Source organism: Paralcaligenes sp. KSB-10 (genome assembly GCF_021266465.1).
Taxonomy (GTDB): domain Bacteria; phylum Pseudomonadota; class Gammaproteobacteria; order Burkholderiales; family Burkholderiaceae_B.
The window spans coordinates 2796097-2910841 of sequence record NZ_CP089848.1 but is presented as its reverse complement, the minus strand read 5'-3'; the positions used below and the strand labels follow the sequence as shown (position 1 = coordinate 2910841).

Annotated in this window: 112 protein-coding genes and 1 riboswitch (2 of these 113 running past the window's edge); of the genes, 58 read left to right on the top strand and 54 right to left on the bottom strand. The window is 57.7% G+C overall.

Annotation, left to right across the window (positions count from 1 at the left end; translation table 11 throughout):
* Nucleotides 1-85 carry the beginning of an aldo/keto reductase gene (locus tag LSG25_RS13355; RefSeq protein ID WP_232741415.1) on the bottom strand. 965 nt of this gene lie to the left of the window's left edge, so the window shows 85 of its 1050 coding nt (coding positions 1-85); its start codon is at nt 83-85; its stop codon lies off the left edge, out of view.
* 78 nt (nt 86-163) lie between these two features.
* On the opposite strand from LSG25_RS13355, the gene LSG25_RS13350 reads away from it, so the two are divergent.
* Nucleotides 164-1138 carry a DNA-3-methyladenine glycosylase gene (locus LSG25_RS13350; protein WP_232741414.1) on the top strand — a complete coding sequence of 325 codons (975 nt, stop codon included), beginning with the start codon at nt 164-166 and terminating at the stop codon, nt 1136-1138.
* Between the two features lie 66 nt (nt 1139-1204).
* On the opposite strand, the gene LSG25_RS13345 is transcribed toward LSG25_RS13350, so the two are convergent.
* Nucleotides 1205-2140, bottom strand: coding sequence for a LysR family transcriptional regulator (locus LSG25_RS13345; RefSeq protein WP_232741413.1), 936 nt, complete (start codon nt 2138-2140; stop codon nt 1205-1207).
* A 167-nt stretch (nt 2141-2307) separates the two neighbouring features.
* On the opposite strand from LSG25_RS13345, the gene LSG25_RS13340 reads away from it, so the two are divergent.
* The 3 genes from LSG25_RS13340 (at nt 2308) to LSG25_RS13330 (ending at nt 5936) form a co-directional block, all read left to right on the top strand.
* Nucleotides 2308-3225, top strand: coding sequence for a diiron oxygenase (locus LSG25_RS13340; protein ID WP_232741412.1), 918 nt, complete (start codon nt 2308-2310; stop codon nt 3223-3225).
* 157 nt (nt 3226-3382) lie between these two features.
* Complete coding sequence (locus LSG25_RS13335; protein WP_232741411.1) at nt 3383-4333, top strand: tripartite tricarboxylate transporter substrate binding protein; 951 nt, start codon at nt 3383-3385, stop codon at nt 4331-4333.
* 4 nt (nt 4334-4337) lie between these two features.
* On the top strand, nt 4338-5936 hold the full coding sequence (locus LSG25_RS13330; RefSeq protein ID WP_232741410.1) for a gamma-glutamyltransferase family protein: 1599 nt from the start codon (nt 4338-4340) through the stop codon (nt 5934-5936).
* A 23-nt stretch (nt 5937-5959) separates the two neighbouring features.
* Here LSG25_RS13330 and LSG25_RS13325 read toward each other — a convergent pair whose 3' ends face one another.
* From LSG25_RS13325 to LSG25_RS13275, 11 genes are all read right to left on the bottom strand, one after another.
* Nucleotides 5960-6673: an ABC transporter ATP-binding protein gene (locus tag LSG25_RS13325; RefSeq protein WP_232741409.1), complete on the bottom strand. Its 714-nt coding sequence runs from the start codon at nt 6671-6673 to the stop codon at nt 5960-5962.
* Nucleotides 6670-7431 (bottom strand): ABC transporter ATP-binding protein, encoded by a 762-nt coding sequence (locus LSG25_RS13320; protein ID WP_232741408.1) that lies wholly within the window; start codon nt 7429-7431, stop codon nt 6670-6672. Before LSG25_RS13320 ends, LSG25_RS13325 begins: the two co-directional genes overlap by 4 nt.
* Nucleotides 7431-8300, bottom strand: a complete 870-nt coding sequence (locus LSG25_RS13315; RefSeq protein WP_232741407.1) for a branched-chain amino acid ABC transporter permease — start codon at nt 8298-8300, stop codon at nt 7431-7433. The genes LSG25_RS13320 and LSG25_RS13315 overlap by 1 nt, the downstream gene beginning before the upstream one ends.
* A 1-nt stretch (nt 8301) precedes the next feature.
* Nucleotides 8302-9183 carry a branched-chain amino acid ABC transporter permease gene (locus LSG25_RS13310; RefSeq protein ID WP_232741406.1) on the bottom strand — a complete coding sequence of 294 codons (882 nt, stop codon included), beginning with the start codon at nt 9181-9183 and terminating at the stop codon, nt 8302-8304.
* A 114-nt stretch (nt 9184-9297) separates the two neighbouring features.
* Entirely contained in the window at nt 9298-10458 is a 1161-nt protein-coding gene (locus LSG25_RS13305; RefSeq protein ID WP_232741405.1) for an ABC transporter substrate-binding protein, read from the bottom strand.
* Nucleotides 10459-10731: 273 nt separating this feature from the next.
* Entirely contained in the window at nt 10732-11436 is a 705-nt protein-coding gene (locus tag LSG25_RS13300; RefSeq protein WP_232744686.1) for an ABC transporter ATP-binding protein, read from the bottom strand.
* Between the two features lie 4 nt (nt 11437-11440).
* Nucleotides 11441-12166 carry an ABC transporter ATP-binding protein gene (locus tag LSG25_RS13295; RefSeq protein ID WP_232741404.1) on the bottom strand — a complete coding sequence of 242 codons (726 nt, stop codon included), beginning with the start codon at nt 12164-12166 and terminating at the stop codon, nt 11441-11443.
* Nucleotides 12147-13181 carry a branched-chain amino acid ABC transporter permease gene (locus tag LSG25_RS13290; RefSeq protein WP_370636010.1) on the bottom strand — a complete coding sequence of 345 codons (1035 nt, stop codon included), beginning with the start codon at nt 13179-13181 and terminating at the stop codon, nt 12147-12149. The genes LSG25_RS13295 and LSG25_RS13290 overlap by 20 nt, the downstream gene beginning before the upstream one ends.
* Nucleotides 13182-13188: 7 nt before the next feature.
* Nucleotides 13189-14040, bottom strand: a complete 852-nt coding sequence (locus tag LSG25_RS13285) for a branched-chain amino acid ABC transporter permease (RefSeq protein WP_232741402.1) — start codon at nt 14038-14040, stop codon at nt 13189-13191.
* A 26-nt stretch (nt 14041-14066) separates the two neighbouring features.
* The gene (locus LSG25_RS13280) at nt 14067-15317 is read right to left on the bottom strand and encodes an ABC transporter substrate-binding protein (protein WP_232741401.1); all 1251 of its coding nucleotides are present in this window, start codon (nt 15315-15317) and stop codon (nt 14067-14069) included.
* A gap of 88 nt (nt 15318-15405) precedes the next feature.
* Nucleotides 15406-16179, bottom strand: coding sequence for a putative hydro-lyase (locus LSG25_RS13275; protein WP_232741400.1), 774 nt, complete (start codon nt 16177-16179; stop codon nt 15406-15408).
* A 131-nt stretch (nt 16180-16310) separates the two neighbouring features.
* Here LSG25_RS13275 and LSG25_RS13270 point away from each other — a divergent pair, with 131 nt between their 5' ends.
* Entirely contained in the window at nt 16311-17249 is a 939-nt protein-coding gene (locus LSG25_RS13270; protein ID WP_232741399.1) for a LysR family transcriptional regulator, read from the top strand.
* Between the two features lie 792 nt (nt 17250-18041).
* Here the strand turns inward: LSG25_RS13270 and LSG25_RS13265 are convergent.
* The 4 genes from LSG25_RS13265 to LSG25_RS13250 form a co-directional block, all read right to left on the bottom strand.
* The gene (locus tag LSG25_RS13265; RefSeq protein WP_232741398.1) at nt 18042-19256 is read right to left on the bottom strand and encodes an MFS transporter; all 1215 of its coding nucleotides are present in this window, start codon (nt 19254-19256) and stop codon (nt 18042-18044) included.
* Nucleotides 19257-19303: 47 nt separating this feature from the next.
* Nucleotides 19304-19696: a DUF427 domain-containing protein gene (locus LSG25_RS13260; RefSeq protein ID WP_232741397.1), complete on the bottom strand. Its 393-nt coding sequence runs from the start codon at nt 19694-19696 to the stop codon at nt 19304-19306.
* Nucleotides 19697-19956: 260 nt separating this feature from the next.
* Entirely contained in the window at nt 19957-20553 is a 597-nt protein-coding gene (locus LSG25_RS13255) for a TetR/AcrR family transcriptional regulator (protein WP_255696567.1), read from the bottom strand.
* Nucleotides 20554-20626: 73 nt separating this feature from the next.
* On the bottom strand, nt 20627-21064 hold the full coding sequence (locus tag LSG25_RS13250) for a hypothetical protein (protein WP_232741395.1): 438 nt from the start codon (nt 21062-21064) through the stop codon (nt 20627-20629).
* A gap of 26 nt (nt 21065-21090) precedes the next feature.
* Between LSG25_RS13250 and LSG25_RS13245 the strand changes: the two genes are divergently transcribed.
* The 16 genes from LSG25_RS13245 to urtE all read left to right on the top strand — a co-directional run bounded on the left by LSG25_RS13245 (nt 21091) and on the right by urtE (nt 39625).
* A complete protein-coding gene (locus LSG25_RS13245) occupies nt 21091-21264 on the top strand; it encodes a hypothetical protein (protein ID WP_232741394.1) in 174 nt (57 codons plus the stop codon).
* A 209-nt stretch (nt 21265-21473) separates the two neighbouring features.
* Nucleotides 21474-22484 carry a LacI family DNA-binding transcriptional regulator gene (locus tag LSG25_RS13240; protein ID WP_232741393.1) on the top strand — a complete coding sequence of 337 codons (1011 nt, stop codon included), beginning with the start codon at nt 21474-21476 and terminating at the stop codon, nt 22482-22484.
* 71 nt (nt 22485-22555) lie between these two features.
* Nucleotides 22556-23569, top strand: a complete 1014-nt coding sequence (locus LSG25_RS13235) for an ABC transporter substrate-binding protein (RefSeq protein WP_370635871.1) — start codon at nt 22556-22558, stop codon at nt 23567-23569.
* A gap of 13 nt (nt 23570-23582) precedes the next feature.
* Nucleotides 23583-24407 carry an ABC transporter permease gene (locus LSG25_RS13230; RefSeq protein ID WP_232741391.1) on the top strand — a complete coding sequence of 275 codons (825 nt, stop codon included), beginning with the start codon at nt 23583-23585 and terminating at the stop codon, nt 24405-24407.
* Entirely contained in the window at nt 24407-25201 is a 795-nt protein-coding gene (locus LSG25_RS13225; protein ID WP_232741390.1) for an ABC transporter permease, read from the top strand. Before LSG25_RS13230 ends, LSG25_RS13225 begins: the two co-directional genes overlap by 1 nt.
* A gap of 12 nt (nt 25202-25213) precedes the next feature.
* Nucleotides 25214-26263 carry an ABC transporter ATP-binding protein gene (locus LSG25_RS13220; RefSeq protein ID WP_232741389.1) on the top strand — a complete coding sequence of 350 codons (1050 nt, stop codon included), beginning with the start codon at nt 25214-25216 and terminating at the stop codon, nt 26261-26263.
* 2 nt (nt 26264-26265) lie between these two features.
* Nucleotides 26266-27090 carry a phosphodiesterase gene (locus LSG25_RS13215; protein WP_232741388.1) on the top strand — a complete coding sequence of 275 codons (825 nt, stop codon included), beginning with the start codon at nt 26266-26268 and terminating at the stop codon, nt 27088-27090.
* A 521-nt stretch (nt 27091-27611) separates the two neighbouring features.
* Nucleotides 27612-28643, top strand: coding sequence for an IS110 family transposase (locus LSG25_RS13210; RefSeq protein ID WP_232740868.1), 1032 nt, complete (start codon nt 27612-27614; stop codon nt 28641-28643).
* Nucleotides 28644-29398: 755 nt separating this feature from the next.
* Nucleotides 29399-30250: a PA4780 family RIO1-like protein kinase gene (locus tag LSG25_RS13205; protein ID WP_232741387.1), complete on the top strand. Its 852-nt coding sequence runs from the start codon at nt 29399-29401 to the stop codon at nt 30248-30250.
* A 115-nt stretch (nt 30251-30365) separates the two neighbouring features.
* On the top strand, nt 30366-31493 hold the full coding sequence (ada, locus tag LSG25_RS13200; protein ID WP_232741386.1) for a bifunctional DNA-binding transcriptional regulator/O6-methylguanine-DNA methyltransferase Ada: 1128 nt from the start codon (nt 30366-30368) through the stop codon (nt 31491-31493).
* A 41-nt stretch (nt 31494-31534) separates the two neighbouring features.
* Complete coding sequence (locus LSG25_RS13195) at nt 31535-33817, top strand: heavy metal translocating P-type ATPase (RefSeq protein ID WP_232741385.1); 2283 nt, start codon at nt 31535-31537, stop codon at nt 33815-33817.
* Between the two features lie 232 nt (nt 33818-34049).
* Complete coding sequence (gene urtA, locus LSG25_RS13190; protein ID WP_232741384.1) at nt 34050-35300, top strand: urea ABC transporter substrate-binding protein; 1251 nt, start codon at nt 34050-34052, stop codon at nt 35298-35300.
* 15 nt (nt 35301-35315) lie between these two features.
* The gene (urtB, locus tag LSG25_RS13185; protein WP_232741383.1) at nt 35316-36953 is read left to right on the top strand and encodes an urea ABC transporter permease subunit UrtB; all 1638 of its coding nucleotides are present in this window, start codon (nt 35316-35318) and stop codon (nt 36951-36953) included.
* The gene (gene urtC / locus LSG25_RS13180) at nt 36950-38080 is read left to right on the top strand and encodes an urea ABC transporter permease subunit UrtC (protein WP_232741382.1); all 1131 of its coding nucleotides are present in this window, start codon (nt 36950-36952) and stop codon (nt 38078-38080) included. The genes urtB and urtC overlap by 4 nt, the downstream gene beginning before the upstream one ends.
* A gap of 2 nt (nt 38081-38082) precedes the next feature.
* A complete protein-coding gene (urtD, locus tag LSG25_RS13175) occupies nt 38083-38925 on the top strand; it encodes an urea ABC transporter ATP-binding protein UrtD (protein ID WP_232744685.1) in 843 nt (280 codons plus the stop codon).
* Between the two features lies 1 nt (nt 38926).
* Entirely contained in the window at nt 38927-39625 is a 699-nt protein-coding gene (gene urtE, locus LSG25_RS13170; protein ID WP_232741381.1) for an urea ABC transporter ATP-binding subunit UrtE, read from the top strand.
* Between the two features lie 303 nt (nt 39626-39928).
* Here the strand turns inward: urtE and LSG25_RS13165 are convergent, their stop codons facing one another.
* Nucleotides 39929-41116 (bottom strand): MFS transporter, encoded by a 1188-nt coding sequence (locus tag LSG25_RS13165; protein WP_232741380.1) that lies wholly within the window; start codon nt 41114-41116, stop codon nt 39929-39931.
* Nucleotides 41117-41226: 110 nt separating this feature from the next.
* Between LSG25_RS13165 and LSG25_RS13160 the strand changes: the two genes are divergently transcribed.
* Complete coding sequence (locus tag LSG25_RS13160) at nt 41227-42132, top strand: LysR family transcriptional regulator (protein ID WP_232741379.1); 906 nt, start codon at nt 41227-41229, stop codon at nt 42130-42132.
* A 165-nt stretch (nt 42133-42297) separates the two neighbouring features.
* Here LSG25_RS13160 and LSG25_RS13155 read toward each other — a convergent pair whose 3' ends face one another.
* The 8 genes from LSG25_RS13155 to LSG25_RS13120 form a co-directional block, all read right to left on the bottom strand.
* The gene (locus LSG25_RS13155; RefSeq protein WP_232741378.1) at nt 42298-42921 is read right to left on the bottom strand and encodes a TetR/AcrR family transcriptional regulator; all 624 of its coding nucleotides are present in this window, start codon (nt 42919-42921) and stop codon (nt 42298-42300) included.
* A 76-nt stretch (nt 42922-42997) separates the two neighbouring features.
* Complete coding sequence (locus LSG25_RS13150; protein ID WP_232741377.1) at nt 42998-43468, bottom strand: MaoC family dehydratase N-terminal domain-containing protein; 471 nt, start codon at nt 43466-43468, stop codon at nt 42998-43000.
* A 58-nt stretch (nt 43469-43526) separates the two neighbouring features.
* Complete coding sequence (locus tag LSG25_RS13145) at nt 43527-44300, bottom strand: enoyl-CoA hydratase/isomerase family protein (protein ID WP_232741376.1); 774 nt, start codon at nt 44298-44300, stop codon at nt 43527-43529.
* Complete coding sequence (locus LSG25_RS13140) at nt 44297-45520, bottom strand: CaiB/BaiF CoA-transferase family protein (protein WP_232741375.1); 1224 nt, start codon at nt 45518-45520, stop codon at nt 44297-44299. Before LSG25_RS13140 ends, LSG25_RS13145 begins: the two co-directional genes overlap by 4 nt.
* Nucleotides 45521-45533: 13 nt before the next feature.
* Nucleotides 45534-46673, bottom strand: coding sequence for an acyl-CoA dehydrogenase family protein (locus LSG25_RS13135; protein ID WP_232741374.1), 1140 nt, complete (start codon nt 46671-46673; stop codon nt 45534-45536).
* Nucleotides 46670-47170, bottom strand: a complete 501-nt coding sequence (locus tag LSG25_RS13130; protein WP_232741373.1) for a MaoC/PaaZ C-terminal domain-containing protein — start codon at nt 47168-47170, stop codon at nt 46670-46672. Before LSG25_RS13130 ends, LSG25_RS13135 begins: the two co-directional genes overlap by 4 nt.
* Complete coding sequence (locus LSG25_RS13125; RefSeq protein WP_232741372.1) at nt 47167-49125, bottom strand: TRAP transporter fused permease subunit; 1959 nt, start codon at nt 49123-49125, stop codon at nt 47167-47169. The genes LSG25_RS13130 and LSG25_RS13125 overlap by 4 nt, the downstream gene beginning before the upstream one ends.
* Nucleotides 49122-50087, bottom strand: coding sequence for a TAXI family TRAP transporter solute-binding subunit (locus LSG25_RS13120; protein ID WP_232741371.1), 966 nt, complete (start codon nt 50085-50087; stop codon nt 49122-49124). The genes LSG25_RS13125 and LSG25_RS13120 overlap by 4 nt, the downstream gene beginning before the upstream one ends.
* Before the next feature lie 321 nt (nt 50088-50408).
* Here LSG25_RS13120 and LSG25_RS13115 point away from each other — a divergent pair, with 321 nt between their 5' ends.
* Nucleotides 50409-51776 (top strand): acyclic terpene utilization AtuA family protein, encoded by a 1368-nt coding sequence (locus LSG25_RS13115; protein WP_232741370.1) that lies wholly within the window; start codon nt 50409-50411, stop codon nt 51774-51776.
* Nucleotides 51773-52096 (top strand): hypothetical protein, encoded by a 324-nt coding sequence (locus tag LSG25_RS13110; protein WP_232741369.1) that lies wholly within the window; start codon nt 51773-51775, stop codon nt 52094-52096. Before LSG25_RS13115 ends, LSG25_RS13110 begins: the two co-directional genes overlap by 4 nt.
* A 67-nt stretch (nt 52097-52163) precedes the next feature.
* Here LSG25_RS13110 and LSG25_RS13105 read toward each other — a convergent pair whose 3' ends face one another.
* Nucleotides 52164-52952, bottom strand: a complete 789-nt coding sequence (locus LSG25_RS13105; RefSeq protein ID WP_370635870.1) for an IclR family transcriptional regulator — start codon at nt 52950-52952, stop codon at nt 52164-52166.
* Nucleotides 52953-53081: 129 nt separating this feature from the next.
* Between LSG25_RS13105 and LSG25_RS13100 the strand changes: the two genes are divergently transcribed.
* Nucleotides 53082-54041 (top strand): tripartite tricarboxylate transporter substrate binding protein, encoded by a 960-nt coding sequence (locus LSG25_RS13100; protein ID WP_232744684.1) that lies wholly within the window; start codon nt 53082-53084, stop codon nt 54039-54041.
* Nucleotides 54042-54122: 81 nt separating this feature from the next.
* Here LSG25_RS13100 and LSG25_RS13095 read toward each other — a convergent pair whose 3' ends face one another.
* The 10 genes from LSG25_RS13095 to LSG25_RS13050 form a co-directional block, all read right to left on the bottom strand.
* Nucleotides 54123-55169, bottom strand: a complete 1047-nt coding sequence (locus LSG25_RS13095; RefSeq protein ID WP_232741367.1) for an amidohydrolase — start codon at nt 55167-55169, stop codon at nt 54123-54125.
* Nucleotides 55170-55231: 62 nt separating this feature from the next.
* Nucleotides 55232-56194, bottom strand: a complete 963-nt coding sequence (locus LSG25_RS13090; RefSeq protein WP_232741366.1) for a tripartite tricarboxylate transporter substrate binding protein — start codon at nt 56192-56194, stop codon at nt 55232-55234.
* A 76-nt stretch (nt 56195-56270) separates the two neighbouring features.
* On the bottom strand, nt 56271-57260 hold the full coding sequence (locus tag LSG25_RS13085; protein ID WP_232741365.1) for a tripartite tricarboxylate transporter substrate binding protein: 990 nt from the start codon (nt 57258-57260) through the stop codon (nt 56271-56273).
* Nucleotides 57261-57284: 24 nt separating this feature from the next.
* Nucleotides 57285-58070: an amidohydrolase family protein gene (locus LSG25_RS13080; protein WP_232741364.1), complete on the bottom strand. Its 786-nt coding sequence runs from the start codon at nt 58068-58070 to the stop codon at nt 57285-57287.
* 67 nt (nt 58071-58137) lie between these two features.
* The gene (locus LSG25_RS13075; RefSeq protein WP_370635868.1) at nt 58138-59052 is read right to left on the bottom strand and encodes an SMP-30/gluconolactonase/LRE family protein; all 915 of its coding nucleotides are present in this window, start codon (nt 59050-59052) and stop codon (nt 58138-58140) included.
* 14 nt (nt 59053-59066) lie between these two features.
* Nucleotides 59067-59999: a hydroxyacid dehydrogenase gene (locus LSG25_RS13070; RefSeq protein WP_232741363.1), complete on the bottom strand. Its 933-nt coding sequence runs from the start codon at nt 59997-59999 to the stop codon at nt 59067-59069.
* The gene (locus tag LSG25_RS13065; RefSeq protein ID WP_232741362.1) at nt 59996-60682 is read right to left on the bottom strand and encodes an RraA family protein; all 687 of its coding nucleotides are present in this window, start codon (nt 60680-60682) and stop codon (nt 59996-59998) included. The genes LSG25_RS13070 and LSG25_RS13065 overlap by 4 nt, the downstream gene beginning before the upstream one ends.
* 34 nt (nt 60683-60716) lie before the next feature.
* On the bottom strand, nt 60717-61700 hold the full coding sequence (locus LSG25_RS13060) for a tripartite tricarboxylate transporter substrate binding protein (protein ID WP_232741361.1): 984 nt from the start codon (nt 61698-61700) through the stop codon (nt 60717-60719).
* 645 nt (nt 61701-62345) lie between these two features.
* On the bottom strand, nt 62346-63320 hold the full coding sequence (locus LSG25_RS13055) for a LysR family transcriptional regulator (protein ID WP_232741360.1): 975 nt from the start codon (nt 63318-63320) through the stop codon (nt 62346-62348).
* A gap of 72 nt (nt 63321-63392) precedes the next feature.
* Nucleotides 63393-63584, bottom strand: coding sequence for a hypothetical protein (locus LSG25_RS13050; protein WP_232741359.1), 192 nt, complete (start codon nt 63582-63584; stop codon nt 63393-63395).
* Between LSG25_RS13050 and LSG25_RS13045 the strand changes: the two genes are divergently transcribed.
* From LSG25_RS13045 to folE2, 8 genes are all read left to right on the top strand, one after another.
* Nucleotides 63579-64778, top strand: a complete 1200-nt coding sequence (locus LSG25_RS13045) for an FAD-binding oxidoreductase (RefSeq protein WP_232741358.1) — start codon at nt 63579-63581, stop codon at nt 64776-64778. The genes LSG25_RS13050 and LSG25_RS13045 overlap by 6 nt on opposite strands.
* A gap of 11 nt (nt 64779-64789) precedes the next feature.
* Nucleotides 64790-65176 (top strand): RidA family protein, encoded by a 387-nt coding sequence (locus LSG25_RS13040; protein ID WP_232741357.1) that lies wholly within the window; start codon nt 64790-64792, stop codon nt 65174-65176.
* Nucleotides 65177-65187: 11 nt separating this feature from the next.
* Nucleotides 65188-66432 (top strand): FAD-binding oxidoreductase, encoded by a 1245-nt coding sequence (locus tag LSG25_RS13035; protein WP_232741356.1) that lies wholly within the window; start codon nt 65188-65190, stop codon nt 66430-66432.
* Between the two features lie 11 nt (nt 66433-66443).
* Nucleotides 66444-67526, top strand: a complete 1083-nt coding sequence (locus tag LSG25_RS13030; RefSeq protein ID WP_232741355.1) for an ABC transporter substrate-binding protein — start codon at nt 66444-66446, stop codon at nt 67524-67526.
* Nucleotides 67508-68569 (top strand): ABC transporter ATP-binding protein, encoded by a 1062-nt coding sequence (locus LSG25_RS13025; RefSeq protein WP_232741354.1) that lies wholly within the window; start codon nt 67508-67510, stop codon nt 68567-68569. Before LSG25_RS13030 ends, LSG25_RS13025 begins: the two co-directional genes overlap by 19 nt.
* Nucleotides 68562-69422, top strand: coding sequence for an ABC transporter permease (locus LSG25_RS13020; protein ID WP_232741353.1), 861 nt, complete (start codon nt 68562-68564; stop codon nt 69420-69422). The genes LSG25_RS13025 and LSG25_RS13020 overlap by 8 nt, the downstream gene beginning before the upstream one ends.
* Before the next feature lie 16 nt (nt 69423-69438).
* Nucleotides 69439-70215, top strand: coding sequence for an ABC transporter permease (locus LSG25_RS13015; RefSeq protein WP_232741352.1), 777 nt, complete (start codon nt 69439-69441; stop codon nt 70213-70215).
* 138 nt (nt 70216-70353) lie between these two features.
* Complete coding sequence (gene folE2, locus LSG25_RS13010; protein ID WP_232741351.1) at nt 70354-71151, top strand: GTP cyclohydrolase FolE2; 798 nt, start codon at nt 70354-70356, stop codon at nt 71149-71151.
* 17 nt (nt 71152-71168) lie between these two features.
* On the opposite strand, the gene gntK is transcribed toward folE2, so the two are convergent.
* A complete protein-coding gene (gene gntK / locus LSG25_RS13005; RefSeq protein ID WP_232741350.1) occupies nt 71169-72704 on the bottom strand; it encodes a gluconokinase in 1536 nt (511 codons plus the stop codon).
* Nucleotides 72705-72793: 89 nt separating this feature from the next.
* Nucleotides 72794-72879, top strand: a riboswitch (ZMP/ZTP riboswitch).
* 26 nt (nt 72880-72905) lie between these two features.
* Here gntK and LSG25_RS13000 point away from each other — a divergent pair.
* Nucleotides 72906-73538, top strand: a complete 633-nt coding sequence (locus LSG25_RS13000) for a LysE family translocator (RefSeq protein ID WP_232741349.1) — start codon at nt 72906-72908, stop codon at nt 73536-73538.
* A 696-nt stretch (nt 73539-74234) separates the two neighbouring features.
* Here the strand turns inward: LSG25_RS13000 and LSG25_RS12995 are convergent.
* On the bottom strand, nt 74235-75674 hold the full coding sequence (locus tag LSG25_RS12995) for a PLP-dependent aminotransferase family protein (RefSeq protein WP_232741348.1): 1440 nt from the start codon (nt 75672-75674) through the stop codon (nt 74235-74237).
* A gap of 109 nt (nt 75675-75783) precedes the next feature.
* Between LSG25_RS12995 and LSG25_RS12990 the strand changes: the two genes are divergently transcribed.
* The 9 genes from LSG25_RS12990 (at nt 75784) to LSG25_RS12950 (ending at nt 84712) form a co-directional block, all read left to right on the top strand.
* Complete coding sequence (locus tag LSG25_RS12990; protein WP_232741347.1) at nt 75784-76221, top strand: carboxymuconolactone decarboxylase family protein; 438 nt, start codon at nt 75784-75786, stop codon at nt 76219-76221.
* A 181-nt stretch (nt 76222-76402) separates the two neighbouring features.
* Complete coding sequence (locus tag LSG25_RS12985; protein WP_232741346.1) at nt 76403-77434, top strand: esterase; 1032 nt, start codon at nt 76403-76405, stop codon at nt 77432-77434.
* A 15-nt stretch (nt 77435-77449) separates the two neighbouring features.
* Nucleotides 77450-78334: an acetoacetate decarboxylase family protein gene (locus LSG25_RS12980; protein ID WP_232741345.1), complete on the top strand. Its 885-nt coding sequence runs from the start codon at nt 77450-77452 to the stop codon at nt 78332-78334.
* The gene (locus tag LSG25_RS12975) at nt 78331-78822 is read left to right on the top strand and encodes a DUF1772 domain-containing protein (RefSeq protein ID WP_232741344.1); all 492 of its coding nucleotides are present in this window, start codon (nt 78331-78333) and stop codon (nt 78820-78822) included. Before LSG25_RS12980 ends, LSG25_RS12975 begins: the two co-directional genes overlap by 4 nt.
* A 4-nt stretch (nt 78823-78826) precedes the next feature.
* Entirely contained in the window at nt 78827-79204 is a 378-nt protein-coding gene (locus LSG25_RS12970) for a hypothetical protein (RefSeq protein WP_232741343.1), read from the top strand.
* Nucleotides 79205-79206: 2 nt separating this feature from the next.
* A complete protein-coding gene (locus tag LSG25_RS12965) occupies nt 79207-79617 on the top strand; it encodes a DUF4345 family protein (protein ID WP_232741342.1) in 411 nt (136 codons plus the stop codon).
* Nucleotides 79614-81140, top strand: a complete 1527-nt coding sequence (locus LSG25_RS12960; protein WP_232741341.1) for a patatin-like phospholipase family protein — start codon at nt 79614-79616, stop codon at nt 81138-81140. The genes LSG25_RS12965 and LSG25_RS12960 overlap by 4 nt, the downstream gene beginning before the upstream one ends.
* Before the next feature lie 12 nt (nt 81141-81152).
* Entirely contained in the window at nt 81153-83129 is a 1977-nt protein-coding gene (locus LSG25_RS12955; protein WP_232741340.1) for a preprotein translocase subunit YajC, read from the top strand.
* Entirely contained in the window at nt 83126-84712 is a 1587-nt protein-coding gene (locus LSG25_RS12950) for an FAD-dependent oxidoreductase (protein ID WP_232741339.1), read from the top strand. The genes LSG25_RS12955 and LSG25_RS12950 overlap by 4 nt, the downstream gene beginning before the upstream one ends.
* A 79-nt stretch (nt 84713-84791) precedes the next feature.
* Here the strand turns inward: LSG25_RS12950 and LSG25_RS12945 are convergent, their stop codons facing one another.
* From LSG25_RS12945 to panB, 8 genes are all read right to left on the bottom strand, one after another.
* Nucleotides 84792-85280, bottom strand: a complete 489-nt coding sequence (locus LSG25_RS12945; protein ID WP_232741338.1) for a CreA family protein — start codon at nt 85278-85280, stop codon at nt 84792-84794.
* A 115-nt stretch (nt 85281-85395) separates the two neighbouring features.
* Complete coding sequence (locus LSG25_RS12940; RefSeq protein WP_232741337.1) at nt 85396-86751, bottom strand: amidase; 1356 nt, start codon at nt 86749-86751, stop codon at nt 85396-85398.
* Between the two features lie 65 nt (nt 86752-86816).
* The gene (locus LSG25_RS12935; RefSeq protein ID WP_232741336.1) at nt 86817-87500 is read right to left on the bottom strand and encodes a DUF2848 domain-containing protein; all 684 of its coding nucleotides are present in this window, start codon (nt 87498-87500) and stop codon (nt 86817-86819) included.
* Nucleotides 87501-87537: 37 nt separating this feature from the next.
* The gene (locus tag LSG25_RS12930) at nt 87538-88821 is read right to left on the bottom strand and encodes a TRAP transporter large permease (protein WP_232741335.1); all 1284 of its coding nucleotides are present in this window, start codon (nt 88819-88821) and stop codon (nt 87538-87540) included.
* Nucleotides 88818-89438: a TRAP transporter small permease subunit gene (locus LSG25_RS12925; RefSeq protein WP_232741334.1), complete on the bottom strand. Its 621-nt coding sequence runs from the start codon at nt 89436-89438 to the stop codon at nt 88818-88820. The genes LSG25_RS12930 and LSG25_RS12925 overlap by 4 nt, the downstream gene beginning before the upstream one ends.
* A 70-nt stretch (nt 89439-89508) precedes the next feature.
* Nucleotides 89509-90567: a TRAP transporter substrate-binding protein gene (locus tag LSG25_RS12920; protein ID WP_232741333.1), complete on the bottom strand. Its 1059-nt coding sequence runs from the start codon at nt 90565-90567 to the stop codon at nt 89509-89511.
* A 134-nt stretch (nt 90568-90701) separates the two neighbouring features.
* Entirely contained in the window at nt 90702-91592 is an 891-nt protein-coding gene (locus LSG25_RS12915) for a LysR family transcriptional regulator (protein WP_232741332.1), read from the bottom strand.
* 5 nt (nt 91593-91597) lie between these two features.
* A complete protein-coding gene (gene panB / locus LSG25_RS12910; protein ID WP_232744682.1) occupies nt 91598-92419 on the bottom strand; it encodes a 3-methyl-2-oxobutanoate hydroxymethyltransferase in 822 nt (273 codons plus the stop codon).
* A 100-nt stretch (nt 92420-92519) separates the two neighbouring features.
* Between panB and LSG25_RS12905 the strand changes: the two genes are divergently transcribed.
* The 7 genes from LSG25_RS12905 (at nt 92520) to rmuC (ending at nt 100318) form a co-directional block, all read left to right on the top strand.
* Complete coding sequence (locus tag LSG25_RS12905) at nt 92520-93359, top strand: aldo/keto reductase (protein WP_232741331.1); 840 nt, start codon at nt 92520-92522, stop codon at nt 93357-93359.
* Nucleotides 93360-93367: 8 nt separating this feature from the next.
* On the top strand, nt 93368-94540 hold the full coding sequence (gene prpF, locus LSG25_RS12900; RefSeq protein ID WP_232741330.1) for a 2-methylaconitate cis-trans isomerase PrpF: 1173 nt from the start codon (nt 93368-93370) through the stop codon (nt 94538-94540).
* Between the two features lie 415 nt (nt 94541-94955).
* Entirely contained in the window at nt 94956-95963 is a 1008-nt protein-coding gene (locus tag LSG25_RS12895; protein ID WP_232741329.1) for a LysR family transcriptional regulator, read from the top strand.
* Complete coding sequence (locus tag LSG25_RS12890; RefSeq protein WP_232741328.1) at nt 95960-97399, top strand: NAD(P)-binding domain-containing protein; 1440 nt, start codon at nt 95960-95962, stop codon at nt 97397-97399. The genes LSG25_RS12895 and LSG25_RS12890 overlap by 4 nt, the downstream gene beginning before the upstream one ends.
* A gap of 80 nt (nt 97400-97479) precedes the next feature.
* Nucleotides 97480-98007, top strand: coding sequence for a CMD domain-containing protein (locus LSG25_RS12885; protein WP_232741327.1), 528 nt, complete (start codon nt 97480-97482; stop codon nt 98005-98007).
* Nucleotides 98004-98591 (top strand): peroxidase-related enzyme, encoded by a 588-nt coding sequence (locus LSG25_RS12880; protein ID WP_232741326.1) that lies wholly within the window; start codon nt 98004-98006, stop codon nt 98589-98591. The genes LSG25_RS12885 and LSG25_RS12880 overlap by 4 nt, the downstream gene beginning before the upstream one ends.
* A gap of 182 nt (nt 98592-98773) precedes the next feature.
* Nucleotides 98774-100318, top strand: coding sequence for a DNA recombination protein RmuC (rmuC, locus tag LSG25_RS12875; protein WP_232741325.1), 1545 nt, complete (start codon nt 98774-98776; stop codon nt 100316-100318).
* Between the two features lie 181 nt (nt 100319-100499).
* Here the strand turns inward: rmuC and LSG25_RS12870 are convergent, their stop codons facing one another.
* The 3 genes from LSG25_RS12870 to LSG25_RS12860 are packed head-to-tail and all read right to left on the bottom strand — an operon-like array spanning nt 100500 to nt 103146.
* Nucleotides 100500-101615, bottom strand: coding sequence for a beta family protein (locus LSG25_RS12870; RefSeq protein ID WP_232741324.1), 1116 nt, complete (start codon nt 101613-101615; stop codon nt 100500-100502).
* Nucleotides 101616-101623: 8 nt separating this feature from the next.
* A complete protein-coding gene (locus LSG25_RS12865) occupies nt 101624-102865 on the bottom strand; it encodes an ImmA/IrrE family metallo-endopeptidase (RefSeq protein ID WP_232741323.1) in 1242 nt (413 codons plus the stop codon).
* Nucleotides 102865-103146, bottom strand: a complete 282-nt coding sequence (locus LSG25_RS12860; RefSeq protein ID WP_232741322.1) for a type II toxin-antitoxin system HigB family toxin — start codon at nt 103144-103146, stop codon at nt 102865-102867. The genes LSG25_RS12865 and LSG25_RS12860 overlap by 1 nt, the downstream gene beginning before the upstream one ends.
* Before the next feature lie 787 nt (nt 103147-103933).
* On the opposite strand from LSG25_RS12860, the gene LSG25_RS12855 reads away from it, so the two are divergent.
* The 6 genes from LSG25_RS12855 to LSG25_RS12830 all read left to right on the top strand — a co-directional run bounded on the left by LSG25_RS12855 (nt 103934) and on the right by LSG25_RS12830 (nt 109521).
* Complete coding sequence (locus LSG25_RS12855; RefSeq protein WP_232741321.1) at nt 103934-104377, top strand: hypothetical protein; 444 nt, start codon at nt 103934-103936, stop codon at nt 104375-104377.
* Nucleotides 104364-104873, top strand: coding sequence for a hypothetical protein (locus tag LSG25_RS12850; protein ID WP_232741320.1), 510 nt, complete (start codon nt 104364-104366; stop codon nt 104871-104873). Before LSG25_RS12855 ends, LSG25_RS12850 begins: the two co-directional genes overlap by 14 nt.
* A complete protein-coding gene (locus LSG25_RS12845) occupies nt 104870-106417 on the top strand; it encodes an ATP-binding protein (RefSeq protein ID WP_232741319.1) in 1548 nt (515 codons plus the stop codon). The genes LSG25_RS12850 and LSG25_RS12845 overlap by 4 nt, the downstream gene beginning before the upstream one ends.
* A 425-nt stretch (nt 106418-106842) precedes the next feature.
* On the top strand, nt 106843-107625 hold the full coding sequence (locus tag LSG25_RS12840; RefSeq protein WP_232741318.1) for an enoyl-CoA hydratase-related protein: 783 nt from the start codon (nt 106843-106845) through the stop codon (nt 107623-107625).
* A 95-nt stretch (nt 107626-107720) separates the two neighbouring features.
* Nucleotides 107721-108689, top strand: a complete 969-nt coding sequence (locus tag LSG25_RS12835) for a tripartite tricarboxylate transporter substrate binding protein (protein WP_232741317.1) — start codon at nt 107721-107723, stop codon at nt 108687-108689.
* Nucleotides 108690-108726: 37 nt separating this feature from the next.
* Nucleotides 108727-109521 (top strand): enoyl-CoA hydratase/isomerase family protein, encoded by a 795-nt coding sequence (locus LSG25_RS12830; RefSeq protein WP_232741316.1) that lies wholly within the window; start codon nt 108727-108729, stop codon nt 109519-109521.
* A 68-nt stretch (nt 109522-109589) separates the two neighbouring features.
* Here LSG25_RS12830 and LSG25_RS12825 read toward each other — a convergent pair whose 3' ends face one another.
* Nucleotides 109590-110540 (bottom strand): LysR substrate-binding domain-containing protein, encoded by a 951-nt coding sequence (locus LSG25_RS12825; protein WP_232741315.1) that lies wholly within the window; start codon nt 110538-110540, stop codon nt 109590-109592.
* Between the two features lie 79 nt (nt 110541-110619).
* Between LSG25_RS12825 and LSG25_RS12820 the strand changes: the two genes are divergently transcribed.
* Both LSG25_RS12820 and LSG25_RS12815 read left to right on the top strand, forming a co-directional pair.
* Nucleotides 110620-111909: a CaiB/BaiF CoA-transferase family protein gene (locus LSG25_RS12820; RefSeq protein ID WP_232741314.1), complete on the top strand. Its 1290-nt coding sequence runs from the start codon at nt 110620-110622 to the stop codon at nt 111907-111909.
* Nucleotides 111910-112064: 155 nt separating this feature from the next.
* On the top strand, nt 112065-112460 hold the full coding sequence (locus LSG25_RS12815; RefSeq protein WP_232741313.1) for a PaaI family thioesterase: 396 nt from the start codon (nt 112065-112067) through the stop codon (nt 112458-112460).
* 13 nt (nt 112461-112473) lie between these two features.
* Here the strand turns inward: LSG25_RS12815 and LSG25_RS12810 are convergent, their stop codons facing one another.
* The 3 genes in view from LSG25_RS12810 to LSG25_RS12800 are tightly spaced (at most 60 nt apart) and all read right to left on the bottom strand, a layout consistent with a single transcriptional unit that may run on beyond the window.
* A complete protein-coding gene (locus LSG25_RS12810; RefSeq protein ID WP_232741312.1) occupies nt 112474-112791 on the bottom strand; it encodes an NIPSNAP family protein in 318 nt (105 codons plus the stop codon).
* Between the two features lie 60 nt (nt 112792-112851).
* Nucleotides 112852-113793: a 2-hydroxyacid dehydrogenase gene (locus LSG25_RS12805; protein WP_232741311.1), complete on the bottom strand. Its 942-nt coding sequence runs from the start codon at nt 113791-113793 to the stop codon at nt 112852-112854.
* A gap of 23 nt (nt 113794-113816) precedes the next feature.
* On the bottom strand, nt 113817-114745 hold the 3' portion of the coding sequence (locus tag LSG25_RS12800; protein WP_232741310.1) for a tripartite tricarboxylate transporter substrate binding protein. 25 nt of this gene lie beyond the right edge of the window; 929 of the gene's 954 nt are visible here — the last part of the coding sequence; its start codon lies off the right edge, out of view; it ends in the stop codon at nt 113817-113819.

Below are 114745 nucleotides of genomic sequence, written 5' to 3'. Positions count from 1 at the left end.
TGCCGTCCTGCCCGCCGAATGTCATGGTACCGAGGCAGAGTTCGGAAACGAACAGGCCGGTGCGGCCGAATTTTTTGTAACGCATGTCATGGGCTCCTGATGTATCGATGGCAATGCTCGAAAACCGCTGGACAGCGCATGGACGCTGCACTAGCATTTCCGCATGGATCTTGATCATAACGCCAGTTCCCGCGGATGCCCGCGAAGGCAACCCTCGCGGCTCGCTAATGCAGCCGGTTCGGCTGTGGCGCAGGAGGCCCCGGCCGGGCCACCTGGCGAGATCGACATTTTGCTGCCTTATCGTCCTCCGTACGATTGGGCGTCCATGCTGGAATTTCTGCGCCGGCGAGCCATTACCGGTATCGAGACCGTCTCTGCCGACTGTTATGCGCGTACGATGCAGCTGGATGGCGAGCAGGGAATGGTTGCCGTCCGCGCCGCCGACGGCAATGTCTTGCGCGCGACAGTGCGATTTTCCAAGCCCTCGGTTTTGCCGGTCATCGTCGCGCGACTGAGCCGGGTGTTCGATCTGGCAGTGGATCCCTCCGTTATTGCGGCCCATCTTGCCAAAGACCGGGTGCTGGCTCCTCTGGTGAAGGCACGGCCGGGCTTGCGCGTTCCGGGTGCCTGGGATGGCTTCGAACTGTCTATGCGTGCCGTGCTGGGGCAACAGATTACGGTTGCCGCCGCTGTGCGCCTGGCCGGACGCATGGTTGCCGCTCATGGCGAGCCCCTGGCGCGGCCGGACGGCGATTTGACCCATGTGTTTCCAAGGCCCGAGACCATAGCGGCCACGGATCTGGCGTCTCTGGGAATGCCCCGCAGCCGGGCGGCGACGCTTTCCGCTGTGGCAGAGGCCGCCATTGCCGACACACATCTTTTCGATACGACCGGCGGGCTTGATGAAGCGGTGAAGCGCTTGCGCAAGATCCGTGGCGTAGGGGAGTGGACCGCGCAATACATTGCCTTGCGCCAGTTGCACGAGCCGGATGCCTTTCCGTCCGCCGACATCGGCCTCATGCGCGCAATGGCCAGGCTGGAAGGGCGGGATTATTCTTCATCCGAACTTCTCGCCCGAGCGGATGCCTGGCGTCCGTGGCGTGCTTACGCCGCGCAACACCTTTGGACGTCCGGCTGACGGAAAGCCGCGTTTCCACTTGTGGCTGTTTTCTTGCCGAACCTGGTTATCCGGCTTTATCTTTTTTCAGGATGGGGCGCTGCAAAGCGCTTTGTCCTTTTGCAGGGACTTCGGCGTCGACCGCGTTGCTTCCGTTATGAATGCCTTCACTATAGGGCTCCGCCTGTCGATCATCGATGCGAGTGCCAGCTCATACCGAAGCAGCCCCTGGGAACCGGAGACATCAAGGTATGTCACGTTGTGGATATGAACCGATTGCATGGCGGCAGGGACGAGTGCTACGCCAAGGCCGCTTGCGACCAGCGTCAGTATGGTTTGCATTTGCGAAGCTTCCTGCGCTATGCGGGGTGAAAAGCCCGCACTATGGCATGCCGCCAGCACCGATCCGGCAAAGCCGCGCCCTTCGGTAAAGGGAAATGAAATAAACCATTCCTTTGCCAATGAGCGCAAGGGCACTTGCTTCTTTGCCGCAAAGCGGTGGCTTACAGGCACGGCAAGCACCATGGTCTCGACGCGTAACACGGCCAGATCGACGCCGAATGATTCTTCGACCGGAGGCACCACAATAGCCAGATCTATACTTCCCGAGCGTAGCGCGGTGATTTCCCGCTCAGTGGTTTCGGCCGTAAGGACAAGGCGTATCCCTGGATACATTTTCTGAAAACGCTGTAGCAGCGGGGGTAAAAGGTCAAGCGCGGCGCTTGGTACGAAAGACAGGCGCAGCACGCCGGCGAGCCCCTGGCCGATACCTTGCGCCGCTTCGACGGCGAATTGTGCTTGCGCAAGGGTACGGCGCGCTTCCTTTAAAAAGACTTCGCCTGCGGAAGTGAGTCTGACCTGGTGGCGATTTCGGTCGAACAGTACAACATTGATATCCTGTTCGAGACGACGAATCGCGGCGCTGAGCGGCGGTTGGGACATAAACAGGCGTTCGGCGGCGCGATGAAAATTCAGCTCGGTTGCGACCATCACAAATTGCTGCAACTGTCTAAGATCGACCATTCGATTCTCCCTGTTTACATCGATGCGCGCGTCGCGCTGGCCGGAGCCCGCGGCCTTCGTTTTTCGCATAAAAATAGTATCACCGTGTCTGATCGATAGTATTAGAAATATTACAAACTTGAACCTATACTTTTTGCAGACTTATCCACCGTGACCAGGAGGCGACTGTGCAAGCGTCTTTACTCGAAGAATTGACCCCCGTCCCCAATCCTTATCCTATAGCGTCCGAACTGGAATTCCCCGATGTCTGGACGCTATGCACCCAGGCACGGGAACTGGCCTGGGATCCGGTAACGATAGATCATGGCGACGTTAAAGAGGCGCAGCTTCCCCCCGAAGTTCGCGATGCCGGAGCGGAATGGTGGAGCCTGCGGGCATGGATGGAGCATGGGGCCATTCCGTATGGCGCCGAACGCCTGCGGGATGCCATATATGGTCATCTGCCGTTTGAGATCAAGCAGCATGTGGTGAACTTTATCGCAGAAGAGCTGCGGCACCACGAAGCGTCGTTCCGGATTGCAGCGGCCCTGGGGGGCTACCAGCCGTCGCCGCGAGCGGACTATTTTCAGTCGATCATTCCGCAATTCCATAACGAACAGGCGGAAAAAACCATGTCGTTCTATGGAGGTATGGCGGTCAATACTTTGTTTGAACAGTTGTCCGGCGAGTTGCTGCAGGCGCGCTATCAGAATGCCCGATTCAGTTCGATACGAACGGCGTGCAAGCTGATTCTGCGCGACGAGGCCCGCCATATACAGTTCGGGCGCATTATTATGCGGCGTTTCTTTGAAGACCTTTCCATGGATGAAAAGGCCATGCTGGGCCGGCGATTTGCGAAGAAGCTGCAAGGGACATTGCTCAATGGGGTCTATGCGGTAGTCAACCTGCCCCAGGAAGAGCGGCTTCGGGCCGGACACAATCGCGCCTTGGCTGCCGAACACGGATTGGGAGCGACGCATCCCGACGAAGAAATGAGCATTATCAAAAAATCGCTGGACCAGATCCGCGCGGATGTCGCTGAATATGATGTCGAGATTCCTTCGATCCCGGAGGTGGACGGCAGCCAAGCGGTCCCGATTCGCTGATGTGCCGACCCCTGGCGAACTGAGTCGGGTTTTGATCTGCATTGCGGTTTGGCGGCATCCGGGTGTTTTGCCGCTGCGTTGAAATCTGTCTGTTCCGGTCGTCTCTTTCTGTGGGAGTGTTCCGATGAAGTGGATCAAGAAATGCTTGGGCGCCTCTATGGCGATAGCAATGCTGGCCGCTGTTGCCCCCGTGGCCCAAAGTGCCGGCTTTCCATCGCATGCCGTCCATATTGTGGTGCCGTATCCGCCGGGCGGATCGGCCGACATTCTGGGGCGCATTCTTGCGCAGAAACTGCAAGAACGAATGGGGCAGCCTTTTATCGTCGAGAACAAGCCTGGCGGCGGCTCGATTGTCGGGGCGCGCAGCGTCGTTACTGCGCCGGCGGATGGCTATACTCTTTTACTTGGCACGGTCAGCTCCAACGCCATGACACCGGCCGTCAATCCCAACGCCAGGTACGATCCCGTGAAGGACTTTACTCCTGTGGCCCGGGTTGCTTCGATGCCATTTGTGCTGCTTGTCCGGCCGTCTCTCGGAATCAAAAGTCTGTCCGGACTGATTGCCCTGGCCAAGAGCAAACCGGGCAAGCTGACGTATTCGTCGGCGGGTATAGGGACATCGAATCATTTGGCCGGCGTCTTGCTCGACAGTCAAGCCGGTATAAAAATGACGCACATTCCTTATCGCGGCAGCGCGCCTGCCATGAATGCGTTGTTAAGCGGGCAGGTCGACGTCATGTTCGACCTGGTGACAACGGCTGTTCCACATATAAAAGCGGGCACCGTCACGGCCCTGGCTGTCAGCGGAGCCAAACGCAGTGCCTATCTGCCGGAGCTGCCGACATTGATGGAGCAAGGTTTGCCGGACTATCAGGTGACGGCCTGGTTTGGCTTGTTTGGGCCAGCCGGCGTACCCGGGCCGGTGGCGGCCAGTCTGAATAAGGAAATCGGAATAATCCTGCAGGAGCCGGATGTGCGCACGCAGTTTGATAAATTGGGTATTACGCCCGAACCGGAAAGCATGGCGAAATTTGCGGCATTCGTGCGCGCCGAGTCGGCGCGATGGACGAAAATTGTCAAACATTCGAACATAGCCGTCGGCGGCTAGCGCGATGCAACGAAGTCCCATCGACGAATTTCCGTATTTATCGACGATCCGGCCGGTGTTCGGAGAGCGTATGGTGGTTGCGTCGCAACCTTTGGCGGCGCAGGCAGGCCTGCATATTCTCGACAACGGGGGCAATGCCGTCGATGCGGCTGTCGCCGCCGCAGCCGTTATAGCCGTGGTGGAGCCGACAAATAATGGCATAGGCGGTGATGCGTTCGCCATGGTCTGGGACGGCTCGCGCTTGCGAGGACTGAATGCCACCGGCCGTGCCCCTCAAAAATCGGACCTGGCGCGCATGGCGCAAAGAAATGGCGGAAAAATGCCGCAAAGAGGCTGGGACAGCGTAACGGTGCCCGGTGCGATCTCTGCCTGGTCGTCACTGTCCGGCGAGTACGGCAGCATCCCGTTTCCTCAATTGCTGGAGTCGGCAATCCATTACGCGAGCCAAGGTTTCTTCGTTTCGCCCGGAGTTGCGCAAAAATGGGCGGAGCAGGCCGCCGAATTATCCGGACAGCCGAATTTCAGCCGGACTTTCCTACCGTCCGGCAGCGCGCCGAAGGTGGGTGAAGTGTTCAAGCAGCCCGAGCTTGCAGAGACGCTGCGGCGCGTAGCGGGCAGCCATGGCCAGGATTTTTATGAGGGCTCGACGGCGCGGCTGATGGCGGGCTATGCGGCCGATTGCGGTGCCGATCTCTCGCTGGAAGACCTTGCGGCTCACAGAGCCAACTGGACCGAAGTACTGAATGCCAGGTTCAAAGATACCCTGGTTTTCGAAATGCCGCCCAACGGTCAGGGCTTAGTGGCCCTTTATGCGCTGGCCATTCTCGATCATTTGGACATTGCCGGCTTTGATCCGGATTCCGCGATGGCGCTGCATTTGCAAATCGAGGCGATAAAGCTCGCCTTTGCGCATGTCGCGCCCTTGCTCGGCGATCCGCGGAACATGGCGGCAGATTCCGCGGAGCTGCTGTCCGCGGCACGTGTGGCGCGAGCGGCGGCTCTGATCGACCCCGATCGCGCGATCGATTTCGGCCACATCCCTCCGCCTATCGCGGGAACGGTTTACCTTGCTGCAGGAGACGCTTCGGGGATGATGGTGTCGTTCATCCAGTCCAATTACATGGGGTTCGGGTCTGGCGTGGTAGTGCCTGAAACGGGTATTGCCTTGCAGAACCGGGGCGCCGGTTTTTCCCTTGATCCCGATTCGCCTGCTCGTCTTGCTCCTGGCGCCCGCCCTTTCCATACCATATTGCCGGGGTTCCTGCGGCGTGATAACGGTGCGATGGCGGCATTTGGAGCAACCGGCGGCAAATTCCAGCCGCAAGGGCATGTACAGCTTGTGGCGCGGTTGGCCGGGTACGGCCAGAACCCCCAGGCGATCGTCGATGCGCCGCGTTTCAAAGTCAATGAAGGGCTGCGAGTCGTCCTGGAGCCTGGTTTCAACGAGCATACCAAGCAGAAACTGGCCGCATTGGGGCATGAGGTCACGGCCCAGAAGACCAGTACTTGGGATTTCGGCGGTATGCAGATTTTAATGCGGCGCAATGGGTGCTATATGGGTGCGCGCGATGCTCGCAGGGATAGCCATGTAGCCGTGTCTTGACGATTTTTAATACCTTCGCCCCGCTATCCGCCCATATAGGCTTCGATTACCCTGGGGTTGTGCAGCAGGTTTTCACCGTTGTCGGCCAGCACGATCCGGCCGGTTTCAAGCACATAGCCGCGCTGCGCGATGCGCAGGGCCTGCCGTACATTTTGCTCGACCAGAAAGATGGTGAGACCGGTGCGATTGATTTCCTGCAGGATCTGGAAGATTTCCCGCACCAGCAGGGGTGCCAGGCCCATGGATGGTTCATCGAGCAATAATATGCGCGGCTTTGCCATCAATGCGCGTGCGATCGCCAGCATTTGCTGCTCGCCGCCCGACAGGTTTCCGGCCAGGCCGGCGGCGCGTTTCTTCAGCACCGGAAACAGCGTATATACCCAGTCCAGGTCCTGGGCGATCTGCGCTTTGTCGCTTCGGGTATAGGCGCCCAGTTCCAGGTTTTCATGAATTGTCAGCGTAGTGAGAATCGCCCGGCCTTCAGCGACTTGAACCACGCCGCTGCGCACGATCCGGTGCGGCGAAAGCCGGGTCAGGTCGGTACCGTCGAGCAGCACTTGGCCGCGGACGGATTTCAGCAAGCCTGAAATGGCCAGCAAGGTGGTGCTCTTGCCCGCGCCATTGGCTCCGACCAGGGCCGTGATCTCGCCGCTGTTCAGTGTCAGGTTTATGCCTTTGACCGCTTCGATGTGGCCATAGGAAACCACGAGATCGGTAACCCGCAGAATCTCGCTCATTCGTCTTCTTCCTTGCCCAGATAGGCCTCGATTACTTGCGGATTGTTGCGGATTTCTTCCGGTGGGCCTTCGGCGATAATGCGCCCGAAATTGAGCACGGCAATACGATCGCACAAGCCCATTACGAAACGCATATCGTGCTCGATCAGGAATATGCTGTAGCCGCGTTGCTTGATGCCGATGATCTGCGCCATGAGCTCGGTTTTCTCCGCCGAGTTCATGCCCGCCACCGGCTCGTCGAGCAACAGCAATTTGGGTTGTGTGGCCAGCGCCCGCGCGAACTCCAGTTTGCGCTGCTCGCCGTAGGAGAGGTTGTCGGCCAGCATATCGGCCTTGTGGTCGAGCTTGACCCAGGACAGCAGCTCGAGCGCCCGTTCGCGGGCCTGAGCCTCGATCTGGCGAAATGAACGCAGGTTGAACAGCAGGCCGGCAAAGTTGTAATCGAGGTGGCCGTGCATGCCTATCACCACATTTTCCAGCAGGCTGGCATCCTTGAACAGGCGGATGTTCTGGAACGTACGTGCGATGCCCAGCTTGGTAATCTGGTGCGGCGGCAGTTTGGCGAGGTCCGTGCCATTGAATTCGATGCGGCCGCCCGATGCGCGCAACAAACCGGTTGCCAGGTTGAACACCGTGGTTTTGCCGGCTCCGTTGGGGCCGATCAGGCCGAAAATAGTGCCCTGCGGCACGTCGAAGCTGACGTCCGCAAGAACCTTCAGGCCGCCGAACTCTTTGCTGATCTGGTTGAATTGCAGCATCAGGGCACCTTCCGTGCTTTGCGGCGTTGCCAGAATGCATGGATCCGCCTGGGATCCCAGACCCCATTGGGTAAATACAAGACCACCAGGATGAGGATCAGGCCATTGATGGCAAGGCGAAAATCCTTGAAGGGGCGCAGTATTTCCGGCAACAGCGTCAGGATGGTTGCGCCGACCGTTGGCCCGATCAGGTTGCTGATGCCTCCGAACACGGCCATGGTCAGGATGTCCACGGCGTTTTCGAACGCGTAGTTGCCGGGTCCGATGGTAAATGTGTAATGCGCGTTCAGGCCGCCGGCAATGCCCGCGATTGCGCCGCCCAGCGCAAACGCGAACAGCTTGTATCCCGCCACGTTGATGCCCATCAGTTGTGCCGCCACCTCGTCGGCCTTGATCGCCTCGAATGCGCGGCCGATCCGGGAGCGCCGCATGCGCCCCAGCAGGTACAGGATTACCGCCAATAACAGCACAATGTGCCAGAACTCGGTTTTCAGCGGTATGCCATTGAGCCCCATCGGCCCGCCGGTAATGTCCAGATTCAGGAGGATGATCCGGACGACTTCGCCAAAGCCGAGTGTCGCCATGGCCAGGTAAACGCCGGACAGGCGCAGGGTAGGTATCCCGATGATCAAGGCGACCATCGCCGGCAATGCCCCTGCCGCGGCAAGCGCCACGGGAAAGGACAGCCCGGTCTGCATGCTGATGAGGGCCGCGGTATAAGCGCCTATGCCCATGAAGGCCGCATTGGCCAGCGACAGCAGGCCGCAGGCCAGGGTTACGTAAATCGACAGGGCCAGCATGGCGTTGACGCCTATGCTGTACACCACTGTATTGTAGGTTGCCCAGAATCCATCCCACCAGTCGAGCATATCAGGCCTTTCTTTCCAGTACTTTGCCAAACATGCCCGATGGCCTGATCAACAGAATCAGAAACAGCAACCCGAATGCGACCGCATCGCGGAAATCGCTGGAGAAGTAGGCCACCGTCAATACTTCGGCAAAGCCGAGGAACAAGCCGCCGATCAGCGCGCCGCGAATATCGCCCATGCCTCCGAGAATAATGACCGCGACGCCTTTGAGCAGCATGGGCTGCCCCATATAAGGCGAAATCGCATTGAACGATAGCCCGACCAGTACGCCGGCGGCGCCGCCCAGCGCAGCCGCGGCAAAGGAAGTCAGGTAGAACAGCCCTTCGACGTTGATGCCCAGCAGGCAGGCCGCTTTCGGCGATTCGGCGATGGCGCGCAGTGCGCGGCCCAGCTGCGTTTTACGCATGATGGCCAGCAGCACCAGCATCAGTATGAATGAAACCGCGATAATGCCGACCTGCAGCGCTGTTATGTGCAGGTGCCCGAGGTTATAGCTTCCTTCGGGAATGGTGCCCTGCGGGAACCGTTTGGTTTCGACGCCGAACAGGCCCTGCGTCAGATTGGTCAGCATGATTGCCACGCCGATGGTGGCGATCATGGGTATCAAATGGGGTACATTGCGGGCGCGCAAGGGCCGCAGGATCAGGTAATCGACTGCCAGCCCGATCAGGCCGGTAAGCAGCATTGCCCCCACCAACGCAAGCCATAGCGGCACGGCCAGTGTATTCACCAGCAGCAGCGCGACATAGCTGCCCAGCATGAAAATGGCGCCGTGGGACAAATTAATGACGCCCAATACGCCAAAGATGAGCGTGAAGCCCAGTGCAAACAGGGCATAGACACTGCCTAGCGAAAGCGCGTTAAAAAGCTGTTGTTCGAGCATGGCGTCGGTAGGTTGATAAAAACAAGGGCATTTTCGGGGGTAGCCAAAAATGCCCGTTCGCCAAATACTGGAAATGCATCTGGCGCGCCGTTCAAGCGTGTTTGCCGAGTGGCGCTACTTAAGCACTACGAATTTGCTGTGCTGGGCGATATTCACGATGGCATCTTGCTGCGCGTCGTAGCCCACCGGTTTGCCGGTTTTGGAGGCTGGGGCGGGGCGGAATGCAAACTTGCCGGTCGCGCCATCCCATTTGACGGTTGGCAGCGCCACACGCAGAGCGTCGCGGTCTTTGGCGAGATCGCCGCTGAGCTTGACGCTTTTCAGTGCCGTCGCGACGATGTGCATGGCGTCATACGCCTGGGCCGCGAATTGGTCGGGAGCCACGTTGAATTTGCTCTTGTAGGCGGCAATGAACGCCTGGTTGGCCGGCGCGGTATTTTCCGATGACCATGGGCTGCCCATAATGGAATTGTCGGCGGCATCTTTGGCGATATCGAACAGCTTGGGCGAGTTAAGGCCGTTGCCGCCGATGAACGGCTGCTTCATGCCCAGCGAGCGCGCCTGCAGAATAATATTGCCGGCTTCCTCGGCAAGGCAAGAGCAGACGATGGCATCTGGATTGCTGGCCTTGATCTTGGTGAGTTGCGCCTTGAAATCGACGTCGCCTTTTGCGTAGGTTTCGGTATCGCTTACCGGAATTTTCTGATCGGCCAGCGTGGCCTTGAATACGTTATAGCCATCTTTGGTAAACGCATCGTCATTGCCGTAAATGACGGCAACTTTTTTAAGATTGAAGTGCTTGACGGCGGCACGTGTGCTGACCGGCAGCACGTCGGCTTCCATTACGGAATTGCGAAATGTGAAAGGCCCCATCTGGGTTATGCCATCGGCGGTGTTGCTGGTGCCGAACACCACTACTTTGGCGGCATTGGCGATCGGGTCCGCGGCAAAAGCCGAGTTCGACAGGGTAGGGCCAAACACCATCAGCACTTTATCCTGGAAAATCAGTTTTTTGAAGACGTTGATGGCTTCTTCTTTCTTGCCCTGTTCGTCTTCAACGACCAGCGCGAGCTTGTTGCCATTGACGCCGCCTTTGGCGTTGATTTCGTCGGCGGCCAGCGTAAACCCGTTTTTGATGGCTACGCCGTACTTGCCTGCCGGGCCGCTCAACGCTTCGGCCACCCCCAGTTTGATATCGGCCGCATAGGCCGTGCTGGCCAGGCTGGCGCTAAGCAGGACTAAAGGCAATGTTTTAAGCAAATGACGGATTTGCATCTTTTTCTCCAACGGCAAAGGTAGTTTCGAGGATACGTTGGCGTCGCACAATTCCATTCCAGTGTTGGGGTGTTTCGAGTTGAATTATGTTGTTACAAAGAAGGGGCGTCGGCGCGGTTGGTGGGACATTATGCCATCGGGATTACTCGCTGGTCAAAATTTGACACATTAATGAAGCTTGTCTGTTCCGCTTCGGGCGACTGATCCGTTTGGTCGGCGCCCGGTGTGTTTGAATCGGTGTTCAGTGAATCGGCGAGTCAGGACGGACAGTGCTTACAGGCCAAGGTAAGCCTGCCGAACCTGGTCTGATGAGCCGATTTCTTCCGCGCTGCCTTGCAGTGCGATTTTGCCGCTTTGCATTACGTAAGCTCGGGTTGCCAGCTCCAGGGCTTGCGCCATGTTCTGTTCGACCAGCAGAATGGATGTGCCGTTCCGGTTCAGATTCGCCAGGGTGTCGAAGACCGTTTCGACCAGTAGCGGCGACAAGCCCAGGCTGGGTTCGTCCACCAGCAAAAGCCTTGGGCCGCTCATCAGTGCGCGTCCGATGGCAAGCATCTGGCGTTCACCTCCGGACAGGGTGCCGGCGATTTGCGCGCGGCGCTCGGCCAGCCTGGGAAATAGTGCATACACCTGCTCCAGGCGTTCGCGATAAAGCGCTTCACCGGGAACCACATAGGCGCCAAGGTGCAGGTTCTGCTCTACCGTTTGCCGTGCAAACACCCGGCCACCCTCCGGGATCAGGGCTATGCCGCGCTTGACCAGTACATCGGGCGTCAGCCCGGTAATATCGGCGCCGTCGAAGGCGATGCGTCCGGATTTCGGTTTTACCGAACCGATGATGGACAGCAGCGTGCTTGATTTGCCGGCGCCATTGGCGCCCAGCAATGCGGTAATTTCGCCGGGATGCACTTCAAGCGATATGCCCCGTACCGCCTGCACACCGCCATAAGCCACATGCAGGTCTTCCACTTTCAGCAAGGCCTTATCCGGCACGGTACTTCCTCCCCAGATATGCCCCGATGACTTCGGGGTTGCGTACGACCTCTTCGGGAGTGCCCGAGGCGATCAGTTGCCCGAAATCCAGTACCAGAACCCGATGTGCAAGCCGCATTACAACCTCCAGCACGTGTTCGACAATCACCAGCGCCACTCCTTTTGCGTGGATCGATCGCAATATTTCAGCCAGTTCGCGGGCTTCGCTGGGGTTGAGCCCGCCCGCTACCTCGTCGAGCAGCAATAGTTTGGGGGATGCCGCCAGGGCCCGTGCCAGTTCGACCCGTTTTTGGCCGGCTACGTTCAGTTCTCCCGCCGGAGTCGGGCCGCGATCGCCCAGCCCCACAGTGTCCAGTACCTGTTGCGCGGCAGCTCGCGCGCCGGCAAGGCTGGGTTGCCGCAGCAATGCGCCAATCATGACGTTATCGAGCACCGTCATGGCCGCGAAGCTGCGTGGGATCTGGTAGGTACGCATCAGCCCCATGGCCGCTATGGCTTCCGGCGCCTGGCCCACGAGCTGGACGCCATTGAACGTCACGCTGCCCGATGTGGGCTGATGGTGGCCTGCCAGGCCGTTGAACAAAGTGCTTTTGCCGGCACCGTTCGGGCCAATGATGGCGACGATCTCGCCGGTATCGACATCGAAGCTGATGTCTCGGTTGGCGACCAGGCCGCCAAAATTCTTGGTCAGGTTTTTAACTTCCAGCAGAGCCACGACGCACCTTGAGTGTGATCAAGCCTTTCGGCAGGAAGAGGCTGACGAGGATGATTGCCAGCCCATAAAGCAGCAGATCGAAGCCGTGGCCGGAACTGCCCATGGCAACGCGCATGCCCTCGGCCAGTGGAATCAGTAATGCCGCTCCCAGCCACGGGCCGGCAAGGGTACCGATGCCGCCGAGAATCGTGACCAGCACGATCTGGATGGACAGAGTCAGGCTGAAAGCTGAATCGGGGTCGATGAACCCGATATAGATGGCATAGAAGCCTCCCCACATCCCGGTCAGGGCGGCCGACAGTACGAAAGCAAGCATCTTGTAGCGTTCGGCGGGCACCCCCAGGCTGCGCGCCGCGGCTTCGTCGCCGTTGATGGCGCGCCAGTAATAGCCTGTTTTTGAGCGGGCCAGCACGAATGTGGCCCACAAGGTGAACAAGGCCAGCCCGAAGGCGATCCAGTAATAGGGTTCTTTTGAGCGAAACAGCAGCAGCCAGGCACTGTTGGCAATAGGGGCTTCGATGCCGGTTGCGCCGCCGGCCCAGGTCCAGTTGGTCATCAGCAACTGGGCGACCGACAGCAGCGCGATCGTGGCCATTGCAAAATAGTGGCCGGTAAGACGCAGCGTGGGTTTGCCGACGATGAACGCCACCGCGGCCGCTACAAGACCGCCCAGAGGGATCCCAAGCCAGGGGCTGAGCTTTAGCGCATGCAGCAACAATAGAGTGGTGTAGGCACCGGCTCCAAGAAACACGGCATGCCCGAACGAAACCCGCCCGAGAAAACCGCTGACCAGGTTCCAGGCGGCCCCCAGGGCGCCGTACATCAGCGTCATGACGACAATTTGCTGGTAAAACGAGTCGGTCACCACCAGCGGAAAGACCGCCAGCGCCACCACGGCCAATACGAGTCCGCGCACGGCCCCGGATCGGCTGGAGGCGGAAATGGCCTTCCAGCCGGTAGGCGCGGGCAGGGAAGGTGCCCGCATGTCTTGCGGCCCGGTTTGATTTTTGTCGATTTTCATTTCACCAACGCCCGAAAAGACCACGTGGCCGGTACCAGAGAACCAGCAGGAAAATCAGGAAGATGCTGACCATCTTGTAAGCCGGTTCGACCAGATACCCGGTCATCGACTCGATGACGCCGATCAGTATCCCGGAAATGAATGCCCCGGGCAGCGAGCCGAAACCGCCCATGGCCACGGCCACGAAGGCCAGCAAGCCGAACACATTGCCCACCGAGGGGAATACATAGAAAAAGGTGGTCAGCAATGCGCCGGCCAGGCCCACCACCGCGCTGCCCAGGATCCAGACTTGAGCATTGACGCGATCGGAGGCGATCCCGACAAAGGAGGCCGCTTGCCGGTCTTCGGCCACGGCTTGCAGCGCATGGCCCCAGCGCGTGCGGTACACCAGCATGAACAGCAGTCCGATCACCACCAGCGCGACCAGGCCGGTTGCCACCTGGGGGCGTCCGAGCGAAACACCGGCCAGGTGAACGCTGCCGGACAGCCAGGTATCGGGCAGGTTGCGGTAGTCCGGCGAAAAGAAAATGAAGGCGAGTTGCCGCAGCACCAGCCCCAGGCCGAAGGTGGCCAGAATCACGATCATGGCCGGCGCCCGCTGCAGTGGGCGGATAATGAGCCCGTAGGAAAGAAAGCCCACGAAGCCCAGGCCGCAGGCCACTATTGGAGCCGAAAGAGTTGGATCGACATGCCCAATGGTGAACATCCAGTAGGCGGCATACATGCCGAGCATCAGGAATTCGCCATGCGCAAAATTGATGACGTCCGTAATGCCCCAGATCAATGCCAGGCCCACCGCGACCAAAGCATAGATCAGGCCATTGAACAAACCTGTGGCGAGAGCTTCGAACACATTATTCTCCTCGCGTCAGGGGCTGCCTATTTCTTCCAGGAGAAGGGGAGCGTGGGCAGGTCTTTCATTTTCTTGTAGCGGTCGGGCCAGACAGTCTGGTAGTCCTTGCCTACCAATTGCAGGATCAGGCCTTGCCCCTTCAGGTTCTGCCCCTTGTCGTCGAACTTGACGCCGGCCCAGGGCATGACGATTTGATCCGCGTCCAGGTTGGTGGCGACCAGCGCCTTGCGTATGGCGTCGGGCTTGGTGGATCCGGCCCGATCAATGGCATCGGCGAGCACCAGAATACCTTGCAGGGACCGTGCGCTGTTGCCATTCAGGTCTTTGCCGGCCCGCGCCTTGAACATATCGTTCAGTTGCTTGATGACCGGCTTGATGGTGTACAGGTCGTTGGACCATACGTCGCGTGTCAGCACGCCTTGCACCTGCGGGCCGACTTCGGAGATGAAGCGCGAATCGATAAAGCCGGCATCGTTGGCGAGCATGATGGGCGGGGCGTAGTTCATTTGGCGCATGGTGCGCACAAAGAGCATTGCGTCGGATGTGTAGCTGGCAAAGATGGCCACGTCGGGTTTGGCGGCGGCGAGTTTTTGCGTTTCCGAATTCAGTGACGGCGTGCCGGCGGAATAGGCGATGTTGGCGACGATTTGCCGGCCGGATTGCTTGGCGAATTTCTCTACGGCTTTGTAGGTGTTCACGCCGAAATCGGTGTTCTCGTAGACGACGGCAATTTTCTTGGTGGGTACTTTTTTGATGCCGTCGAGAAATTCCATCATGTTGCTGATGAAGGTTTCGTCGTTGGGCGTGGTGCGGAAAAACCATTTGTAGCCGCGCTCGGTCAGGTCGGGGCTGCTCGATTCGCCGTTTACATACGGAATTTCACGCTGTTCGGTAATGCGGCTCGATGTTTTGGTGACCGCCGACTGATAGGCGCCAACCAGCGCCACGACATGTTCCTGGTCGATCAGGCGCTGGGCTTCCGCCTGGCCGACATCGGGCTTGCCCTGCGAATCGGCGAAGATGACCTGGATCTTGGCGCCGCCAAGATGAGGCAGCCCGGCGCCGGCCGCCAGCGGTATGCCCTTGAGTTCGGGGTGATCTTTGTTGACCACGTCCACCGCCAGTTCGATGGCCTGCTTGAGTTCGATTCCGGTCGAGGCAAGAGCGCCGCTCAGTGGGTATATGGCGCCGATCTTGATGACTTTTTCCTCGGCCGACGCGCCTTGCGTCAGCATCATGCCGAGGCACGCAATCAGCGCTGCTATGACTTTTTTCATGTTTTGTCTCCAGACTGTAGCTATTTCGAGGAATGATCATTTCCTCATGGGTGCCCGCGTCTTTGCGTGGGTCTGTGGGTTTTATATATCAGAATGTGGCAAGAGCGCTATTCGGGATATCAGTAACCAGCATGTGGCCAGGCTTGTGGGTAATGGCAATAGGCAGGCGAGCCGAGCGAATCGCCTCTTGAGGTGTTACTCCGCAGGCCCAGAATACCGGCAGTTCGTCGGAGTGGACGGCAACGGGCTCTCCGTAGTCGGGCTTTTGCAGGTCGGCGATGCCGATGAGGCGGGGGTCTCCGATATGGACGGGCGCACCGTGGACGGCCGGAAAGCGGCTGGTAATCTGGATTGCACGGATTGCGTCGCTGCTTTTCATGGGGCGCATGGAAACGACCATATTGCCGCCGAATGGGCCAGCGGGCACGTTTGGCGTGGAGCTGCGGTACATCGCTACGTTGCGTTTTTCCTCGATGTGGCGCAGCGGCACACCGGCCTGCATCAGCATTTGTTCGAAGGAAAACGAGCAGCCGATGGCAAACACGACGAAATCGGATTGCCAGACATCGTGCAGCGTGGTCAATTCCCCTGCCAATTGACCGTCGCGATATAGGTAGTACCCCGGGATATCGGTGCGTATGTCGATGTCGTGCCCGATCGATTCCATATTCCATTGCCCAGGTTCGCCGACGCCGAGCAAAGGACAGGCCTTCGGGTTTCTTTGACAGAAGCGCATGAAGTCGTCCGCATGCGCTTTGGGCAGGATGGCCAGGTTGGCCTGCGCGAATTCGCCGCAATAGCCGGCCGTGGGGGCGCGGAGCTGTCCCTGGCGTACTTGATGTCTTAGATCTTGTGGTGTCATGTGATGAGGCGAGAGGCAAGAGGCGGATCCCACTTTGAAGCATAGGAGCAATCAAGGTATTTTGCTATCGATTTTTTTTGCGCAATACCGTATAGTTTTTCTTAACTGATCGATCGCTGTGCGGAGCATGGGTGAATACACGCTTTATCGAGACTTTCGTCATGCTCGCCCAGCTCAAAAGCTTTCGGGCCACGGCCAGCGCGCTTCATGCGACGCCGGCCGCGATTTCGCTGCGTGTCAAGAGCCTGGAAGATGAATTGGGCGTCGAGCTGATCGACCGGTCATTCAAGGCATTCCGCCTTACCGCCAATGGGCAGCGTTTGCTGAATCAGGCCCGCTCCGTGCTCGAAGCGGTACGCCAGCTGCAGGTCGCGGCCCATCAGGAAGATGCCGTGCAGGGCTGCTTACGGCTCGGCGTGAACGAAACCGTCGTTCATAGCTGGTTGGCACACTACATAAAGCAGCTCAACAGGGATTACCCGGAGCTGGAGGTCGAGTTGACTGTTGAAGTGAGCAGCGTGTTGCAAAAGCAATTGCTTGCCGGCGACCTCGATCTGGTGTTTCGCGTAGAGGGCATCGACAGCGACAAGATCGTTTCCGATGCGCTGGCCGTCTATCCCGTCCGATGGATAGCCAGAAAGAATTTTTTACCGCAGAATAAGCGTGATCTGATCAGGAATGTGCTGCAACATCCGGTGTTGACTTTTGGGCGCGGGACGGCGCCGCAACGGGCGATCGAGCAGATTGTGGCCAATTTCGCCAGTCAGGCGGGTATTCCCGCCGGGAAGGCTCATGTGCTGTGCTCTCCTTCGGTCGCGGCTATTGTCCGGCTCATCGAGAACGGTTTTGGCGTGGCGGCGATTCCGGCCTTGTTCGTGGCCGATGAGATAGCCAGTGGGGCTTTCGTCGAATTGCCCGTTCAACCGATCCCGCCTTCGGTTGTTATTTCCATGTGCTGGCACGCCAACGCAAAAATGCATGTGCATACCGCAGCCAATGCGGCGCGTATCGCTTGCGAGTATTACTGCAAGAACACGGACCGCCGGCTGGTCAAGGCAATACTTAACTGAGTGATATTGCGATTGGGCGGCTTGATGGTTATTTCCGTTGCGGCTAAAGCATTTTTGGGTTGAGTTGTTTACGGGATTCGGTGGGTTGGTAGCTTTGGTATTTGAAGACGCCGTCTATCGGGGCTTGGGGTCAGGACCGGCACGGCGTGCTTCATCCGGATTTAGCTCGGCAAGGCGGGCGTCGGGCGAACTCACTACGCCTCGCAAACTACGCGAGGCTCCGTTCAGACAGCGCCCGACGACTACCCCCGCCTTGCCGAGCTAAATCCGGCGCACGCCTTACGCCGGTCCTGACCCCAAGCCCCGATAGACGGCTCACGTAATGGCATGCCTGGAATGAACTTGCCGGCCCAAGGTATACCTCGATGCATGACCTCAACGTTTCTTTCGGTGCATGACCCAAGTGCTTCTCTCGCTGCATTGCCTCAACGCAAGCCGCAGGGTGGGCGGTGCTGTGCAGTCCGGCGGTAGTCCAGCGCCGGGTGCTGACGAAGGGAAGGCGGGGGGTGTCGGCGGGCGCTGTCTGAGCCCGGCCTCGCGAGGCCGGGCGAGTTCGCCCGACGCCCGCCTGGACGAGGCAGACCCGGGTAGTCGGCTAGCGCAGCTAGCCGACCGCTGGACGTGCCGGACTGCACAGCACCGCCCACCCTGCGGCGTCTTTATAGAATTAACCGCCGCCTACACAGACAACACCGCAACACAGTCCAAAACTACAGCCCAAATTGAAAGCCACTAAAATTGAAAGCCACTAAAACACACCCAGCGCCGTAAAACACTAGAACCGAAAACGCACTAAGGAGCGCACGCGGCAACCGCGTTGCGAGGGCGACTGGTCCAGACAGCAAGCAGCAGGGCGGCGATGCCCAGCAGGGCGATTGCGGGCGACCCTATGTCCACGGCTGTTTCAAGGCCATGGGCCGTGGCCAGCACACCAAGCACGAGTGCAATGCTTCCCATGAACAGGTAGGCGATCAGATAAATCGCCGAAAGCGTGCCAGCGCGATGGCTGGCTGGCGCGTTTGCGCTGATCAGCGTCAGTCCGCCAAGAAATTGCAGACTGTAGGCCGCACCTGTAGTTACCGCGGCAGCCAGGAAGAGAGGCAGAGAGTGATGCGCGGCTGACAACATCAGCAGGGCCTGGCCAGCCACCGAAACGATACCCCCTCGAAGAATGTTTGTGCGGGCCGCGGCCCGTTTAGCGATAATTGCCACGGTGCCGCTCGATGCCGCGAATAGCGCGATTGCGGCACCGCTCACCAGCGCGTTCGACGAGCCTATAAGATCCTTCGCAATCTGTGCGCCCAGCGACAACATGATGGCGCCCAGTGCGTAGGCGGCTGTGACGGAAAGCGCCGAGGTCAGGAAAATCTTGCCCATGCCTTTGGGAATGCTGACGGACCCCGGACGCCAGCGTACAGAAGATGCGCCTTGCGCATGGCGCGGCAAGAACCACACGGCGGCAAATATGGCCAGCAGAACCACGAATAGCACCCAGAAATTGAGGCGTGTGGGAAAGGGAGCGTACTCGACCAGGGCTCCGCCGACCAGGGTTGCTAGGGCAAGGCCTGAGGATTGAGCGGCGGTGTTCATGGCGCTGGCGCGGTCCGATTGCCCCGGTGAGCTGAATTCCAGCATGGCGGCCGAGGCAGGGCCGGCGGACAGCCCCACACCCATTCCCATGAACGCGCGGCCGACAAATACCCAGCCGACGCTCGGAGCGACAGCGAAGAGCAGCACGCCAAGCAGCGAGGCGGCCAGCCCGAACAGAATGGTTGCACGGCGCCCGATGCGGTCCGAGACATTGCCGAACAGCAGCAGGGCGGCCACGACCACGACAGGGTAGACGGCAAAGATGGCCGTCGTCACGGTGGGTGTCAGGTGCCATTCGGCGGCATACAGGGGGTAAGTGACCGCGGGCGCCGCGCTGGTCCAGAGGGTGTGGGTAACGACCGCGGCCGCAACCCAAAAACTTGCCTGCTGCCCTAGCGTGCGTGTGGTAATCGTCATGGAAGATCCGGGTGTCTGAGCTTTGAGAATAGGTGTTGAGTGGTGGATCACGATCCGGGGGTAATGTGGTGCTCTTCAATTGTGTCGACACGATCAGGATAGAAGGCGACATGGTCCTTGATGGCGGCAACGGCCGCATAAGGAGCCTCGTAGGTCCATACGGCGTTGACCGAGCGTTCGCCGTCCAATGCAATGCTGTAGTAGGCGCACTCGCCCTTGTAAGGGCAATATGTGCTGTGATCGCTGCGTTCGAGAAGCGATATGTCGACATCCTTCATGGGTATGTACTGCACTGCCGGGTAATCAGCCTCCCGCAATGTCAGGGCATCGCGGGTGTTGGCGATAACACGTCCCTTGAGCGACACGATGACTTGCGACGGGTTTGTCCGGATTGTGATCGGATGATCGGGGCCGGGAGTTTTTACGGGTCTGGACGCCATGATTTCAAGTCCTTTTGTTGTGCACGAAAATCATTGTGCTGCTTCGCTGCCAACAGCGATGGGCACGCCGGCAAGGGTTCCCGTGGCGGGAAAAACGGAGGTACTCATCCAGCCTTCTTGCATGGATGCATACCGTTCTTTGAATCAGTATGTACGACCGTATTAATAGTGTCAAGAAAAAAATACGGTTGTACATATTTTTTTTGAGTGATGCGCTGAATGCGCTTGGCTGATTTCGCGCCCAGCTTCCTGGAAGAGGGTCAGTGGCCCAGGCCCGTTGTGTCCGCGCTGTGCTGATCCGGGTCGAACGACCCCGTTCGGCGCAGGATGCTCGAAAAGAGAATTTCTTTGAAGCGTTCCACCGGCACCGGGCTGCGCTGGGCTTTTGCCAAGAGGTTGGCGCCCTGGATCGATGAAACGATAAAGCCCGCAATTTCGTCGCAGTCGGTGCTGGGCGACAATTCGCCCGCTTTTACGGCGGCTCTGAGGCAGTAGGCGATGGATCGCTGCATTTCCGAGAATATCTCGACGAGGCGGTGCCGTATGAGTTCGCTGTGATCGCTGGCCTCGGCGGTAAAGTTGCCAAACAGACAGCCATTTCGCATGCCGTCCAGATTGAGGCGGTTTTTGCCGGTGTCGATATAAGTGCGGAGCCGCTGGAGCGGCGGCAGCGCATCGTTGAGCAGCGTCTCGTCCATTACATTCAGGTGGCGGGCGAAATAGAGATCGATGACTTCGATTCCGAAGGCTTCTTTCGAGGCGAAGTGATTGGTGAACGACCCTTGCGGCACGCCTGCCGCCTGGACAATATCGCGCACGCTCGCGCCTGCAAACCCGTGCTCGTGCACGACCCGCATGCCTATGGTCAGGAGTTTTTCGCGATGTGATGGTTTAGCCATGATTTCAATATAGTCGTACGTATTGGAGTTGTCAAACACAAAACGGAGCGCACCCGAGTCCGGCGCGAGAGCAGGCCATTTCGGGAATCGGCGAATTGCATGACGGGCTGATCCCATGTTGTACTGCTTGTATTCGTGGATCCCTTCCCCGATTCACAACCGGCATGAGAAAAAAGCAATGGAAATCCTGACTCAAGGCATTATTGTTGTCGTTGCATTCGCAATCGCCTTCAGTATCGCCAGAATGATAGTGCGCCGCCGCGCGGCGCAAGCGGCCAGACGTGTGCAGGCTAGTGTCGAGCAGCAGCGCCTTGATGAGTCGTTGAAAGGACCCGCCAGAAACAAGAGCAAGCGTCGAAGAGAGCAATTGCTGCAAAGAAAGGGTCGGAAGGCCTAGATTTTCCAGCAATATTTTCCAGCCATAATAAATAATTATCGTTTGGAAAACTGCCATGAAGATCAGCGCCATTCTCTGGCCGGCCCGTCAGTGTGCCAATGAATCCACCGATCATTTCCCGGTCGGGGCGTTTCGATGCAATGACTTATGTGCCTGCCGATGCGGCGGCCGATGAAGGCTTGGCGGGCATATCGTACCGGTGGTCGTTCAGTTCGAACGAGGACTCGATTAAGCGTTTCCGGGACGCTGGAGTGTGGGGCTCATCGATCTAGCGGCTGAGTACCGGTATTTCCCCTATGGAAACTTCAAATCAAAGCTGGTATAAATTCAAAATCAAAAATGAAAACGTTTTCATTTGGTGCCGGTGTTATTCGATGGCGCAAGGCTGGCCGCAGGTGGCATGCCGTCCGGTCAAGGTGTTTTCCTGGCTGACGGGCCTGTTGAATGATTCCTCAATTTTCACCGTTTTCGGGCTGGGCTTATGTCGAACATCAAGAGTGTGGCGAAGCTGGCGGCGTGTTCCATCGCCACCGTGTCGCGCTGTTTCAATGCCCCGCACCTGGTTCGTCCGGCCACGCTGGCCCGTGTCATGGAAATTTCCCGGCAGCAGAAATTCCGGCCCAGCATTATTGGCCAGCAATTGCGCCGAAACCAGACGGATCTGGTGGGCGTCATGTTGCCGTCTCTGGGGAATCCTGTGTTTGCCGATTGCATTGGCGGTATCGAGCAGGTGCTTGGCCAGCACAATAAGCGAATGCTGCTCACCACGACGCAATACGATTCGTCAAAGGAAGAGCAATTCATCGAAATCCTGTTGCGGCAAAAGGTGGACGGCCTGCTGTTGACCGTTGCCGATACGAAAAATAGCCGGGCGCTGGCATTGCTGTCCACTGAAAACATGCCCTATGTACTTATGTACAACCATGCGGCGGGGTACGAAACGGTTTCGGTCGACGATCGCAAGGCCGCTTGCGATGCCGTGCGGCATCTGCTTGGTTTCGGGCATCGGCGCATTGCCATGCTGGCCGGTTTCCTTACCGCGTCCGATCGTTCGGCGCATCGCTATCTGGGCTATCGGGACGCCATGCTGGAGGCGGGGCTCGAACCCATGCCGCTTTCGGAGGTCGATTTTGGAACCCGCACACTCGAAACACAACTGCAATATTGGTTCCATACAATGAGCCGCCGTCCCACAGCCATATTCTGCAGCACGGATTTGCTGGCGCTGGAGGTCATCAAGGCATTGCGTCAGCGCTCAATTCATATTCCCCAGGACATTTCCGTCATGGGCTTCGACGGGCTGGAGTATGGCCAGCTTATCGAACCGGCTTTAACCACCATCAGTCAGCCTAACGGCGAAATCGGCCGACAGGCCGCCGAACGCCTGCTCAGGCAAATCGGCGGGGAGAGGAACGAGCGCGAGTCTTTGTTTTTGAACCATGCGCTTTTGGCAGGGAGGTCGGTAGGTTTGCCGCAGACTGGCGGTTCATGATCCGGAAATCCGGATCAGGCCTGCCGCATGCGCACTACTGTTTTTTTGCATATCAATGAAGGAGTCATTACGTGAAAACGACATTGCTTAGGTTCCTTGGCTTGGTAATAGTGTCCGCCGGACTCTATTCAGGCTCGGCACAGGCTGAAAACCTGGCCATTTGCTATAACTGTCCGCCGCAGTGGGCCGACTGGGCAGGGCAAGTCAAAAACATCAAGAGCGATACGGGCATTACCGTTCCCTTGGACAATAAAAATTCGGGCCAATCCCTGGCCCAGATCATTACCGAGAAAAAAAGCCCGGTGGCCGATGTGGTCTACCTGGGTATTACCTCGGCTATCGAGGCCATGAAATACGATGTGCTGGGTACTTACAAGCCCAAGCACTGGGACGAAATCCCGGCCGACCTGAAAGACCCGGATGGCCACTGGGTTGCCATTCACTCGGGCACGATAGGCCTTTTCGTGAACAAGGCCGCGCTGGAAGGCAAGCCGGTTCCGCAGTCGTGGGCCGACCTGCTCAAGCCGGAATACAAGGGCATGGTGGGGTATCTGGATCCCAGCAGCGCTTTCGTGGGCTATGCCGGTGCCGTGGCCATCAACCAGGCTTCGGGCGGGTCCTTGGCCGACTTCACTCCGGTGATCAATTATTTCAAGAAACTCAAGCAGAATCAGCCCATCGTGCCCAAGCAAACGTCTTATGCGCGCGTGCTGTCCGGCGAGATCCCGATCCTGATCGACTACGACTTCAACGCCTATCGGGCCAAGTACAAGGACAAGGCCGACGTGGTGTTCGTCATTCCCAAGGAAGGCACGGTGTCGGTTCCTTATGTGATGTCCATGGTCAAAGGCGCGCCTCATCCTGAAAACGCCCATAAGGTGCTGGATTATGTCTTGTCCGATAAAGGCCAGGCGCATTGGGCCAATGCCTTCCTGAAGCCGGTGCGCAATGTCGAAATACCTAAGGACGTCGCGGACAAATTCCTGCCCGCTTCCGATTATGCGCGCGCCAAAACCGTGAATTATGCGCAAATGGCCAAGGAGCAGGAAGCCTTCCAGCGTTTATATCTCGACCAGGTGCATTGATTAGCAACTCATCATGCGCGACCTGACCCTGCCCGCCCGCTGGCGTATTGCGCTGTTGCTGCCGGCGCTGATCATCTTCACCGCATTCTGGCTCATTCCCATCGGGGTGCTGGTGCGGATCAGCGCCGGCAACAATTTCTTCGATACCTATGCCGCCATCCTCGGCGATTCGCGGTACCTGACCAGCTTGTGGCAAACCGTGCTGCTGTCGCTTATTGTCACCGCCGCCACGATTGTCCTGTCGGTCATTGCGGGCTTGTTTCTGAGCCACAACGAATTTGCCGGAAAGCGGCTTCTGGTGTCGCTGCTGACACTGCCGCTGGCCTTTCCCGGGGTAGTGGTGGGGTTTATGGTCATCATGCTGGCCGGCCGGCAAGGCTTGATCGGCAGCGTCAGTCAGGCGCTGCTCGGGCACAAGCTGGTGTTCGCCTATTCGATGTCGGGGCTGTTCCTGGGCTATCTGTATTTCTCAATCCCCAAGATAGTCCTGTCGGTGATGGCCGCCGCGCAGTCGATGGACCAATCCCTGGCGGAAGCGGCTCATTCCCTGGGGGCGGGGTCCTGGGAAGTGATGCGCGATGTCACTTTGCCTGCCCTGACGCCCGCCCTGATCGCATCGGGGGCCATCTGCTTCGCCATTTCGATTGGCGCCTTCGGCACGGCTTTTACTCTGGCCACCGATATCAATGTCCTGCCCATGACGATTTATACCGAGTTCACGCTGAATGCCAATCTGGTAACGGCGGCGGCGTTGAGCGTCATACTCGGGATCGTTACGTGGGCCATTTTGATGCTGGCGCGCAATGTTGCCGGAACCACCATGGTGGCGGGCGGATAATGAAGCTGAACAAACGGTTCCTGTTCGGTGTGCAGCTCACCGTTACCTTGCTGATCTGCGCCTTTTTATTTGTACCGGTGGCGGTGTCGGTGCTGACTGGGTTTTCCGTCAATTACTTCAAGGGCGTCTCGGCCGGCCTGACCTTGAAGTGGGTGGTCCAGGTGTTGGGGGATTACCACGACGCCATCATCAATTCTCTGCTGGTCGCCGGGTGCACGCTGCTTGTTGTGGTCCTGGTGGGAGTCCCCGCCGGATATGTGCTGTCGCGCTGGCAAAGCAGGGCTGCGCGCATAATCGAAGAGCTGATCACCCTGCCCATTGCGCTGCCCGGCCTGGCCAGCGCATTGGCCATCATCAGCGTATACGGGGGCTTGCGGGACTTCCGCATCAGCCTGTGGTTCATTATTGCCGGGCACGTTATCTTTACCTTGCCCTTCATGGTGCGGTCGGTGGCTGCCGCCTGCTCGGGCCAGAACATCAAGATCCTGGAGGAGGGGGCGGCCAGTCTGGGCGCGCGCTTTTTCCAGCGATTTACGACTGTCGTCATACCCAATATCCGCTCGGGCATTATCGCCGGCGCACTCATGGTCGTAACTTTGTCGCTGGGTGAGTTCAACCTGACCTGGATGCTGCATACTCCCCAGACCAAGACCTTGCCGGTAGGCCTGGCCGATGCTTATGCTTCGTTGCGCATAGAAGTGGGCAGCGCCTACACCACGATCTTTTTTATCATCGTCATTCCCTTGCTATTGCTGATGCAGGCCATGGACAAGCCGACACGCCCGAAACATTGATGCGCCTTTCATATGAAGCTGAACTCCATTCCCATTGTCCTGGAAAATTGCAGCAAGACCTATAGCCAGAAGGCGCGGGTGCTGCAGCCCATAGACCTGTCCATCAACGCGGGGGAAACCCTGGTCCTGCTCGGGCCGTCGGGTTGCGGCAAAACGACCACGCTGCGCCTGATTGCCGGCCTGGAACGCCCCGATCCGGGTGGCCGCATCCTGTTCGGCGATGAAGACGTAACCTTCAAGCCCATTGAAGAGCGCAGGGTCGGCATGGTGTTTCAAAACTATGCGCTGTTTCCCAACTTCAGCGTCAGGGAAAACATCGGCTACGGCCTGAAAATCAAGAAGGTGCCGGTCGGCCAGCGAAATCGGCGCGTCGACGAATTGCTGGCATTGGTCCACTTGAGCGAACATGCCGACAAGAATATCGCCCAGTTGTCGGGAGGGCAGAAGCAGCGCGTGGCCCTGGCGCGCGCGCTGGCTCCCGAGCCGCGCGTGCTGTTGCTGGACGAGCCCCTCACCGCTCTGGATGCCAAGCTGCGCGAAACGCTCAGGACCGATATGGACCTGTTGTTGAAAAGCCTGGGCGTGACGACCGTTTATGTCACGCACGACCAGGCCGAGGCCATGGTGCTTGGGGATCGCGTTATCGTGATGAGCGCAGGGCGCATCGAACAGGCCGGTTCGCCGCGCGACATTTACTTCCAGCCGAAGAACCGCCATGTGGCTCATTTCCTGGGATCGTTGAATGCCTTGCGCGGGACTTTCCAGGACGGCGCATTTCATGCAAAAGGGGGATATCTGCCCTGTTCGCCGCAAGCTGCCGGTTTGTCCGAGGTTTTTTTCAGGTCTGAAGACGCCGAGCTGGTTGCGCCCGAATCCAGCACTTTGCGCGGTACGATCAGCAATGTGCAGTTCCTGGGTGAGCGCACCAGAATCTACCTGGAAGGGGTTACCGACGGCTCTATGATTTGTGTGGAAACGTCGAATCGCAGCGATTACCGGGTGGGCCAGCAGGCCGGCTTGCTGATTGCGCCGGAACGCATGCTGCTTATAGGCGGGGATTAATCATGTTATTGGCCCAGATCAGCGATCTGCATATAAAAAGGCCGGGGCTGCTGGCTTACAAGAAAGTGGATACCACTGTGTATCTGCGTGCCTGCGTCGCCAAGCTGAACGCCTTGCAGCCCAGGCCAGATGCCTTGATCATTACCGGCGATCTGGCGGATTTCGGTGCGGTGCCGGAATATGAATCGTTGCGCCGGGAACTTTCCGTTCTGGCTATTCCTTATTACCTGGTTGTCGGCAATCATGATCACCGGGCTTCGTTGCAGCAAGTGTTTCCCGATCATGCCTATTTGCGTTGCGGTCCGGCATTTGTACAGTACACGCTCGATTTCGACGAACTGGCCCTGATTGTGCTCGATACTCAGGATCCGCCCAACAGCGGCGGGCGTCTGTGCACCGAGCGTCTGTCGTGGCTGGCGGGTGAGTTGGAACGGCAACGCGATAAAACCGTTATGGTTGCCATGCATCATCCGCCGTTCGAATGCGGCATCGGCCACATGGACAAACAGGCGCTGGACCCGCAGGATGCGGAACGCCTGGAAGCCTTGCTGAATGGTTACCGCAATGTAGAGCGCGTCATCTGCGGCCATGTGCATCGCTCTGCCGTGACCCGTTTCGGGAATACTGTGGCGAGTATTTGTCCTTCGCCTGCTCACCAGGTTGCCTACGATTTGAGCCCGGATGGTCCCAGCGCTTTTGTCATGGAGCCGCCGGCATTCCATGTGCATGCGCATCTGGGGCAGCGCTGGGTTACGCATACGGTTTATGTCGACGATTACGGCGGGCGGTATCCGTTTTACGATGCGGCAGGCAAGTTGATCGACTAGAGAGTTTTTGGTTTGGGTGTTTACGGGATTCGGTGGAGGATAGGTATTTAAAGACGCCGTCTATCGGGGCTTGGGGTCAGGTCCGGCACGGCGTGCTTGATCCGGATCTACCTCGTCCAGGCGGGCGTCGGGCCAAACTCGCTACGCCGCTGGCGCGGCTGCGCTCAAACATGGCCCGCCGAAAGCCCCCGCCTTCCCTACGGTAGCATCCGGCGCACGCCTTACGCCGGTCCTGACCCCAAGCCCCGATAGACGGCTCACGTTAGGGCTTGCCTGGAATGAGCTTGCCGGTCTCAACGTGTACCTCGATGCATGACCTTAACGTTTCTCTCGGTGCACGACTCCAATGCCTCTCTCTATGCATTGCCTCAACGCAAGCCGCAGGGTGGGCGGTGCTGTGTAGTCCGGCGGTAGTCCAGCGCCGGGTGCAATGGAATGGACGCCCCTTCTCGAACCGGCATCATTGTGCCAAAGTGAAGGGGTTACTAACTCATTCACTGCTATCGGAAGGAGCATCCATCATGAAGATTACAACGATTGGTCTTGATTTAGCAAAGTCCGTGTTTCAAGTTCACGGCGTGAATGCGCAAGGCCATACCGTCTTGACCCGGCAACTACGCCGCGAGCAGCTCAGCGCCTTCTTTGCGAAGCTGACACCGTGCCTCATCGGCATGGAGGCCTGCGCGAGCGCCCACCACTGGGCGCGGCTGCTGCGCGACCAGGGCCACGACGTGCGGCTGATCGCCGCGCAGTTCGTCAAACCTTACGTTAAATCCAACAAGAACGATGCCGCCGATGCGCAGGCGATCTGCGAGGCCGTCACCCGGCCCTCCATGCGCTTTGTCGCCATCAAATCGGTCGAGCAACAAGCGGTACTGAGCCTACACCGGGCCCGTGAAGGCTTCGTCAAGGCGCGCAGCGCCGCGGCCAATCAGATCCGCGGCCTGCTGGCCGAGTTCGGGTTGATCCTGCCCCAAGGCATCGCTCACGTCACCCGGCGGGTGCCGGCGTTGCTTGAGTCCGCGCTGGCGCGCCTGCCTGGCCCTTTCGTGGAACTCATCCGTACGCTGGTTGAACACCTGCGCGCGCTCGATACGCAGGTCCAGGCCCTGGAGCGATCGATCGTGCACGGGCATCGTGCCAATCCGGTCAGCCAGCGGTTAGCGCAGTTGCCCGGAATCGGGCCGATTACGGCCAGCGCCCTGGCCGCCAGCGTGGGCGATCCGCGGCTCTTTAAAAATGGCCGGCAACTGGCCGCCTGGCTAGGTTTGGTGCCGCGCCAGCACTCCAGCGGGGGCAAGGCCACGCTGCTGGGGATCAGCAAGCGCGGCGATGGGTACCTGCGCAAGCTCCTGCTCTTGGGCGCGCAGTCGGTGCTGATCCGAGCGCGCGCCCAGGCCGATCGAACGACCTGGCTAGGCCAACTGCTTGTGCGCCGCCCGCTCAATGTGGTGGCCATCGCGCTGGCCAATAAAAATGCGCGCATCGCCTGGGCTCTGATGGCGTACGACACGCCCTACGACCCTGGGCATACGCTGAGCCGGGCCCGCTAGGGTCTACGGCACGCGTACCGAGCTCGGGGCCAACCCGGCAGCGCCTCACCACCGTTTATCCCTTTTAACGTAGGACACCACCGCACCGATTGCTTGAAGCACTTTTAGCCGTAATGGCCACTTAGGTCAGACCAGGACCAGTCAAACCCGATTCGTCAGCCGCACATCAAAGTGCTTGGGTGCTAAGGGGAGCCGGTCAGCACAACCCATTAGGGGCCGTGACACGCGTGTCACCTCGTCAAGCCCGGATGTACTGCTGCAATCAACACCTAAGAAACCGGAAGGGCAAAAAAGGGCTAGGCAAATTAGGGGCGTCCATGTACTGACGAAGGGAAGGCGGGGGCTTTCGGCGGGCGCTGTCTGAGCCCGGCCTCGCGAGGCCGGGCGAGTTCGCCCGACGCCCGCCTGGACGAGGCAGACCCGGGCAGTCGGGGTGCGCAGCACCACGACCGCTGGACGTGCCGGACTACACAGCACCGCCCACCCTGCGGCGTTTTTATAGAACAAACCGCCCAGCCGCCAACCTAAACCGACCCAAAACGAAAGTTACAGAAACGTATTCAGTGTCGTAACACTAGAATCAAAATAACACTGGTTTTGCCTCTTGGCGCATTCTGTCTCGTACAATGCAGCATTCGGTGGACAGATTCAGGCGTCCGCTGCAGCCCCGAGGTTGTGGCCGCTTGTAAGCCAGCTCCGCCGTATTTCCAGCCTTGCCCACGCATCAGGAGATTAACGCCAATGCGGCAATCACTATGAAAACACCAAAAAGAATCCTGCCCCTGCTGGAAGAAGGCCTGGTCGACGAAGTCATGCGCCAGTTGATGAGCGGCAAGGAAGCCACAGTCTATGTGGTGCGTTGCGGCGACGATATTCGTTGCGCCAAGGTGTACAAAGAGGCCACACAACGCAGCTTCCATCAAGCGGTAGCCTACCAGGAAGGCCGGCGGGTGAAAAATAGCCGGCAGGCGCGTGCCATGGAAAAAGGGACGCGATACGGACGGAAGATGGCCGAAGAGGTCTGGCAAAGTGCCGAAGTCGATGCCTTGTACCGATTGGCGGCTGCGGGCGTGCGCGTGCCGGCGCCGTATCTTTGTCACGAAGGCGTGTTGCTGATGGAGCTTGTAACCGATGCGGACGGCAATGCCGCGCCGCGCCTGAACGATGTGGAATTGAACCGCGAACGGGCGCTTGAACTGCACGCGGTGTTACTGCAGCAGGTGGTATTGATGCTGTGCGCCGGCGTAATTCACGGCGATTTGTCCGAATTCAACATTCTGGTCGATGCAAACGGCCCGGTCATCATCGATTTGCCGCAAGCCGTGGATGCCGCCGGCAATAGCGTTGCATCGACCATGCTGGAACGCGATGTGACGAACTTGGCTAACTTCTTCGGCGCCTTTGCGCCCGAGCTGCTGGGCAGCCAGTACGGCAAGGAAATCTGGGGCTTGTATCAGGCCGGTTTGCTCACGCCCGATACGCCCTTGACCGGCCGGGTCGAGGCGTCCAAAGAACCTGCCGATGTGGCGGCTGTGATCCGCGAGATCGAGCTGGCGCGTCACGAGGAAGAAGAGCGTCGCCGCGCTCAAATGGAGATATCGGCCTGACGCTTCCTGGGCTGTCGCCATAGCTTCCCGAATTCAAAAGCAAGGCCCGGAGTGAATCCGCAAGAGCCAGGCACTATAGTGATCTCATCGGATATGAATAGTTTTGAGAAAGATCATGAAAACACCGAGTCGTACGCTTCCGGATGGGCCAGGCGCCACCGAGCGGGATCCACGCTGGGCCGCTGTGGTGGCACGCGATCCGGCCGCCGACGGGCACTTCGTCTATGCGGTGAAAACTACCGGCGTGTATTGCCGGCCGAGCAGCCTCTCACGGCTGCCGCGCCCCGAGAACGTGGAGTTTTTCGATACCCCGGCCAGCGCCGAGGCGGCGGGCTATCGCCCCAGTAAACGGGCGAGCGCCGACCAGAGCGCGGTAGCCGCGCAACATTCGGCGGTCGTCGCCCGCGCCTGCAGGCAAATCGAAACAGCCGAAACCCTGCCTGTGCTGAGCGAGCTGGCGCAACAGGCGGGCATGAGCGCCTTTCACTTCCATCGGGTTTTCAAGTCCGTCACAGGATTGACGCCCAAAGGCTATGCCGCGGCCAACCGCGCCCAGAAGGTGCGCGAGGAACTGAGTGGGGAAGGCACCATCACCGAGGCGATCTACAACGCGGGGTTCAATTCGAACAGCCGTTTCTATGAGGCTTCTGATCAAGTCCTGGGCATGCGGCCCAAGGATTACCGGGCGGGAGGCACCAATACCGATATTCGTTTTGCCATTGGCGAGTGTTCGCTCGGTGCGATTCTGGTGGCGCAAAGCGACCGGGGTGTTTGCGCCATTCTGCTGGGAGACAACCCCGATGCGCTGGCCCGTGACTTGCAAGATCAGTTTCCGCGCGCCAACCTGATTGGCGGAGACGCCGATTTCGAGCGCTTGATCGCCCAGGTGGTGGGGTTCATCGAGGCGCCGGCGCTTGGGCTGGATCTGCCTCTCGATGTGCGCGGCACGGTTTTCCAGGAGCGTGTCTGGCAGGCGCTGCGCGAGATTCCCGTGGGCGCGACCGTCTCCTACGCCGATATTGCCAGGCGGATCGGGATGCCCAAAGCCACGCGAGCCGTTGCCCAGGCCTGCGGCGCCAACCATCTGGCCGTGGCCATTCCCTGTCATCGCGTGGTGCGCAGCGATGGCGCCCTGTCTGGCTATCGCTGGGGCGTGGAACGCAAGCGCAAGCTGTTGAGCCGGGAAGCTCACTCGCTGCTTGACCTTGACATCATGGGAAGCTCTACATTGGCCAATAAGTGATTTATTGACAGTGTTGAAACCTGTATTTCAAGGACGTATTCATGAGCTCCATCCAAACTCCCACCCAGGCGGCCGGCTCGGCTGCCAGTCTTTCGATTCAGGGCATGAGTTGCGCATCCTGTGTCGGACGCGTCGAGCGGGCGCTCAGGTCTGTACCCGGCGTTGTCAGCGCGAATGTCAATCTGGCCACCGAACGGGCCGATATCGCCTTTATCGGTGCGCCGGATATCGCTGCCGCGGTGCAGGCCGTCGAATCGGCCGGCTACGAGTCGGCGCTCGTCGGCGGCGACAATAACACCGATGAGGTGGATGCAAGGCATGTCGCCGAGAGGTCGTCGCTAAAACGCGCCTTGATCGTTGCCGCCGTATTTGCCCTGCCGGTGTTCCTGATGGAGATGGGAGCGCACGCGGTTCCCGCTGTGCATCGTCTTGTGGAGCAGACCATAGGCATGCAGGCGAGCTGGTACATTCAATTCGTATTGACCAGCATTGTGCTGTTCGGTCCCGGCTTGCGATTCTTCCAGAAGGGCGTACCCGCATTGCTGCGCGGAGCACCCGACATGAATGCGCTGGTCGCCGTGGGCACCGCTGCGGCCTACGCGTTTTCGGTGGTGGCGACCTTTGCACCCGGGCTGTTGCCTGAAGGCACTGTGAATGTGTATTACGAGGCTGCCGCCGTCATTGTCGCGCTGATCCTGCTGGGCCGTTTCCTTGAGTCGCGGGCCAAAGGCCGAACTTCCGAAGCGATCGGGCGCCTGCTTGGGCTGCAGCCCAAAACCGCGTGCCTGCTGCGTAACGGAGTCGCAGTAGAGGTGCCTGTCAGCGAGGTGCGCAGCGGCGATCAGGTCGAAGTACGTCCGGGTGAGCGCATTCCCGTGGACGGCGTGGTGATCGGCGGGGCGAGTTTTGTCGATGAATCCATGATCAGCGGCGAGCCGATTCCGGTCGAGAAAAAAGCCGGGGCCGAACTGGTCGGCGGCACGGTCAACCAGAATGGCGTGCTGACCTTCCGTGTCACTCAGGTTGGCGGCGATACTGTTTTGTCGCAGATCATACGCATGGTCGAGCAGGCCCAGGGCTCCAAGCTGCCTATCCAGGCCATGGTGGACCGCATCACCATATGGTTCGTTCCGGCCGTCATGGCCGCGGCGCTGCTCACTTGCCTGGCCTGGCTGCTATTCGGGCCCTCCCCGGCGCTGACCTTCGCATTAGTCAATGCGGTGGCCGTGCTTATCATTGCCTGCCCCTGCGCCATGGGCCTGGCCACTCCGACCTCGATCATGGTCGGCACCGGCCGCGCCGCCCAGATGGGGGTGTTGTTCCGCAAAGGCGAAGCGCTGCAATCGCTCAAGGATGCCAAGGTGCTTGCGGTCGACAAGACGGGCACCTTGACCAAGGGCAAGCCCGAGCTGACCGATCTCGTGGTGGCCGAGGGCTGCGAGCGGGCATGGGTGCTGGCTCGTGTTGCCGCTGTGGAAACCAAATCGGAACACCCCATTGCCCGCGCCATTGTTGCGGCGGCCACCGCGCAGAACCTGGCATTGGGCGCCATCGATAAATTCGAGTCCCTTACTGGCTTCGGCGTACGCGCCGAGGTGGATGGCGAGCGCGTCGAAATTGGCGCGGATCGCTTCATGATCCAGCTCGGCCTGGATATTTCGCCTTTTGCCACCGAGGCGGACCGTTTGGGTGAAGAGGGCAAGACGCCGCTGTATGCGGCCATCAATGGCCGCCTGGCCGCCCTGATTGCTGTTGCCGACACTATCAAAGAGACGACGCCTCAGGCGATTCGCGCCTTGCACAAGCTGGGGCTGAAAGTCGCGATGGTCACGGGGGACAATCGCCGCACGGCCCACGCCATTGCGCGCCAGCTCGGCATAGACGATGTGGTCGCCGAAGTGCTGCCGGGCGCCAAGGTCGATGCGGTCCGGCGCCTGAAAAAACAGTATGGCCCCGTTGCCTATGTCGGCGACGGCATCAATGATGCGCCGGCGCTGGCCGAGGCGGATGTCGGCCTGGCCATAGGCACCGGTACCGATATCGCTATCGAAGCGGCGGACGTGGTGCTGATGTCCGGCGACTTGGGCGGCGTGCCCAATGCCATTGCATTGTCCAGGGCCACCATCGGCAATATCCGGCAAAACCTGTTCTGGGCTTTCGCCTATAACGCGGCCCTGATTCCCGTGGCCGCGGGAGTGCTTTATCCGTTTAACGGCACATTGCTGTCGCCGGTTTTTGCCGCCGGCGCCATGGCGCTGTCCAGTGTGTTCGTTCTGGGCAATGCGCTGCGACTGCGGCGCTTTCAGCCGCAACACCAGGCCTGACCGGCGTTGCGCCGTCGCTGCGCAACGCACCGCTTTGGCGCGATCCGTGCCCGATAGCACGATTTCCGCACCGTCTTGAAACAAGTCCTTGCAGATTTCCAGGGACGTTTCCGGTGCGCGCCTGTCGCATTTCTTCTTGCCGCAAAGTTGGCACGTATCTTGCTTTAACTTCTTTTGAGTGCTGCACATCTCGATTGCCGGCCATGCCGGCCCCATCTCATTTGGAGTCATCATGAAACGTAGACTGGTACTTAAACAACTGACGGCTGTCAGCCTGCTTGCCTTGTCCGGCTGGATGCCGCAAGCTCTGGCCGCCGACACGATCAAGGTGGGTATTCTCCACTCGCTGTCGGGCACCATGGCCATTTCCGAAACGTCCTTGAAAGACGTGGCCCTGATGACGATAGACGAAATCAATGCCCATGGGGGCGTGCTGGGCAAAAAGCTGGAGCCCGTGGTCGTGGACCCGGCGTCGAACTGGCCCTTGTTTGCCGAGAAGGCGCGCCAGTTACTGAGCCAGGATAAAGTGGCCGTGGTTTTTGGCTGCTGGACTTCGGTATCGCGCAAATCGGTACTGCCGGTGTTCAAGGAACTGAACGGCCTGCTGTTTTACCCCGTGCAGTACGAAGGCGAAGAAATGGAACGCAATGTGTTCTATACCGGCGCGGCACCCAACCAGCAGGCGATTCCGGCCGTGGAATACCTGATGAGCGAAGATGGCGGAGGCGCCAAGCGTTTCGTGCTGTTGGGCACGGATTATGTGTATCCGCGAACCACCAACAAAATCCTGCGCGCCTTCCTGCATTCCAAGGGCGTCAAGGACAGCGATATCGACGAGGTCTACACGCCGTTCGGTCATTCCGACTATCAGACCATCGTGGCAAATATCAAGAAGTTTGCCACTGGCGGAAAGACCGCGGTGATCTCGACCATCAACGGTGATTCCAATGTGCCCTTCTATAAAGAGCTGGGCAACGCCGGCCTGAAAGCGACCGATGTGCCTGTGGTGGCGTTTTCGGTCGGCGAGGAAGAGCTGCGCGGCGTGGATGCCAAGCCTTTGGTGGGCCATCTGGCAGCGTGGAACTACTTCGAGTCGATCAAGAATCCGGTGAACGCGGAATTCATCAAGAAGTGGAAAGCCTATGCCAAGGCCAGGAATTTGCCGAATGCCGAGACCGTGGTGACCAATGATCCTATGGAAGCAACCTATATCGGTATCCATATGTGGAAGCAGGCCGTCGAAAAGGCGGGCTCCACGGATGTCGACAAAGTGATTGCGGCGATGGGCGGGCAGCAATTCAATGCGCCCGATGGCTTCACCGTCGAAATGGACAAGACCAATCATCACTTGCACAAACCTGTCTACATCGGCGAGATCAAGGCGGATGGCCAGTTCAATATCGTGTGGAAGACCAAAGGCCCGATTCGCGCTCAGCCCTGGAGTCCTTACATTCCAGGCAATGAAAGCAAGCAAGGTCTTTAAGCGGAAAGGGTCGTCATGGGCATGGCTGCATTTTTGAATGTCTGGCGCCGGATCATTCTGGCGTTGCTGATGCTCGCGACCGCCCCGGTCGCGTTTGCGGCAGGCGAACGCGGCATCGATCCGGGGTTGCTTGCATCCCTGGCGAGCGGCGATACCGGGGCCAGGCTGCAGGCCATTTCCCGGTTGGGCCAATTGCCCGACCCCCTTGCGGCCAGGGTGCTGGAGGCCCTGGATAGCGAAAATCTGTATGCCACGCCGCAGGGGCGCGTTCTGATCATGGGCAAGGACAAACGCGCTCTTGATCCGGCAACGGGACAAAAAGAGGCCCTGCCCACCGATGCCGATGCGGTCACCATCAACAACAGGCTGCGGCGCGCGATCGACGGTGCCTTGGCCGTTTCGCGGCTATTCTCACCGGACCCGGCGGCGCGTCTGGCGGCCGCAAAACGCATGCAGCAAAGCAGCGATGTCACGCGGTTAGCGCTGCTTGCGCAGGCGCTGGCAAAGGAAACGGATGCGCGGGTTCGCAGCGCGCTGCAGATTGCGCAGGCCAATCTGGAGATCAAGAGCACCGACGCCGCATTGCGCATGCATGCGGTAACGACGCTGGGCGATACGAACAATGCCGAATTCCGGCCAGTGCTGGCGAGCATGCTGGGCAAGGACGCCAGCGGCGCTTACCTCGAACCGGATGCGGGCGTGAGGTCTGCCGTCACGGTGGCGCTCAAGCATATCGACCGCCATCTGGCCACTATCGAATGGGCCGGCAATCTTTTTTATGGGATCAGCCTGGGCAGCGTCCTGCTGCTGGCCTCTCTTGGCCTGGCCATCACCTTCGGCCTGATGGGCGTGATCAATATGGCGCACGGCGAACTGCTCATGATAGGCGCCTATGCCACGTACGTCGTGCAATGGGTCTTCCGGCAGTTCGCGCCAGGGTGGATGGACTGGTATGTGCTTGTGGCGCTGCCGGTCGCCTTCGTCGTCACAGCCCTGGTCGGCATGGCGCTGGAGCGCACCGTGATTCGATGGCTGTACGGCCGCCCGCTGGAAACCCTGCTCGCGACATGGGGCATCAGCCTGATCCTGATGCAGACGGTCCGAACCCTGTTCGGCGCGCAGAACGTCGAGGTCAGCAACCCGTCGTGGATGTCCGGCGGAATCACGGTGCTCGGCGGGCTGGTGCTGAGCCACAACCGCCTCGTGATTATTGTGTTTGCCATGCTGGTGGTTTTCCTGGTGTGGCTCTTGCTCAACCATACGCGCCTGGGGCTGTTCGTGCGCGCCATCACTCAAAATCGCAGCATGGCGGATTGCGTCGGCGTGCCGACCGGCCGTATCGACATGCTGGCCTTCGGCCTGGGTTCGGGCATTGCGGGCCTGGCTGGCGTGGCCTTGTCTCAATTAGGGAATGTGGGCCCTGACCTGGGCCGCGGCTATCTGGTGGATTCATTCATGGTCGTGGTGACGGGCGGAGTGGGGCAGTTGGCGGGTACCGTCATCGCGGCCATGGGCCTGGGCGGCGTCAATAAGTTCCTGGAGCCGTATGCGGGCGCCGTCATGGCCAAGATCGTCATCCTGGTGCTGATCGTGCTGTTTGTCCAGAAGCGCCCGCAAGGGCTGTTCGCCCCGCGCGGAAGGAGTGTCGAATGATCGCCGCCAATTCACTGGGCCCGGCCGGATTCTTGTCGCGCCGGAGCCTGTTTTCACCCGCCGCCTGGACGGGATTGTTGGTTGCCGTCATTGCGCTGGCCCTGCTGCCCGCGCTCAATCTGGCGCTTCCGGCAAGCCATCCATTGCATGTATCGTCGTATACCGTGGCCTTGCTTGGCAAATTCATGTGCTACGCCCTGGCCGCGCTGGCCCTGGATCTGGTCTGGGGCTACGCCGGGATACTGTCGCTGGGCCATGGCCTGTTTTTTGCGCTGGGAGGATACGCCCAGGGCATGTACCTGATGCGGGCCATTGGCCATGACGGCGTCTACCAAAGCAATTTGCCGGATTTCATGGTGTTCCTGGACTGGAAATCCTATCCCTGGTACTGGGCGTTTACCGATCATTTCTGGTACGCGATGCTGCTGGTTATGCTGGTGCCCGGTGTACTGGCATTTGTCTTTGGCTATTTTGCATTCCGCTCGCGCATCAAGGGTGTGTATTTTTCAATCATTACCCAGGCCTTGACGTTTGCCGCAATGCTGCTGTTCTTTCGCAACGATACGGGTTTCGGGGGCAATAACGGCTTTACCGACTTCAAGCGCATCCTGGGTTTCGACATCACGGCACCGGGCACGCGCGCGGTGCTTTTCTGGGTCACGCTGGCGGCGCTGGCCGGCTCGCTGGTTTTTGCCCGCGCGATCACTCAATCCAAGCTGGGCCGTGTGCTGACGGCGGTGCGCGATTCCGAAAGCCGCCTGCGATTCATCGGCTACGACCCGCTGGGTTTCAAGCTGTTCGTGTGGACGGTGTCGGCGGTAATGTGCGGTATTGCCGGGGCGCTTTACGTGCCTCAAGTCGGGATCATCAATCCGGGCGAAATGTCGACCGAGTCGTCGATTGAAATGGTGATCTGGGTGGCGACCGGTGGCCGCGGCACGCTGATCGGTCCGATCCTGGGGGCGGGCGTGGTCAATGGCCTGAAGACCTGGTTCACCAGCGTGTTTCCCGAGTTCTGGCTCTATGCGCTGGGCCTGATTTTCGTATTGACCACTTTGTTTCTGCCGCAGGGCATGGTGGGTCTGGCGCGCCAGGTGGCTGCCCGACGTTCAGGGAGTAAAGCATGAGTATGTCGGGGGCTCGGCCACAAGCCGGTGCGGTGCTTGATGGCGAGGCGGGCGGCGAAGCCTCGTACGGCCGGGTTGCTTCGGCGGACGTCGACACCCGCCATGGCGCCATTCTCTATCTGGATGACATCACGGTCAGCTTCGATGGTTTCAAGGCCTTGAACAATCTCAGCCTGGATATCAGCGTAGGCGAATTGCGCTGCATTATCGGTCCGAACGGCGCGGGCAAGACCACCATGATGGATGTCATTACCGGCAAGACCCGGCCCACGGCCGGCACGGCCTTTTTCGGGCAAAACATCGATCTGACAAAATTCAGCGAGGCCGAGATCGCACATGCCGGCATAGGCCGGAAATTCCAGCGGCCCACGGTGTTCGAGAATCACACGGTATTCGAGAATCTGGAACTGGCCATGAAAACCGACAAACGGGTCAAGCCGACATTGTTTTCGAGATTGAGCGGCGAACAGGCCGATGCCATTGGCTCGACCCTGGAGTTGATTCGCCTGGGGCAGGAAGTGTGGCGACCCGCCGGCCTGCTGTCTCATGGGCAGAAGCAGTGGCTGGAGATCGGCATGCTGCTGATGCAGGAGCCGCAATTGCTGTTGCTGGACGAGCCGGTTGCGGGCATGACCGATGCCGAGACCGAACGTACCGGCGAGTTGCTGAACGAGCTGCGCGGCCGTCATTCCTTGATGGTGGTGGAGCACGATATGGACTTTGTGGCGAGCATCGCGGGGGCCGGAAAAGTGACGGTGCTGCATGAAGGATCGGTTCTGGCGGAAGGTACCATGGCGCAGGTTCAGGCCGACCAGCGCGTTATTGAAGTCTACCTGGGGCGCTGAGATGCTGGACGTTCGGGAAATCAATCAATACTACGGCGGCAGTCATGCGTTGCGCGGCGTGTCGCTGTCATTGAGGAAGGGCGAGTGCCTGGCGCTTCTGGGCCGCAATGGCGTGGGGAAAACCACGCTGCTCAAATGCCTGATGGGTGTGCTGCCGCTTGCATCGGGCAGCATTGTGTTCGATGGCGGCGATATTACACGCCTGACGCCGCATCAGCGTGCCGCGCGCGGCATTGCCTATGTGCCGCAGGGGCGGGATATTTTTGCGCGGTTGACGGTTGAGGAAAACATTCTGATGGGGATGGCGAGCAAGCCGGCCTCGGCGGCGCGCCGCATCAAGGGTGAGGTTTTCGAGCTGTTTCCGGTGCTGAAGTCGATGTTGGCCCGCCGTGGCGGTGATTTGTCGGGGGGACAGCAGCAGCAACTGGCCATCGCGCGGGCCCTGGTGGCGGAACCGAAGCTGATCATTCTGGACGAACCGACCGAGGGGATCCAGCCTTCGATCATCAAGGATATTGCGAAGGTGATACGCCTGTTGCGCGAGCGCGGCGATATGGGTATTTTGCTTTGCGAGCAGTATTTCGATTTTGCGCGCGAGCTGGCCGATCAGTTCATGGTGCTGTCACGCGGCGAAGTCGTGGCCAGTGGCGATAAAACGCAAATTGATGGAGAGGATGTGCGCAGGCATTTGTCGGTTTGAGCCTTAAGGGGGGCTTTGTGGCTGGCCTGTGCTTGTTTCTTAAGGAGCGGAGGTGGCGGGTCAATGACCGCTGCTAGATGCCGGCATGGTATGAGTTCTTAAGGCGCGGGGGTGGCGGCCCAGGTTCCGATCCAGGATGTAGTTTGCGCGGCTTGCGCGCCAGTGGCCCGGGTGATGATGACGGCTAATAGTGCTGTCGCGATGTGCAGGGTTCCGGTCGCCCGGCGGCTTGCTTTTCTGGGGAAGATATTCATCGAAGATTCCTGGTCTTTTGCTGTTGTTTTTCAACGTGGGCGATGTCGTTCATGCATTGGATGGAGCGCAGGCCGGGCTTCTCGCCGGCCTGGCGCGTTCGTGCCGGATGGCGATGAGGGCCAGCCCAACCGCGCAGAGGGGGGCGATGGCCGCGACCCAGGCAATGGCATTCAGGCCGGGGCCGTGTGCGATGACCATGCCGCCCATCCAGGCGCCCAGGGCGTTGCCCAGATTGAATGCGGCGATATTGAAGCTCGATGCCAGGCTCTGGCCTGCGCCCTGTGCCTTTTCCAGTACCCACATTTGCAGGGGAGATACTGTCGCGAAGGCCGAGGCGCCCAGCAGGCCGACAAAGATGATGGCCAATGCCTTGTTGTGCATGGCGAACGGCATCAGTCCCAGTACGGCCGCCAGGGCGACCAGGCTGCTAAGTACGGTGGGAATCAGGTAGCGGTCGGCCAGCTTGCCGCCCAGCAGGTTCCCGACGATCAGGCCTGCGCCAAAGACCAGCAGAATAGGCGATACGGAAGTCTCGTCGAATCCGCTGACACGCGTCAGAAGCGGCGCGATGTAGGTGAACACGGTAAAGACGCCCGCATAGCCCAGCACGGTGGTCGACAGTCCCAGCAGTACAGGGAGGCGGGCCAGGGCTTTCAGATCGGATCGCCAATCGCTCGCCTGCGGGCTTGCCGCATCCCGGGGGATGAACAGGCCGATGATAATCAGGGCGGCCAGCCCTATGCCAGTCACGGCCCAGAAAGTGGCGCGCCAGCCGAAGGCTTGGCCGAGCCAGGTTCCGAAGGGCACACCCAGGATATTGGCCACGGTCAGGCCGGTGAACATGACGGCAATGGCCGATGCGCGCTTGCCGGGGGCCACGAGGCTGGTGGCGACGACTGAGCCGACCCCGAAGAAGGTGCCGTGCGCAAATGCGGTAAGGACGCGGGCGGCCATCAGGAAGCCGTAGCTCGGGGCCAGCGCGCAGGCTGCATTGCCCAGGGTGAAGATCAGCATGAGCCCCAATAGCACGGTTTTACGCGGCCAGCGGGCCGTCATGGCCGTCAACAGGGGAGCGCCGGCCACGACCCCCAGCGCATAGCCGGATATAAGCAGGCCGGCCGCCTGTATGGTTACGCCGAAATCGTTTCCGACTTCCAGCAGCAGCCCCATGATGACAAATTCGGTAACGCCGATACCGAAAGCGCCGACAGTGAGTGCGTATAAAGCGAGTGGCATGAAAATTCGTATCCTGTGAATTCAATTGCTATTTGATATGCAATGATGAATTCAAATCACTTTTTAGGGTAGACTGATTACAGGAAAAACACTTGTGAGTTCATTTCAACATGGCACGCCTGGATATCAATCGATCGGGGGAAATGGAGGTTTTCGTTCGGGTCGTCGAACAGGGAAGCTTTTCTGCGGCGGCGAGAGCCCTGCGCATGACGCCCTCGGCAATCAGCAAACTGGTAGGGCGCCTGGAAGGCCGGTTGGGTGCCAGGCTGGTCAACCGTTCGACACGGCGGGTGCAATTGACCCCGGAAGGCTGCGTTTTCTACGAGCGCAGCGTTCGGGTGCTGGCGGATCTCGATGAGGCCGAGCGCGGCGCGGCCACGAACGGGGCGCCGCGGGGAAGGCTGTGCATCAATGCCAATGTGCCGTTCGGCCGGCATTTCCTGTTGCCGCTGGTACCCGAGTTCCTGGCCCTGCACCCCGACGTTACGCTCGATATTGTGCTGACCGATGAGGTGATCGATATCCTCGAGCAACGCACGGATGTGGCGGTTCGTGCGGGGCCGTTGAAGAGTTCACGCCTGCTGGCTCGCAAGCTGGGGGAAACGCGAAAAATGATTGTCGCCGCGCCCTCGTATCTGGAGCGCTGCGGGGTGCCGGAAAATCCGGTCGATCTCGAGCGCCACAATTGCCTGGGGTTCAATTATGCGCGAACGATCGAGGGCTGGCCTTTGATCGATAAAGGGCGCAGCATCAGCGTGGCGACCATGGGCACGGTCCAGATCAGCGACGGGGATGCCCTGCGGCACCTGGCTGTGGCGGGGGTCGGGCTGGCTCGCCTTGCGCATTTCCAGGTGCGCGACGATATTGCCGCCGGGCGGCTTCAGCCTGTATTGGAAAACTGCAACCCGGGCGATAGCGAAGAGATCCACGCTGTATTTCTTGGGCAAGGAGGGTACCTGCCGGCACGCGTCCGTGCTTTCCTGGATTTTCTGGTGGAAAGAGTCAAGTTCGATTAGACCGGATCCCGTAGAGACCGTCTTGTAAGTCAATAGGCGGGTTCTGTAGGGGCGAGTTCTTTGCCCGCCCTCATGCTGCGTAGTCGTGGCCCGTGGCGAAAAAGTGCAAATTGATGGAGAGGATGCGCGCAGGCATTTGCCGGTTTAGTCGGGGCGTAGCGAAGGTCAGCGTGGCACGACGATGCCGAACAATATGATGTCCGCGTATTCGCGTGCGATGTCGTGGCTCGATTGTTTGCCGCCAGGCTGATACCAGCGCGCCATCCAGTACACCGACGAAATGACCGCGCGCACAACCGCATTCGGGCTGCGGGCCTGGAATAGGCCGGCGGCGATGCCGTCGCGCACTATATTGCGAATCGTGTTTTCATAATTGACCCGCCATTCGATGGCCACGTCTCGCATGTTAGGTTCTTTCAGGTTTGCAAAGCGGGTCAGCAGGACCTGGAAGAAGGCCTGGTGCGTTTCAAAGAATTCGGCCTGGGCTTCCATGAAAGCGATAAGCCTGTCCTGCGGCTCGGTATGGCGGGCGACGGCCGCGTCGACATGCTCGCTCAATTGGCGCACCGTCGAAACCACAATGGTGCCCAGGATTTCTTCTTTACGATCGAAGTAATGATAAAGAGTGGTTTTGGACAAGCCGACCGCTTCGGCGATATCCAGCAACGAGACCGCCTTATAGCCTTCATCGGCAAACAGGCGTGCCGCGACTTCGAGGATTTCATCCTTGCGGGCGGTACGATGCACGGGTGCGGTCATTCTTTTTTTTGCGGCTGTCTTGCTCGCCATTTGCGGATCCTTTCGACCTGGTAATACAGATATTGCTGATGATTCCGGTATCTTAACGCGCCTCTTGCAGGCATTTTCAGGCGGCCATGTCGATGCTCTGCACCAGCCGTAGCGGCGTGTAAATCAATACGGTTTCGCCATGCTGGTTGACGACTGCATTGCGGCTGCGCACCAGGCCTCGGGGGCCCTGCGAGGCGGGGCGCGATTCTATGATTTCTGCCTCGACATGTATCGTGTCGCCCACGACGGTGGGTGCCTTGATGTCCAGTTCCATGCCCAGGAATGCCAGGCCAGTGAACTGTACGCTGGGGGCCACCAGTCCTTCGGCGAAGGAGTACAGCAGCGCGCCCGGAACCACCCTGCCTTGCAAGGCCCGGCCGGCGGTGGAATGAGTATTGACGAACACGTCTTCGGTAAACCAGATGAGGTTGATGAAGGTCACCAGATCGGTTTCGGTGATGGTGCGTGCCATGGTCCGGAAGCGGAATCCAACCGGCAACTGCTCATAGTAATAGCCCTGGCCGAGCAATACCGTGTCTTGGTCCATATATTTTCTCCTGATCTGTGCAAGTCTTGCGATAGAGGCGCGCAGGGGTGCGCAAGCTTTATTCCTGCCATTGAGGGCGGCGTTTTTCAATGAAGGCCAGCGGGCCTTCGCGTGCATCGGCGCTGGCATAGACTGGCCGGTGAAGTTCCTTGGCATGCTCGAATCCGGCATCGCAGCCCAGGCTTAGCGCGTCATTGAGGCTGCGCTTGGCGGCCAGCACCGACAAGGGGGCGTTGTCGCGGATCAGCCTGGCCAGCTCGATGGCGCGCGCCAGCACTGCGGCACTGTCGGGCTCGAGATAATTGAGAAAACCAATCTCGTGAAGCCGCTCGGTCGGCTGCATGGCCCCGGTCAGGACCATTTCCATGAGTATGGCTTGCGGCATCTGCCACAGCATTGGCACTGCCCAGGGAGAGCCGCGGCCCACTCTGGCCTCGGCTATGCCGGCGTGGCTGCCCGCCTTGCCGACACGCAGGTCGCAATTAGCGGCCAGCACCATGCCGCCAGCCGTGAAGTGTCCATTGAGCGCGGCAATCAGGGGCTTGGCCACGTTGCGCATGCGCTCGAAAAAAGGGTCGCGCAGGGCCTGGAGAATATCGGTTCCATGTTCTCGCTGCACTCGCGCCGCATCTTTCAAGTCCATGCCGGCACAGAATACGCCGCATTCGGACGCAGTAATCACGGCAGCCTTAACAGTCTTGTCTTGGTCGATCTCACCCCATAGGTCGTATAGCCTTTCCGATGCCGCGATGGATAAGGCGTTTCGTTGGGCGGGGCGATTCAAGGTGATCAGTGCAGTCCCATCACGGACTTCGTAGAGTATGTCGTTCATATCGTTCCCTGGGCACGCAGTTTCGCGGCTTCTTCGGCACCAATGTCCAGCAGGTCGGCGAGCACTTCGCCGGTATGCTCACCCAGCATGGGAGGAGCAAGCGAATATTCGATGGGTGTCTGCGAAAAACGCATTGGGCTGGCGATCGACGGCACATGGCCGGCGCGGGCATGCGGCAGGTCAAGGCGCATGCCGCGCGACCGCACCTGCGGATCGGCGAAAACCTTGTCTATGCTGTTGATGGGGCCGCAGGGCACGTTATTGTGTTCGAGCGCTTCTATCCAGTCATCGCTGTGACGGCTGCGCATGACTTCGGCCAATATCGGCAGCAGGATATCGCGATGGGCGTTGCGGTCCGCGATGGTGCGAAAGCGCAGGTCCCGCGCAATATCGGCCCGATCGGCAACGGCGCAGAATCGTAGGAATTGTTCGTCGTTGCCCACGGCAAGAATGATATGCCCGTCCCGGGTAGCGAAGACTTGGTAAGGCGTGATATTGGGGTGACCGTTGCCCGAGCGTTTGGGCACGGTTCCCCCAATCAGCCAATTCATGCCCTGGTTATGCAGCACGGCCACTTGCGAGTCGAAAAGGGATATATCAAGGTGCTGGCCTTGTCCGCTTTGATGGCGGCTATGCAGGGCCGCCAGGATCGCGCTGGTGGCATACAGGCCTGTGACGATATCGGCCAGGGCGACACCGGCCTTTTGGGGGCCGCCGCCTGGCTGATCGTCGCGTTCGCCTGTGATGCTCATCAGGCCGCCCATGCCCTGAATAAGGAAATCGTAGCCTGGCCGATTGCGATACGGGCCGGTCTGGCCGAAGCCGGTAATTGAACAATAGATCAGGCGAGGATTGATGGCGCTCAGTTTGGCATAGTCGAGCCCGTATTTGGCCAGCCCCCCGACCTTGTAGTTTTCCACGACGATGTCGGATATTTCTGCCAGCCTGTGCAGCAGCGCCTGACCCTCCGTCTGGGTGAAATCGACGGTAATCGAGCGCTTGCCGCGATTGCATCCCGCGAAGTAAGCGGCGTCGATCGGCTTGCCGCTTTCGCGGTCAAGGATCCATGGCGGTCCGAACTTGCGGGTATCGTCGCCCTCGCCGGGGCGCTCCACCTTGATTACGTCGGCACCCAGATCGGCCAGTGTCTGTGTCGACCACGGGCCGGCCAGGATGCGGCTGAGGTCCAGTACCCTCACTCCAGAAAGGGGTCCCGTCATGGTGTGGTACTCCCTAGATCCGCATGGATTTGGCAATGATGGCGCGCTGTATCTGCGAGGTGCCGCCGCCGATCGTGGATTGCATGCCTTCGCGGAAATAGCGCTCCATATCGGATTCGGGCAGCATGCCGTGGCCGCCATAGATCTGCATGCCGCAGCGCGTGACTTCCTGCAGCGTTTCCGATGCAAAAAGCTTGGCCATGCTGACTTCCCGTGAGTAATTTTCGCCGCGGACCGCCATGTCGGCGGCGCGATATACCAGCAGCCGCGCGGCATCGACCTTGGTTTGCATATCGGCCAGCATGTGGCGGATTACCTGAAAGTCGAAGATCTGTTTCTCGAATTGGATACGTTCATGGGCATAGCGCAGCGCGTCGTCGACGGCTTGCTGGGCGTTGCCCACATAGCCCGCTGAAACGGCAATCCGCTCCAGTTCAAGGTGATCGGTGATGATGGGCCAACCCTGGCCCGGCGTGCCCAGCATCTGCGATCGTTCCGCCTTGACGTCGTCGACAAAGATTTCTGTGGTGCCCGTGGCCCGGCGCGCCATGGTTGGCAAGCGTCGGATATCGAGTCCGGGAGTGTCGTTGGGAACCAGGAATACCGACAAGCCTTCGCGTTTCTTGGCCGCGGGGTCGCTGCGCACCAGCATGGCAATTACCACATTCTTGGCGGCGGCGCCGCTGCACCATAGCTTTTGGCCTCGCAGTATATAGTTTTCTCCGTCGGCTATGGCTCGGGTGCGCGTGCTGGCCGCGTCGGATCCGGCTTGCGGCTCGGAAATCGATATCGAAAAGCGAATTTCGCCGCGCATGAAAGGCTCGAGGTATTTTTCCTTTTGCTCGTCCGTGCCGAATTTGACGATATTCATGGCGGTGAAGGTCGACACCATGAAAGCCGTGGCGAAATCGAACCCATATTTGGACAAGCCTTCGCACAGCAATGCATAGTCGAAGATGGTACCTCCCATGCCGCCGTGGTCTTCAGGTATCAGCAGGCGCAGCCAATCCTGCTTGACGATAGCCTCGTAGCCCTTATAAGGATATTCACGGTTGATGTCGCAGTTACGGATGTATTCCCGGCCTATCTCGCGCTCCATCAGCCGATCGACTTGGTCTTTCCACAGTGTTTGTTCGTGGTTCAGAAAATTCATGAGGCTTCCCTTGCTTTCGTATTGGCGCTGTAGGCATATGCAACTGGTTCGGGCACCGCTGCCAGGCGGTCGCGCCGTACCAGCAGGCTGAATTCACAGCTCAGAATAATTTCGCGGCGCTGGTTGGTTGCCTGAAGCAGCACCGTGGCTACGCCGTGTTGTTCACCCTTATCGCGCAGGGCAATGATTTCGGATTGGGCGTAAATCGTATCGTTGATGAACGTAGGCTTGACGAAGCGCATATTGTCCACGCCGTAGAAGGCTTCGATCAGTTCCGGATCGAAGCCGATCAAGGCGTTGGCAATGACAAACACCAGGCCGCCCTGCACCAGCCGTTCGCCATAGAGCGTATTCTTGGCGAACTCCACATTGCTGTGCAATTCAAGCCAGTTTCCCGTCAGCATGCAGAAATTGACCACATCCGATTCAGTGATGGTGCGGCCGCGCGACGCGCGTTTCTGGCCGAGTTGCAAGTCGCCGTAAGGGGCGTCGATCATGAGAGGTCTCCAGAGTTCGGTCGCAGCGCCTGAACTGGCGTTGAGTCGGAAGCGATGCGCCGCGAGTTGTTGCGCTGGACAAGAATGAAGCCGATCAGCAGCACTGTGGCGCTGGCGTCATAGACTAGCCCGGGTATGAAATACAGAAAACCGATAAGAGCTATAAGCAATCGAGCGGGCATCGAAAGCGAATGCCACAGGTAGCCGATCGAGGCGCTTGCCAGGCAGAACATGGCGACCGCCGTGATGAGGGTCGCGTAAGCGATATCGAGCAAGGATCCAGCCATCAGCAGCCCCGGCCTATACACCATCATGAAAGGGAGGAAGTACACCCCTCCGGCTATCAACAGGGCATAGCGCGCGACACGCCAAAAGGACTCTCCGGCGATCGCGGCCGCGGCGAAGACGCTGGCGCAAACAGGCGGGGTAATAGCCGACAGAATGGCGAAATAGAAAATGAACAAGTGCGCGGTAAGCGGAGGCAGCCCAAGCTTGGTCAGCAAAGGAGCGGCTACCGAGGCGGTCAGCACATACGAAGCGGTGGTGGGCACGTCCATCCCCAAAAGCATGCATAGGACCGCGCTTATCACCAGGGCAATCAGCAATCGGTCACCGGCAATTGCCAGCAATTCGCCGGAAACTTTGGTGCCCAGCCCGGTGGCGCCTATGATGGCCGTCAGAATTCCCGCGCATCCAAGCAGTACCGAAATCATGATCAGGCCTTTGCCGCCGTCGACCGCGCCTATCGCCACGTCGCGTATCATGCTGGTCAACGCTCGTGGCAAGCCGCCGGCGCCCTCGCGCAAGGCCGTGGCGATCAATCGGCAGAACAATGCCAGGACAATCAACGTCAGTGTCGCCATCGCACCCGCGAACGTCGCTGTGTAATTGGTAGCCAACAGATAAATCATCGCGAATATGGCGCCGGCCAGGGGCGTTGCCTTTTCCCATGAAATCACGGCGCGTGGAATGGGCGTGGCCGAAAGCCGGTTCTTGCGCGCGAATAGATCGACGCTGACAAAGATCAGCGAGAAGTAGAGAATCGCCGGCAGGATCGCCGCCTTGGCGACTTCTATATAGGGAATGTTCAGTAATTGAGCCATCAAGAAGGCGCCTGCGCCCATGATTGGCGGCATGATCTGGCCGCCCGCCGAAGCGCTGGCCTCCACGCCCGCGGCAAAGGCTTTCGGGTAGCCGGCGCGCCGCATGGTCGGGATGGTCACCGATCCAACAGCCATCACATTTGCCACGGCCGAGCCCGACACGGTTCCGAACAGGCCGGAGGTTACAACGGCGACTTTGGCGGCCCCGCCGTGGCCACGGCCGGCCACGCGATTGGCAAGTTGCACGAATACTTCGCCGGCCCCTGTGGCCATCAGCAATGCGCCCAAGATCACGTAGATGGCTATGACGCTGGTACCGATATCAGCCATGAATCCGAACATGCCGCCCGTCGACGCATACAACATGCCCAGGGCGGTTTCAGCGGAGACCCGGGGCGGCTGCCATAGGCCGCTCAGGATCGCATTGCCCCACAGGAAATAGATCAGTCCCAGTACAGTCATGATGGGCAATGCCCATCCCAGTAGGCGCTGGGTGGCCATAATGAGAATGACAATAGCGACGCTGGCCATCAGGAGATCGACGCTGGTAAGGTCGTTCATCACATCCATGAAGCGCTCATGGCCTATCATGACATGCAGCGTGGTCGCCAGGCTCAAGAGGGCCAGCAACCACAGAAGACCCTTGAGCGGCGATAGCCGCTGGATGCGCAAAGCCAGGGACCACCAGGCCAGGGTCATTGCGCCGCCAATGAATATGCCGCGTTGGATCAGGGGGTTATATGAGCCCGCGAACGACGTGTAGATGTGAAACAGCGTGAATGCGGCGCAGCATAGGGCGAACGCGATCGATTCAGCGTTTCGCGGGGTCGGTTCACGGGCGGATTCGATCATTTGAGCGACTCCCAGAACCTTTTGGCGCCCGGGTGCAGCTTGATGCCTACCTTTTCAGCGGCCAGAGCCTGCGCTTTGAAGTCGAAGTCTTTCAGATGGGGCCAGGCCTGTATCAGCATGGCGCGATTGTCATAAATCGATTTGGCAATCGCATAGGCGGTGTCGTCGTCCATCAGGGCGGTCCGTGTCGCATATACGATCAGCACCGACGGTGTATTGACGGGCGGCTGGCCCTCCATCACATTGACGATTTTTGTGAACCCGACTCCTTTGATGTGACTGCTTATTTTTTCCTGTTGCGCTGCGGTAAACGATAGTAGCCGCATCGGGGTCGTGACGATGAGTTCGCGTAATGTAGCGTCCACGCCATGGCCTGGGCCATATTTGGAATAGCCGACCAATTGGCGGTTCTGGACTCCCTCCACCGCATCTTTTACAGTGCCGGGCACCAGGTTCGGCTCAATGCCCAGCGTGGTGAATACCTGGCGGGTCAACTGCTCGGCGCCGCTGCCGCGAATGCCGGGGTTGAACTTCTTGCCTTGCAATTGCCCCAGGTCTGTGACTTTGGAATCTTGCGTCACGGCCACATTCAGCGTCGACACGTCATAGGCATAAAGGGCCACCAGATCGGGTACGGCTTTGCCTTTGAAGACGCCAGTGCCATTGATCGCCTCGATTGCCGCATCGGTGGCCACCAGGCCCAGGTCGAGTTCGCCCTTGGTCAGCCGCCGGATGTTGTCCACGCTGGCGCCGGTTTCGATGTGCGACACATGCGCGCCTGGGATGCCGGCGGTTATGGCCTTTGCCATGGCATCCGAGACAACGAAATGGCTGGATGTGATATTGGTCGATCCCAGTGTCAGACTGGTTTTTGGGGCCGCGTAGGCAAGGCTGCCCAGTACGAGCGTTGCCATACCGAAAATGAGCGAAAAATTATGGGGAGGTTTGGACAGGGATTTCATTTCTTACTCCGGAGAATGCGGTGGGCACAGGGCCAGAGCAGTTGCAGTGCGTTGCGATAGACAACGGCTCAGGATGCATGAAATGTTTCGTCTAAAAAACCGACTATTCGGTCGGTTAAAAAATTATAAATGCTTTTTTCCTGTCGTCAAGTGTGGAAAACACTTGTCAAGATTTTATGAAAGATATCGATTTTCATAGGTAAAACAAAGGATAAGCCTTCATATTGCTCATAAAAATTATTTCTAGGCTTGCATCTGCCGCAGGCTTTGTGGCAGAATTTAAACCGACCAATTAGTCGGTTTATTTATAGGCAGACAAAAATGAAAGGCTCAACAACCATACGGCTGGGCTGCGGTGGCGGATTCTGGGGCGATGCATACGATCCGGCCGCGGAGCTGGTGGCATCGGCCAATCTTGATTTCCTGTGTTTCGATTTTTTGGCCGAGCTGACCATGGCCATTCTGCATAGGCAGAAATCGCGTGCGCCGGAATTGGGCTATGTAAGTGATGTAGTGCCCTTTATGAGCAATCTTGCCACACAGGCGCGCGAGCAGGGCACATGCCTGGTTTCAAATGGCGGCGGAGCCAATCCCGCGGCCGCCGGCCGCGCCATTGCAGATGCGCTGGCGCAGCGCGGGCTGCGCGGCACCCGCATTGGCGTGGTGTCGGGCGACGATCTGATGGATCGCCTCGACGAGTTGATCGCGGATGGCGTGCCGTTCGTTAATTCAGCGACCGGCGCTGCCGATCTGTCGACGATACGTTCGCGTATTCTCTGCGCCAATGTGTATGCCGGTTCCGAAGGCATCATCGATGCGCTTGCCGCCGACGCCGATATCGTTGTAACGGGCCGGGTTGCCGATTCCGCCCTGTTCGTGGGGCCGATCCTGCAGCGTCTCGGCAAGGGTTACGACGATCCTGATCTGGTTGCCGCGGCCATCGTGGCTGGCCATATAGCCGAGTGCGCCGCAGGCTGCACCGGCGGCATGTCGTCGCGTTTCGATGAAATGCCGCATATGGGCCGCGCCGGCTTTCCCATTATCGAATTCGCAGCCGACGGAAGCGCTATTTTCACCAAGCTCGCGGGTACCGGAGGGCGTGTCGATCAGTTCACTGTAAAAGAGCATCTGGTCTATGAAATCGGCGATCCCCGGCGCTATGCCGTGCCCGACGGTGTGGCGGACATGACTTCGCCGCGCGTCGCGGAGCTGGGCGCCGATCGCGTCAAGGTCAGTGGCAGCAGGGGGACGGGGCGGCCATCCCAATACAAATTGCTGATTGGCTATTCGGATGGCTGGATCGGCGAAGGCCTGATGATGTTCCCATGGCCCCGCGCCCTGGACCGCGCCCGCAAGGCTGAAACAACCCTGCGCGAACGTTTCGAGCGGATGGGGCTGGTGGCCGATGCCATCGAGTTCTCATACATAGGCGTCAATACCTTGCATGGCCCGGCCGCACCCTGGCCCCAGGACGACAACAGCAATGAAATCGGCCTGCGTGTCGCGGTACGGACGCGGACTCGCGATGAAGCCGAAAAAGTACGCCGCGCCTGCTCGCATCTCTGGATCATGGGGCCTGGCGGGACGTCTTTCGGCGCGCCTTTCAAACCGCGCCCGGCCATCAGCTTATGGCCGACGCTGATAGACCGGGAACTGGTGTCCCACCATATGGAGATCATCGAATCATGAGCCGTCTGCTCGAAGAAATCGCCTATGTGCGTGCCGGGGACAAGGGTGATAACGTGTCGATCGGTGTACTTGCGAAGCGTCCCGAGTTCTACGAAACCGTACTTGCCACGGTGACTCCAGAGCGTTTGCGCGATTTGTTCGGCAATTGGCTGAAAGGACAGGCGCATGTTTATCCCATGCCGAATATCGACGGCTGCCTGGTACTGCTCGAGCAAGGCCTGGGAGGCGGGGCCACCTGCACCTTGCGTTTCGACCAGACCGCCAAGTCGCTGGGTTATGCCGTTTTGCGGCTGGCGGTGCAAGAGCCGCTGCCGGAATAAATCGATATGTATGATGAGCCGGATGCGGCGGCCGGCGATACTTTCTATCCGGCCAGTTTTATTTTGGTCAAGGATGCCAGCGGCTTTCCTTCAGCCCTGACAGGTTGGCTCCTCGTTTTCCCCCTAGCGTGATGGACAATTGATTGGCTTTGCTGACAAGCGTTTCCACAAACGCTTCGAGCTTCTTTTTTGTCAGTCGGCTGGTGGGGCCGGAGATGCTGATGGCGCCGAGCAGTTGCCAGTTCACCCCATATACGGGAGCTGAAACGCTGGCTACATCGGCATCCCGTTCTCCTATGGAAATGTAGTAGCCCTTGCGTCTGATGCCGTCGAATTCGTGCCCCGGGGTGCCGGTAAAGGCAAGAATCACTTTGCCAGGCGAGCCTTTCTCCAGGGGCAGGACTTGCCCTACCCGAATATGGAAACGGATTGCTTGCGGCCCTTCCACCCGATACAAACAGGTTCGGGTATTGCCTTCGCGCACAAAGAAAGTCGAGCTCTCGCCGGATAGCTTCGACAGTTCCTGCAGCACGGGTTCGACCGATGCCGTGACATCGAAAGAGGCCTGGTATCGGGCGCCCAGCCAACCCGCCGCGGGCCCCAGGCGCCATGCGCCATCGTCCCTGTAGACCAGATACTGGTGGGTGGCCAGTGTTCGCGCTATGCGCAGCACGGTGGTTTTGTGTAATCCGCTGCGCCGGCTCAGTTCGGCCAGCGACAGGTATTCGTCTTGAACGCCGAATGACTCGAGCAGGCTGATGGCCCTGGTGACGGCAATGACACCTGTTGCATCCGGCTTGTCGTCAGGCGTGGATTTCAAGGCAGGCTGCGTTTTGTTGAACACACTTGATTTCATCAGGAGAAACTCAGTTGTATTGTGTGAAATTTGATTTTATAGTCAATAACGAAAAAATAGAAGGGCAGTCGTGTTGCCACGTTCGCGTCACAAAAATCGTGTATCCCCAAGGAGTGAAAAGTGAAGAAAATGCTTTATGGCATGGTGTTGTCGATACTGAGCGTGGCTGCGGCCACACAGGCCAGAGCGGAGGAGTACCCGGCTCAGCCGGTAAAGATTGTTGTCGGATTCAGCGCCGGCGGCCCCAGCGATGTGGTGAATCGCGCTTTTGCGAATTTCGCGGGCACCCGGACCGGCAAGAATTTCATCGTTGAAAACAAGCCCGGCGCCAACTCGACGATTGCCACTCAATACGTTAGTCAGGCCAAGCCCGACGGCTATACCTTGTTGGGGGCGGCGACCAACCATACGATGATTCCGGCTTTGTATGGGAACCGGATAAAGTTCGATGTCGAGAAATCCTTCATACCGATTTGCACGTTTGCCAAAAGCCCAACTGTGCTGGTGGTGGGGCCGTCGTTTCCCGTTACCGGCCTGAATGATTTTCTGGCAAAGGTAAGAAAGAGTCCCGGGAAATTCTCGGCCGCGTCGGCGGGTGTCGGGAGTTCCGGGCATTTTGCGACGGCTTTGTTCGAAAAGATAGCGGGCGTTCATTTCAATCATATTCCCTACAACGGAGCCGCTCCCGCCATCAATGCCTTGATGGGCGGGCAAGTGGACATGTCGTTCGCAACACTGGCTTCCGTGCTTTCACAGGTCGGTTCCGGAAGAATGAAAATACTGGCGGTTGCCTCCAGCCGGCGCCTGCAGTCCCTGCCTGACGTCCCTACGTTTGAAGAGGAAGGAATAAAAGGCTATTCCGCTGATGCCTGGTACGGTTTGTTGGCCCCAGCGGGGACACCCCAAAACGCCATTGCGGTTTTGACGGACTATGTCAAGGCGTTTCAGGCGGACCCCGCTGCCCGGAAGAGCCTGAAATCCCTTGGTCTCGAATCCGACGCAACGTGCGGGTCCGCTTTCGCCGCCGAAATAAAAAACGAAGTCGCGACCTATACCGAGTTGGCAAAGAGTCTGGGGCTTAAAAACTGAGATCGCCGTCACGCGCCGGATGGCCTAAGCATGCGCTGACGGCCCTCCGGGCTTGGAGTTTCCTGGAATTTTCACGCGTATTCAGGACAGGTCCAGATCATAAATGCGTATGGCGGTTTCATGGAACAAGTCGGAAACTTCATCCTGTGAGCACGCCAGGCTCAATTTCTTGAATGCATTCCATAGCACGTGGTACGAGAACATTCCTTTATCGACAGGGAAGTTGCTTTCGTACATGCATCGTTTTGTGCCGAACATGTCTATCAGTGTTTCGACATAGGGGCGCCACTCGGCGGCAAGCAGATCGGATGACGGGGGAGTAGCCAGTTTGTAATAGTGGTGTCCCATGACCATCAGGCCGAAGCCGCCCAGCTTGACGGACGTATTGGGCAGGCTGGCGAGCCTGCGCATGTCGTTTTGCCACGCCTGGAAGACTTCCTTTTTGCAATCGGTGTATGGGCCCACACCCAAAGGGCCGCCCAGGTGATTGATGACAATGGGGATATTAGGGTGGTTTTTTGCTAAGTCATGCAGCAGCGGAAGTTGTGTGTGATAAGCCCAGACATCGAGTGTGAGCCCATATTTTCCAAGGCAGCCCACCCCTTCTGAAAAGCGGGGATCGATCAGGAGATTTTTAGGCGGCAGTATGGGATTGCTGCGCACGGCTTCGTGCTCATGCCAGGCGGTGGAGTTGCGTATACCCTTCAACCGTGTGCCGCCCGCGGCAATCAGGCGCTCGAGGACCGGTTGTATGCCATGGCCCAACGTCAGGTCGGCACAGCCTATGATGCCGGCGCATCCCCGCTGTTTTCCATAGAGCCCACTTGCAAACCGGGCGGCTATGCCATTGGCGAATTCGACTTCGCCCACCGGCTTGTAATGGTCGTCCCCGGCTTGCTTGTACATGCTGCGGCACTGGACAAATAGAGTGCCGACAATATTGTGTCCGGAAGTGATGTCTTCGCGCAGTTCGTCAAACAGGTATTTGGCTCCCGGCCTGTCCCAAAGATGATGATGCGGGTCGACGATGGGAAGATCCGGCCAGAGTATGTCTTCGCGGCGTTTATCGAGCCAGTCGGTTCTGATCTGCGCATGCGGCGAAGTTGGGGTGTTTGGTTTTTTTTGCATGGATAAAAGCCGGGCTTGCGGCCCGGCTCCTTGCTTGTCCGCGAAAGTTCAACGATGAAGAATCATTGCGCTACGATACCCGCGTTCTTCACCACTTTGCCCCATTTTTCGGATTCCGAATTCATATACTGTTTGAAATCATCAGGGGTTGAGGCGATGATGTCCGCGCCCAGCGAGTCGAATTTCGCCTTGACGTCGGGCTCTTTGAGCACTTCTTTGATATTTTTTTGAAGTATGTCGACGATTTCCTTGGGGGTCCCCTTGGGTACGAACATGCCATTCCATTCATAGACTTTATAGCCATCGAGGCCGGATTCGGCCACGGTAGGCACATTGGGCAGCAATGGGTTGCGCTTGGGCGATGTGATGGTCAATGCTTTCAGTTGCCCGCTTTTTACCATTGCAAGAGAGGATGCGATATTGGTGAACATCATGTTTACCTGTCCGGCGACGGTGGCCATGATTGCCGGTCCGCCGCTTTTGAACGGAACATGCAGCATCTTGAGGCCAAAGCCCTGATTGAAAAGCTCTCCGGCCATGTATTGCACCGTGCCCGTGCCGCCCGAGGTAAAGGTCAGCCGGCCCGGTTCGGCTTTGGCGGCCTTGACGACATCGGCAACGGTATTGAACTTGGAGCTCTTTGGAACCACCAGGATATTGGGGGTGACCGATACCAGGGTCAGAGGCACCAGATCCGTTTCCGGATTGAAGCTCAGCTTGTGCAGAAAAGGATTGATCGACAGAGGCGTCGCGTCGTAAAGCACGGTGTAGCCATCGCCTTTGGCGCGGGCCACGTAGGCTTCGCCTATCATGCCGCTGGCCCCCGACTTGTTTTCGACCACAATGCTTTGGTTCAGTTTCTTGCCGAGGTTCAGTGCGATGACTCGCGCCAAGGCATCCGCCGTCCCGCCCGGTGCGTAGGGCACGACGATGCTGATGGCCCTGTCCGGGTATGCGGCGGATGCCAGCGAGGGCAGCATTGCTGCGGAAAGAAGGGTACCGATTAATAACTTCTTCACAAACATATCTCCTGTGTTTTGAGTTCTGGGGCGAGCCGCCGCCATTTTTTGACAGCGAAGCTGCCTTGCTTGAGGGTGTTGCTTAATTGTTGAGATGGATCTTGGCAGCGGCAATGAGTTTTCCCCATTGCTCGAAATCGTTGCGTTGCCGATTGCCTAAATCTTCCGGTGTGCCGCCTGCCAGCGTTATTTTCAACTTGTCGGCAAGGTCGATCATTTTTGGAGTTTTCAATATGTCATTGATGGCGTGATTGAGACGCATGACAATGTTTTCAGGAGTCCCGGCAGGCACATAAATACCTTGCCATTGCTCAATCACAAAATCGGAAACTCCGGCTTCTTTCATGGTGGGTACGTCTTTCAGATTGCCCAGTCTTTCCGACGAAGTGACGGCAAGAGCCCGCAACCTGCCTGCCTGAATCTGAGGGAATGCGGCGGCTATGGGAGCAAACATGAATGTCACTTGCCCGCCCATGACATCCTGTATGGCCGGTGTGTCTCCTTTATAAGGAATGTGAATTGCACCGATTCCCGTTTTCAGTTTCAGCAATTCTCCCTGCATATGGAGAACCGTGCCTGCGCCGCCAGACGCGTACGACAGGGCCTTGGGATCGGCTTTGCCCGCCGCGATCAACTGGGCCAGGGTTTTATAGGGCGAATCGGCGTTAACGACTAGAACGTGCGGAATCGTGCCCACGAGGATGACAGGCTCAAATCCCTTGTCGGGGTCGTAAGGCAGCTTGTGCAAAAAATGAGGAACTATGGATTGAGGGCCGATGGAAGTGCCCAGCATCGTATATCCATCCGGTTTTGCTCGAGCTACGTATCCTGAACCGATAGTTCCGGTTGCGCCGGCTTTGTTTTCAACGACAACGTTGGTGCCCAGACTATCGACGAGCAGCTTTGCGATGTTTCTACCCAGAATATCGGTTGTTCCTCCGGGAGGATAGGGGACGACGTAGTTAATGGGCTCGCCTTTGGGCCATGTGCTCTCGGCCATGGCTGTCGTTGCGGAAATAAAGGCAAGGCCCGCGCAGGTTATTCTCGCGATGTTTTTGGCCAATGGAGTCATCGGATTTCCTTTGAAGAAATATAGTTAGAATTGGTATAGATTCGCAGGGTTATTAACCAGAATCTGTTCAAATACCTGATCATCGTTCACCCAGTCGGCCATCAGATCAAGCAGGTGTGCGTCGTCGGGAATCGGTTGCAAGCCGGCCGTTGCCGAGGCATGGGGCCAATCGCTACCCCAAACAAGCCGGTCCGGTCCGATTTGGGTATAAGTGCGAACGAGTTCTCTCATGTCTGAATAAGAGGGCGGGCCGCGATGGCTCAAAATATAAGCACCAGACAGCTTTACCCAGGCTTTGCGGGCAGCGATCAGGTCCAGGATGGCTTTATGGGCTTCGTTGTCGCTGAAGTGATCGGGATCGATTCGTCCCATATGGTCAAACACCAGGGGGACGCGGAGCGCTTGCAAACGTTGCTTGTGCCGGACAAGTTGCCGGGATGGCATCAGGATCTGGATATGCCATCCCAAATGTCCGATCTTTTCAGCCAGTAATTCCAGCATATCGATGGAGCTTGTCACACCCAGCGATAGGTTGAGGCGAACCCCTCGCACTCCTGCATTATGCAGGTCCTCCAGGTGGCTCATTGATATTGACGGATCCACTACCGCGATACCGCGCCCGCTATTGCCCAATATGGCCAGCCCATCGAGAATCGACTGATTGTTAGTACCGTAGGTAGATGGGGTAATAATGACTGCCCGATCCGTTCCAAGGCGATGCTGCAGTTTCCTGTAATCGTCTATTGACGCATCCGGAGGGTTCAGTTGTGCACCTGCTACGGCAGGATAATGGCGGCTGTAAAGATGCATATGACAGTCGCACGAGCCTCCCGGGATGGCAGTTCTCGGTAAAGAGGTCCCAGAGGTATAGGGAATGTCAGACGGCAAGTTTCAACCCCGGTTGCCGCATTGGTATGGTTAATATCGATCCGCTGACCGATTCGGTGCAATACAGCGTTTTTCGGTTGAGCCCGCCGAATGCGATATTGGTCAGTGATTTCCCCAGCGGGCTGCGCCAGACTTCAATGGGTTCGGCGAGTTCGTTCAAAACCCACACATACCCCAGACCTGGATTGGCGATGATCAGGTGGCCGTCCTGGTCGACCGCCAATCCATCGGGTCCGCTTGGCCCGTACGACGTGAAAAACTGGCCGACCTTGGCAACGCTGCCGTCCGCCATCAACGGCGCACGCCATATGCAATTTCCCCTGGTCACGGCGATGTACAGGACTTTCTCGTCCGGGCTGAGGGCGATGCCGTTGGGGCTGGGTATATTACTGATGAGCAGGTCGAGCTGGCCGTCGGGGCGAAGCCGATATACCCGGCCGCTTGGGTCGTGCATGCCCGATTGGCCCTGGTCGGTGAAGTACAGATTCTTTTTCGAGTCGAAGATCAGGTCGTTGACGCCCTTGAATCGCTCGGTATTGCGGCGGGGCAGATAGGGCACGACTTCCTTGGTGCGCAGGTCCAGTTTCATCAAGCCATTTTTATAGTCGGCGATGATCAGTTCGTTCTGGCCCAGGAATTTCATGCCGTTGGGCTCGCCGTCGTATTCGACGACCAGGCTCCATTCCTTGTCGGGCGATATTTTGAATATGCGCCCGAAGGGAATATCGGTCACGTATAAATTTCCGTCGGCGTCAAAGACCGGGCCTTCGAGGAATGAGTCGATGGGCACACCACCGCGATTGGCATGGGCCCATTCCGATGCGATTCCCGTTCGCCGGAAATGCCCGGGCATCGAGCTGTAGACCTCGGCGTCCTTTATTTCGATATTGGTTCGTAGAAACACGGTTATGTCCTTTGCTACGTCGTGCGCTGGTTCAGATGGCCGAGCAGGTTGCGTACGGCGGCCAGCCCCATATTCACGTAGGCGTCCCGGGTGACTCCGCCGATATGCGGGCTCAACAGGATATTTTCCGCACCTCGGAAAGGGTGGTCGGCCGGAGGAGGTTCCTGCTGAAAGCTGTCCAGACCCGCGGCGAAGACATGGCCGCTTTGTACCGCGTTCAGGAGCGCGCATTCATCGATCAGCCCGCCGCGAGCGGTGTTGACGATAATGACGCCGGGTTTGCACCGATCCAGCGTGCCCTGGTTCACCAGGTTCCTGTTGTCGTCGGTCAAGGGGCAATGCAGGGAAATGACATCGGAGTCGCGCCAGATTTCATCCAGGCCGGCTTCTTTTACAAAATCAGGAATTTTTTTTGCGTAAGGATCGTGGCTGATGACGTGCATGCCCATGGCATGGGCAATTTGCGCCACGCGGCCGCCGATGGCGCCCAAGCCGATCAGACCCAGGGTGCGTCCGGCCAGTTCCACGCTTTTGTGGCTGGCTTTGTCCCAGTGTCCGGCATGCATCCGCAGATTCATTCTGGCGATGGATTTTGCGCAGGCCAGTATCAGGGCAATGGCGTGTTCGGCCACAGCGGGTGCATTGACTCCTGTGGCGGCGCATACGGCAATGCCTTTGGCCTGCGCGGCCGATACGTCAATGGTGTCGATGCCGCTGCCATGCTTGGAAATCACTTTCAGGGATGGTGCGGCTTGAATGATCCTGGCGGTGATTTTCCCGTACCGGACTATGATGCCCGCGGGGTCATGCCGTTTCATCAGGGCCAGGATATCTTCTTCCTGAGGGGCCAATCCGGTAAAGACTACCTCGAAATCTTTCAGCAGATTCAGCGCTTCAGGGGCGAGATCGGCGGCGGTCACCAGAATGGCGCGTTTTGCCACGCTCATAGTGCTTCGCCTTCCTTTATCACGCCGGCCTGCACCAGGGTCTGCTGCAACCACGGCGCGCCCAGGTCGCCGCTCTTTATGGCGGCAATCCGCCTGGCTTCGGCATCGACTTTTTTCTGGGCCAGGACCAGGATCTCTTCCACGTTTTCACGGGGAACGACGACCACACCATCGGCATCGCCGACAATCAGGTCGCCAGGGTTGACTGTCGTTCCGGCCAGCGTCACGGGCCAGTTCACACGCCCGCCCAGGGCTTTGGTCGGCCCATTGGGATTGGTGCCAGCGGAAAATACCGGGAAGCTGCCCGCAACGATTTCTTCCGAGTCCCGGGTGGCCGCGTCCACTACGAAGCCGGCCAGGCCAGAGGCCTGTGCCTGGGTAACCATGATCGTGCCGCACAAGGCGGCCGAAAGATCGCCTTTCCCCTCTACGACGATGACATCGCCAGGCTGGGCCATTGCCAGGGCCGCATGAAACATCAAGTTGTCGCCGGGCCGGACTTCGACGGTGAATGCGGGTCCGGCCACTTTCATGGAAGGATGCAAAGGTTTTATTGCCCCCCCCAGTGTGCCGCGGCGCCCCCCTACATCGGCCAGGATGGCGGCCTGAAATTGGCTGGCTTTCTTGACGAGATCAGGGGCGACGCGTTCGATGTCTTTGCGGATGTAGGGTAGCGTTTTCATGGTTGGTGCTTCCGGGTTTCAGGGGGTGTTTGAATTAATGTGCAAGGGTGATATGTGCTTTCTTGATGACGTCGGCCCACATGTCGTAATCGGCACGCAGCCTGTTTGTAAAATCTTCCGAGGTTCCGCCCAGGGTCGTTGCGCCTTGCGCGCCCATGCGCTTGACGAAGTCGGGATCATTGACCGCTTTGTTTATGGCGGTGTTCAAGATGACGGTGATGTCTTTCGGGGTGTTGGCGGGAACGAGAATGCCGAACCAGGTCGTGGCGTTGAAGCCTTTGTAGCCGGACTCATCGATTGTCGGTACATCGGGGAGCACGCTGACCCGGCTTTTCGATGTCACGCCCAGGGCCTTGATCTGCCCGGCTTTTATCGAGCCCAGCAGGGTGGGGATTGAGGACATGTAGGCCTGGATCTGGTTGCCCATCAGTGCCGGCAATCCGTCCGATGCGCCTTTATAGGGCACGTTGGTGATCTTGATCTGGGTGGTGCGTTCGAACAGGACGGTGGTCAGCTGCGCAACCGTACCTATGCCCGGAAGCCCGAAATTCATGCTGTCGGGCGCGCCTTCGTTCACGGCTTTGACGAATTCGGGCACGGTGCTGTACTTGGCATTGCCGGGAGCCACCATGACGAGGGCGGAATCCGCCACCAGGCTGATCGGGATGAAGCTCTTGAAGGGGTCGTAGGGAAGGTTCGAGTGCAAGGTGGGATTGATGGCCAGGTTGCTGGTTTGCCCAAGCACCCATGTGTAACCATCCGGGTTTGCCTTGGCCGCGGCGGCAATGCCGATATCGCCGCCGGCGCCTGCTCGATTTTCCACGACGATGTTCCACTTGTTCTGCTGTGAGAGCGTCTTGGCCAGGTCGCGGGCGATCAAGTCAGTACCGCCTCCGGGAGGAAACGGAACGATCAGCTTGATGGCGTGATCGGGGTAGCTTTGAGTGGCCGCGGTTGCGGCCGTGGATGAAATCAAGGCGATGGCCAAGCCGTACGATAATTTAGCCAGCAGTTTCATGTCTTCTCCTGATTGAAGGTCTGGTTTTTGTAAGCACTAATGAAGGAAGCGGTTGTGCGCATAGTAGCGATATATTTCGTCTGTCGCATCATAGTTTCATCAGATGAAATTAAAACCGGGTGCTAAAACATGTGCCGGTACTTAAAATGGCGGGGGTGTCGGTGTTCTTGAGCGTTCCTTGGCGTTCTTAAGGCGCGGGGGTGGCGGCCCAGGCGGGGTGGAGCTCGCATCGTCCGGTCCTGGCTGCGCCAGGACTGCCCGCGGCCGGCGCCTGGATCGGGCGGTCGCGGAACTCGCGTCGTCCACAGCCCCCCGGGCTGTGGACACCCTTGACGCTCAAGCAGCCGCGCCCTTGCATCCCGATCCAGGCTGCGGCCGCGGCGGACTCAAGCTCGCCCACCCCGCCTGGGCCGCCACCCCCGCTTGCATTTAAATTTTTGGACGATCACGGGCCATAATGCCGGGCGTGCGCGGACACTTTGCTCGCGGGCTTGTGTGGATACCGTCTTGGAAGTCAAGAGGGGCCGGGGTAATCGGGCCGATAGGGGATTCGTGTGTTGAGCGCCTGGAAGCACCGATGGACGAGCTTGCGCATGGCGGCTTCCAGCAAGCGCCCGGCTTGCAAGGCCTAAATGCGGGATCCATTTACTTTATATTCAAGTTTGGCCGAGATGTTTGCTTGAATCCGTATTTTTTGCTGTCTTTCTTGCTGCCATCGCGTATCAGTTCGATAAACAAATTGGCCAGCAAGTCGGCGCTGGGGGTCAGTGTGCGATTTTTGATTTGAACCAGGCCCCAGTCTCCGAAGCGGTTTTGGGTCATGGGGATATTGAGTCTGACTACTTGCCCTGCCGCAATTTCCTGCTCCATCATCAAGTTGCTGCTGGCAAAAATAATATCCGAATCGGGCAGCATTTTCTTGATCAGCGCGATGTCGTCGCATTCGATATTGACCGCGAAGGTATCGTTATGGTCCAGGCCTATGCTGCGCTTCAATTCATGAAACACGACGGTGGGGAGGCTGACCGTGGCAAATGTGTACTTGAGAATCTCCTGGGGCTTGATCGGGCGATCCGGCTTGCCGGCTACCAGAGGGTGCTTGCGGTCACAGAAAAGCGCGACCGTAAGCCCGCCTATGGGAGTAATGGCCAGCATGGCGTCGTCGGCTATGTCGCGAATGTCCGCCATGAAGAAATCGAGCTGTCCTTCCCTGAGATCGGCCAGCAGGTTTTTCCAATAATCAATCCGTATACGCAGCGAGATCTTGGGATACCGTTTGTGGAACTCTCTGATTCCAGCGCCCAGGAAGGCCGTGGCGGGGAAGGGGCCCGCGCCGAGCGCCACGCCGCCCAGGGAGCCGGTTTTCAAATACTCAATGTTTTTGTTGAAGTTCTTGGCTTCGGACAGCAGGTTCTGGGCATGGTCGACCACGAATTGACCTGTGGGCGTGACCGACACGGCATTGGTCGTACGGTCGAAGATTTGTATATTGAGCTCCTCTTCCAGGGAAGCAATGCTTTTACTCAGGGCCGATTGGCTCAAATGCACGCGCTCGGCTGCTTTGCTGAAGCTGAGTGTCTCGGATAGGGCCACGACATGGCTGAGCTGTTTTAGATTCATTATGAATTGAATTCATAGAGATAAGCCGAATTATTCATTTTACACAGATGTTTTGGGCATGGCATAGTAGTTTCAATGCATCGGTTTTATCTCTGAATCGACTTGATCGATCGACGAGTAGCCGTCGTAAATAGACAGAATAATAGCCAGAGACAATTCGGAGACCCATTCGTGATTAGCCGCCTTGACCACTTGTCCAGGAGTGGATGGAATGCTGTGGCCCGCAATAATGTAAGCGGCGCCTGTTTGCAGCAGGATATGCACGCAAAATACCTGGTTGTCGGCGCCGGATATGCCGGCTTGGCCGCGGCGCGGCGACTGGCGGAGCTATTTCCCGATGAAACCATTGTTGTGCTGGATGCGACGCGCCCAGCGGAGAATGCGTCCGGCCGGAACTCGGGCTTCATGATCGACTTGCCCTACGCGAAAATAGATTCCCGGTCGTCTCCGGAACAGAGCCAGTGGCAAATCAATTTGTTGCGATCCGGCCAGCGATTATTAAGGGATTGGGTCGATGCGCACAATATAGAGTGCGGCTGGAGCAAGGCGGGGCACTACAAGGCGGCTACCAGCGATTTCGGCATTGGCCAGCTGAAAGCCGTGGAGGCTACCCTGGAAAAGAACCGGATTCCTTTTCGGCGCCTGGCCCCCCGGCAAATCCGAAGCGAGCTGGGGTCGTCGCATTATAAAAGGGCGATCTGGCTGCAGAACTGCACCTTGGTCCAGCCCGCCGAGTTGGTCAATGGGCTGATCGGATCACTGCCCAAAAATGTGACGGTTTTTTTCGATACGCCTGTAAGCGCCATATCGCGCGGCAGTCCTTATACCGTGACCGCCAATAATCATGAAATTAGCGCGGAATTCATTTTTCTGTGCGCCAATACGGGCCTGCCCTTCTTTGGTCACGCCAAATACCGGCAGCTCACCATGTATACGTACGCGGGATTATCCCGCGAATTGTCCGATGCGGAATCGGCCGCTTTCGGCGGTGCGGCCGAATGGGGAGTCACTCCCGTCGAGCGGCTTGAAGCGACCAGCCGGAAAATCGACGGCAGGCGTTTTATGTTGCGTGCGGGCTTTTCCTATAAGCATGAATTGCCGACCGATCAGGTCAAGAGGCATCTGTCCGGGATGTTGCTGGCGCGTTATCCCGATATGCCCGCGGACTTGTTTGAATACGTATGGGGCGGGGCGGTAAGCCTGACCAGGAATGGCGATCCGGTTTATGAGCGTTTCGGCGAAAAAATCCATGGTGTGTCGGGTTGCAATGCGTCCGGCATTTTAAAAATGACCATGCTCGGCACTTTATTGGTTGACGGTGTATTCGGACTGGATTCCGAATTGCTGGATCAGACCCGGCGATTCAGCCATCCAAACTTTATTCCCCCAGACCCGATAAGACGCATGGCCGTGAATATGAGCATCAGAAAAATCAGACAGCAAATGAATGGGAGCTAGTGAGGAAAATCATGATCGAATGTATTAAAACCAATATCGTCAACGCGCCGGATGTGCCTATCAGCAATGCCGTTTTAGCCAGTGGAACCATTTACACGGTTCAGGTTCCACGGGATCCCCAGACGCACCAGCCCAGCGGGCAAGGCGATATCGAGGTACAGGCAACACGGGTGTTCCAGCAATTGGCACATGTTCTGGAGTGCGCCGGGTCCGACTTGAATAATGTGGCGCAAATGACTATTTACCTGGTCAATAAAGACGACGCCAAGAAAATGAACGAGGTCTACAAAACATTTTTCAATATCGCGCCTTATCCGAACAGGGCGACGGTCGTCGTCAAGGAACTGATGGGGTCCAATTGCCTGATTGAAATAGTCGTGCACGCCGTTAAGAAATAAGCTGAAACTCCATGGAAAAAATAAGCATTATCGGCGCGGGGATAGTCGGCATGTGTACGGCGGTTGCCCTGCAGCAGCGCGGTGTCGCCGTTCGGATTATCGACGAGCGCGAACCCGGCACCGGTACTTCGTTCGGCAATGCCGGACTGGTCAGCGTCGACAGTTGTGTGCCTATCGCGCTGCCGGGAATGATAAAAAACGTGCCTCGCTGGCTGACCGACCCCATGGGGCCTTTAAGCGTAAGGCCGGCCTATCTGCCAAGTGCACTTCCCTGGCTGATTCGTTGGGTGAAATCGGGTGCCAGCGAAAAAAATGCATTCAGGCTTGGCCATGCCTTGCGGCAATTGCATCAAGAAGCCGTCGACCAATATCGCAAGCTGCTGGGGCCGGAGCATTTCGATGAAATCATCAAGCTTACCGGGCAGTTATACATTTGGGAAAACAGCGCAAAGAGCCGGACCGATTTGTTGTCCGAGAAAATACGCAAACAAAACGGCGTTGCCGTCCGCGAACTGGCGGGAGAGGAAATATTCGACATGGTTCCCGGACTGAACCGGGCGGTTACCCGGGCCGAGTTTTATGAGAAAAATGGCCACGTTGCCAACCCCTATCTGCTGGTCCAACGCTTGTTCCGCATTTTTTCCGAAAATGGCGGCGAGTTCATCAGGCAGAAGGTACATGGTGTTTCGCGCCAGGCCGACAGCAACACGTATCGCATTATTACCACCTGCGACGATTTCAGCGTCAAGCGCCTGCTGGTTTGTTCAGGCGCCTGGTCGAAAAAAATACTCAAAGGCCTGGGTGTGGGTATTCCGTTCGATACAGAGCGGGGTTATCACGTCTCCTTCGACCGCGGCGCCCTCGATTTAAAAATCCCGGTGCTGCATAAAGAGCGGGCCTTTGGCGTTACCCCCATGGTCGACAATATTCGTGTGGCGGGTTTTGTGGAAATAGCCGGGCTGGAAGGCTTGCCGGATATGAAGAAAGAAGAAGTCTTGATAGGCAATGTAAAGCGTCTATTCCCAAAAATTGATATTGGCATGAAAAAGAATTTTTGGCTGGGCTTTCGGCCATCGACGCCCGACAGCTTGCCCATCCTGAGCCAGTTGGATTCATTGCCCAATCTGTATTTTGGATTCGGCCATGGTCACACCGGCATCACCGGGGCCCCCATGTCCGCGGAAATCCTGGCGAACATGGTTATGGGGACTCCCAATACCATTGATGTAAAACCCTACGATATCAAGAGATTTTAGGAGACAGCACCATGACTAAGAACACGTTCGGATTTGATAACAAAGTATCGCGGCGTTCAATGCTGAAACTGACGGGGGCGGCGCTGGTTGCTCCCATGATCTGGGTCAAGAATTCCGAAGCGGCCCAGCAGCAAGTGATTATCCGCTCTCCGGGTGGCGCCTACGATGAAATTCGCAAGAAATTGATTTTTGAACCCTTCAGGGAAAAAACCGGGATCCGGGTTGTGCCGGTGGCCATGACCAGCGCCAAAATGGAAGCCATGATCCGGTCGGGCAATGTGGAGGTCGATATTATCGATAACGACGATAGCGTGATCTTGCAGTGGGAGAATGAACTGGCGCCGCTTGCCTACGACAAGTTCAAGTTTACCGATCCGGCCGATATTCTCCCCCAGTATAAACATGACAGTTACGTGGGAAATTTTGTCTATGCATCGGTCATGGGGTACAACACCGGCAAATACAATAAAAATACTGTGCCGTCGAATTGGGCGGATTTCTGGGACTATAAAAAAATACCCGGGACACGCGCCCTGGCGGATATGGATACCGGCGGCCCCGATATCGAATTCGCGCTGATCGCCGACGGTGTCCCGATCGACAAGCTGTATCCGCTGGATTTACCCCGTGCATTCAAGTCCTTGTCCAGGATCAAGCCGGGCATCTCCAAGTTCTGGACTTCGGGCGCCTTGTCGGTGCAAATGCTGTCCACGGGCGACGCCGATGTCAGTTCCGTCTGGAGCACTCGCATTCTCAAAGGCATTGAGAATGGAGCGCCGCTGGCTATCAACTGGAATCAGCATGCGGTTCATTTGCAGGCCTATGCGGTCTTCAAGAAGGCAAAAAACCCTGAGAACGCCCAAAAACTGGTCGATTTCTGCTTGAGCAAAGATGTCCAAAGCAAATTCAGTTCGCTGTGGAACAGCGGTCCTGTTACCAAAACAGCGTATGAAGCCTTGACCCCGGAACTGCGTGAGAAAATTCCCGGCGGGGAGCGTACCCAGCAGCATGGCTTCTTGCTGGATGCGGGGTGGTGGGCAAAGAATCGAACGGAAGTAGGCAAGGAGTGGGCAAAATGGGCACTGAATTCGTAAGCCAGAAGGGAAGCCTTGGCTTTCGCAATATTACAAAGAAGTATGGCGACTTGACGGTCGTCGACAAGATCAATCTGGACATCAAGCCAGGGGAATTTTTTTCCTTGCTCGGCCCTAGCGGGTCGGGCAAGACCACGACCCTGATGATGCTGGCCGGGTTTGCAGCGCCCGATTCCGGCCAGATTTTTCTTGACGATACGGATATCAGCCGGCTAAGCCCGCAGCAGCGGAATTTGGGCATGGTGTTTCAGAACTATGCCCTGTTCCCTCACATGAGCGTGCTGGATAACGTCATGTTTCCTCTCAAGGTCCGCAAGTATTCAAGCAAGGATTGCCTGGAGCGCGCGCAATGGGCGATAGATCTTGTGCGCCTGTCCAACTACTCGAAGCGTCTGCCGAAAGAGCTTTCCGGTGGACAGCAACAGCGCGTCGCGCTGGCGCGCGCCGTGGTGTTCCATCCGGAGGTCGTTTTGATGGACGAACCCCTGGGGGCTCTGGACAAGAATTTGCGCTATCAAATGCAAATGGAGATCAAGGAGTTGCAGCGCAAGCTCAATATGACTGTGGTATTCGTCACGCACGACCAGGAAGAGGCGATGAATATGTCGGACCGCATCGCTATCATGAACAATGGCAGAATCGAACAGCTGGGCGGCCCGAAAGAGGTGTATGAGTCCCCCTGCAATGTGTTTGCCGCGGGATTTCTAGGCGAGGCGAACATACTGCCCTGCGGCGACCTGGACCCCCGGTATAGCCAGCATATGAATATGCGCCGGGGCGATTGCCTGTTCATCCGTCCCGAGCGGGTCGTGCTGTCGAACTCCGCCGCCGACGGCGACATGGGCGGGAAGCTGTTGACGGGACAAATACTGAGCATTTCCTTTCTGGGAAACATTATCCGCTATCAGGTCAAGATCAACGAGACGGTAAAGGTGTATGCCGACTCGACCAATCTGTCCGATATAAAAGAGTTCTCCGTCGGTGATCGCGTCGTTGTGGGGTGGAGCCGCCCGGAAGATATCAGGATTATTCATCATGACTGACAGGGTCTTGCCTAGGCGAAACGAATCGGTGTTTCTCAGGAATGAAAATCTGATCTATCCAGTTCTGGCGTTTCTGCTGATTTTTTTCGTCTGTCCGATTGTCTGGTTTTTCATCAAGTCCGCCCTGGATTATGACGGCAGCTTTGCTCTCAAGCTTTACCAGACATTCACGTCTCCGTTGTTCATCGCGGTGACCTGGAAGACCGTCTGGATATCGCTGCTGGTAACCATATTGGCTTTGCTGGCCGCGTATCCGATTGCGTATTCGTTGACCAGGGCCGGCCCATTGTCGTTTACGCTCATCATTATTTGCGTAATTGTGCCGTATTTCACGTCCATTATCGTCAGAACCTATTCGTGGATGATTATCCTCGGTACGCACGGGGTGATAAACCGGCTGCTGATTTCCGTAGGGATAATCGACAAACCCATAACCCTCATATACAACATGGTGGGGGTTGTAATCGGCATGACGTACGTGCTGCTTCCCTATTTCGTATTGACCTTGTATTCCGCCATGAAAAGCATAGATCCCTGGCTGATACAGGCCGGCCGCAGCATGGGCGCCTCGAATTCTTACGTTTTCCGCAAAGTCTTCCTGCCCTTGAGCGTGCCCGGGATTATCTCCGGATTCCTGATTGTCTATATCCTGGCCATCGGTTTCTTCATTACTCCGGCCCTGATGGGAGGGCCCAACAATGTAATGATGGCCATGCTGATCCAGCGGAATATCGAAATAACCATGGACTGGGCCCTGGCGTCGGCATTGTCCTTGTTTCTATTGTTTATTACCTTAATTATTTACGCTTTTTATTGTAAATATACCGATCTCGACAAAATGCTGGGTCAATGATTATGGGCAGCGCAAAATGAACAAGCGGATCAAGTTTGTAAATATCCTGTCTGCAATCCTGTGTTTGATACTGATTGCTCCGATTTTGATCGTGGTGATTGTTTCATTCGGGAAAAGCAGCTACATGATTTTCCCGCCGTCGAGCTTTTCGACGAAATGGTATCTGGATTTCTTCAGCAGCCCGGACTGGATGGGTTCTTTGGTCACCAGCTTGATAATAGGCCTGGTTTCCAGCCTGATCGCCACCACCTTGGGCTTTCTCGGGGCCTATTCGCTGGTAAGAGGCACATATCGAAATAAAAAACTGCTTATTTCCTTTTGTTTGCTGCCATTGATTATCCCAAGCATTATCACGGCCGTGGCACTTTATTTTGCCTCGGTTCCGCTGGACCTGGTGGGGTCCAAGCTCTGGATCGCCATTTGCCATGCGGCCTTGTCCATTCCAGTGGTTTTGCTGATTTTGATCAGTTCCCTGCAAGGCGTGGACCAATCCATAGAGCGCGCCGCATATGGCCTGGGCGCCAGCAAGTTCTATACATTCACTCGGATCGTCATCCCGCTGGCGGCGCCCGGGATTCTATCGGCGGCCTTTTTCAGCTTCCTGACATCTTTTGACGAGCTGATCATTTCCTTATTCCTGTCGGGAGTATCGAGTCAAACGCTGCCGGTCAGGATCTGGAACAGCCTGTTGATGGATATGGAACCCGTCATTGCCGCCATTAGTTCATTCCTGATTCTTTTGACCATTGTCTTGCTGCTTCTGGAGCTGGCGGCGAGAAGACTTCGGACGTAAGCCGTATTTTCAACGCCTGAAAGGCCTGCCGGGAACGCAGAAGGGCATAACCCTATCCAATGTGTGTGCTCTCCGTGGAAGCATGTAGCGTTTCGGCGCGGCAGTTTCCGCGGTCTTCCATTGGAATAAGGAACTGATATGAACTCTCCGGTCGATATTGCGATCGTTATGCCTGATATTCAAAGCTCGTTTGATGGGCGGCATATGGCCATACAGCGCGTAGGTATCCGCGGTGCCCGTTACCCTGCGCTGGTGGCAACGGCCGACGGCTCGGCCCAGCCTACGGTGGCCAGCTGGACCATGACGGTGGCGCTGCCGGCGGACCAGAAGGGCACGCACATGTCCCGGTTCATGGACCTGTTGGAACGGCATCGTTCCGAAGCCATGACGCCGGCCAGTTTTCGCGGCATGGCGCAGGAAATGCTCGTGCTGCTGAACGCCGAGGGCGGGGAAATCACGGCGGAGTTCCCCTATTTTGTCCATAAATCGGCCCCGGTTTCCGGGGTCGGCAGCCTGCTTGACTATCATGTGCAGTGGACGGCGCGCGTCGCCGGCGATCATGTCGACTTCGAATTGACGCTGCAGATCCCCGTTACCAGCCTGTGCCCCTGCTCGAAAGCGATTTCCAAATACGGCGCCCATAACCAGCGTTCCCATGTCACCGTTTTTACGGTCTTGAAGCACGATCTGGATATGGATGAGGTCATTCGCCTGGTCGAGGCGGAGGGATCCTGCGAATTATGGGGGCTGCTCAAGCGTCCCGATGAAAAATACGTGACCGAATACGCCTATAACAACCCCAAGTTTGTGGAAGACCTGGTGCGCGACGTGGCCGCCCGCCTGGAGGATCACCCGGGAATAGCACGCTACCGCGTCGAAGCTGAAAACTTCGAATCCATACACAATCATTCGGCCTACGCGGTAATAGAAGGCTGAACGCCGGCCGTGTCTTCCTATTGCTGCAGCTTCGCGATGATCTCGTATTCTTCGCGAAGCTTGACGGGGATGCTCAGAAATACCGGCAGCAGGCGAGCATAGGTACCGGCATTTTCGTGCGAGGGCGAGTGATGGAAGCTGGTGCCTGTCATCTTCGTCACGGCATCCAGCGAATCGATGTGCCCCAGTGCGTAAAGCCCGAGCACGGCGGCCCCAAGGCACGAGCTTTCATAGCTTTCGGGGACATGAACGTCGCGATTGAAAACATCGGCCATCATTTGCCGCCATAGCTCGGAGCGTGCGAATCCGCCGCTTGCGTGTACTTTCCTGCTGGCGCCGCTCAGCTCCTCGAGTATCTGCAGAACGCTGTAAAGATTGTAGATAACGCCTTCCATGACGGCTCGGACCATGTGTTCCTTGCTATGGTGCAGAGCCAGCCCGAAGAAAGAACCGCGCGCATTGGCGTTCCACAGCGGGGCCCGTTCCCCGGTCATATAGGGGTGGAAAATAAGGCCTTCGCTGCCAGCCTTGATGCGTGCGGCGCTCTGGGTCAGGGCGTCGTAGGGATCGATGCCGGCTTGCCGGGCCGCGGCCGATTCCGCCTGGGCGAATTCGTCGCGCAGCCAGCGCAGAACGATTCCGCCGTTATTGACCGCGCCGCCGATGATCCAGTGTTTTTCAGTGAGCGCATAGCAAAAGATGCGCCCCTGGGGGTCGGTTTGCGGCTGGTCGACGACGGTGCGGACGGCGCCGCTGGTGCCTATGGTGGCGGCGACCACTCCCGGGGCAATGGCCCCCACTCCCAGATTCGACAGGGCGCCGTCGCTGGCGCCGATCACAAACGGTGTGTCGGGCGGCAGGCTGGCCGCATGGGCCATGGCGGGGTCGAGTCCGCGAAGTATGTGGGTAGTGGGTACCGGAGTCGACAGGCGGTCTGCCTTGATGCCGGCTACCTTCAATGCTTCCGAGTCCCAGGCGAGTTGGCGCAGGTTGAAAAGGCCTGTGGCCGAAGCCACCGAGTAATCGACGAGATACGTGCCGAAGAAACGGTGAAAGACATATTCCTTGATTGAAATGAAGCGGGCGGCTGTGGCGAAAAGCTGCGGCTCGGTTTCACGCAGCCAGAATAGCTTTGCCAGGGGCGCCATGGGATGTATCGGTGTGCCGGTGCGCAGATAGATGGCGTGGCCATTCAGTTCGCGCTTGATCCGTTCCGCCCAGGGGGCGCTGCGGTTGTCGGCCCAGGTTATGCACTGGGTCAGCGGCTGCCCGTCGCCGTCCACGGCGATGAGGCTATGCATGGCGCAGCTGAACGAGACGCAGGCAAGATGCCGTGCGTCGATACGGCTCGATTCGATGGCCGTTTTCATGGCGGCAATAACCGCGTGGAAAATCTGTTCGGGGTCTTGTTCCGCAGCCTGCGGTTGCGGGGCCAGCAAGGGGTATTCAACACTGTGCCGGGCGACGATCCGCCCATTGCCGTCGAATAGCACGGCCTTGGTGGCGGTCGTGCCGATGTCTACTCCCAAAGCGTAGCAAGCGGCGTGGTTCATGATTGTTTCCTGCGATGACCAGGTATTCTATAGTATTGAATCGAACCATCCGTGTGAGTTGCGTTTTGTTTTTTTCCCGGGCAGAATCTCTACATCCACGTTACTGACGCTTAAAGATGGTGCACCATCATGGAGCGTGGGTCGCCAGCAGTCGCCGCGCGTCTGGGCAATTCCCGAAATATGTTTTTGGAGGATTGCCCCATGCCTGAATTTTCACATCTGCTCGCCTTCGGCCTTATCTCGTTGGGAATGGTTTTAACGCCAGGCCCCAATATGGTTTATCTGCTTTCCCGCTCCATCTGCCAGGGTCGCGCCGCCGGCCTGATTTCGCTCGCCGGGGTTGCGCTGGGTTTTATCTTTTACATGCTTTGCGCTGTCCTGGGCATTACTGCACTGCTGCTTACTGTGCCGTATGCCTACGACATGTTGCGTTTTGGCGGCGCGGCTTATCTTTTGTACATTGCGTGGCAGGCCGTGAAACCGGGCGGCAGCTCGCCATTTCAGGTCAGGGAATTGGCCCGGGACAGCACGCGCAAATTGTTCATGATGGGTTTCATCACTAATTTGCTGAATCCGAAAATCGCCATTCTGTATATGTCTTTGCTGCCTCAGTTTATCGACGCCGGCCATGGCAGCGTGCTGAGTCAGTCCGTGGTGCTGGGTGCAACTCAAATTGCGATCAGCCTTAGCGTGAATGCGCTGATCGTCGTCATGGCCGGTTCGATCGCGGGTTTTCTGCTTCGTCGCCCGACGTGGCTGGTGATACAGCGCTACCTGATGGGGACGGTATTGGCGGGGCTGGCGGTTCGGATTGCTCTTGAGTCGCGGCGCTAGTGTATGTTTGGTTTTCTCTGTTAAGACGCCGCAGGGTGGGCGGTGCTGTGTAGTCCGGCACGTCCAGCGGTCGTGGTGCTACGCACCCCGACTGCCCGGGTCTGCCTCGTCCAGGCGGGCGTCGGGCCAACTCGCGTCGCCCCGCGCTGCGGGGCGCCACTCAGACAGCGCCCGCCGAAGGCCCCCGCCTTCCCTTCGTCAGCACCCGGCGCTGGACTACCGCCGGACTACACAGCACCGCCCACCCTGCGGCTTGCGTTGAGGAAATGCATCGAGAGCAGCGTTAGGGTCATACACCGAGAGAAACGTTGAGGTCATGCATCGAGGTATACCTTGGGCCGGCAAATTCATTCCAGGCATGCCATCACGTGAGCCGTCTATCGGGGCTTGGGGTCAGGACCGGCGTAAGGCGTGCGCCGGATGCTACCGTAGGGAAGGCGGGGGCTTTCGGCGGGCCATGTTTGAGCGTAGCCGCGCCAGCGGCGTAGCGAGTTTGGCCCGACGCCCGCCTGGACGAGGTAGATCCGGATCAAGCACGCCGTGCCGGTCCTGACCCCAAGCCCCGATAGACGGCGTCTTCAAATACCAAAACGTAAATACCAAAGCTACCAAAACATCAAACTCCATAAACAACGCAAACCAAAAATGCCCCAGGCGGCATTTTTCGAGGCTCGCCCGCGCTCATGCATCTATCCATCATGGCGGAGCAACCCGGGGCAATAGATCGCGCAGCTTGTCGAGCGCCGCATTGATCTTCTCCAGTCCCATGCCCCCATAACCGAACAACAGCCCTTGTTGTGGAGGCTGGCGTATATAAAATGCCGCGATTCCATACAGCCCTATGGATTCTCCCCGGGCTGCCTCGACAAGAGCCTTTTCCGTCAGCGGCTGCTTGAGCCGGGCAACCATATGGATGCCCGCGGACGGCGCGATAGGCTCGAACCAGGGGGCGAGCTCGCCGCCCAGGCGGGCAAGCAGGGTTTGCCGCCGGGCCGAGTAATACTTATGCATGCGGCGCAGATGCTTGGCGAAATCCCCATCCAGCATGAAGTGTGCGAGCGCGGTCTGGGTCAGGGTCGAGCCATGCCAGTCGCAGAGCTGCTTGGCCCGGTTCAGCGCCGCCAGCAGCGAAGCCGGCGGCACCACGTAACCCACCCGCAGTTCCGGGAAAATGGTTTTCGAAAAAGAGCCCACATAGGCCACCAGGCCTGTGCGATCCAGGCTTTTCAGGGGATCCATGGGCCGGCCTTCAAAACGGTACTCGCCATCGTAATCGTCTTCGATAATGACCGCGCCTCGCTGTTGGGCCCATTCCAACAGCTGGCTGCGCCGCTCCAGGCTCATGGAAGTCCCCAGTGGAAACTGGTGCGATGGCGTGACGTAGATTAATCGGGCTTGCCGAGGCAGTTTGCCAACGATAATGCCTTGCTCGTCCACAGGAACCGGCACCACCTTTGCGCCCAGTGCGGTAAAGCAAGCGCGCGCCGGCGGATACCCCGGGTCTTCGACCGCAACGAGATCGCCAGGCTGGAGGACGGCGCGCGCCAGCAAGTCCAAGGCCTGCTGCGCGCCCTGGGTCACCAGGATTTCCTGCCAGGCGCAGGTGATCGCACGGTTAAAGGCCAGGTAGCGCGAAATGGCCAGGCGCAATTCCTGTTCGCCGGCGGTGTCTCGATACGCTCCGCGTCCGTGCGCCTGGGCGCGCACAGCGCGGCTTATGCAGCGCCGCCAGGCATCAAACGGAAACAGGGTCTTGTCGGTGACGCCGCCCAGGAAATCGAGCGGTAGTGTGTCGGCGGGCCTGGGCAGCGACAAGGCGGCGGGAATCTGGCTCCAGATGGGTGCGGGCCTGGCTTGCGCCGCCCGCTGCGGCAATGGCGGGGAAGCCAGCCTGGCGACATCGGTGGAAACAAAAGTGCCGTCTCCCGGGCGGGACTGCAGGTATCCTTCGGAGCCCAGCCTCTCGTATGCCTCGAGGGTGGTCTTGCGCGATACCCCCAATCGGGCGGCCAGATCGCGGGTCGAGGGCAGGCGGTCGCCCGCAGCCAGGCGCCCGTCCATGATCCCCGCCCGCAACTGGCTGTAGATTTGCCGGGCGAGCCCCTGTTGGCCCTGGATGCGGATATGTATGTCCATGACTGGTTACCTGAAAATACCAAATAATGGCTATTTTATCGAACCAATGGCAGACCTACACTGACTTCATCGCCCTATTTTCGGGCTATCAATGAACCAGGAGTCGAAAATGGAAACACGTCTTGATTATCGCAAAGCCAATCCGGGCGCATATAAGGCCATGGTGGGGCTTGAACAGCAGATTGCCAAAAGCAGCCTGGAAAAACCACTGACGGAACTGGTGCGTTTGCGTGCGTCGCAAATCAATGGCTGCGCGTTCTGCGTCGATATGCACGCCACCGATGCGCGCAAGGGCGGCGAAACAGAACGGCGTCTTGCCGCGGTGGCCGTGTGGCACGAAGCCCCATTTTTTACCGATCGCGAACGTGCCGCGCTCGAATGGACCGAATCTTTGACGCTGCTTCCCCAAAACCATGCTCCCGATGCCGTCTGGGCCGCTGTGGAAGCGCATTTTACGCCGGCGGAAATCGTCGACCTGACTTTGTTGATTGTGTCCATCAACGGCTGGAACCGGTTCGGTGTCGGATTCCGGCTCATGCCGGAATAAGCGCGAAAAAACGCTTAACCTTTTGCGTAAATTCACTTACCATGAGCTGAATTGATAAAAAATGCAGCCTTTAGGTTTGGCAGAAATGTAATTCTATAAAAAAGCGGTCCCTGATCAAAAGGGGTGGCATGGATTACGAGGGGCAGTTTCGCGGAACTTACCTGGCCGATCGGCGGTGCGCATGAGCGCCACCGATCGGATAGTGCCGTTCCTGGCCGACGACGGGATGCCCTGCAACCTGGTTCACGTGCTTGGCAAGCGTACGCCTGACAAAGGGCCGGTAATGCTGGTGCACGGCGCCGGGGTGAGGGCCAATATTTTCCGGCCTCCCGTTCAAGTCAGTTTTGTCGATTACCTGTTGCAGCACGGGTACGATGTGTGGCTCGAGAACTGGCGCGCCAGCATCGACTTGCCCAAGAACCCATGGACGCTCGACCAGGCTGCGCTCTACGATCATCCGGCTGCCGTACGCAAAGTCCTTGAAGAGTCCGGCGCGGCAACCATGAAGGCCGTCATTCATTGCCAGGGCTCGACCAGCTTCATCATGTCGGCGATTGCGGGACTGGTACCCCAGGTGACGACCATCGTATCCAATGCGGTGTCCCTGCATCCCAGGGTTTCCTGGATTTCCCATCAAAAAGGGCGTTACGCGGTGCCGCTGGTCGGCAAGGTAACGGATTACCTGAATCCCCAGTGGGGCGACAAGCCCGAGGGGCTGGTTCCCCTGGTGCTGCAGGGCCTGGTCAAACTGACTCACCACGAATGCCGCAACAATGTTTGCCGATTTTCCAGCTTCACATATGGCACGGGCTTTCCCGTGTTGTGGCGGCATGAAAACCTGGATGACGCCATTCACGACTGGATCCGCGGCGAGTTCGCCAATGTGCCTATGTCGTTTTTCCGGCAGATGACACGCTGCCTGAGTGCGGGCCACCTGCTGGCTCAGGACGATCTCCCCGGATTGCCGGCCGATTTCGCCGCCGCTGCGCCCAAAACAACGGCACGCGTGGCTTTTGTTGCGGGACAACTCAATCGCTGCTTTGAATGGCAAAGCCAGCAGGCCAGCTTCGACTGGTTCGATCATCATCGTCCCGATTATCACTCCTTGCGCGTGTTGGGGGGCTACGGCCACCTCGATGTGTTTATTGGCAAGAATGCAGCAAGCGATACCTTTCCTGTCCTGCTCGATGAGCTGGACAGGCCGGTTTCCTGACCTGGAGTTACGCATATGGCCATTCCCGCACGGCAAAAACGACTCGCTGGCCGATATGCGCAGATAGACGGCATCCCTTTTCACATGCCTGTGAATTCGGAGCAGACCCCGGCCCTGATGGCTGCTTTTTCCATCGACCTGGATGCGGCGCGCGCCCTGATTCCCGGCAACGAGGTGCATCCGTTTCAGTTGTGGCGCCGCGGCTTGCTGTTGGTGACGGTAGTCGATTACAGGATTACCGACATAGGCCGGTATATTGAATATTCGGTTGCCATTGCCTGTACGCATGGAGCGCGCCCCGCGCCGCGTCTGCTGCCGGGCTTGCTCGTCAAGGCCTTCGGCACCGGCCAGTATGTGTGGGACCTGCCGGTTTCCACCGAAATCTCGGTCAAGGGCGGCAGGGGTATCTGGGGCATGCCCAAGCATCAGGCCAATCTGGATTTTGTCGTCGGCCGGGACTGGATCAGCAGCCAGTACGATCTGGATGGCCACATGATGATGCGGGTGGACGTGAAGAAGCCTTCTTCCGCCTGGCTGCCCGTCAGCATGGGGGCAGCCAACTACTGCACGTTTCGCGGCATGCTGATGAAGTCCTACATCTATTTCAGCGGCAAGCTGGGTTTTTCCCTGTTCAAGAAAGGTTCGGCCAGATTGCTGATTGGCGATCATCCACGCATGGCGCCTCTCAAGACCCTCGATATCGATGCCGACCCCATTTTCGCGGGCTATTTCCCGTCCACGGCCGGTGTCCTCGACGATTACTTCGAATGCTGGTTTCAGACCAAGGCCGATCCGATCGTGGATCCGGGAGCAGGTCTCGAAACCACTTATCCGCTGGGGCTGTCGCAGGAATGGCTGCCTCCGCCGAATCGCGCCGCAAACTGGGAGGAAGCCCCATGAAAGGGAAACTGCTTGTTGCCATCTACGCACTGCTCTTCTTGTGCGCGTCGATGTATCTGGGCACCGGCGGTTCCTTGGTGCTGTTTTCCTTTCCGCTGGCCGCGCAACTGACACCCGATAACTACTATCTCCAGTTTGTGCCGCAGGTGCAGGCGGCAACCGCCTTTTTCACAACCATGACCAAGATCATGCTGGCCTGCGGCGCGATCATGCTTGTGTTCGAGTGGCGTCACGCCACACGCTGGGTGCCGATTGTCGTACTGGCCTGCCTGACCGTTTCCACCGTGCTGACGCTTTATTGGATTTTCCCTTTGAACCAGGAAATGGCCAGTCATATCCAGGATGCCGGCCGGCTGCAGCATGTGCTGGCGGAATGGATGCGGCTGAATCGGATTCGCGTCGGCCTGTGGTGCGTTCAATGGGCCGCGCTGATGTGGTATTTCGCTCGGGGAGCCTACTGGCTGCGCTATCCCGCTTTGGGACGTTAATGCCATGAATACCCTGATTCTCGAGCGTCGCGCCACAGCGGTAATCGCGGGCATCACGGTCTTGACCGGTGCATCGCAAATGGCTTTGCCCGCTGCCCTGTTGCCTTTATTGCATGTCGACCCGACGCCTGCCGCCTGCCAATTGTTTGCCACGGTCGGGATGTTCATGGTGTTGTTCGGTTGCGCTGTGCTGCATGCCCAAAAAAGGCCTGAAGCCTTGCCGGTGGTCTTGCTGTGGGCCGCTTTGCAAAAATTCGGCGCGTCCATCCTGGTGGCATGGGGCGTAGGCCATGGCGTATTTGCGGCCTTGGCTTTATTGGTGGCGACATTCGATTTTGCCAGCGGGCTGCTGTTCATCGATTTGCGGCGACGCGGAGGATAGGCATGCCGACTCTGTCGCGCTGGTTTTTCTGGGGCTACACGCTGATGTTGCTGGGTGTCGGTGTCAGTGGCGTATTTATTGCGTCGTGGGAATTGCGAGTGGTTTTTTCAGTACCAATGGACCATATGAATGATGCGGCGCGAGCCACGTTGTTGAACCAATACCGATTCTTGAAATCGCTGGAGCTGGGGTTCGGGATTTTCTGTATTGCGTACAGGCGGCGGATATTTCTTCGTTCGCTTGCGCACAAAGTGTTTCTGGCCGGCGTGTTTGCCGGCGTGGCCGCACGCATGGGAGGCTGGCTGGCCGACGGCCGGCCCAGTCCGGTATTCATAGCCTTTGCCGTGCTTGAACTCGCCACCGGCCTGCTTGTCTGGCACACGGTTCGCGGCACTGTGGGAGTCGTGAAATGAACGCTGAACATACCCCTCCAATCGCAGGCGGAGCACCGCAGGCCGCCCGGGCCCTGGTGTTGGCGGGAGGCGGCATGCGTGTGGCTTATCAGGCGGGCGTGGTCAAGGCCTTGTTCGACGAAGGCATTCGTTTTACTTTTGCCGATGGCTCTTCGGGGGGCACGATCAACCTTGCCGCATTGATGTCGGGGATTGCCCCGGACGATCTATGCGCCCGGTGGCGCGATCTGTCGGTGAAGAAATTTGCCTCGTTGCGTCCGGCTTCCGAATACCTGCACGCCGCCCGCATGCCGGCACTGGGTGACGCCGATGGCATGGTGCAGTATGTGTACCCGAAGCTGGGTGTCGACATCGGCAACATCAATGCGGCGATCGGTATCGAGGCGGCGTTCAATGTGTGCCGTTTCGATGACAAGACAGTGGTTCCCATTCCTCACACCCAACTGGATATGCAAAGGCTGGTTGCCGCCGCATCGCTGCCGATTTTCATGCCGGCGGTGCAGGCGGACGGCAGCACGTGGACCGACGCCGTATGGATCAAGGACGCCAATCTATTGTCTTGCGTAGAGCGCGGCGCGCGTGAGTTGTGGGTAGTCTGGTGCATAGGCAACACGCGCGTTTTCCAGGACGGGGTTTTCAATCAGTACGTGCACATGATCGAGATGAGTGCGGTGGGGGCGCTGAACTGGGAGCTTGCCACGATTGCCGCGATGAATGCACGCATTGCTTCCGGCGAAACGGTGCAGGGGCATAGCGAGCCTATTGTGGTTTATGTGATCAGGCCGGAGCTGCCCTTGCCGCTCGATCCGGACTTCTATCTGGGAAGAATCGATGCCGCGACCCTGATCGACATGGGTTATCGCGATGCTCGGCGTGTGTTGCTTTCACGGCAGCCGGCGCCGCTGGACAGTCGCGCCACCGCGACGCAAGAGCCCGGCATCGGCGTTACGTTCCGCGAGAAGATGTCGGGCGGGTTCGCGCTTGGCGTCAGCGACCCGCAGGCCGCGGCGGCCGCTGGCACGACCTTGACTATGAATGCAAGCATCCATATCAACGATATTGCCACTTTTGTTGCTGACCCGCAGCACAAGGCCGACCTTACCGGCCATATCGATTTCGAACCGTTCGGCCTGTCGATTCCCGCGGAATCCGGAATGTTCGGCCTGTTTACGCCCAGTGGCGATCCCGTCCTGACCTACATGGTTTATGAGCTGGGGTTTCGGCATGCGGGCAAGTCTTATTACCTCGAGGGGAAAAAGCATGTGCGGCTCGGCGGGCCTTGGCGCCTCTGGACTGAAACCACTACCTTGTTTTGCCTGCTGCATGAAGGGGTCAATACGGCGGGCCGCGTAGTCGGCGCAGGCACGCTGCGGCTGGGGATGGCCGATTTGTTCAGGTTGCTTGGGACGTTTCACGCCACCAATGCTCCGACCGAGGGGCGGTCCATTAAAGCGTCGTGGCGGTTCTTCAGATTTTTTACAGCTGAGCTGATGCGCACGTATATACTGCGCCGGCCGCATTGAATGGCCAAGCGCATGGCTACGGATACTCCCGCACCGAAAAGCCGCATCGAGCTCTATACGCACGAGCCCATGACCAATTGGCTGTCGCCCAGCCAACTGCTGCAGACCGGAGTGCGTGCCGCCATAGCGACCACCCTGGGCTCCTACGCCGATGCGCGCGACCTGCAGGCTGTTCTGAATGTCGAGGCCCTCAAGCAGCCACTGCAAATTGCCGAACGGGATATCACCTGGATCGATTACGTGGCCGACACCGGCGATGGATGGGATTCGACCTATAGCGTTGCCTGGTCTATCAGTCGTGAGCAACTGAATGTAGCCGACGGTGCGTTTGTGCTGCCACGCGCCAATTTACTGATTCTGGGCGGCGACCAGGTTTACCCCACGCCGGCGGAAGACGGCTATCGAACTCGTTTTATCGATCCGTACCGTGGCGCATTCCCATCCGATATTCCGCCGCGCGACGAAGAAGACGCTCCGCAAATAGTGGCCATTCCCGGAAATCACGATTGGTATGACGGTCTGCGCGGTTTTACAAGCCTGTTTTGCGCCCGGCAGGCCATCGGGCGCTGGAAAACCGTGCAACGCACCAGCTACTTTGCCGCCAGGCTGCCGCACGGCTGGTGGTTGTGGGGCCTGGATTTGCAGCTGGAATCGCTGATGGATGCGCCGCAGCTCAACTATTTCAAATGCATAGCCGCACCGCTGCTGCAGGCAGGAGATCGCGTCATCATATGCGCTCCTGAGCCGAGCTGGATCGACGAAAGCGAGCGGCTGGCATTTCAGCGAAGTCCCGCTGGCGGCGCGGGAAACGCGGCGGCAGCCAGGCCTTCTTCGCGGGAAAGCACAAGCTGGCTGCGATCGATAGAAACACAGACTCCGCGGTTCCTGAGCCTGCGCAAGATCGAAGGCCTGGTCGAAGCATGCGAAGGTGTATGCCTGGCCGCTGTCCTGACGGGTGACCAGCATCATTATGCGCGTTATGAGCCCGATGAGGCCGGCACGCTGCCGCAACGCGTTACCTGCGGCGGCGGAGGCGCCTATTTGCTGGGTACGCATCATTTGCCCGAACAGCTGTGCTTCAAGTCCGAAGCAGGAAATGAAGAGCGCTATAAGCTGAGTACCGCGTTTCCCGATGCGGCATGGTCGCGCCGTTTGCGAAATGCCGCCTGCCTGCTGCCCATCAGGAATTCGCTGTTTTGCCTTCAGTTGGCGGCCCTTTACCTGCTTTATCTGTGGGTTATACAAAGCGCCAGCAAGGTTCCAAACTCTTTCCTGGGTGGAAAGACCCTGATGGCGTATCTGGCCCAGGCGCCCGTCACCTTACATGGGTTTTTTGACACACTGTTGCCGGCGGTGGCGCATGTCATGGCGCATAGCCCGGCCAGTATGATCTTTACGCTGTTCATTGTGGTCGGGCCGGGGCTGTTCACAATGTCCAGCACCGACACGGATCGTCGCCGCGCCTGTATCGGCGGGATGTTGCACGGCATGCTGCATTTGATGCTGGCCTTCCTGTTGTTATGGTTGATGGGTTATTTCAATCTCGGCTGGGTAGCACGATCTCTGGGCATGCCCGTCGAGGTATTCCTGGATGACTGGCGCCATGTGCTGCTGTTCATTGTTGAAACAAGCGTGTTCGGCGGCGTGATTGGCGGCTTTCTGTTCGGCGGCTGGATGGTTCTTGCCGATGCCTGGTTCGGTTGGCATAGCGACGAGGTATTTTCATCGCAGGGCATTGCCGATGGCAAGAGCTTCCTGCGTATGCGGATCGATGCGGACGGCCTGACGATTTATCCGATCAAGATCGAACGGGTATGCAAGAACTGGAAGACTGGTATCGGAGTCCAGTCTCTGATGCGGGCGGGCAACACCTGGCGCCTGCGGGCATTTCCCGGCTCCGGGGCGCGATTCGTGCCGGCCGACCCCATCAAGGTCGAGCTGATCGAGACCCCGATTCATATTTCGTCTAAACCCAAGGCCCCCACATGAGCACATACGATTTTGATGCAATCGTTGTCGGCAGCGGATTTGGCGGCGCTGTGTCGGCCTGCCGGTTGGCCGAGCAGGGGCAGAAAGTGCTGGTTCTGGAGCGCGGCAGGCATTGGACTCCCGAGACATATCCCCGCGAGGCCGATGATGCCTGGATTTGGGACCAGGCCAGGCCTCACAAGCAAAATGGCTGGGTAGACTTGCGCACTTTTGCCGATATGTGGGTGGCGGCGGGTGCCGGTGTCGGAGGCGGTTCGCTCATCTACGCCAATGTTTCGGTTGAAGCAAAACCCGAGATGTTTCGCCATGGCTGGCCGCCGGAAATTACGCATGAGGTGCTGAAACCCTATTACGATAGGGTAGGCGCCATGCTCGATGTGCAGGAATTGCCCGAAGCGCAATGGAGTGAACATACCCGTCTGATGCAGGAAAGTGCGCAGAAATGCGGATGGGGCGATCGCTTTCATACGGTGCCACTCGCGGTCAGCTTCGACCGCGAGTGGCGCTACGATCTGGCCGATGCGCATGCCGATCATCACTCCAGGAAATTTATCAATGCCCAGGGGAAATTACAAGGAACCTGCGTGCACTGCGGCAACTGCGATATCGGGTGCCAGGTATCGGCCAAGAACACGCTCGACTTGAACTACCTGGCTCTGGCTGAATCGAAAGGCGCGGAGATATGGCCCCTGCATCTGGTTTGCTCACTGGAGCCTGAAGGCACAGGATGGCGCATACATGCCGACTGCATCAAGAGCGGACAACGCAGGCGGCGAATCATAACGGCGCAACGTGTCATACTGGCCGCAGGCTCTATCGGCTCCACGGAATTGCTGCTGCGGTGCCGCGACCAACACCGCAGCCTGCCGGCATTGTCTTCGCGCCTGGGCCACGGCTGGGCATTCAATGGCGATTTCGTGACGCCCGCGTTTTACAAATCGCGTGCCGTATCGCCCTCCCGCGGAGTGACGATTTCCAGCGCCATCGACTTGCTGGATCGATCTGTCGATGGACAGGCCCTGTTTATTGAAGATGGCGGCATACCCAATTTACTGGGCGCGTTCATCAAGCGCCGTGTCAGGCATGCGGGATGGGGAAAGCTGCGGCGTTCATGGAAGGAACTGGGCGCTTTGCTTGATGCGGAGGATCCGTTTGCCAACATGATGCTCTGGTTTGGCCAGGGGGTCGATGCATCCGACGGGCAAATGTATCTGGGTCGTCCCTGGTACGCTCCCTGGCAACGTTCCCTGAAAATGCACTGGCATTATGAACGTTCGGAGGCCATGGTCGAGGCGATGGCCGCGGTGCACACTCGCTTATCCCACGCAACCGGCGGCGAGCCATGGGTGCCGCCTACCTGGACTTATCTGCGCAATTTGATTACGCCCCATCCGCTGGGCGGCTGCAATATGGGCTTGACGGCGGCGGAAGGCGTGGTGGATGCGCGGGGCCGCGTATTCGGGTATGAAAACCTGTATGTGATGGATGGCTCGACCATACCGCGAGCGATAGGGCTGAATCCGTCGCGAACGATAGCGGCGCTGGCTGAATTGAATTGCGAGAGGTTGGGGCGGGATGGCTAGGTTCCAGCGCAAAGATTGTATTGTGCGTAGGGCGGATGACGTCGAGTCAGTGTGCCGCCCCGCCGTGGCTCGGCCGAAATTATTTTGTGTCAAGAACGGGCTGCTGGGTCCCCCAGGGCATGAGGGGGACGGTCGAGACGCTGTTGAACGGAGAACCGTCGATGATTTTCTCGCTGACGACCAGGTACACCAGTGTGTTGTTGGCTTTGTCCACAAGCCGGGATACATTCAGTCCCTTGAACAGGAAGCTCATCCGGTGCGTGAAGACGCCTTCCTCGATTGCTGGAATTTTCTTCTTGCTGATTATGGGCCCCGTCTGACGGCAGGCCAGCGAAAAGCGCGAAGGGTTCTCGGCAAAGCCGAGCGCCCCCGAAATTCCACCAGTTTGCGCATACGACACATGGCACACCACGCCGTCGATATCCGGATCTTTGAATGATTGCACGCAGACCTTGTCGTTATTGACGACGCGCCAGGTGGTGCTGACGCAACCGACTTTCTCCGCGTGGGCGGTATGGCCGAACAGGCTGGCGGTTGCCAGGGCAATAAAGACGAGTAGCTGTTTCATGATAGATACACCATTGAGGCTGCTGAGGAGGCGTAAAGATTCTAGCCGATCCGTCCAGCTGGATGATTTCATGAGGCCATAAGATTATTTTCAGGCCAGCTCAGATCAGGCCAGCTCAGCGACCGGCCTGGGCCAGCAGGCCTTCCAGTGCCAGGCCCACATCCAATATATGGCGGTCCCGATTGGCGGCGCCGGCTATCATCAAGCCCACGGGCGCGGTGCCCGGGGCATGGCAAGGTATGGACAGCGCGCAGCCGTTCAAGAAATTGATAAAGGTGGGATTGCGCAAAATCAGGCCGTTGGCGGCGAAATAGGCGTCGTCCGAGCCTTGCAGTTCTTTGATTGACGGGGCAATCACGGGTACGGTGGGCATCAGCAAGGCATCGAACGGTTGAATGCGGCGTTCGACCGCGGCGATCCATTCGGGCCGTATTTGCAACAGCTCGATGTAGTCGGCGGCGCTCATGTTCTTGCCTCGCAGGATGCGCGATGAAACCCGTGGGTCGTAGCCGGCTTCCCGGTCGGCCAGGAGCTTTTGGTGCCAGGCCCAGGCCTCGGAACATGTGAATCCGCCATTGCGGTTGATGTATGCGAGTTGTTCGAATTCGGGCAGATCGATTCTTTCAATCCGGCCACCATGGCTTTCGATCGTATCAAGGGCCTTTTGGAATGCCGCGCTTACATGCTCGTCGGCGCCGTCGAGCGCCAGCGTCGAGGGGACGGCAAAGCGCAGTTGCCGCAGGACGGGCGCCACAGGCGCGTTGTAGGCTTGCCCGGCCATGATGGCATCGAGTATGGCGCAGCAGCTTACCGACGCGGCCAATGGCCCGATCGAATCCAGGGTCCAGGACAAGGGCAGGGCGCCTTGCGTGGGCACGCGGGCCGCCGTGGGCTTGAAGCCTGCCAGCCCGCAAAATGCCGAAGGAATGCGCACCGATCCGCCGGTGTCGGTGCCTATGGCCGCAACCGACATCTGGTCGGCAACCGATACGGCCGCTCCCGACGATGAACCCCCCGAGATTCGCCCAGTGGCCCGATCCCAGGGGCTGCTGGGCGACCCGTAATGCGGGTTCAGGCCCAGGCCCGAAAATGCAAACTCGCTCATATTGGTGCGGCCGACTATTACCGCGCCCGCATCGATCAGCCGCTGGACTATCGTCGCGTTTTTGGCGGCGGGGACCGAATCTTTCAGTACCACGGAGCCGGCCTGCGTGATATCGCCGGCGACATCGAAAAGGTCTTTCACCGAAATCGGCAGTCCATCGACGGGCGAGCGGGTCAAACCCGCGGCGCGCAGCACATCGGAGGCCTGTGCCGATGCAAGTGCCTGGGCCCGGTAGGTTTTGGTAAATGCCCGGTTTCCTTCGCCTTGAGGATCGGCGATGCGAGCCAGCGCCGCTTCGGTCAGCTCTACAGAGCTAGTCTTGCCTTCGGCCAGAGTATTTTGCAGGGCGAGTAAAGTGGGAAGCATGGGAAATCAGCCTGAAGTAAAGGAGTTGGGTCCGTGGCGGAGATTGTAGGATGGAATGCAATGGCTCAGGCGATTTCCGGCAGAACCGTGCTTGCATACGTATGCTTGATACGGCGATTGCGTTTCGGGTCGAACAGTTCCATGGTAAATACGGGCGATGTACGAATCCCGCCGATCGCGGCGACTGTGCCGCAAGTCATGCCTGCGTGCCCGGGTATGGATGCCTGCCCGAAATGGCCTTGAATCAGCTCAAGAGGAGGGCGCAAAGACGCCAGCGCACCCTCCTGGTACAGCACTGTCCGGCCGTTTTCCTCGATCCACGAACGCAGGACCAGTTCGTCCCAGTAATCGGCGACTTCGCTGTACAGCCAGGCTTCGCGCGCCACAGGCTTTATGCACAATTGCTTGGATAGCGCGACGCTATGCGCCTCCAGCTTGCGGTCGGTGTGGTCCGAGGCCACGCTGACCAGCATGCGGCCCTGATGAGAAAAGACAAAGACTTCGGCTTCGCCCGAGGAGCCGTCGCCCACCACTTCGACTTTCGATTCCTGCGATAGCTGATTTGAAGCAATACGATAATAAAGCGGTACCGCGCTGGGGCGGGGTACGCCGATTTCGGCCAGCTCTTCAATATGGTGTTCGATGGCGGCCAGATCGCGGCCGGCCCAGCCGGCGACGATGCACGTCGTAATATCGACTTCGATGGATTCGGCTTTGTGTTCCGAAGCAAGACTGAATAATAGTTTCATGATTGTTGAGCAGGTAAATGAGTAAACAGGGAGGTCGTCAACCGAACAGATTGGGCAGCCACAGCGCCAGGTTGGGTATCAGCGCGAGCAGCCCGATCATGGCCATCAGCATGATCACGAAAGGAATGCTCCCCAGCATGACGGCGTTCATGCTGCCCCCCTTGCGCAGGCTTTGCACCACGAACAGGTTCAGCCCTACTGGCGGGGTAATCAGGGCGGCTTCGACCAGAATAATGATCACAATGCCCAGCCAGACCGGGTCGTAGCCCAGGGCAATCATGATCGGGGCCACAATGGGAATCGTGGTGATCATCATGGACAATGTTTCCATGAAGCAGCCAAGTATCAGGTAGAACACCACGACGATGAGCAGCATCCATCCCGGCGCAAGGCCCAGTCCGGTAATGGTATTGGTCAGTGCGGTGGTCAACCCTGTGGCAGCCATGATGAAGTTGAGAAACGCGGCACCCACCACGATCAGCATGATCATGGCCGTTGCCTTCATGGTGCCTTCAAGCGAGTCCCGCAGCATGGCGAATGTCAGCCTGCGTACGCAAGCCGCCAGAATCAATGCCCCCACGACACCCAGTGCCGCGGCTTCGGTAGGTGTTGCCAGCCCTGCATAAATGGAGCCGACGACCAACAGGAAAATTCCCAGCGGAGGTATCAGGTGGATCAGGCTGGCGAAGCGTTCGCTCCAGGTCGCCTGGATTTTCTGTCCGCCCCATTTCGGCTTGACGATACATGCCGCGGCAATCGCAAGCATGAACAAGGCCGCCATGCCCAGGCCGGGAATAATGCCCGCCAGATACAGCTTGGGCACCGATGTGTTGGTCAGCACCCCATAGATGACCAGGTTGATGGATGGCGGGATCAGTATGCCCAGGGTTCCTCCGGCGGCCAGGCTGCCCAGGAACAGGGATTCGTTGTAGCCTTTCTTCGCTATTTGGGGAATGGCGACCGTACCCACCGTGGCGGCCGTGGCAACGCTGGAACCGGACGTGGCCGCAAACAGCGCGCTGGCGCCGATATTGGCGTGCATCAGGCCGCCCGGCAGCCAGGACAGCCACAGGCTCATCGAGTTGTACATTTTCTCCGCCAGGCCGGATCGCAGCAGGATTTCGCCCAGCATGATGAACAGAGGTATGGCCACCAGCAGGAATTCGTTGCTGGTGCTCCAGGACACTTCGCCTATGGCCCGCGTCAAAGGCAGCATCGAGTACAGAGGGTCCAGAATCAACCCCAGCAGGCCCAGGGCGGCGCCCACGGGGATGCTCAGCCCGATTAAGACCAGTAAAGCAACCAGTGCGGTGGTAATCATGCTGTTTCTCCACGGACCATGCGTTCGCCGGCTTCGGCTTCTTCAGTGGCTTCGTCTTGCGTGCTGCGAATGCCGCATATGGCTTGAATCGTGGCCAGGTCGCCGGTGATCAGCGCGATGGACGAGCGCACAAGCATGAGGGCCAGGACGACGCACAGCCAGATCAGCCCCACTACCCACAGATATTGGGGAATCCATAGCGGCGTAGCCAGGATGGTATTGGCGGTCGAGTTCCTTTCCCAGGAAACCAGGGCCACGTCGTTGGCATAGCGCGTCAGGTAGACAATGAAGACGGCCAGGCTGACCAGGGCGACCCAGTCGAGCAGGGCGCACAGGCGCGGCGGTAAACGCTGGTACAAGGCATCGATGCGGATATTGGCTCGCTGCAGCGTGGCAAACGAAAGTGCCCACGACACGCTGATGGCAAAGGCATAGCCCGACAATTCGTCGGAGCCTCCCAGCGTAAAGCCAAGGAATTTCCGCGCAATGACGTCGGCGGAAATATAGATTGCGCTCGCCAGGGTCAGCGCGCCCGCGACCCACATTGCAATGCGCGACAGGGTAGTGGCCTTGCTCAATAACTGGTTGAGCAAGGTATAACGATCTGATGATGTCATGATGGTCACCGTGTGGAGATTGGGGGCGGTTCACGGTTTCACCGGAACCGCCCCCAGAGCATCGCGCCGGCTACTTGGCGGCGGTGATGTGCAGCAGCTTGCCTATGGTGTCGTTGAAGTCTTTGACACATCCGGCCGAACAGCGCGCGGCCCACTTCGGCACTACTGTTTCAGCAGTGATCTTTTTAAGCAAGGCACGATCGGCTTCGCTGGGTTCGACCAGTTTCATTTTGCCCTTCACGGGCAGCGGGCAGGCGGCGGCACCCGTGTTGCAATCGTAGCCTTCCTGCGTTTCCTTGGCCGCGGCTTCCCAGATATGGTCGGTCATGACGTTGAAGTTTTTCTGCAGGAAGTCCTGGACCTTGGGATCCAGCTTGTTCCAGTAGGCCAGATTGGCGGCGTGAATCTGCTCGTTCCAGTTGATGGGAAGCGCATACAGATGTGTGCTGACTTCGTACCATTTGGCCGAGTAGCCCGACATGGAGCCTGTGATGGCGCAGTCGACGACACCGTTCTGCAGAGCGGGCACAACGTCGCCAAAGGCCATGGTGACACTGGTTCCGCCCAGGGCCTGCACGAACTCGGCAGTAGTGCGGCTGCTGGTGCGCACCTTTTTACCTTTCAGATCGGCCAGGCTCGAGATGTTTGCATTGCAAAACAAAACCTGTGCGGGATAGGTGGAAAATCCCAGTACCTTGATATTGTTTTTCTCGTAGTACTTCTTGTAAACGGGGGCGAATGCGTCGGTCACTTCGCGCGCCACTTTGGCGCTGGGCGCGAGGCCCGCCAGGTCTATGGCTTCATTGATCGGGTTGTCGCTGGCAAAGTAAGCCAGGGTGGCCGTGCCTATGGGTATGACGCCCTGGCCAATCAAACGCAGTATTTCCGGGCCCTTCAGGCCCATTTCGTTGAAGCCCTTGATGGTTGCCGTGACCTTGCCTTCGGACAGGTCCGGTACCGTTTTGGTCCAGAAAGGCTGTTCGAAATTCTGATAGGCAGTCAGGTTGCTCAAGCCGCCGACGACTTGCAGATGTGTTTTGGGCAGGTTGGGGACTTTTTCCTGTGCGAGCGCGGCGGTGCCGAAAAGCAGGCTGCCGATGGCAAGGGTCGAAAGAAATAGACGTTTCATGGGGGCATCTCCTGGATGATAATCCGACGATATGATTTCTGTGCTTTGCGCGTCGGACCGCGTGTGGGTGCATTGCAACCGAACCTGGCGCTACCGTCCAATTATTAATTCGTATCCGCTGTGATAAGAATTTGTTATGAGCGCTTGGCAGCTATGTCTTGCGCCAATTGTGCGACCCGGTGCGCGGTATGACTGTCCGGAGACTCTACCCAGCAGGCATAGAAACGGATGTCGGGCAATGCCCCATCGACATCCAGCAGACACAATTCACCCTGCGAAATTTCATTGACTATGACTGCCGGGGCAATGACGCTGGGGCCCATGCCGCTGCGCGTCATGTGAACGATGGTGCTTAAAGAGGCGCTGCCGTATATTCGCGGCGTCTTGACGCCGGATTCCGCGATCAGCGCCTTGACCGCCTGATAGGGCAGGCTGAGTGAAGGGTAGGTGATGATTGGGTAGGTTGCGGCCAGTTCGGCTACCGACACACGCCGTCCGTGCAGCTTGAGGCTGGGGCTGGCCACCCAGGCGAGGGAATAGTCGCACAGATGCAGATGATGCTCTTTCGGATTCTGGGATGTTCCCACCAGCAGGGCCAGGTCGATCTGGTGCGAGTTGAGCTGGGTGCGCAAGACATGGCTGGTGTCTACATGAATTTCAACGACCAGCGCCGGGTATCGATCGTGCAACTGTTCGATCAGGCGATGCAGCCAGGTTTGAACCAGCGTTTCCGCGACACCCAGCCGCAGCGTGCCGCGCATGGCATTTTGTTCTTTGGCCACGCTTAGCATTTCATTACGCATGTCGAGCATGCGCTGTGCATGCGAGAGCAGCTCCTGGCCTTTTTCCGTAAGCTTGATGCCGCGCGCGCCGCGCTCGAACAGGCGCACGGCCATGATCGATTCCATGGCGGCAATGCGCTGGGAAATAGCGGGCTGCGTGGTGTGCAGCTTTTCGGCGGCGGCGCGAAACCCTCCAAGTTCGGCCACCCAGACAAAGGTTTCGATTTGCTTGAAATCGATCATGAGGCTTACTTTTTGACGCCGAAGCAGTTTTCCAGGCCGGGGAAGGAGCCATCGCGCACGCCATTGGCGTACTGTTCGACCGCGCCGCGTATTACCGCGCCGACGTCGGCGAATTGCCGGGCGAATTTGGGTATGCGCGGGCCGCTTAGTCCCAGAATGTCTTCGGTGACCAGTATCTGGCCGTCGCAGTCGGGCGAGGCGCCTATGCCTATGGTTGGAATTTTCAGCGCTTCGGTGATGCGCCGCCCCAGGGCTTCGGCTACGCCTTCCAGGACGACGCCGAAGGCGCCGGCCTGTTCGTGCGCCCGCGCATCCTGCAAAATGCGCTCGGCCGACTCATCGTTCATGCCCTGCGCTTTGAAACCGCCCATGGTGTGCACATACTGCGGCATAAGGCCCACGTGCGCCAGCACCGGCACGCCGCGATCAACCAGGAAACGCGTCGTCTCGGCCATGACCGCGCCGCCCTCCATTTTGATGCCGTCGGCTCCGCTGATCGAAAGAATCCTGGCGGCGTTGGCGAAGGCCTGTGCCGGGGATTCCTGGTAGCTGCCGAAAGGCATGTCGACGATGACGCAAACCCGCTCTGTCGAGCGGACTACCGCTGCCGCATGCGCGGCCATTTGATCCACAGTGATCGACAGCGTATTGGGCAGGTTGTAGCCGACCATGGCGGTCGAGTCGCCAATGAGAATCATGTCGAGGTAATCGTCGAGCATACGCGCAAAGGGCGCCGTATAGGCGGTAAGCGCGGCGATTTTCTGCCGGCCTTTGCAGGCCATCAGCTGCGGCACGCTGATGCGTTTTATGTCGGTATGTACACTCACCATAGTCTCCTGAAATATCACTGGCCGAAAAGTCGCGGACCGGCCCCAATCCTGTTTGTAACATACGTATAATCAATGTATTGTTTTACGGAGATTCATCATGTCCAACACACAGAATATCGTCAAGTTTCACGACGGCAACAGCGCTCCGCAACTGGGCTTGGGAGTCTGGCAGATCAATACCGAGATTACCGCTTCCGTCGTGGACACCGCTATCAAGGAAGGCTATCGCCTGATCGATACCGCCGCCATCTACGGCAACGAGGCTGGAGTTGGCCAGGGTATTGCAAATTCGGGTGTAGCCCGTGATGAATTGTTCATTACCACCAAATTGTGGAACGAGCATCACGATTACGATAGCGCAATGTCGGCCTTCGACGAAAGCATGAAGCGGCTTGGCCTCGATTACGTCGATTTGTATCTGATTCACTGGCCTGTTCCTGAAACCAATTTGTATGTGAAAGCCTGGGAAGCCATGATTCAGCTGCACGACGAGGGCCGGATCAAATCGATCGGCGTATCGAATTTCAATATTGAACATCTGCAGCGCCTGCTTGACAAAACCGGTGTCTTGCCCGTCGTCAACCAGATTGAACTGCATCCGCGTTTTCAGCAAGCGGAATTGCGCGATTTCCATGCCGATCACGATATCGTTACCGAAGCCTGGAGCCCCCTGGGGCGCGGCGCATTGTGGGAAGACCCCACCCTGACCGGGATAGCCCTGAGGCACGGGCGTTCTGTGGCGCAAGTGATGATTCGCTGGCATATCCAACTGGGCAATATGGTCATCCCCAAATCCATTACCCCCAGCCGCATCCGGGAAAACTTCCACGTCTACGACTTCATGCTCGACGATGCGGACATGGCGGCCATTGCCGGGCTGGATAGCCCCGATGGGCGCAGCGGCCCCAATCCCGCGACGTTTCGTTCGATTAAATAGGCTGCGCCATGAACACCCCTCAGCGCCAAATCAGGATTCCCGCTCTTTATATGCGTGGAGGCACCAGCAAGGGCGTATTCTTTCTGCCTGAAGACTTGCCCGCCGATCCGGCCAGGCGCGATGCGGTGTTGCTGCGCATCATGGGTAGCCCCGACCCCTATGAAAAGCAGCTCGACGGCATGGGGGGCGCCACCTCCAGTACCAGCAAAATCGTCATTGTCAGCAAAAGCCGGCAGCCGGGTTGCGATGTGGATTACTTGTTTGGGCAGGTCAGCATCGACCGGGCGCTGGTGGACTGGAGCGGCAATTGCGGCAATCTGACCTCGGCCGTGGGCCCGTTCGCCATACATCGGGGCCTGATCGATGCGCCGCGCGATGGTGTGGCCGCTATCACCATCTGGCAGGCGAACATCCAGAAGAAAATTGTCGCGCATGTGCCGATGCGCGATGGCGAGGTGCAGGAACTGGGCAATTTCGAACTGGATGGCGTGACCTTTCCCGCAGCCGAGATTCGCCTGGAATTTCTCGATCCCGGCGCCGATGGCGGTGAAGACGATGCCGGCGGCGCCATATTTCCAACCGGGAACCCAGTCGATGTGCTTTCGGTGCCCGGCGTGGGAGACGTGGAGGTCACTCTTATCAATGCCGGAAATCCGGCCGTGTTCATCGAAGCGGTAACGCTGGGCCTGAGCGGCGCCGAGCTGCCGGACGACATCAATAAAGATGCGGCGCTATTGGCCCGTTTCGAGGCCATTCGGGCTCACGGCGCCGTTGCGATGGGTCTGGCGGAAAGTGTGGAATACGCCAGCAGCAAACGGCAGCATACGCCCAAGATTGCGTTTTTCGGCAAGCCCGCCGCGTATGTGGCCAGTAGCGGCAAGCATGTCCAGGCGGAAGATATCGATGTGCTGGCTCGTATTGTGTCCATGGGCAAGGCGCATCACGCCATGACAGGCACAGGCGCCGTGGCCATTGCCGCGGCCGCCGCCATCCCGGGCACGGTTGTCAGCAGGGTGCTGGGAGGCGTGAAAACCGGCGTGCGCTTTGGCCATCCGTCCGGCACGCTGGGAGTGGGGGCCGAGGCGCAGCAGAGCGCGGGCGGCTGGGTGGTCACCAAGGCCACCATGAGTCGCAGCGCCCGGCGTTTGATGGAAGGCAGTGTGTTGATTCCTGAGTTGTAGTGGTTTTATCCAAGGGGACTGGTGGGAGAGCAACTCATTAGCGGCGGCAACGGCTCAGGCGGGACGGGCTCACCTTGCCCAGTCCTGGCTGCGCCAGGACTGCCCACGCCCAGAGCCCGGTTCGGGGCGGTCGCGAAACTTGCGGGGCGATCAGTCCCCCGGACTGATCGCAAGCGTCCCGCTTAAAACAGTCGCTCCCTTTTTCCCCCGCCCCGGGCTCTGATCGTGGTGGGCTCAATGTTCGCCCGTCCCGCCTGAGCCGTTGCCGCCGCGCCTAGAGAATTCGTACTCGGTCCTGGGTAGGTCACAAATCGCAGCCGCTCCATGCATCCCGGTTGTTGTCAAAAAGGCTTGCCAAAATCATTCATTAATTGCATAATTAAATAGATTAAATGTTAATAAAGCATATTTCAGCATGGAAATCCGCCAGCTCGAGGCCTTTGCCGCGGTATTGTCTACTGGCAGCGTCACGGCCGCGGGGCGTCTGCTGGATCGCTCGCAACCTGTCATCAGCCGGCAAGTGCAAGACCTGGAACAAGAACTGGGTTTTACCCTGTTCGAACGCACTCGCCCCTCTGTAACGCTCACGGAGCAAGGCCGGCAGTTCTACGAAGAAATGCAGCATGTGCTGGCCGGTTTGCAGCAGTTGGACGTGCGCTCCAGGGAAATCGCGCAAGGCCAGGCGCGCCCGCTCAAGATCGTGGCCACCTATGCCTTGTCGACAGGCTTGCTGCCGGGTGTCTTGGGTGAACTGAATGCGATGCATTCCAGGGGGCACCCCGGCTCCATTCTTAAAGACCAGAAAATCTACATTGACAGCCTTGCGCCCGAACGGGTCGCCAAGACCGTCGCCACAGGGCAGGCCACGCTGGGCTTGACCAGCCTGCCCATCGATCTGAAGCAATGCCGTTTGCACTGGTCGGGCGAAGCGCCGTGCGTGCTGGCCATGTCCAGTACACACGCCCTGGCGCAGGAAACCACCATTGCCCTTGCGCAACTGCGCGACACCCCTATCATTACCATGTCCAGCCGCAATCGCCTGCGCCATCGCTTGTCCACGGCTTTATTGCATGATCGCGGCACGCGTGCGCCGCGCCATATCGAAACCAATTCGACGCTCAATGCACTGGCGCTGGTGCGGGCAAACCTTGGCGTGGCGATCGTCGAACCGTTTACCGGTGTTGGGATGCCGCCGGATGGCGTTGTGTTCCGTCCCATCGATACCGCCATTCCATTTCAGATGGGCGCCATCACGCATCGCGAGCAGGCTCTTGCCGACGATGTGCTGTGTCTGATCGATATGCTCAAGCGCTACGCGCAACAGCATATTCCAGGCTTCAAATTGAATAGCGAAAGCCGCAATCGCGCCTTGCTTAATTCGCTTTACGAATCTCCCGCCATCGAGGATATCGCCATACTATGACCCTAGCAACAATACCCCGTTCGGGCCTGGGCCATCTTGAACAACGCCTGGCGCAAGACATGGCCTGGCTTGATTTGCCTGCGACCCCATGGGTGCCGCAGGCCGAGTTCAACGGTAGCGAAGCGCTGGATGTGGCGATTATCGGGGGCGGCATGGCGGGCATGGCGGCGGCTGTATCGCTTAAAAACCTGGGTGTGCGGGTTCGGATTTTCGACGAGGCCAAAGAAGGTTTCGAAGGCCCTTGGGCGACCACGGCGCGCATGGAGACCTTGCGTTCGCCCAAGCAACTGACGGGCCCGGCTCTGGGCTTGCCGGCCCTGACTTTCCGGGCCTGGTTCGAGGCGCAGTTCGGCGCCGCGGCCTGGGAGGCGCTCGACAAGATACCCCGCCTGCAATGGATGGACTATCTGCGCTGGTACCGGCGCGTCATGGATGTGGACATACGCAATGAACATCAGGTCCGCAATATCGTGCCTCGCGCCGATCATGTCGAACTGCACGTAGTTGGGCCTGGCGGGCCGGAGCTTGTGTATGCCAGGCGTGTAGTGCTGGCCACGGGGCGGGCGGGCCTGGGGGGCGCCTATGTGCCGGATTTCATGCAGCCCATCGCCCGCGAGCGCTGGGCGCATTCCTCGGATGACATGGATTATGCGCAACTGCGCGGCCTGCGGGTAGGGGTGGTCGGTGCGGGAGCTTCGGCCATGGACAGTGCGGCGACTGCGCTGGAAAATGGCGCGGCACGCGTTGATCTGCTGATTCGCCGCACCGATATTCCGCGCGTCAATAAGGGCAAGGGCGCCGGCAATCCGGGGTTTACCCACGGCTACCTGCAACTGCCCGATGAATGGAAATGGCGCATACGCCATTACATCAACCAACAGCAGGTTCCGCCGCCGCGCGGCAGCACCTTGCGCGTATCGCGCCATGCCAATGCCTATTTCAACCTGGGATGCCCGGTTGAAGCGGTGCATGAGCGCCCGGGGCATCTGGAAGTACAGACGCCCAGGAAAACGTTCGAGCTGGATTTCCTGATTCTTTCAACCGGCTTTCTGGTCGACTGGAGTGCTCGTTCCGAGTACGCCACGATCGCGCCGCATATTCGTGTCTGGAGCGATCGCTACCAGCCCGGCGAAGGTGCCGATGACCAGGAACTCGCGAATTCGCCCGATGTGGGACCCAGCTTTGAATTCCAGGCCAAGGAAGGAAGCAACCTGCCGGGTTTGTCGCGCGTGCATTGCTTTTGCTATCCGGCAACCTTGACTCATGGCCAGGTCTCGGGCGATATCCCCGCCATCAGCGACGGGGCGCAACGCCTGGCCAAAGGCATCGTCAGCTTGCTGTACCGTGAAAACATCGAGCAGCATTACGCGGCCATGCAGGCGTTCAGCGAACCTGAAGTGTATGGCGACGAATGGGTCGATGCGGGCGCGAAATAAACTCGTGCGCCGGCTTGTACGGTTTACGGTGCGCGAGCTTCTATTGAATACTTTCGATCTCACTTGAAGAAAGGATGGTTATGGTGACTACAGATGAATCCCCGGCAAGCGCCGATCTGATCGACCAGGTCGTCGGCCTGGCCGAAGGCGATGCCCTGCATGCCACGCGCCACGCGCGCGCCAAGGTGGCCGTGGCCACGCAAAAAAGTTATGAACTTTTTTTTAGTCCCGATCTGGGCGGCCTGTCGCTGCGGGATCGCCTGCTGGTGGCCTACTACGCTTGCGTGCTTTCCAGGGCCGATGCTCTGGCCGCGCATTACCGCCAGGCCCTGACAGAGCAGGGAGTCGCGGCTCCGCTGCTTGAGGCCGTGGGCGCAGGCCGCATCGATGATCTCGAATCGGCCAGTCTATCGGCCATGCTGAAGTTCACACAGAAGCTCATCGAAAAGCCGGTAGAGGGTGACGAAGCCGCCCTCAAGGCCTTGCGGGCCGCGGGGATCGCCACGCCCGATATCGTCACGCTGGCGCAACTGGTGGCCTTCCTGTCATACCAGCTGCGATTGACCGCTGGCCTGCGGGCCATGAAAGCTCTGGAGAAAAGCGCATGAGCAGCACTATAAAAAGCCACGGCTTCACCAACGAAACGCTGGGCTGGAAAGCCTGGCTGGACGTGGTCGATCTGGATCGCGCCACGCCTGCACAGATTGACGTGCTGGAAATGAGCCATCCCAAGGCCAAGGAGTCGGACTACTACCTGTTCCTGGCTCACCAGCCCGAGATCCTCAAACAGCGCTCCGAAGCCTACAACGCCATCATGTATGCGCCGGGCGGCCTGGCGCGCGCCGATCGCGAACTGGGCGCGCTGACCGTATCGCGCATCAATGGCTGCGTGTATTGCGCCTCGGTGCATGCCCAGCGTTTCGAACAATTGGCCAAGCGTAATGATTCCGTGCAGCAGGTCTTCGACGAGCCGCGCACGGCCGGGGCCAACGAGCGCGAGAAAGCGATTGCGCAATTTGCCATTTTGCTGACCGAAGCGCCGGAATCCGTAGGGGCAGACGCTATCCAGGCGCTGAAGAATGTCGGCCTGAACGAAGGCGAAATACTCGACCTGATCCATGCCGCGTCGATTTTCGGCTGGGCCAATCGGCTGATGTTGAATCTGGGCGAACCGGTATTCCCGGGGGACTGACGGCTAGAATCCTCGGCGCCAACAGATGGCGTCGAGAACCGCGGATAGCCATTAGGCCAGCCGTGACGGACGTCATCAATAGCGCACCAGCCGAATTTACATGTTGTTTTCATCCTGGTCGTCAGTCAGGCGCACCCTGTCTCGCCTCGGCGGGTCATAATATGCTTTAAAACAGGATGCCCATGACACAAACAATTTCCGTCCTTACCGCAGTCTTGCTGGCCTTGTTGGGCCTGCTGCTGGGGTTTGCCATTGCGGCGCTGCAATGGCGGCGCCGGCTGGCGGCTACGAGCGAACAATTGCTGCTAAGCCAGGCCGGCTCCGCGCAGCGCGACGAACTTCTGGCCGCGCAACGTGCCGAACTGGATCAGGCCAGGAATTTGTATGCGGAGCTCAGCGCCGAGAAAAACCAGATCGAGCAGCAGCTTGCACGCTTGGGGTCCGATGCGGAAAGCCTGCGCGAACGCCTGACGGAAGCCAGGGAAAGCCTGACGGCAAAAGAACAGCTGGCGCACACCGCCAGCGAACGTCTGGCCGCCGTCGACAAGGAACTGACCGAACTGCGCGTTACACACACCGAGAAACTCGCCGGCTTCGAGGAAATAAAGCAGTCGTTCGAGCAGTCCAGGCAACAGCTTAAAACCGAATTCCAGAACCTGGCCAACCAGATCCTGGAAGAAAAAGGCAAAACCTTCGCTGAAAACAGCCAGCACTCGCTCGATGTGTTGCTCAAGCCCTTTCGTGAACAGATCAGCGGCTTTCAGCAGCGGGTCAACCAGGTGCACGATGAAGCGGTCAAAGGTAATGCATCGCTGGGCGCCCAGATCAGGCATGTGCTGGATATCGGCGTCAAGATGAGTGCGGAAGCCAGCACCCTGGCCAAGGCATTGAAAGGCGACAAGAAAACCACCGGCAACTGGGGCGAGATCCAGCTCGAAAACGCCTTGCAGCAGGCCGGCCTGATCGAGGGTGAACATTACGAAGCCCAGCCGCGCTTCAAAGACGAACAGGGCCAGGCGCGCCAGCCCGACTTCGTCGTCAAGCTGCCCGATCAAAAACACATGGTGCTGGACAGCAAGGTATCGCTGGTCGACTACGACCGCGCCATCTCGGCCGAAACGGAAGTCGAAATGCAGGCGGCCCTGGATGCGCACGTCAAGGCCGTCAGGAACCATATCGACGACCTCAGCGGCAAAGACTACAGCAACCTGATTGGCATGCGCAGCCCCAGCTTTGTGCTGATGTTCATGCCCATCGAGCCCGCCTACATCGAAGCCATGAAGCACAACAAGGACTTATTCAATTACGGCTACCAGAGAAACGTGATCATGGTTTCGCACACCACGCTCATGCCCATACTTAAAACGGTGGCCAACCTGTGGATGGTGGCACGCAGCAATGAACAGGCCCAGGAACTCAGCGGCCGCGCCGGGGACATCTACAACCAGGTCGTGATCGTTGCCGAGCGCTTGAAAAGGCTGGGGGATACTTTGGGTACCGCGAGCAGGCACTACAACGATACCGTCACCGCGGTGGCCGGCCAACAGGGCTTGTACGGCAAAACGTCGAGATTCAATGAGTTATCGACCAAGGCAAATAAAACCATGCCAAGCCTGGAGCCCATGCATAGGGATTTTGAGGTGGAGAAGCTGGGGCTGGTGGTGGGGGATGGGAGCGTTGAGAAGGATGTTGCGCAACCGGAAGGGCCTGGTGTTGAGGCGGTGTAGTACGAGTAAACCAGCGGAGAGCGGAGTATCGAAGGCTCGAATTGCAGAACGGGTAAGGGGGCGAGCTGCGTTTAGCAGATGCGGGAGCGGCCGAAATCGGCCAAGGGCGGTCGGTCAGCTCCTTTTCTTCGTTGGTCGATTCAGAATGGAAGTGGTCGTTCGCTGTTGGGCGTGAAGGAAGTTATGAATCCATAGCCAACAATTCATTTGCACTGACGCCTGCCGCCACCCGCGTAAGGATTTGCGGTAACTGAGCCGCTACGTGGACAAGATGGTGGTTCATGTCAACCTCCACCCAGGTCCCCAAATTTCCGCAACGTTCTTCCCCGTTTGCGCAGCGCCACACATAGTCATCGCCGAAGGAGTAATTACGGTCTAGGAACACCGACGAATTCAGGACGCGACGAGCCAACTCGCTATATTGCTGGTACTTTAGGCCTTCTCTCAGACTGTAGCCGCGGAAGATATGATGATGTAAGCCTCGTGTGTACCGAATCTTGGCATTTGGATGTTTTGGGATGATCTTGTCTGAGAAGTTGGGATGCACGATGCCATAGTCTCCGAATGCGAGTCCTTCCGAGGAAACTCCGGCGGCTACGTTAAGCCAAAGAGGCATCTCATGGCGATAGAACGCCTTGGTACCTTCTTTTTTGACGTCACTCACGTCTTTCGGCATGCTCGATCCGATGACAGAAATGAGCCCGAACTTCGCGACTGTTGTGGCAACTTCAACGAAGTCCTGGGTGAGTCCGCGTAATCGAACAAGTGAAACGGAGTCTAGATTTCCAATAGATTCAAGGTCAATCAAGATTTTAGTGTCGCTTGTCGGAATGTGGGCATAGCGCAGACGCTCGATAATATCGTAAATTGTGTCCTCTCCAGCTTCAAGATCATCGATCTTGAGTCGAAACGTTAGACCACGTCCCTGGCTGGTTGCGATGGGAACAATACGATCCCACAGCTCAGGTTCGTGGTCGAAGCCAAACACTGGAGTGAACAAAATCCCTAAACCACGCAAATTGGTACACAACGCTTCTAAAGCAGGACTACCGTCATTGGTTACGTGCTCAGGTGCGATGGCATGCAAATCAACACTGACCGCATTCAAGGGGCAATGCTTCCGCAATTGATGAGCGAACCGAACACACGCTGTCTCAATAGACTCGCGCCCATTGGGAGATAAAAGCTCCACGAGAGCATGAACGTGAAGGGCCAGTGAACGCGGTATCTTGCCAAGTGCTTTGAGATCGTTGGCTTTGCCTTTAAGAATCGGCGAATACAGAGTTTTAGCGTCCACAGCTGACCTCACTTAAATGAGACTTCAGGAAACTGGTTACGAACCTCGCTCATTCCCAGCAAATCACCAAAAACACGGAAGTTTCCACTCTCTCGGCGGACACGTCCAGCAACAATCGCAGGATGAATCATCTGTTCTTTCGCAAACCGCATGATTCGTTCCCGACTTGGTGCTGAAATTACTTCACTCCGTCGCCAAGCTGCTCTTGGAATCAACGCGTCACGGGCTATACGGTTAGCTTCGACCTCCAGCACTTCCGTTGCCTCACTGTCTTCTAAACGATCCAGGAATGCGTCCCCCGGATTGCTCAAATGCTTCATCACATGGGCAAGCTCATGAAGGAGCGTGAACCAGAAATAATCAATGCGATCAAATCGGAATGTTAGCCCAATAACTGGGGTGCCATCTTGATCTAGAAACGCAGCACCATCAAGTTGCGTTCCAGCCAGATGCGGCTCAATCACAATTGGAATGCCTTTTCCTTCAATCAACTCACAAGCCAAACGCATGCCGTTCTGATGCCAGCTCAAATGCACGACTTGGGTCAAGAACGCAGGGTTAATGGCCTCAGAATGATATGTCGATAAACGCTCACGCGCCTTTCGCTTTCTTGCTATGTCTAGAACGCGAGCTTTCCATGCCAGCAGCCCATAACGAGACTTTGGGTTCACCGCATCTCCGCGAAGTCCTTGACGAGCCAAGATTGGAGAGTGACTGCCTGAAGGGAGGATGCTGGTCACAAAATCTCGTGCCAGTTCGCTTAACGCTCGAGCATTCCTCTTTGGCACTTCATTGAAATAGCCGTGACGCTCCATCTCTTTTATGGGGAAACGATTCCAATCAATTTCGGCATCAATAGCATCAACGATTGGCTCCGAAACCGGGGAAGTCGAGTTAGCGACAAGGACATCAGCTGAGATGCCCAAACCCATCGAAACCTCACGGATCATCTGCACTGTAAGCGGACGCTTGCCTGCAAGCACCTCAGAGACACGACTCCTTGAGCCAAAGTAAGGCACCAAGTCAGCTTGTCGAAGCCCTTGTTCATGCATCCGAAACTGGATTGCCTCTATCGGACTCGGAGTGTCGAACCTAAATCGGCCCTTTTCATACTCCTCGACGAGGAGAGAAATCAGCTCAAGTCGAGCGCCCGCAGAAGAGTCTGGCGAAGGGTCTGCAAGGGCAAGACGCTCCACCTCGCCCAGGTACAAGCGATAGTCAGCTTCCGTCTTAATGATTTTCAGTTCCATCAGTATTTCTTCGTGTATTCGGCGTGGGTTCCGATCCACTCCACAACTACAACGCTGGTTTTATATGCAACGATGGTAACGAGTCTGTACGTGTTGCCTTTAACGTTGAATATCACAATATTCCTTTCAAGCATGCTGGCTGAGGCATACCTGTCCTTGATGTCCTGAGGCGTGCGCCATTGACTTCCACTAACGTCTGAAATCCATGTGCCAATCCACTTTCGACAATCGGCATGCGCAGCACAGTATTGGTCAAGTTTTTCTCGTCCAATGATTCGCATAGGTGTTCTTGACCTTGTTCATGGACGCAAGCGTATCATAAAGTTCTCAAATTGGGAACATATTTTAGTGTTCCCATAGTGGGATAACATAGCGCCGCGCCATATGGCTAGGGCTGGATAGCGTGAAGAAGGGTGAAGCGCAAGCTCAAGGAAGGGACAGATAACAGTTGATCTTTGGCGAAAATCCCCCCTAAGGAGCTTCCTGCTCTAGCAATGCGTTAAGTTCAAGGGACGGTGGTCTATACCACAAGCTGTTCATGCTGATGATTTGGCTCATCGCGGGAGTGATCTAGGAAAATCCCATGTCCCCGAGTTACACTCTGCGAGCTGTACAGCTTGTAGTGCCCGCTATTCGCCGGTCGCCAGTCACTCGGCTCGACGGGGGACTAAAAGCTTTGGGCTGGTTTCGACCATCTAGCTTTCGTTACAATTGGTCAATAGGGACCGTTGCGGCCAAGAAATAGGAGCATTCCACGGTTAGGGCCGTTCCTGGCCTAGTAGATGCTTGCCACAACGGGGGATGGCTCGTGCAGATTTCGTTCAAGGAGCTTGGTTTAAAGGAGAGACTGGCCCCCATCAAGTGGGTCGTCCAACTCACGCTGAAAGATTGGGACGACTACTCCTTCAAGAGTTCGTTCATCGCTGTCTACTTCGATCGTCTGGGCAAACGCGTCGAGCTTGGGGGTGTGAAGATCAGCTATAGGGGACAGCAACATGGGTGGGCCAGGGAAAAACTGCCACCCACGTTTGCCTCTACCAGAGGGTTGGTTTTCACTGGGACAGGACGTTGACTGTTACAAACAAGACAGCGACGGAAGAAATCGACAGCACAGAGCGTGACATCATCCTAAGTGGACTGCGGGACGTGGTAGCAAATGATGCTTTGTTGGCGGAAGTGCAGCATGAGAAGGTATTCGCAAATTCCTTGATGCGCGGTGTTAGCTTTTCCGTCATTCAAGGTCAATTCAAACGCGTGCTCAACGGTCTGCTGGCATTATCAGACTTCCACTTCTCCCATCATCAGGAAGGAGATGAAAAGCACGCGAAAGTCGAGCTGGACTTTCGAGTTGGTGCTGCAAGCAAGCCTTCAACCAACGTTCCTGTATTGATTGGTAGGAATGGGGTACATTTGCGGTGCCTAGGGCCGCCATATGCAATTTATGATGTGGTAGCAAGCAATTACAATAAAATGAAAAATGTATTTACGAGGTTGCCTGATGAAAGGTTTTAGTTCGCCGCATCTGCTCTTGGCGTCTACGAATCCCTTGAAGATGATTCAGAATCTGAATCATCTTCTTCAGCCTGAGGAATTGGCGAAGCTGACTGCAGAACTAGATAAGAACGCCAAGGAGTTGTTTGCGCTTGGAGAATCGCATCTCATGTTCGCTGCACCACTATCTGACACAGCCTGGAGGCAAAAGATTTCTAGACTTTATTATGCTGTGTACAACCTCCGAAGATCGGTGGTTTTAAAAGCCTCGGGGCGGTTTTCTACTGACTCATCGGATCACAATAGTGTCGATCAGTTGCCAGACGGCATCAACAATCGTGAATCTTATATTCTTAAGTTGCGGAGTCTACGCGAAGACAGAAATCTCGCCGACTATAGCCATCAGGCAGTTATCACAGATTTGGTTATTTCGTCCGCTGACGCTTTAGTGTTTGCGAACGGCTTTTGCTCGGATTGCCGCAGCTTTCTCCTTTCGAAGTATGGATTGATTGTATGAACACGATAACTGAGGTGAATCTTGACCCGGTTGAAAGAAGATCGTTGGACGAAGTCCTTTCAGCCTATTTGCGGCGTTTGGATGGCATCCATCCGGACTGGTACATCAAGAATCGACCGGATGGCCCCTACTTGATTGTCGAATTGGCGAAACCCTCCGAAGAGCACTACAAAACTCACAACGCTATTGTTTCTGAACTCTCGGAGGACAATGTATTCAAAGAGCGGTCTACAGTTCAGCAGCGGAGAACGGCTCCCAAGCAAAGGCTGTTGTTACCCGAGACGCAGTTGCTGAGAAAGAATATCGCTGAAACCTTGACTATCGACAAGAATAGCTTTAATGGTGATTTCTTTGCGCGGTACACCGCTTCAGTGATGGCACTTGAGCAACAGATCACAACGAAAGCTAACTTTGTCGTCTATGGACGACGCGGCGCAGGAAAGTCTAGTTTACTGGCTTATGCAATGCACACAGCTATACGGAATGGGGCGCCATATAGCTGGCTGGCAATGCAAACCTTTGCCAGAAGATCAGATCCCCAGGTTGTTCCCGCAATCATTTCAGCAGTATTCTATGAGCTTGCGAAGACCGTCCCAACCTCCGAGATGCTGGAGAATGTCATCAAGAACTTTGACATTCTAAGTGAAAGCAGCGGCAGGGCAGTTTTGTCGAAATGTGATCGTCTAATACCTCGTGCTAGGCGAGCCTTGGGAGAGTATGCTGCCCAGGATCGCCCACTTACAATATTTCTTGATGATATACACGTTCTGGATGAATCCGTTCAGCCCTTGGTCTTGTCCTACATTTACAGCATGACCAGAGGAAATAACGTGTTTATTAAGGCGTCTGGTATTTCGCAACTTACGACGCTTTGGGACAGTTCAAAGCAAGTTGGACTGCAGCCTCAGCATGATGCACAGATGCTGAATCTCGATCTGAATTTGACGATGCCGGACAAGTCCAGGGACCATATCGTCAGCATATTGGACGCGCATGCTCGCTTTTGTGGGCTTCCTAATGTTCGTTATCTTGCTGGCGATGACGTTCTGTCTCGTCTCGTATTAGTTGCAGCAGGAGTGCCGAGGGATGCTCTGAGCCTATTTTCTGTGGCGCTTTCGAAAGCTACCACAAAGGGTCAAAAGCTTGTCTCAATAACCAGTGTGAATGCTGCCGCCTCGGAAATGGTCGAAGAAAAACTGAAGGATATTGAGAAGGATTTGGGTGGCGATCTGATCGAAATTCAAAATCTACTGAGTGAGGTTAAGAAATTTTGCGTGGAGCAGAAACGGAAGAATTCGTTCCTGGTAGAGATCAGGAACTCTAACTTGCGATACAAACTTGTACAGAAACTGATTGCACTGCGTTTGGTCCATTTGCTTCATGAAGGTATTACCCCCCACAAGGCAGGTAAACGCTTCAACGCACTTATGCTCGACTTTGGTTTTTATGTAGGCATCAGAGCCGCAAGGAGTGTCGATTTCATCCCCGATGAGCCTCGACCCCTTCTCGCGAAAGAGCTTAGGTCGCTTCCAATATTTCAATAAACCCGTCTAGCAGGCTAACGCAAATACTGTATTTTTGTTGAGCTGATAATTACGAGTTCTTTCCGACTGGATCAACTTAGGGTCTGTTTTCCAAGTGGCGAGTGGCGGCTTCAGGTCGAGGCTGTGTGAGAACGTATTACACCTCTGCCGAGGCAAAAAAACGACCTCTCAGGTCGGCCTAGGAGCGATTTTTCTGAGATCACTAAGAGGTTGGACCCCCGTTTCATTAGGCTGGTGAGTTTTCACACTGCCTTGATCGGTTTGAGACGCTGGTGATAAGCTTCAGCCGACTAAAGCCATTCTGTTCTGTTATAGCGTATAGCGATTTTTCCATTGTGTAGTTGTAAAAGAAATGGCTCAATAAAACAATATTTCCACAAGCGGAATGCTTGGTGCTGAATTGTTAAAAAAACGGAGTCCAGACGATGCAACAAACGCAAGATATGATCCTTGTTGAAAATGAGGATCGCCCCGAAGGTCGTGTTGTCCGAGTCACCTTCAATAACCCTGAAAAACGGAATAGTCTCAGCCTCGCGAGCAAGGAGCGCTTTGTCGAGGTTCTGGCGCAGTTGCGTCACGATCCAGAAATTCGCGTTTTGATCATTACCGGAGCAGGGGACAAGTCGTTCGTTGGCGGCACTGATCTTGCCCAACTCGCAGAGTTTGATCTTGTAACCGCGGAAGAGTCATCGAACAGAACGCATCGTATGTGTGATGCGGTACGTACATTTCCTGTGCCGGTCATTGCTCGCATTAATGGATATTGCTTTGGGTCGGGGATGGAGTTGGCGGCATGCGCCGATATGCGCGTCGCGGCGGACGATGCAAAATTTGGTATGCCGGAGACTCGCCTTGGATTGCCTTCGGGGATGGAGGCATCGGTTCTTCCACGGCTGATTGGCTGGGGTAAGGCGTGCGAACTGGTTCTTACCGGCGATCATATCGACGCTGCCGAGGCGTATCGCATTCACTATCTGCAGCGGCTCGTTCCACGGCTGGAACTTGATGCCGCGGTTGAAAGTTGGGTGAAGTCACTTCTTCTATGCGGGCCTGAAGCAGTCCGACTACAGAAGCGATTGATCCTTGACTGGGCTCTTATGTCAATTACCGATGGCGCTCGGGCTGGCATTAAGGCTGTGGTCGACGCATACCGTACTGATGAACCCAGGAAATACATCACAAAATTTCTACAACAAAAAAGAAAATGAATTGGATGGATTCAACACCTTATGGTGCCATGGCCGGCGGAGTTTCAATGCCGCTATAACTTGTTGTTCGAGTTTGCATAAAAGGGGAGATGAAAATGCTCTTACGCATGATTCTTTTGCTTGGTTGTCTTCTGTCGGTTCCTATATTAGGCTATGCCCAAGATGCTTATCCCAGCAGGTCGATACAAATGGTTGTGCCGTTCTCAGCGGGAGGGCCATCCGATCTTATCGCCCGGCTTGTCGCTCACGGAATGTCGGAGCGATTGAAACAGTCCATAGTAATTCAGAATAAAACAGGCGCAGGAGGCGTAAGCGGCACAAATTTTGCGGCGAAGGCGGAGCCCGATGGTTATACGATTTTGTTGGCGACCATCGCCTATACCACTTCTCCCTATTTGTATAAGACATTGCCCTATGATCCTGAAAAGGACCTTGTTCCTGTCGGCTTGATAGGGCGGGCGCCGCTTGTGCTTGTAGTTCGCCCCACACTGAAAGTCGACAACGCCCGGGATCTCATCAAATTGCTGAAGAGTGCTCCAGGGAAATATTCCTTTGGGTCTTCGGGGGTTGGCAGCATAGATCATCTTGCGGGCGCCTTGTTCGAATCCCAAACAGGGGTTAAAGCATTGCATGTTCCCTATAGGGGAGCGGCGCCAGCCATTCAGGATCTTCTTGCCGGACGGGTCGACTTTATGATTACCACCAACTTTCCCCTGCTGCCATACATTCATAACGGGAAGTTGAAAGCACTTGCCATCGCGTCGTCAGAGCGGTTGCCCCAGATTCCAGATGTTCCGACGATGGCTCAGGCGGGGGTACCTGATTTTGAAGTCTCGGCGTGGTACAGCATTCTGGCCCCCGCGGGAGTACCGAAACAGGTGATTGGCAAGCTCAATAAGGCCATGGTTGCAGCCCTCGCCGATCCTGAATTGAAAAAAAGCTTTCAAGGACTTGGAGCTACCATCGCCGTGGATCAATCACCCGCGCAATTGGCAACATTCATTACAGCCGAGCTGCACCGCTGGAAAAAAGCTATCGACACTGCGGGGGTGGAAAAGCAATGAAAATTTTCGTATTGAAATACAACGCATCATTGCTCATATGGTTCACAAGCGAAAAATCATGGGGGCGCATTTGTCGACCGATCTGAGTTTGGAGCGCGAGGGGGCGATATGTACCTTAAAGATTTGCCGCCCTCCAGATAATTTTATTGATGAAAGGGTGGTCGCCGATCTCGCAACTGCTCTCGAAGCTCTGGATAAGGACAAGGATTGCCGCGTAATTATTTTGGCGTCTGAAGGCAAGCATTTCAGTGCTGGCGCCGATCTTAAGAAGCGGCTTGCCGGGAAAAACGAAGCGAAGCAACATATTTATGAAGAGGCTGGCCGACTTATCCGTACAAGCAAGCCCATTCTTGCGGTTGTTCAAGGCGCGGCCATCGGCGCGGGATTGGGCCTTGCGCTGCTCGCCGATTTTCGTATTGGGTGTATGGAAGCCAGGTTCAGTGCCAATTTCAACAGGCAGGCCTATCATCCAGGCATGGGATTAACCTTTACCTTGCCGCGTTTGGTAGGGCAACAACATGCCGCGTGGCTGTTCTATTCAGGTAAGCGCTTGAAAGGCGACGAAGCTTTAGCCATCGGCCTTATTGACAGGCTTGTTCCTTCGGCCGAATTGATGAATGCGGCAAGAGATATGGCTGACGAAATCGCAACCTCGGGGCCGCTTGCCGTTCAATCCACACGGTGTACCTTGCGCGAGGGTTTTGAAAATGGCTTCAGCCAGGCGATTCGCAGAGAAATAATCGCCCAGGACATATTAAGGAAAACCGAGGATTTTCAGGAGGGTGTTCGAGCCATGAGTGAGCGTCGCCAGCCTGTATTCAAAGGAATGTAATGTGGGCTGATGGCACGTGCGCCGTGAGTTCTTGAGAGCGCTTCAATCCTGTCTCCAAAGCCTTTTTTCTAGACACCTTCCAATGTTGATATGGGTGCTTTTTCATCTAGAAGCCGCGTTATTCTTTTTTTAGTCCAGGCCGGTGCGCATAGTTGGATGAAGTCATATTCAAAGGCCCTCAGAAAGTGATGCTGGCCGAGAAGAATCCGCGTTGTCGCATGAGGGAAAAGATGACCTGCCGGGATAGCCCGCAAATTGGTATCGTTGACAGGGTTATACGCCGGCTTTGCCAATACTGCGATTCCAAGACCTCGGGAAACATAAGCTTTGATCACCTCTGCTCCCGATGCATTGACGACGATTCTTGGTTCTAGATGGTTGTTTTTGAAAGCCTGTAAAACTTCTCGCCGAATGGAGTATGAATCGTCGTAAAGAACCAATGGGAATGATGACATTGCCTCAAGACTAAGCTTACGCAAGCGAAGCAATGGGTGTCGTTGCGGGACCACGACAATGCGGGGGATTTCATCGAAGGGCAGGGCAATGATTTTGTCGTTTTCTGTTCCATTTTCGATAGTGATCGCCAAAGAAACCTCTCCATTTATTATCAGGCTGGTCATCTGGCTCAGACTGCCATGAATAATGGATACCTCGACATCTGGGTACCGTTCCATGAATTTTCCGATAATGTCCGGGAGCAAATCACGGGCCATTGAACGGGATGCCGCTATCAGGAATTTTGTGGGTACCCCATCTTCTTCACTGCCACAGATTGAGCGAATTTCCGCTATGGTGCCAAGGGCATTTTTTGCAGCGAAAAGAACGCGTCGTCCGGTGGGCGTAAGTGCAGCCAGCCTTCCTTTGGATCGAATGAAAATGGCAGTTTGCATTTCGACTTCGAAAGCGCGAATTTGCTTGCTGATTGCGGGTTGAGAAATACACAAGGCTCGCGCCGCTTCGGAAATGTTGAATTCTCGATCCACTACCTCGCATATTGCCTTCAGTTGTTGAAAATTCAAAGTAAATCTCCTTGGCTGACATGCAAAGATAGTGTGCCCAGACTATTCCATTTCATTATAGGACATAGCGATTTTTCTATTGCCTCGGCTGGAGCTGCGCGGTTCAATCGATCCTATCAATAGAATTGCGGCGCTCAAAAATCTGGGAGTGTTCGCATTTTTCCATGGCAACTGGAACCTCTCTGACACTATGGCCATTCTTTCGAACATAACGATACTGGATCTTTCGCGTGTTTTTGCAGCTCCGCTTGCAACTCAAATGCTTTCCGATCTGGGGGCTCGAATATGGAAAGTCGAGTCGTTTCGCGGCGACGATTCACGAAAATGGGGTTCGCACGTTTTTAATGCTTTTAACCGAGGAAAGAAGAGCCTTGCACTGAATCTTAAAGATGTTCGCGCTCAGCAGATTCTTCAACGGCTGTCATCAAAAGCCGATGTCTTCGTCGAGAATTTCAAAACAGGGGATCTGGACAGGTATGGACTTTCATATGAAACTCTTAGTGGCTTGAATGAACGGCTGGTGTATCTTTCTTTGACGGGGTTTGGGCATACCGGCCCATACCGCCATCAACCGGGGTATGACACCATCATTCAGGCCATGAGCGGGGTGATGAGTGTGACGGGCGACCCCGACGGCCCTCCTACCCGGGTGGGAATAGCCTGGGTCGATGTCATGTCGGGGCTGGTCTCGGCTATAGGAATACTTGCTGCCTTGCAAGAGCGTGAGCGCAGCGGCAAAGGCCAGCATATCGATCTTTCCTTGTTCGATGTAGGTATGATGGCGCTCATTGATGTTGCGCAGGACTATATTCAAAATGACAATATCCAACGGCGAACCGGGAACGTCACTCGCAATCTTTCACCGGCGCAAGTATTCAAGGCAAGCGACGGCTGGTTGGTGATTGCGGTGGGTAACGATGATCAATTCCGTCGTTTTTGTCAGGTGATTGGTTGCCCGGGCCTTGCGGAAGATGAACGATTCAAATCCAATCTGGACCGTGTGGCTCACCGGAGCGCTCTGTCCGAAGTATTGATACCTGTGATTTCCGGTCGATCGCGCGATCATTGGGTGGCTGTACTGCACGAGTCGAAAATTCCAGTTAGCCCAGTGCTGGATGTCGACGAAGCAATTCAAAGTCCACAGGCTATCGAACGGGGCGCCACTTGGGAAGTTCCTGGCAAGAATGGCGACTTGTTGGCGCTCATGGCTAATCCCCTTCGCCATATGAGCCGGACTCCGGCTCGTCCTTCTGGCGCCCCGCCACTTCTGGGAGAGCATACCAGCGAGGTATTGCATCACGAATTGGGCCTGTCTTCGGATGATATCGATGTGTTGATTGCCGAAGGAGTCGTGTTGCCAACAGACTAGTTTCACCGATGCGATCGAGGGCAGTTTGACCCGATTGGATGGGACTCCGCCTATCGTTGGCGTCTGCACCTCGGAGCCTTTTTCGGATTACCCAGGGCCACATAAGCTATAGTCTAACCACTCCCCCTCATCAACCTCACAAGGCTTCCCACAGCATGGCCGTACTCTCCATTGATAACCCTTTCCTTGAATGGATGGGCGTAACCTTATCCGCCTGGTCGCCGGGCTATGCCGAGATGCGGCTGCCTACTTCGCCTTCGCTGGGCAATCGCACGGGCCGGGTCCAAGGGGGCGTGATTTGTACGCTGCTGGATGCCGTGTCGGGGTACAGCGGTTTATATTCAGATCCGGGCGAGCCGCCGCTGCACAGTGTTTCCCTGTCCCTGACGACGAACTTTATCGATAGCGGGGATGGCTCGGTGCTGGTGGCCAAAGGTTATGTCGAGCGCAAGGGGCGCAGTATTTATTTTGCGCGCGGCGAGGTGTGGCTGGATGGGTCCCGCTTGCTGGCTACGGCCGTGGGCACGTTCAAATACAGGTCGGCGGCCTAGGTTTTTCCACCGCTTAGATGAGCTTGGGGCAGAACCGCGTGCCGCGCATGATTTTCACGTTCTGTTCGACGAAGGTGCCGCGATTGGTCTGCTTGAATGCGTGCCAGGCTGGGTCGGCGTCCAGTGCCGCGCGGCGCCGTTCGCGGTCCGCCAGGTCGTCGTAGACCCAGATGTGCAGTACTTGGTTCAGCGGGCCGATTTCGCTGACGAAAAAGCCCAGCAGGCGGCCCAGGTGTTTTAGCTGCAGGGGCAGGGCGAATTCTTCGTAGCGGGCCAGGTAGCTGTCCATTTGGCCGTGGGCCACGGTGTAGGTGCGGTGTTCGAAAATCATGTTGGTGGGTTGTGATGCCAGGTGATTGGATAAGGTGTTGGAGCGCCGGTGGGCGATGCATCAGCCGGGTGGCGTGATGATGCGGCCCGTGGTGAAAAAAGAATGGAGATTGTCGGCCACCAGTTGTTCCATGGCGGCTCGGGTTTCACGCGTTGATGCGGCAATGTGCGGCAGGGCGACGACGCGGTCGTTATTCAGTAGCCCGGGCGGCACCTGGGGTTCCTGGGCATACACATCCAGGCCGGCGCCCGCAATGCGGTTTTTCGCTATGGCTTCTACCAGTGCGTCTTCGTCGATCACGCTGCCGCGGGCAATATTGACAAGAAAACCTTGTGGGCCAAGGGCCTCCAGGACGGAGCCCGAAATCAGATGGCGTGTGTCGGCTCCGCCGCGGCAGGCGACGACCAGGAAGTCGGCCCAGCGGGCCAGCGCATGCAGGTCGGGTTCGTAACCGTAGGCGACTTCTGCTTGTGGGTGCCTGCCGTAGTAGCGCACGTCCATGTCGAATCCGCTGGAGCGGCGGGCAATGGCGGCGCCGATGCGCCCCAGTCCGACTATGCCCAGGCGTTTTCCGCTGACGCGCGAGGCAAGGGGAAAGGCCTGGCTGGCCCAGCGCCCCGCCTGGACATGGCGGTCCGCGGCGACGAGTTGGCGCGCTGTGGCAAGGATCAGGCCGAATGCGCAGTCGGCGACGCAGTCGTTGAGCACGTTGGGCGTGGTGCTGACCTGTACGTCGTATTGTGCGGCGGCGTTCAGGTCGATACCGTCGTAGCCGACGCCAAAGCAGGCCACCACACCGCCTTTCAGGCTGGCGAATATGTCGGCGCTGCAGCCGTGGCGCGACATGGTGACCCCGCCGGCAAACTGGCCGGCATGTTCGGCAAGAAAGCCTGCGCGGTCGGCCTCTTTCCATAGAGGGTGCAAGCGGTATTGCGTTTGCAGCAGTTGTTCCAGCCCCGGAGGCAGCGGGCCGATTTGCAGGAGATGTGTTTGCGTGTCCATCGGGCTCAAGGCTTGAAGTGCGTTCAATCGGTGTGGATATTGGCTTCTTTCAGCCAGGGAATCCAGTGGTCGAAATCGCGGTCCAGGCGGGCCTGGAAGCCGGCGGCGCCCTGTGGGTTGCTGAAGCCGGCGGCGGCGAGCTTGGCCGCGACATCGGGCTGGTGCACGACTTTGGCCAGGGCTTCCTCAAGATGCTTGCGGGTGGCGGCGGGTGTGCCGGCCGGCACCAGGATGCCGTACCAGTTGGTCATCTGCAGTTGCGGCATGCCGGCTTCGGCGGCCGTGGGGACATCGGGCAACAGGGGCGAGCGTTTCGTATCGTAGATGACCAGGCCTTTGATGCGACCCTGCTTTATGTAGGGCAGCAGCACGGGTACATCGGCATTCACCAGATCGACCGAGCCGCCCATCAGGCCGACCAGCGCGGGAGCCGCGCCGCGGTAGGGAATATGTACCAGGGGTACATTGGCCGCTTTTCTGAACAGTTCGGCGCCGATGTGCATGGTTCCGCCCACGCCGGTCGAGCCGTAATTGAGTCCTTTGGGCGTGGCCTTGGCTTTGGCGATCAGTTCGGCCAGTGTGTTGACGCCCAGCGACGGCCGAACCGCCAGCATGGTTTGCACTTCGCCCAGCAGATAGACCGGGTCGAGATCCTTGCGGGGGTTGTAGGGCAGGTGGCGTGTCGTACCTGCTGTAATGACCAGGCTCGAGGTGGTGAGGAGCAGCGTCTGCCCGTCGGCCGGTGATTTGGCCGCCAGATTGTCGCCGATGATGCCGCCGGCGCCGCCGCGATTATCGACGATGACGGTTTTGCCCAAGGCATCGCCCAGGCTGGGGGAAATGATGCGGGCTATCTGGTCTGTGGGACCGCCGGCCGAGAAGGGCACGATGATCTTGATGGTATCCGTGGCCTGGGCCGGGAGGTTGAAAAAGGCAGTGCAGGCTGCCAGCG

Coding starts and splice junctions, on each gene's coding strand:
- LSG25_RS13350 (WP_232741414.1), top strand. CDS start 164: ATGGATCTTGATCATAACGCCAGTTCCCGCGGATGCCCGCGAAGGCAA.
- LSG25_RS13345 (WP_232741413.1), bottom strand. CDS start 2,140: ATGGTCGATCTTAGACAGTTGCAGCAATTTGTGATGGTCGCAACCGAG.
- LSG25_RS13335 (WP_232741411.1), top strand. CDS start 3,383: ATGGCGATAGCAATGCTGGCCGCTGTTGCCCCCGTGGCCCAAAGTGCC.
- LSG25_RS13330 (WP_232741410.1), top strand. CDS start 4,338: ATGCAACGAAGTCCCATCGACGAATTTCCGTATTTATCGACGATCCGG.
- LSG25_RS13325 (WP_232741409.1), bottom strand. CDS start 6,673: ATGAGCGAGATTCTGCGGGTTACCGATCTCGTGGTTTCCTATGGCCAC.
- LSG25_RS13320 (WP_232741408.1), bottom strand. CDS start 7,431: ATGCTGCAATTCAACCAGATCAGCAAAGAGTTCGGCGGCCTGAAGGTT.
- LSG25_RS13315 (WP_232741407.1), bottom strand. CDS start 8,300: ATGCTCGACTGGTGGGATGGATTCTGGGCAACCTACAATACAGTGGTG.
- LSG25_RS13310 (WP_232741406.1), bottom strand. CDS start 9,183: ATGCTCGAACAACAGCTTTTTAACGCGCTTTCGCTAGGCAGTGTCTAT.
- LSG25_RS13305 (WP_232741405.1), bottom strand. CDS start 10,458: ATGCAAATCCGTCATTTGCTTAAAACATTGCCTTTAGTCCTGCTTAGC.
- LSG25_RS13280 (WP_232741401.1), bottom strand. CDS start 15,317: ATGAAAAAAGTCATAGCAGCGCTGATTGCGTGCCTCGGCATGATGCTG.
- LSG25_RS13275 (WP_232741400.1), bottom strand. CDS start 16,179: ATGACACCACAAGATCTAAGACATCAAGTACGCCAGGGACAGCTCCGC.
- LSG25_RS13265 (WP_232741398.1), bottom strand. CDS start 19,256: ATGACGATTACCACACGCACGCTAGGGCAGCAGGCAAGTTTTTGGGTT.
- LSG25_RS13260 (WP_232741397.1), bottom strand. CDS start 19,696: ATGGCGTCCAGACCCGTAAAAACTCCCGGCCCCGATCATCCGATCACA.
- LSG25_RS13255 (WP_255696567.1), bottom strand. CDS start 20,553: ATGCGGGTCGTGCACGAGCACGGGTTTGCAGGCGCGAGCGTGCGCGAT.
- LSG25_RS13250 (WP_232741395.1), bottom strand. CDS start 21,064: ATGGCGCTGATCTTCATGGCAGTTTTCCAAACGATAATTATTTATTAT.
- LSG25_RS13245 (WP_232741394.1), top strand. CDS start 21,091: ATGAATCCACCGATCATTTCCCGGTCGGGGCGTTTCGATGCAATGACT.
- LSG25_RS13240 (WP_232741393.1), top strand. CDS start 21,474: ATGTCGAACATCAAGAGTGTGGCGAAGCTGGCGGCGTGTTCCATCGCC.
- LSG25_RS13230 (WP_232741391.1), top strand. CDS start 23,583: ATGCGCGACCTGACCCTGCCCGCCCGCTGGCGTATTGCGCTGTTGCTG.
- LSG25_RS13225 (WP_232741390.1), top strand. CDS start 24,407: ATGAAGCTGAACAAACGGTTCCTGTTCGGTGTGCAGCTCACCGTTACC.
- LSG25_RS13220 (WP_232741389.1), top strand. CDS start 25,214: ATGAAGCTGAACTCCATTCCCATTGTCCTGGAAAATTGCAGCAAGACC.
- LSG25_RS13215 (WP_232741388.1), top strand. CDS start 26,266: ATGTTATTGGCCCAGATCAGCGATCTGCATATAAAAAGGCCGGGGCTG.
- LSG25_RS13210 (WP_232740868.1), top strand. CDS start 27,612: ATGAAGATTACAACGATTGGTCTTGATTTAGCAAAGTCCGTGTTTCAA.
- LSG25_RS13205 (WP_232741387.1), top strand. CDS start 29,399: ATGAAAACACCAAAAAGAATCCTGCCCCTGCTGGAAGAAGGCCTGGTC.
- ada (WP_232741386.1), top strand. CDS start 30,366: ATGAAAACACCGAGTCGTACGCTTCCGGATGGGCCAGGCGCCACCGAG.
- LSG25_RS13195 (WP_232741385.1), top strand. CDS start 31,535: ATGAGCTCCATCCAAACTCCCACCCAGGCGGCCGGCTCGGCTGCCAGT.
- urtA (WP_232741384.1), top strand. CDS start 34,050: ATGAAACGTAGACTGGTACTTAAACAACTGACGGCTGTCAGCCTGCTT.
- urtB (WP_232741383.1), top strand. CDS start 35,316: ATGGGCATGGCTGCATTTTTGAATGTCTGGCGCCGGATCATTCTGGCG.
- urtC (WP_232741382.1), top strand. CDS start 36,950: ATGATCGCCGCCAATTCACTGGGCCCGGCCGGATTCTTGTCGCGCCGG.
- urtD (WP_232744685.1), top strand. CDS start 38,083: ATGTCGGGGGCTCGGCCACAAGCCGGTGCGGTGCTTGATGGCGAGGCG.
- urtE (WP_232741381.1), top strand. CDS start 38,927: ATGCTGGACGTTCGGGAAATCAATCAATACTACGGCGGCAGTCATGCG.
- LSG25_RS13165 (WP_232741380.1), bottom strand. CDS start 41,116: ATGCCACTCGCTTTATACGCACTCACTGTCGGCGCTTTCGGTATCGGC.
- LSG25_RS13160 (WP_232741379.1), top strand. CDS start 41,227: ATGGCACGCCTGGATATCAATCGATCGGGGGAAATGGAGGTTTTCGTT.
- LSG25_RS13155 (WP_232741378.1), bottom strand. CDS start 42,921: ATGGCGAGCAAGACAGCCGCAAAAAAAAGAATGACCGCACCCGTGCAT.
- LSG25_RS13150 (WP_232741377.1), bottom strand. CDS start 43,468: ATGGACCAAGACACGGTATTGCTCGGCCAGGGCTATTACTATGAGCAG.
- LSG25_RS13145 (WP_232741376.1), bottom strand. CDS start 44,300: ATGAACGACATACTCTACGAAGTCCGTGATGGGACTGCACTGATCACC.
- LSG25_RS13140 (WP_232741375.1), bottom strand. CDS start 45,520: ATGACGGGACCCCTTTCTGGAGTGAGGGTACTGGACCTCAGCCGCATC.
- LSG25_RS13135 (WP_232741374.1), bottom strand. CDS start 46,673: ATGAATTTTCTGAACCACGAACAAACACTGTGGAAAGACCAAGTCGAT.
- LSG25_RS13130 (WP_232741373.1), bottom strand. CDS start 47,170: ATGATCGACGCCCCTTACGGCGACTTGCAACTCGGCCAGAAACGCGCG.
- LSG25_RS13125 (WP_232741372.1), bottom strand. CDS start 49,125: ATGATCGAATCCGCCCGTGAACCGACCCCGCGAAACGCTGAATCGATC.
- LSG25_RS13120 (WP_232741371.1), bottom strand. CDS start 50,087: ATGAAATCCCTGTCCAAACCTCCCCATAATTTTTCGCTCATTTTCGGT.
- LSG25_RS13115 (WP_232741370.1), top strand. CDS start 50,409: ATGAAAGGCTCAACAACCATACGGCTGGGCTGCGGTGGCGGATTCTGG.
- LSG25_RS13110 (WP_232741369.1), top strand. CDS start 51,773: ATGAGCCGTCTGCTCGAAGAAATCGCCTATGTGCGTGCCGGGGACAAG.
- LSG25_RS13105 (WP_370635870.1), bottom strand. CDS start 52,952: ATGAAATCAAGTGTGTTCAACAAAACGCAGCCTGCCTTGAAATCCACG.
- LSG25_RS13100 (WP_232744684.1), top strand. CDS start 53,082: ATGCTTTATGGCATGGTGTTGTCGATACTGAGCGTGGCTGCGGCCACA.
- LSG25_RS13095 (WP_232741367.1), bottom strand. CDS start 55,169: ATGCAAAAAAAACCAAACACCCCAACTTCGCCGCATGCGCAGATCAGA.
- LSG25_RS13090 (WP_232741366.1), bottom strand. CDS start 56,194: ATGTTTGTGAAGAAGTTATTAATCGGTACCCTTCTTTCCGCAGCAATG.
- LSG25_RS13085 (WP_232741365.1), bottom strand. CDS start 57,260: ATGACTCCATTGGCCAAAAACATCGCGAGAATAACCTGCGCGGGCCTT.
- LSG25_RS13080 (WP_232741364.1), bottom strand. CDS start 58,070: ATGCATCTTTACAGCCGCCATTATCCTGCCGTAGCAGGTGCACAACTG.
- LSG25_RS13070 (WP_232741363.1), bottom strand. CDS start 59,999: ATGAGCGTGGCAAAACGCGCCATTCTGGTGACCGCCGCCGATCTCGCC.
- LSG25_RS13065 (WP_232741362.1), bottom strand. CDS start 60,682: ATGAAAACGCTACCCTACATCCGCAAAGACATCGAACGCGTCGCCCCT.
- LSG25_RS13060 (WP_232741361.1), bottom strand. CDS start 61,700: ATGAAACTGCTGGCTAAATTATCGTACGGCTTGGCCATCGCCTTGATT.
- LSG25_RS13055 (WP_232741360.1), bottom strand. CDS start 63,320: ATGAATCTAAAACAGCTCAGCCATGTCGTGGCCCTATCCGAGACACTC.
- LSG25_RS13045 (WP_232741358.1), top strand. CDS start 63,579: ATGCACGCAAAATACCTGGTTGTCGGCGCCGGATATGCCGGCTTGGCC.
- LSG25_RS13040 (WP_232741357.1), top strand. CDS start 64,790: ATGATCGAATGTATTAAAACCAATATCGTCAACGCGCCGGATGTGCCT.
- LSG25_RS13035 (WP_232741356.1), top strand. CDS start 65,188: ATGGAAAAAATAAGCATTATCGGCGCGGGGATAGTCGGCATGTGTACG.
- LSG25_RS13030 (WP_232741355.1), top strand. CDS start 66,444: ATGACTAAGAACACGTTCGGATTTGATAACAAAGTATCGCGGCGTTCA.
- LSG25_RS13025 (WP_232741354.1), top strand. CDS start 67,508: ATGGGCACTGAATTCGTAAGCCAGAAGGGAAGCCTTGGCTTTCGCAAT.
- LSG25_RS13020 (WP_232741353.1), top strand. CDS start 68,562: ATGACTGACAGGGTCTTGCCTAGGCGAAACGAATCGGTGTTTCTCAGG.
- LSG25_RS13015 (WP_232741352.1), top strand. CDS start 69,439: ATGAACAAGCGGATCAAGTTTGTAAATATCCTGTCTGCAATCCTGTGT.
- folE2 (WP_232741351.1), top strand. CDS start 70,354: ATGAACTCTCCGGTCGATATTGCGATCGTTATGCCTGATATTCAAAGC.
- gntK (WP_232741350.1), bottom strand. CDS start 72,704: ATGAACCACGCCGCTTGCTACGCTTTGGGAGTAGACATCGGCACGACC.
- LSG25_RS13000 (WP_232741349.1), top strand. CDS start 72,906: ATGCCTGAATTTTCACATCTGCTCGCCTTCGGCCTTATCTCGTTGGGA.
- LSG25_RS12995 (WP_232741348.1), bottom strand. CDS start 75,674: ATGGACATACATATCCGCATCCAGGGCCAACAGGGGCTCGCCCGGCAA.
- LSG25_RS12990 (WP_232741347.1), top strand. CDS start 75,784: ATGGAAACACGTCTTGATTATCGCAAAGCCAATCCGGGCGCATATAAG.
- LSG25_RS12985 (WP_232741346.1), top strand. CDS start 76,403: ATGAGCGCCACCGATCGGATAGTGCCGTTCCTGGCCGACGACGGGATG.
- LSG25_RS12980 (WP_232741345.1), top strand. CDS start 77,450: ATGGCCATTCCCGCACGGCAAAAACGACTCGCTGGCCGATATGCGCAG.
- LSG25_RS12975 (WP_232741344.1), top strand. CDS start 78,331: ATGAAAGGGAAACTGCTTGTTGCCATCTACGCACTGCTCTTCTTGTGC.
- LSG25_RS12970 (WP_232741343.1), top strand. CDS start 78,827: ATGAATACCCTGATTCTCGAGCGTCGCGCCACAGCGGTAATCGCGGGC.
- LSG25_RS12965 (WP_232741342.1), top strand. CDS start 79,207: ATGCCGACTCTGTCGCGCTGGTTTTTCTGGGGCTACACGCTGATGTTG.
- LSG25_RS12960 (WP_232741341.1), top strand. CDS start 79,614: ATGAACGCTGAACATACCCCTCCAATCGCAGGCGGAGCACCGCAGGCC.
- LSG25_RS12955 (WP_232741340.1), top strand. CDS start 81,153: ATGGCTACGGATACTCCCGCACCGAAAAGCCGCATCGAGCTCTATACG.
- LSG25_RS12950 (WP_232741339.1), top strand. CDS start 83,126: ATGAGCACATACGATTTTGATGCAATCGTTGTCGGCAGCGGATTTGGC.
- LSG25_RS12945 (WP_232741338.1), bottom strand. CDS start 85,280: ATGAAACAGCTACTCGTCTTTATTGCCCTGGCAACCGCCAGCCTGTTC.
- LSG25_RS12940 (WP_232741337.1), bottom strand. CDS start 86,751: ATGCTTCCCACTTTACTCGCCCTGCAAAATACTCTGGCCGAAGGCAAG.
- LSG25_RS12935 (WP_232741336.1), bottom strand. CDS start 87,500: ATGAAACTATTATTCAGTCTTGCTTCGGAACACAAAGCCGAATCCATC.
- LSG25_RS12930 (WP_232741335.1), bottom strand. CDS start 88,821: ATGATTACCACCGCACTGGTTGCTTTACTGGTCTTAATCGGGCTGAGC.
- LSG25_RS12925 (WP_232741334.1), bottom strand. CDS start 89,438: ATGACATCATCAGATCGTTATACCTTGCTCAACCAGTTATTGAGCAAG.
- LSG25_RS12920 (WP_232741333.1), bottom strand. CDS start 90,567: ATGAAACGTCTATTTCTTTCGACCCTTGCCATCGGCAGCCTGCTTTTC.
- LSG25_RS12915 (WP_232741332.1), bottom strand. CDS start 91,592: ATGATCGATTTCAAGCAAATCGAAACCTTTGTCTGGGTGGCCGAACTT.
- LSG25_RS12905 (WP_232741331.1), top strand. CDS start 92,520: ATGTCCAACACACAGAATATCGTCAAGTTTCACGACGGCAACAGCGCT.
- prpF (WP_232741330.1), top strand. CDS start 93,368: ATGAACACCCCTCAGCGCCAAATCAGGATTCCCGCTCTTTATATGCGT.
- LSG25_RS12895 (WP_232741329.1), top strand. CDS start 94,956: ATGGAAATCCGCCAGCTCGAGGCCTTTGCCGCGGTATTGTCTACTGGC.
- LSG25_RS12890 (WP_232741328.1), top strand. CDS start 95,960: ATGACCCTAGCAACAATACCCCGTTCGGGCCTGGGCCATCTTGAACAA.
- LSG25_RS12885 (WP_232741327.1), top strand. CDS start 97,480: ATGGTGACTACAGATGAATCCCCGGCAAGCGCCGATCTGATCGACCAG.
- LSG25_RS12880 (WP_232741326.1), top strand. CDS start 98,004: ATGAGCAGCACTATAAAAAGCCACGGCTTCACCAACGAAACGCTGGGC.
- rmuC (WP_232741325.1), top strand. CDS start 98,774: ATGACACAAACAATTTCCGTCCTTACCGCAGTCTTGCTGGCCTTGTTG.
- LSG25_RS12865 (WP_232741323.1), bottom strand. CDS start 102,865: ATGGAACTGAAAATCATTAAGACGGAAGCTGACTATCGCTTGTACCTG.
- LSG25_RS12860 (WP_232741322.1), bottom strand. CDS start 103,146: ATGCGAATCATTGGACGAGAAAAACTTGACCAATACTGTGCTGCGCAT.
- LSG25_RS12850 (WP_232741320.1), top strand. CDS start 104,364: ATGAAAGGTTTTAGTTCGCCGCATCTGCTCTTGGCGTCTACGAATCCC.
- LSG25_RS12845 (WP_232741319.1), top strand. CDS start 104,870: ATGAACACGATAACTGAGGTGAATCTTGACCCGGTTGAAAGAAGATCG.
- LSG25_RS12840 (WP_232741318.1), top strand. CDS start 106,843: ATGCAACAAACGCAAGATATGATCCTTGTTGAAAATGAGGATCGCCCC.
- LSG25_RS12835 (WP_232741317.1), top strand. CDS start 107,721: ATGCTCTTACGCATGATTCTTTTGCTTGGTTGTCTTCTGTCGGTTCCT.
- LSG25_RS12830 (WP_232741316.1), top strand. CDS start 108,727: ATGGTTCACAAGCGAAAAATCATGGGGGCGCATTTGTCGACCGATCTG.
- LSG25_RS12815 (WP_232741313.1), top strand. CDS start 112,065: ATGGCCGTACTCTCCATTGATAACCCTTTCCTTGAATGGATGGGCGTA.
- LSG25_RS12810 (WP_232741312.1), bottom strand. CDS start 112,791: ATGATTTTCGAACACCGCACCTACACCGTGGCCCACGGCCAAATGGAC.
- LSG25_RS12805 (WP_232741311.1), bottom strand. CDS start 113,793: ATGGACACGCAAACACATCTCCTGCAAATCGGCCCGCTGCCTCCGGGG.